Source organism: Ruegeria sp. AL11 (assembly GCF_056540865.1).
In genome coordinates, this window is record NZ_JBQFXO010000003.1 from 1 (window position 1) to 115,343 (window position 115,343).

Here is a 115,343-nt window from a genome sequence, read left to right on the forward strand (position 1 = left end):
TCAAAGACAAATGATCCCGCAAAAAACCAGACAATAACGTCCGACCCTCAACTTCACCGCTCACAGACATGCCATTCACAGTCAGCGATATATTTGGCATAAGACCTCCCCTTCTTTAGCTCATTCGCTTGGGGCGAGTTAAACACGGGAGGTCTGACTTGAGAACAGAAATTTGTCGCTTTTTGACACCAGAGGGACGCAAAAGGCCGATGCCATAAACTCATCGGCGCCACCTGTGGGCCTCTGAACTATTTCTTCCGTTGCGCGCGAGGTTGCGGCCGGGTCGGGATTTCCTTGAGCAGACCGCCCACACCCATCGCAGCAATATCAGCACCAGTGGTCTCAACCCCGCAGGCGACCCGCGACAAAACCCAATCGGCGCCATTCAACGCCGGAGAGCGCGCGCATCCTGGCAGGCCGATCACAGGGCGTGTGTTCAGCGCCCCCAGAAACAGCAAATTGCCCGGATCGACTGGCATGCCGAACCGGTCAACATCCCCACCCGCGGCGCGCACGGCGGACGGGGCCACGTCGTTCACATCCGACGTGGCCGAGGCCGTCAGGATCATCAGCACATCGCCTTCGGCACGATCAATGGCCGATGCAAGTTGATCGGTTTTATGCGGGACGATCTGCACATCGCACAGGTCCATGCCCAGAGCTTCGACACGCCCGCGCATGGCCGCGATTCCCTTCTCATTTGGCGGCCCTCCGGCGATGTCCGTTACGATCAATCCCGCGCTGCGATAGACCGGCGCGACAAGGCGCACCGAGGCCTGCGCCAAACCCGCCGCGCGTTCAACATCGGCTTTGGGAACGGCGTAGGAGATCACCTTGATCGTGGCAACCATACCGCCCGCTGTCATCTGCTGATGCTGCGGTACCGTTGCGACGGTGATCATCGGATTGACGCGGTTGAACTGCTCGAGCGCCGCCACATCCAGCACCACCACGCCGGGCCCCTCGGCCAGAAGGTTCACGCGACCGGTGAACGCCTCGGTCAGACGCAAATTGGCGCCGGAGGGGTCAGGGACCAGAGCGCGGGCCAACATCTCGGCGGCCTCGTCCTCATGACAATCGCCCGGCTCCAGACGGGCGACGATGACCTCGTCAAACTCCGCGCTAGACAATTGCGAGACATGCTCGGCAGTTAGCATGAGCCCTTTGCGCAGCTTTTGGTCCGAGACTTTGACGGAATGCGCAAGAATAGATCCGGCGGCTTCGGTCACGGGCACAGGGCCGAATTTCATGCCTTACCTCGCAGAACGGCGGTCATCTGAGCCAGAATGGCCACGGCAATTTCGGAGGGGCCTGCCGCGCCGATATCAAGGCCAATCGGCCCATGAATGCGCGCGATCTGAGCTTGGGTGAACCCCGCCTCAGTCATCCGCTCAACCCTTTTGGCATGGGTGCGGGTCGACCCAAGGGCGCCAATGTAGAACACATCCGCATCCAACGCAGCCTGCAGGGCCGGATCATCCAGCTTTGGATCGTGGGTCAACAGGACAATGGCCGTTCGCTGATCCAGACCCAGCTTGGCAACTGCCTCATCCGGCCAATCGGTCAACAAGGTCTCTCCGGGGAAGCGGCTGTCTGAGGCAAATGCCTCACGCGGGTCGATGATGGCCGGGTCGTAACCCGCAATCCGCGCCATCGGCACCAAGGCCTGCGCGATGTGAACCGCACCGACGATGATCAATCGCAAAGGCGGGTTGTGAACGGCGACGAAGGTCTTGCCGTCTTCCTCGAACCCAGACCGATCCATGCGCAGCCGATCCGCATAGGCATTCCGGCGCAAGGCCCTGTGTCCGCTGTCTGTATTCACTTCATAGGCCAGCGGTTCGCGGCGCGCACGGGCGGCGACCAGCTCGGCCAGCATTGGCTCAGGCAGGACAGAGCCGACCGGCTCGACCAAAACCCGGATGGTGCCGCCGCAGGCCAGACCGACGGCAAACGCGTCTTCGTCGCTGACACCAAATTCAAGCAGGCGTGCCTCTCCCTCGTTAATTGCTTCAATGGCTTCGACGATAACGGCGCCTTCGACGCAACCGCCCGAGACCGAGCCTTCGATCCGCCCGTCCCCGCCGATCACCAGCTGTGACCCCACACGGCGCGGTGCGCTGCCCCAAGTTTCGACAACAGTGGCCAGCGCGGCACCGCGACCGCTGCGGTGCCATTCCAAAGCGCGTTCTGGGCTGCTGTCGAATCGATCCATCGAATCCTCCTGGCTTGTTGCAAACCAACATAGGCAGCCTTGGATCAATGAAAAGCGAACGTTAGTCGGAGACGGCAGTCTATTCGCGTTTATGTGGGCAGTAATAGGCCGATTTGATATTCAAACTCTCAAAGGATTGATTGCGAATACCCCACGTCCTAAGTTGAAACTGTGCCTGAATTTGGATTGGGCGCTCTCAATAAATTTCTCAACGGAGACGAAGAGTTGAAACGCATTCTTACACTGGGAACGGCGCTCGGCCTGTTGGCCTCGACCGCTGCATGGGCTGATACATTCGAACGCTACGGTGAGGTCGAAGGCTGGAAAGTCTTCATCGACAACGAAAAGAAATCCTGTCTGATTGAGGCCGTGGATGACGCGGAAAACGTTGTTCAGATGGGCCTGACCGAGGATCGCGGTGTGGGTTACGTTGGCGTTTTCACCAAGGCGGAAACAAATATCAAACGCGGTGAAAAAGAAGCCGTGGCAATCCTGCTGGGTGACAACCTTTATGTGGGTGAGGCCACGGGCATGAAGGGCAATATCACCAAGGGGTATTCCGGCGGTTATGTCCTGTCCGACGACCCACAGTTTGCGGATGATCTGGCCAAGAAACAGGTCATGATCGTCTTCCCCGAAAAGGAATTTGCGTTCACCGTTGATCTGACCGGCACTTACAAGGCCATGGAGATGGCGCGTGAGTGCAATGAAAAGCAGCTAGGTTAAGTCTTAGCCGGAAAGCGCGGACATGAGCCGCGCTTTCTCTCCGACATCGTCCTGGGTTGAGATGACCGTGGCGAGGTCTTCGAGCGATGCGATCGAATGACCCGCACGGAAGCTGTCGACATGGGGCAGCATGGCGGCCACGCCTTGTGCTTTGGGGGCGAACCCATCCCAGCGCAGCAGAGGGTTCAGCCAGATCAGACGCCGGGCCGAAAGATGCAGACGCTCGGTCTCTTTCGCCAAGGCTTCAGGCGCACCGCGGTCCAGCCCATCCGAGATCAGCAGAACCACCGCACCCTGCCCCATGACGCGTCGCGACCAGTCTCGGTTGAAGGCGTGCAAGCAGTCTCCGATCCGCGTGCCGCCTTCCCAATCCTGCGCCTCGGCCCCGGCGGCAGCTAGGGCGGCATCCACGTCGCGCTGGTGTAGGTGACGGGTGATATTGGTCAGTCGCGTGCCGAAGGTGAAGGCATGGACCTTGGCCCAGCCGGCCCCCTTAGCGTTCGAGACCGTGTGCAGAAAATGCAGGATCAGGCGGCTATATTGGCTCATCGAGCCGGAGATATCGCAGAGCACGACCAGATTGGGCCAGCGCGGCCGGGGTTTTTTTTTCGCGATATCGTGCAGCTCTCCGCCCTGACGCATGGCGGCGCGCAGGGTTCTCGCCCGGTCGATCCGGTAGCCGATATGGCTGGCCTGGCTGCGGCGGCTTTCGATCGGTTTCACCGGCAGGCTGAGGCGCGACAGGAGGCGCTTGGCCTGAGCGATCTCATCGGTACTCATCTGTTCGAAATCCAGACTGCGCAGACGTTCCTCGGACGAGGCGGTTTGCGAAGCGTCAATCTCAAGCTCGGTCTCGCCCTCCTGCTCATCGGAGGTTTCAGGCTGATCGCGTTCAACCCCGTCAAGCAAGGCCTCAGCCGCGCGTTTTTCACCTGCGTCGGCTTTGCGTTCTTCCTGCACCCCACGAATGGCGGGCAGCATCATGGACATCATGTGTTCTAGATACCTTGGGTCGCGCCAATAGAGGCGAAAGACCTGCGCGAAGACGGTGCGATGTTCGGGGCGGTTCACGAAACAGGCGTGCAGGGTCCAGTAAAAATCCTGCTTTTCGGTGAAGCCTGCGGCCTCAACGGCCCGAATGGCATCCACCACACGACCGGTGCCGATCGGCAGCCCGGCTTTTCGAAGGGCGCGGGCGAAATGTGTGATGTTCTGCGCCAGCTTCGGGTTTTCGGGAATGTCGAGCGGGATCTGTTCGGCCATCAGCGCTCATGGGGGCTCTGCCCCCATACCCCCGAGGTATTTTCAAACAGAAGAAACATCAGGCCGGTTCTAAATCGGCCTTGGCTTCGTCAAGAATGCGTTTGGCCTCGGACCCTTGCAGTTTCTGGATGTCGTCCTGGTATTTGAGAATCGCGCCGAGGGTATCTCCGATCACTTCGGGGCTGAGGTTGATGACATCCAGCGCCAGCAGGCATTTGGCCCAGTCGATGGTTTCGGCCACGCCGGGCTTCTTGAACAGGTCTTCGGTTCGCAAACGCTGCACGAAGGCCACGACCTCGCGGCTAAGCGATTGGGCCGCTTCGGGCGCGCGCGCGTTCAGGATTTCAATCTCCCGGTCGAAATCCGGGTAGTCGACCCAGTGGTAAAGGCAGCGGCGTTTAAGGGCATCATGCACCTCACGCGTACGGTTGGAGGTGACGATCACAACAGGCGGCTCAGGGGCTTTGACGGTGCCGAGTTCCGGGATAGTGACCTGAAAATCGCTGAGTGCTTCCAACAGGAAGGCCTCGAATGGCTCATCGGTTCGGTCAAGCTCGTCGATCAACAGCACCGGCGCGCCGTTTTCATCGGGCCTCATGGCTTGCAGTAAAGGGCGTTCTACGAGGTAGTCATCCGAGAACAGCTCGGTCTGCAGGGCTGAGCGGTCTGCGCCGCCCGCAGCTTCGGCGGTTCTGATAGCGACCATCTGCGCGGGAAAGTTCCATTCATAGACGGCAGAGGACGCATCAAGCCCTTCGTAGCATTGCAGGCGGATCAGGCGGCGCCCAAGTCCGGCAGCCAGCGCCTTGGCGATCTCGGTCTTACCGACGCCAGCCTCACCTTCCAGAAACAGCGGCCGGCCGAGTTTCAGCGACAGGAAGACGACCGTTGCGAGCGCGCGGCCGCAAACATAGCCCTGTGCGCTTAGCATTGTTTGAACCGCGTCTATGGAATCTGGCTGTGTCATATGCTGAATTCTCCCTTGCCACAAAAGGTCATGACCGCGCTTGTGCGTCAAGGCCATGACCCGTTTCTGAGCTACGACGTTCGAACGAGTTGACAAGGGCTTTTCCGGCGGCGGCCTCTGTGCTAGCGGGGGCGCATGACCGATAGCATCACGATCCGCCGCCCCGACGATTGGCATCTGCACCTGCGCGATGGCGCGATGTTGCAGGCCGTCCTGCCCGAAACCGCCCGCCATTTTGGCCGTGCGATCATCATGCCCAATCTGGTGCCCCCGGTGGTGACCGGCGCGCACGCCGCCGCTTATCGTGAGCGTATCATGGCTGCGCTGCCCGAAGGGATGACGTTCGAGCCGCTGATGACCCTGTATCTGACCGAAGATACGGATCCAGAAGACCTCACCGCTGCGCATGCAAGCGGGTTGGTTAAGGCGGTCAAGCTCTACCCGGCAGGTGCGACGACCAATTCGCATTCGGGCGTACGGAATTTCGACAATGTGCGTCCGGTGCTGGAGAAAATGGCCGAGATCGGTCTGCCCCTGTGCGTTCATGGCGAGGTCACCGATTCCGAGATCGACATCTTCGACCGTGAGGCTGTGTTCATCGACCGCGTTCTGGATCCGATCCGTAAGGCAACCCCCGGCCTGCGCGTTGTGATGGAGCATATTACGACCCGCGACGGGGTTCAGTATGTTGCGGCCAACGAGACCGATCTGGGCGCAACGATCACCGCGCACCATCTGATCATCAACCGCAACCACATTCTAGTCGGCGGGATCAAACCGCACTACTACTGCCTGCCCGTCGCCAAGCGTGAAGAGCATCGGTTGGAGCTGCTGAAGGCCGCGACCTCGGGCGATCCGCGCTATTTCCTGGGCACGGACAGCGCGCCGCATACGGATGACAACAAGGAAATGGCCTGTGGCTGTGCGGGCTGTTTCACAGCGACCAACACCATGTCCTTGGTGGCAGAGATGTTCGACCGCGAAGGTGCCATGGACAAGCTGGAAGGGTTCGTGTCGCTGAATGGCCCGGCCTTCTATGGCCTGCCGGTGAACGAAAGCTCGATCACGCTGACCAAGGGTAACCCGGTCGAATACCCCTCGAAGATCGAAAGCGGCGACGGCCCTGTCACCGTGTTCGACCCCGGCTTCCCGCTGCACTGGCGGGTGGTTTAACCCGCCAGTTTTGCAGCCAGATCGCGGGCGCGACCTCCGGTGCGCAGCATCGACCAGATCTCGTCCGCCTCATCCCCTCCAATCAGTTTCGACGCTTTGGCGCGGACACGGTCTTCCCGATCCGCCAGAGACATCGGAGCCATCAGATCATGGGTAACCTCGCGTCGCACGCCGTCGCGCCGTAGCAACTCCAGATGGGCCTGGGTCTCGGTGAGGGTCTCATCCGCCTCGACCGTGATGCGGTCTCGCAAAGAGCGAATTCGCGGATCGGCGCAGACCTTTTCGGTGTAACTGCTTGGCAAAGCGGTGTCGTAGCCGAGCGCCTGCATGGCGATCACCGTGCGATAGGAAAACTTCGCCCCCAACCCCGTGGCCGGAGACATCTGATTGCAGACACTCATCCAGCGTGGGTGGGTTTTGACCTTGATTTCAGCCACTTCGGGCTCGGCAATGTCCAGACGCAGAGCAGCCTCAAGCGCGGCATGCAAACCGTGGCAGCACGCGTGGAACTTGTGGCTGACCGATTCGAAAAGCCATTCCTCCCCCAACCCGTCAAGCGCCGCCGACGCATCCGCCGCGCCCTGATGGGTGGCGCCAAAGCCGTACTGGCCCTCTAGCGCACTCGGATTTGGTTCAAAGCCCCGTTTGATCAGCAACGCGGCCTCGATCCCGGCTGATGCGGCCAATCCTGCATTGTAGGGTTTGCCCATGGTGCCGAACTGAGCTTTCAGGCCGGCCGCGCGCGTGGATGCCAGGCCCAGAACTTGCTGCATCTGGTTCGCATCAAACCCAAGCACCCGACCCGCTGCCACCGCCGCCCCAAAGGCCCCCGCAGTCGCCGTTTGGTGAAACCCGGCCTGATAGTGGTCTCGACCAAGCCAGAGGCCGATACGGATCGAAACCTCCATCCCGATCAGGGCCGCCTCCAACAGATCAACGAGGATCCGGTCATCCCATTCCGAAACCGCCAAAGCCGCAGGTAGGATGGCAACCGACGGATGGCCGATATGGCCGAAATGGGTGTCGTCATAGTCCAGCGCATGGGACACCGTTCCATTGACCAGCGCCGCCGCCCGCAAAGGCGCTGCCCCGCCGCCGAACAGATGGGCCTGAGCTGCGCCGCCTTCTTCCTGCACCATGTCCCTAACGGCGACCGACACGGGCTCGGACACACCGGCACGACCCACAGCGATCCAGTCGAGAACGGACAGAGACGTAGTAGCCCGCGCCTGCGCGGTTGTGTTGACGGGGCCAGCGGCAAAACTCGCAAGCGTTGCGGTAAATCCAGACATATCGCGCAGTCTAGCGCGCGCCGGTCGTTGGTAAAGGCTTAGCTGTAAAGCTCGGCGGCTCGGGCCTCGAATGCGCGTACGATGCGCTGCATGGCCTCATTGAAGACAACACCAATGATCCCTTGCAGAATGGCGTTCTTGAACTCGAAATCCACGTGGAAGGAGACGTTGCACCCACCTTCGGGCGCGTCTTCAAACTGCCAGTCCGATTTCATGTATTTGAACGGGCCATCCAGATATTCAGTGTCGATCTTTTTTTGACCGGCAAACAAGGTCACCCGGCTTCCGAATCTTTCGCGGAACACCTTGAACGAGATCACCAGGTCCGCCTCCATCACCTCGGCTTCGCCAGCCGCATAGGTCTTACGGATACGCGCGGCGGCGCACCATGGCAGGAACTTGGGATAGCTCGCCACGTCAGCAACCAGATCATACATCTGCTGGGCCGTGTAAGGCAGGTGACGCGTTTCCGAGTGGATAGGCATGGCGATCCGGCATTAGAAGGTGACAATGGCGCGTCATGTCGTATGTTGCGCGCCAAAGATCAAGGGGGCTGCGATGACTGACCGCGCTTATGTGATAGATGAGATGATCTCGGCCAAGGCAATTGCAGCCAGAATCGAAGAGCTTTGCCGCGAGATTACCGAAGAATTCGGCAATACCGACAAGCTGGTTGTCGTTGGCCTGCTGCGTGGCTCTTTCGTGTTCATCGCTGATCTTGTGCGCGAGTTGGACCTGCCCATCGAGGTGGATTTCCTAGAGGCATCCTCTTACGGAGACGCGATGGAGAGCAGCCGGGAAGTACGCATTCTCAAGGATTTGCGCGGAGCGATTGAAGGTCGCGATGTGCTGGTTGTCGAAGATATCGTCGATACGGGTCATACGCTGAACCACGTCACCAACCTGCTGCGCAGTCGTAAGCCGAAACGGCTAAAGTCCATTGCCCTGCTGGACAAACCAAGCCGGCGCGAGGTCGATTTTCGCTCAGATTGGATCGGGTTCGAGATCCCTGACGAGTTCGTCGTGGGCTACGGAATCGACTACGCGCAGCGCAATCGCAACTTGCCGTTCATCGGCAAGGTTCGGTTTACCTGAACGCGACCTCAGCCCAGCACCTGCCGGATCGCCGCTAAAAAGACGCCCGTACCCATTGGGATCAGCGCGTCCGGGAAATCATAGTCGGGATTGTGCAACTGGGGGTGATCTCGCCCTGCTCCCAACCAAAACATCGCCGATTTTGCGCCTTTGCCGAACTGACCGAAATCTTCCGAGAACCTTTGCGGCTCATCGCTCAGCTTGCATGCAACAGATTGATCCGCACAGGCCTCGGCCAGAATAGTCACCGCTTCAGCATCATTGGTGCAGGCCTCGAAGACATCCTCATAGGTGATCTCGGCACTCAGGCTCTCGGACTTGGCGACCTGCTGAACCAACGCCTCAGAATCGGCAATGAGCTTTGCCATCCGGTCGTCTGACACGGTGCGCAATGTCACCCACAGCTCAGCCTGTCCGGGGGCGACACCAAAGGTCTGCTCTCCGAGGCTGGCATGGGTGATCGTGGTCAGCGCATAGTCGGCGTTCAGAGCGCCTGTCGTGCCAAGCCGTGTGAGTTCCGGAATCAATACGGACAAAGCGCCGGCCGGAGAAACCCCGTCCTGCGGCGCGGCGGCATGAGAGGTCTTTCCGGTCAATGCAATCCGCATACCGCGAGAGGCGCAGTTGGTTGGCCCCTGACACAGTTCAACCTCGCCCAGTTTCAGCCCCGGCAAGTTATGGAGCGAAAACACATAATCCGGTGCAAGCTTAGCGAATGCAGGATCGTCTCGGAACGCCTTGGCCCCCTTCCCGGTTTCTTCAGCGGGTTGGAAAATCAGAACCACCCGTCCGCGCGTCGGGCGCTGTTCCTGCAACGTAAACGCCACGCCGAGAACCATCGACATATGGCCGTCATGCCCGCACAGATGCCCTTTACCCGGCACGGTCGAGACATACGGCAGGTCCGAGAGCTCCTTGATCGGCAACCCATCCAGCTCACACCGAATGCCGACGGTGGGACCGGCTTTACCGCTGTCGAAGACCGCCGCAACTCCCTGCCCGCCGAGGTCGGTCAGTACGATGTCCGCTCCTGCGCGTCGCAGCTCATCCGCAATGCGCGCGGCGGTTTCACGCTCCTGCCCAGAAAGTTCGGGATGTTGATGCAAACTATGGCGCAGCGCTGTCAGCTGCGCCAATCTTTCAGGCGTCACGCTTGACCCAGCTTCGCCTGCCGAGCCGCACGCAAACGGGCGAAATCATCCCCCGCGTGGTAAGACGAACGCGTCAGCGGTGTAGCCGAGACCATCAGGAAGCCCTTGCCATAGGCCGCTTTTTCATAGGAGGCGAACTCTTCAGGCGTCACGAAACGGTCCACCGCGTGGTGCTTGGGCGTCGGTTGCAGATATTGACCAATGGTCAGGAAATCTATGTCCGCAGCGCGCATGTCATCCATGACCTGACCGACTTGCTGCTTGTCCTCACCCAGACCGACCATGATGCCGGATTTGGTGAAGATCGACGGGTCCAGTTCCTTCACTCGCTGCAACAGGCGCAGCGAATGGAAATACCGCGCGCCGGGGCGCACCTCGGGATAGAGGCCCGGTACGGTTTCGAGGTTGTGGTTGAACACATCCGGCTTGGCCTCAACCACGGTCTCAAGCACTTCGGGCTCACATTTCAGGAAATCGGGCGTCAGAATCTCGATCGTGGTCTTGGGCGAGCGGTGGCGGACGGCGCGAATGGTCTGTGCGAAATGATCTGCTCCCCCATCTTTCAAATCGTCCCGGTCAACCGAGGTGATCACGACGTGGTTCAGACCCAATTTTTGCACCGCATGCGCCACACGACCCGGCTCAAACGCGTCCAGCGAGTCCGGACGTCCCGTGGCGATGTTGCAGAAGGTACACCCGCGGGTACAAATCTCGCCCATGATCATCATGGTGGCGTGACCCTGGCTCCAGCACTCACCCACATTGGGGCATCCGGCCTCTTCGCAAACCGTCACCAGATTGTTTTCACGCATGATCTTATGCGTCTCGGCATAGCCCTTGCCGCCTGGCGCCTTGACCCTGATCCATTTCGGCTTCTTAGGCTGGGCATTGTCCGGGCGATGCGCCTTTTCGGGGTGACGTTGTTCTGGGATTTTCAGATCGCGCACGGGCAGTTTTCCTAACTTTGGGTCAACTTTGTGTACCCATAACATAAAACACTCACGCCTGTTACACCAGCGACGCATAGCCGCTATGCACATATCTCGCGAGCGTCAAATTAGTTTAACCTTAAACTATATTTTTCACACGAAAAATCAATAGATAAGTCAATCAAACCTATCTTGCAGATGCAGCATTTCATGGATTGAAGGCAGTTTAGAACTGATTTAAATCGTCGAAACGTCACAACTGAATCACAGGGACTTGAACATGAAGACCGGAGCAAAACTGCCCGATGTGACCTTTCACACGCGCGTCCGCGACGAGGCCGTCGAAGGCCCCAACCCGTTCCGCTGGGAAGACAAGACAACCGCCGACTATTTCGCTGGCAAACGGGTTATCCTGTTCTCGCTACCCGGCGCTTTCACCCCCACATGTTCGACCTACCAGCTGCCCGGATTTGAAAACGGTTATGCCGATTTCATCGCCAAGGGTATCGACGAGATCTACTGCATGTCCGTCAATGACAGCTTTGTCATGAACAAATGGGCGCAGGATCAAGGCCTGAAAAACGTCAAGGTCATCCCTGATGGTTCGGGTGAGTTCACCCGCAAGATGGGCATGCTGGTCGACAAGGACAACCTGGGCTTTGGCATGCGCTCGTGGCGCTATGCGGCCATCATCAACGACGGCGTTGTCGAAGCATGGTTCGAAGAGCCCGGCCTGATGGATAACTGTCCCGAAGACCCTTATGGCGTGTCCTCGCCCGAGACTCTATTCCAGCATCTGGAAGCTGCCGCCGAACCCGCGTTGGCGTAAATCCGGTGCTTAGGCGCTGAATACCGGCCCGCCTCTGGCGGGCCTTTTCATGTCCGCGTGGCCGAAACGATCTGCTCCCCCACGTCCCGGATCACCTGGGCCAAACGATCCACCCAGCCATCATCCGTTGTTGACGCACGCCGGACCAACCCCACCGTACGCGCCGGTTGCGGGGCGCCAAAACGCAAAAGCTTCATGCCAGGAACCGCCTCTGATTCCGATTTCGCGGCCAGTTCTGGCATCAAGGTCAGGCCAAACCCCTCGGCAACCAGCCGGGAGAGCGTGGCAAGGGAAGAAGCGCCCATGTTGATCTGCCCACTGCCCCGGTCCTGCCCGCAGACCTCCAGCGCTTGATCCGTCAAGCAATGGCCATCCTCCAACAGCATCAACTGTGCTGATTGCAAATCCAGAGGGCGCAGCATCTCGGGGCTGGTATTCACACGTTGCAGCCGCGCGGCGCTGCCTGCCAGCAGGAAGTGATCCTGGAATAACGGCGTTTCGTGGAATTCCGAGCCGCCCGCCGGCAGGGCTAGAACCGCAGCGTCGATCTCACCTTCGCGGAGCAAAGACAGCAACCGTTCGGTCCTCGCTTCGCGGATCTGCACGCGCAGCGAGACATCTTCGGCGCGTAGACCACCCAGAACGCCGGGCAGAAGGTACGGTGCAATTGTCGGGATGATCCCGATCGACAGCGACCGATGGCCGCCAGAGTGATCCCGCGCGAACTGGTCCAGCCGCACAGCTGCCCCCAGAACCTGGCGCGCATGCTCCAGAACGTCTCGCCCCAGCGGCGTCAGCAGGATATCACGCGCCTGACGCTCGAACAGTACACCGCCCAGTGTTTCTTCAAGCGATTTGATCTGAACGGACAGCGCAGGTTGCGAAACGTTGCAGACCTGCGCAGCGCGGCCGAAATTGCGTTGCTCGGCCACGGCTTGAAAGTACTGCAACTGTTTGAGTGTGAAATTCATAGCCCTTGATTATCACTAAGAGCTAAAACCACAAGGGAGACTTATACCTAGCCAATCATACGATCTTGACCCGAGAGATCCTCATAGTGTCGTTTCAAGCGCTGTAACGCGATGCGCAGAACGATCTTTCCCGAGCGGGCGGACCAGCCCATGCGTTTTTCGGCCAGTTCCAGCCCCTCAAGATAGCAACAACAGCGCAGCGCTACATCACTGAGTCCCGGCCCAAGGTCCGACAACGCGCGCGCCACACGGTCTTTCGCGTCCGAGGCCCCTCGCCCGCCGTGAGATTCACTGTCGAAATTGCCGCGCCCTCCTCCTTTCAGAAAGCGATCCCAGTTCTGCGCAACCTGCGGGCCGATCTGAGCCAACTCAAAGTCTTCACGCAGACGTTCCCCGGCACGGACAAGCGTTTCATCGAGAAAGGGTTTGCCGTCCCGGTCCCGCCGCCGCGCCAACGCGATCAACGGGCTTTCCGTAGCACTGTAGCGCACGCGTCGGGAGCGTTCCGGTGCGTCTCCATTTAACTTCGGCTGGAACGCCGCCTGTGCCTCGGCCATGCCGAATTCGTTGCGCGACCGGGCCTTGTTTTCCGCCTCGGCCACCAACCTGTTGAGCGCCGCGCGCCCTGATGTCGAGATCCGGTACCGCGAAATACGGCCCGGATTGTCGCAGGAAATCCAGTCCTGCAAGGCAAGCGCCTGTGCGATCTTGCAATCAACAACGGCCGTCCTTGCGGTCCCGGCCTCACCGGTGTCACGCACGACCACGGCCTTCTCCATATCCTCGGCCACCGCCAGAACCGCTCCTGTCTCACACAGGCGTCGCAACACACGCAGCGCTTCGCCCTCGAATGAGCCATCCTCTTGCTCGTCCTGTCCGCTTACGTTAAAGCGGCGCGTCCGATCCGAGACCGAGAAATGTGTCTCGGCCAACGATTGCAAGGCGGCATCGACCAAGGGATCATCGCGGCGCATTTCGACCCGTCGGATTTGTCTGAGAATGGTAGAGGCATGGCACCCGGCCGATCTTGCGATATCCCGGATCGACTGACCGGTTTCCGTGTGCGCAAGGTAACGCTGTGCCCCCTTGGGAACCCATGCCGGAATAGAGAATGCCACGTTGTTTTCCATATTCATTTGCCCTCGTCGACAAAACAGACTGCCACTTTTGCCCCTCGAAATTGAAGTTAACCAAATCTAACTAGAGGTGGTTTCGTTACTCGTTCGTTAACCCCGAAGCGCAGCAACCAGATTTGATTCAAAATGATAAACAGTCGTGAAACCAACGTTCGCGGCGACCTTGTAGGGCGCAACACCCGCTTAGGTTGTGTGACAAACAGGGCGTCAATTCCCCGAACAAGAGGCACCCGAAATGCAAGACCTGTTGACCATGATCACGACACTCCGCCGCCCCCGCTTATTGGCACGCGCCGCAAAATTCGGGGCGCAGGATTACAACCGTGACCGGCATCTTCAGCGCATCCTGGGCTATGGTCGACTGCCGGGGAACGGGGCCGCTCTGATGCGGCTTATGGATATGGAGAGAGAGCAAAATACGCTGCGAAAAGAGGAAGATGCCGCCTATTCTCTGGTCAGGCACCTTGATCTTCTGATTGCGCTTTTGGGTGAGGCGCAGCTGTATCAAGCCAGCCGCGCCGCACAGTTCGAGTGATCAGGTAAATGCGTCCGGCATCGAGGCTTTCTTGTCTGCGATATAAGCCTCGAGCGCCTCTTTGGTTGCCGGGTCCATCTGCGGCTGCTGGTAGTTGGCCAGCAGATGCTCGACCCGAGCCGAGGCCAGCTGACGCGTATCGCGCGAACCTTCGTCCTGCCAGGTCTCGAACGGTTTGTAGTCCAGCACCTCGGTTTTCCAGAAGGCTTCCTTGAAGTTGGCCTGCGTGTGCTCGCAGCCAAGATAGTGACCGCCCGGTCCCACTTCACGGATCGCACCCATCGCCTGCGCGTTCTCATCATAGGCGACACCTTTGGCAAGACCGTGCAGAACACCCAGTTGATCGGCATCCATCACGAACTTTTCAAAGTCGGCGACCAGACCGCCTTCGAGCCAGCCGCACGAGTGCAGCATGAAGTTCACGCCCGACATCAGCCCCATGTTCAGCGAGTTCGCGGTCTCATATGCCGCCTGCGCGTCCGGCAGTTTCGAACCACAGAACGACCCCGCAGAGCGGTAAGGCAGGTTCAGGCGACGTGCCAGCTGACCCGCACCATATGTGATATGAGCGGCCTCGGGTGTACCAAAGGTCGGCGCGCCCGAGTTCATGTCAATCGAAGTTACGAACGCGCCAAAGATCACGGGTGCACCTGGACGGATGATCTGGCTATAGGCGATACCCGCCAGAACCTCGGCCAGGACCTGAGTCAGCGTTCCTGCAACCGACACCGGCGCCATCGCACCACCGACAATGAAGGGCGAGACGATGCAAGCCTGATTGTTCTTCGCGTAAACCTCTAGCGACCCCATCATCACATCGTCAAAGGTCATCGGTGAGTTGATGTTGGTCAGCGAGGTCATCACGGTGTTGTTCTGAACGAAGTCCTTGCCGAACAGAATCTCGCACATCTCGACCGAATCCTGCGCGCGGCTGGGGTCGGTCACGGATCCCATGAAGGGTTTGTCCGAAAGGCTCATGTGCGCCATCAGCATATCGAGGTGGCGTTTGTTCACCGGAATATCGGTCGGTTCGCAAACGGTACCGCCCGAGTGGTGCAGCCACTTGGACATATAGGCCAGTTTCACGAACTTGTTGAAGTCATCCATGGTCGCATAACGACGACCACCCTGCGCATCACGCACGAAAGGAGGGCCGTATACAGGCGCTAAAACCATGTTGCGGCCGCCGATCACAACAGATTTCTCGGGGTTGCGGGCGTGCTGAGTGAACTGGCTTGGGGCCGTTTTGATCAGCTGCCGCGCCAGACCACGCGGGATGCGCACGCGTTCGCCATCAACATCTGCACCTGCATTGCGCCAACGCTCCAGCGCGGCGGGATTGTCGACAAAGTTGACTCCAACCTCTTCCAGAATCGTTTCCGCGTTGTACTCGATGATCTCCAACGCTTCTTCGTTGAGGACCTCAAAGTTCGGAATGTTCCGCTCAATGTACTTTGCGGTGTCGATCCGAACCGCAGTGCGTTCTGCCCTGCGGGCGGCTCCGCCACCACCGCGACCTCGACGACGTGCTGATGCTTCAGCCATTTTTCCTCACCATACTTTGGATGTGTTGATTGGGGTTCTATCTAGCCCGCCAACACTCGCTACTATTGGAAGATAACGGCTATTGGCACATAAAAGCGACATTACGCCGCGACGGGACCCTTTAAAAAAACGGTTTCAGGTCTCGTTCGCGTCTTCCCACTCGACACTCAGAATCCCCGGCTCAAGAATTAGGGGCGCTGCAATTTTGTGTTGCACATTTTCTGGATGATCTTCGGTGGAAACGAGAATTTCCAGTGTTTGCAAACCTTTGTCGTCCGCATCTCCCTTTTGAAACCCGACAATGCGCACCCCGTTTTGCGCCAAAGCCTGTAGTGCCGCCGTGCGAACCTCCGCCTGAGCATCCGCCGCGCATTGCACGAGGATGCGGAACTCCTGCGTCAAGGGAACCCCGGCACGTGTCGTTTTTTTCAACCATTTCACCAAAGGCCGCAGCCCCAGATTCACAAAAATGACGAAACCCGTCATCATGATCGCAAAGATCCAGGCCCCACTGCCGGCCATCATCCCCACTGCCGCTGAACACCACAACGTCGCCGCCGTGTTCAAGCCGTGAATGGTGAACCCGTGCCGAAAGATGATGCCTGCCCCAAGAAACCCAATCCCCGATACGACCTGCGCGGCCACACGAGTCGGACTTACCTCATCCGGATAAAGCGCCGAGAACACCACAAAAGCTGCGGCGCTCAGAGCTACCAGCGCATTGGTGCGCAAACCTGCCATACGTTGGCGTACTTGACGCTCGGACCCGATCAGCGCCCCACAGAACATGGCCAAAGCCAGATTCAAAGCGGCAAGTTCAACAGCTATGGGCAAATGTATCTCTCCTATTCGGCGTGTCTGCATGACGCAGACGGAAAGATCGTCATATTTTTGTTACAAAACTTTTACAATAGCCGAAGTGCAGCTTCCCTGAATTGCGGGTATCTGCCCTTCAGCAAAGACCTTTCTCTTGCGAATTCGTCACGCTTGGCCTATGGCCCGCACATGAGTGATACATCCCACGACCGCCTTCTGATCATCGACTTCGGCAGCCAGGTAACACAGCTGATTGCACGCCGCCTGCGCGAGCTGAATGTCTATTGCGAAATCCATCCCTACCAGAACGTCACCATGGAATTTGTGCGCGAAATGGCGCCCAAAGCGGTGATTTTTTCGGGCGGGCCGGACAGTGTCACACGCGCGGGTTCTCCGCGCGCACCGCAAGAGATTTTCGACTATGGCGTTCCGATCCTGGGCATCTGCTATGGCCAGCAGGTGATGATGCACCAACTAGGCGGCAAGGTCGAAAGCGGCCATGGCACCGCCGAGTTTGGCCGCGCCTTTGTCACTCCGAAAGGTCAGCTGGACATTCTGAAAGACTGGTTCGCGGATGGTGATGAACAGGTCTGGATGAGCCACGGTGACCATGTCAGCGAAATCGCTCCGGGGTTTGAGGTTTACGGCACCTCCCCCAACGCGCCGTTTGCCATCACGGCAGACAGCAAGCGCCATTTCTACGCTGTGCAGTTCCACCCCGAGGTGCATCACACGCCCAAGGGCGCGAAACTATACGAAAATTTTGTGAAGCTCGCCGGGTTCAGCGGCGACTGGACCATGGGTGCCTATCGCGAGCAGATGATCGAGAAGATCCGCGAGCAGGTTGGTGACAAGAAAGTCATCTGCGGCCTGTCCGGTGGCGTCGACAGCTCGGTGGCCGCGATCCTGATCCACGAGGCGATTGGAGATCAGCTCACCTGCGTCTTTGTTGACCATGGTCTGCTGCGCAAGAACGAGGCGCAAGAAGTCGTCGGCATGTTCCGCGACAACTACAATATTCAGCTGATCCACGCGGATGAAAGCGATCTGTTCCTGGGCGAGCTGGACGGTCAAAGCGACCCCGAGACCAAGCGCAAGATCATCGGAAAGCTGTTTATCGACGTGTTCCAAAAACACGCCGATACCATCGACGGCGCCGAGTTCCTGGCCCAGGGCACGCTCTACCCTGACGTCATCGAGTCCGTCTCTTTCAGCGGAGGCCCTTCGGTCACGATCAAATCGCACCACAATGTTGGTGGCCTCCCCGAGAAGATGGGCCTGAAGCTGGTCGAACCCCTGCGTGAGCTGTTCAAGGATGAGGTCCGCGCGCTGGGTCGCGAACTGGGCCTGCCTGACAGCTTCATCGGCCGCCACCCCTTCCCCGGACCGGGCCTCGCCATTCGCTGCCCAGGTGAGATTACCCGCGAGAAGCTCGAAATCCTGCGGGAAGCGGATGCCGTTTACATCGACCAGATTCGCAAACACGGGCTCTATGATGAAATCTGGCAGGCCTTTGTAGCGATTCTCCCCGTCCGAACCGTCGGTGTCATGGGCGATGGCCGCACATATGACTACGCCTGCGCGCTTCGTGCCGTTACGTCAGTTGATGGCATGACCGCCGACTATTACCCCTTTAGCCACGAGTTCCTGGGCGAAACCGCCACGCGGATCATCAATGAGGTCAAGGGTATCAACCGATGCACCTATGACATCACCTCCAAACCTCCGGGAACGATTGAGTGGGAATGAGACAAAGGCAACATAAGCGTGACCTGCCTAAGTTGCGCGCACCCGGCCCATTGCTGAATTTTAACGATTTTGTCATGCCCCAAAATGAGATTACTTACATCGGTCGCAATGATGGTCTGGGTAACCGGTTGGAAGAGGTTATTGTCCTTTGCGCCTACGCCAAACGCACGGAAACCAAAATCAGGTATCTGTTCAACAATCTGAACGCGCGAGATGACCGGCGCTATCCCCTTCTGTTTTCTGTTGCCAGTCCGTTTTTGACTTTGCACACGGCGACCCGGTCCAACGTTTTCCTGGCCAAGGCGAAAGACAAAACCGGGTGCCAGAAATGTTTCGGGGTCAAAGACCTTTCCGCATTTGGTCAGGAAGCAGACTCTGAATCGCTCCGCCAAAGTGCCCAGGGAATAGCGCCGCTGTTTGACCTGCCGGCAAGAACCGATGAACATTTGTCAGCGATCCATATTCGCGGGACCGATCGGATCGATCCCAAGGGTGGGCCGCATTTTCTGAAGTCCCGTGAACAGCTTGAGATCAACCTCGAAAAAGCCATCGCATACAGAAAGACGATGCAAGGCGGGGAAACGCGCGTTTTTTCGGAGGAACCTGCGCTGGTCAAACGCGTAAGCGAGAGTCTGTCGCAAACAGCTCCTGTTCTACAAGTAGACCGGCACTCTGCTGTTCCAGATGATTTTCTGGATCTGTTTTCCCTGGCGCAGAGTGATGAAATCATCATGGCCGGAGCCCCGAGTTCCTTTTGCCTCGTCGCCGCGATGATCGGGAACGCGCCACTCTCCTATGTTTACCTCCCACCGGACCTTATGGATCGCTTTCCGGCAAGCTATCATGCAATAGGCACGGACCGCGTCACGAAGCAGCTTGAACACTGATAGCATGGCAGATCCGTCAGAAATGATCGCGCACGTAGGTTTCGAAGTTCTGATCGTTTCCTGGATTTAGTGAGATCTTTGGGCCATGAGTTTATAACGGGATCCAGCCAACAGGATTGCCCGTTTAGAACGGCCAATCAGACAAACGTGAGTTAGATATACGAAGAATTGCGAACCCACCCCACCTAAGCCCCGGGCAATGCCCTAGACGAAAAGGTATACCGGTCGCCGAAATGACGCAGACCCAACGGCCGACGATAAAGGTGGCGCTTTGGATGGTCGGCGCGATCGCGTCTTACTCATCTATTTCGGTAGCCGGGCCAAAGCTGACCATGTATCGTACATTAACCTTTCGATATCGTGATCTACCGCATTTTTGGCGCAGTCATCGTGGGTCTAGTACAGATAGCGACACAAAAGTGGCGTCAGTCGAAGAACGGCCAGTGAACCCTGCACGCAACACGCAACAGTTTCCATTTCTTCGGTCAAAATCCCTGGTTCTACGCGGAAAGGTTGGCCCTCTGGCGCAGGTCTTCGTGCTTGAATTCACTCAGCCGAAATGCTCTGAGCTCTATTGTAGTTCAGCGACAAAAGTTCTCTCTTCCCCCTTTAGGGATACTAAACAAGGAAATACATAGCTATGAGAATTTCTGACCTGATAAGCCGCAAGCGAAAAAAGAAAATCGATTCCAAGTATTTTGGCCTCAATAGCCTCGATCAAAAAATCGAACCCTACGTTGATTTTGACAACGGGTTCTATGTCGAACTTGGCGCCAACGACGGAGTGAACCAATCCAATACACTCTACTTCGAGAAGGAACGGAACTGGCGTGGGGTGCTGATCGAGCCATCTCCACACAATTTCTTGAAATGCCTTAAGAGTCGCGGCGAAAACAACCAAGTTCATTGTAACGCCTGCGTAGAGTTCGGGTTCCCTGACAAGTTTGTCGAAATGGCCTATGCGAATTTGATGACTGTTCCCGTAGGAATGGAATTGGACCTGCCTGATCCAAACGCGCACCTCCTAGCGGCGCAACAACATATGAGAGAAACGGAACGCACCTTTACCTTTGGCGCCGCGGCCAAACCTCTCAACGATATTTTGGTTGATTCGAATGCTCCTTCTCGTATCAATTTTCTTTCACTCGATGTTGAAGGAGCGGAACTCAGTGTATTGAAAGGTCTGGATCACAACCAGTTTCGGTTTGACTACATGCTGATCGAGTGCAGGGACTATGACCGCATGGCCAGCTACCTTGAATCCGTAGGATATAAATTTGAAGCCTTACTTTCACAGCACGACTATCTCTTTAAAAGATGAACGGAAAAACACTTAAGTCTGCGTAGAGACAAATGTTCTGCTGCAACAGAGATTAAATATCGCGAGATTGTCCATCGTAAAATGAAACAACGCGCAGGCTCTTCACTTTCTGCCGCTCTGTGGATGACCGGCGCTATTGCCTCGTTCTCCTCAATGGCCGTCGCCGGTCGAGAGCTGAGCCTGCATCACGATACTTTCGAGATCATGATGTATCGCAGTTTTGTCGGCGTGCTCATCGTAGCGCTAGTACTGACAGTGACCCGCAAATGGCATCAGGTCACAACCGAGCGTCTTAGTTTGCACGCGATCCGCAACACGTTCCATTTCACCGGGCAAAACCTCTGGTTCTATGCGGTCGGAGTGGCTCCTCTGGCGCAGGTTTTTGCGCTTGAGTTCACCCAGCCGATCTGGGTAATCCTGCTTTCTCCGCTGCTGTTAAAAGAGCGCCTGACCGCTATCCGCATGACATCGGCACTGATTGCGTTTGCCGGTGTTTTGATGGTGACAAGACCCGGAACCTCTAGCCTGTCGCCGGGTATCCTCATGGCAGCCGGAAGTGCGATTTTCTTCGCGTTTACAACGATCACGACGAAACAGCTCACCCGACACGCCAGTATCGGATGTATCGTGTTCTGGCTGACTGTGATGCAGGCTGTTCTTGGTACGATTGCCGCAGGGATAGATCAGCAAATCGCTTTGCCAACGCTGCAGACGGCACCCTTTTTGTTGTTGGTTGGTCTGGCCGGACTTCTGGCGCATTTCTGCATCACAAACGCGCTAGCGATCGCTCCCGCGACCGTGGTGGTGCCGTTCGACTTTGCCCGTCTGCCGACGATCGCGGTTGTCGGAATGCTTCTATACCACGAACCACTGGATCACTGGACTCTGCTAGGGGCAGCCGTGATCTTTTCAGGCATCTTTCTTAATGTTTGGTCCGAAAATCGTAACAGTTTAGCAACAGTTCGCGCAGACACTCATAAGAAGTAACGCACGGTCACTAGTTGACGATAAAACTGTCACCAAGACAGTATCGGGCATCTTTAATGAGCGGGTCAGCATCTTTTCACTCACGAGGATGCGATACAGGCCTTCGAGGGACAGTAAGGGAGGAATACATGAAAAAAGCGCTACTATCAGCGTGCGCGCTTTGCGTGGGGGCAACGGCTGGCCACGCTGGCGGCCTGGACCGAAGCGGTCAGGGCATCAATCTGATTTTCGAAGAAGGGTCGGTTGTGCAGTTCCGCCTCGGGTATACAGATCCGAGCGTCAGCGGTACGCTACTTGACGCGAACCCCGCTAGCCCCACAAACGGGCAGGTTGTTAACTCTGGAAACGTCTCCAACGACTTCTTCACGCCACATCTTGGCTACAAGACGTCTTTGACTGAAAAGATCGACTTTGCGATCATGTATGACCAGCCCTATGGCGCTGACATCGCATATGCTTCCAACTACCCACTTTCGATCAATCCGGCATCGCCCACAACCACCGGCTCTTTGCGCGCAACGGCTGATACCGATGCAATCACCGCCTTGTTCCGCTACAAGTTCGACAACGGATTCAGTGCTCTTGGCGGCGTTCGCGCTCAACGCGTGAAAGCTAGCGTAGATGTGCCGGCCGCGTTAGGGTATTCAGTTGAAACGGATGCCGATACGGCCTTTGGATACGTGCTCGGCGTTGCGTGGGAAAAACCAGAAATTGCCGCTCGCGTCTCGCTGACGTACAACTCGAAGATTTCGCACGATCTGTCGCAAACAGAGAGCGGCACTCTATTTGGATCGGTCGATACCAGCAGCGAAATCGAAACGCCGCAGTCGGTGAACTTGGACTTCCAAACCGGCGTAGCTCCCAAAACGCTGCTATTCGGCTCGATCAGATGGGTTGATTGGCCGCAATTGGAGTACGATCCGCCAAACTATCCGCCGACCACTGCACTGGTTAGCTATGGCAATGCCACCTACACTTACACTCTGGGATTGGGATACCAGTTCTCTGAAGAGTTTTCGGGCGCTGTGACTTTGGGCTATGAAACCGACGAAGGAGAACCGGTGACCAACCTGGGTCCCACAGACGGTTTCTGGAGCATCGGTCTTGGCGGCACCTACTCTCTGGAAAAAGCCAAAATCTCGGCGGGCGTTCGCTACACCGATATTGGAGACGCAACAGCTGACGGTGGGTTTGGTCAAACAGCTGACTTCTCGGGCAACAGCGCTTGGAGTGTCGGCTTCCAGATCACCTACGCTCTGGACTAATCACCCCCACACAAAAAACCAATCAGACCTCGCCATTTTCGGTGGGGTCTTTTTGTTTCCGCATCTTTCGGGTCGCCGCATGAACTCAAAGCTGCCACAACCTTTTCATGGAACACCAAAAACACCTATCCCCCCGCGCATGGGCTGAGCTTTCGCTGCTGGGTGCCATATGGGGCGCCTCATTCGTTTCAATTCGGATTGCGCTGGATACGATACCGGTGATGACCTCGGTGCTGCATCGGACTTTCTGGGCTATGCTGGCCTTGTGGTTGGTGGTTTGGCTTAGGGGTCTAAGCGTCCCGTCCTCACCACGCCTGTGGTTTGGTTTTCTGGTCATGGGACTGCTCAATAACGTGATTCCGTTTTCGCTTATGGCGTGGGGACAGTTGTACATTGACACCGGCCTCACGGCGATTTTGAACGCGGCGACGGCTATCTTTGGCGTTCTCGTTGCTGCGCTCTTCTTTTCCGACGAGAGGTTGACACCACCGCGCCTTCTCGGCGCTGGACTCGGCTTTTTTGGCGTCTCAATCGCAATCGGTATCGGCAACCTCACCAGCTTCAGCCTGCAAAACACAGCTCAACTTGCCATCCTCGCGGGCACTATCTCCTACGCGTTTGCCGGCGCTTGGGCGCGCAAACACCTAAGCTCCCTGCCCCCTATTGTTGCGGCTGCAGGGATGCTAACCGGCTCGACTCTCTTCATGATCCCGATTGCCCTTATGACTGACGGCATCCCAAGTCTCAGCCTGCCTGCGGTCACATGGGCGGCAATCGCGTATTATTCCCTGATTGCGACGGCGGGTGCTTATCTTCTCTACTACCGGGTCCTTGCGATGGCGGGCAGTGGCAATCTGTTGCTCGTGACCCTCATCATCCCGCCTGTCGCGATCGTTTTGGGGGCCTTGCTGCGCGACGAGGCACTGGATCCGCGCGCCTATATTGGCTTTGCCGTGCTGGCTGCGGGACTATTGATCCTCAACCGAGCCGTCCCTCGCGATTGACGCCGCCGCCTGCCCGATTTAGCAAAGGCAAAAACAAGGGACAGCGCAAGATGATCTACAGCTCGGCAAGAGATTGGCGTGGGGCTGCACGCAAGAAGGTGCTGTTTTTCGGCATGTCGGGGCTGGGCAAGACCTATGTATCCAACATCCTGCGGGACAGCGGTGGCTGGTTTCACTACTCGGTCGACTACCGGATCGGCACCCGCTACATGGGCGAATACATCGCCGATAACGCCAAAGCTGAGGCGATGAAAGTCCCGTTTCTGAGGGATCTTCTGCTGTCGGATTCGATATATATCGGCTCGAATATCTCATTCGAGAACCTGACCCCTGTTGCATCCTATCTTGGCAAACCCGGCAATCCGGCACTTGGCGGGTTGGAAATGTCTGAATACCGGCGCCGACAGGAGCAATTCCGACTGGCCGAAATTCACGCCCTTCTGGACACCGAATATTTCGTGGACCGGGCAGAGCGTCTCTATGGCTATCCGCATTTCATCTGCGACACGGGCGGATCGATTTGTGAGTGGGTCGACCCGGATGATCCAGCGGATCAACTGATGTCCGAGCTATCAAAACAGGCGCTGATGATCTGGCTGAAAGGTGACGACGACCACACGGCCGAGCTGGTCCGACGCTTTGACAAGGCCCCTAAGCCGATGTCCTATCAGGCTGAATTCCTGTCCCGAGTCTGGACCGAATATCTGGATCAACACGGCTGCGGTGAGGGTGACGTAGACCCCGATGCGTTCATCCGGTGGACCTACGCTCAGGCGCTTGCCCATCGTCAGCCTAGATACGAGGCGATGGCGAGAAACTGGGGCGTTGCGATAGCGGCCGAAGACATCGGAAAAGTGCGCGATGCGGCTGATTTCGATGAGTTGATCGAACGCACCCTTGAGACCAGGCGCGATCGCGCCTAACTACCTCCTCCTAACCTGCTCAAAAGTCTGACCCGATGCCGATTAAAATCCCATCCGAACTGCCCGCCTTTGACGTCCTGACTAAGGAAGGCGTCATGGTCATGGCCGCGGATCAGGCAATGCGGCAAGATATTCGCCCCCTGCGGATCGGGCTGCTAAATCTGATGCCCAAAAAGATCCAGACCGAGAACCAGTTCGCGCGTCTGATCGGGGCCACTCCACTGCAGATTGACCTGTCTCTGATCCGCATGACCGAGCATCGGACCAAGAACACCGCCGCTGCGCACATGGCCGAGTTCTATCAGCCGTTCAAGGACGTGCAGGACCAGAAGTTCGACGGCCTGATCATCACCGGTGCACCGATCGAACATCTGGAATTCGATGATGTCACCTATTGGGAAGAACTCCGCGAGGTATTTGAGTGGACCCAGACCAACGTCCATTCCACATTCGGGGTCTGCTGGGGCGGTATGGCGATGATCAACCATTTCCACGGCGTGAAAAAACACATGCTGGACGCCAAGGCCTTTGGCTGTTTCCGGCATCGGAACCTCCTCCCGTCCTCTCCGTTTTTGCGGGGATTCTCGGATGATTGCGTTATTCCTGTCAGCCGCTGGACCGAGATGAAACAGGCCGAGATCGACGCCGCGAACGGTCTCGTCACGTTGCTTGGCAGCGATGAAGCAGGTCCTTGCCTTGTCGAGGACCCGGCGCATCGTGCGCTCTATATCTTCAACCATTTCGAATATGACAGCGATACGTTGAAGCAGGAATATGATCGGGACATCGCCAATGGCACACCGATCAACGTGCCGATGAACTACTATCCGGATGATGATCCGACGCAGGCGCCGCAGAACCGGTGGCGCAGCCATGCGCATCTGCTCTATGGTAACTGGATCAATGAAATATATCAGTCCACACCATTCGATATGAGTGAAATTGGCCGTTAAATTCTGGATACTTCTGACGCTGGGCCTGATCGGCTTTGCAGCGTTTACCTTGTGGCGAGCCGCCCAGAACGAGGCACGCGCCGCGCAGGCGTTTCCTCCCGAAGGCCAGATACTCGACGTGGATGGAATTGCCGTGCACGCGGTTGTCATGGGGGATGGCCCTGACGTGGTCTTGATTCATGGCTCCAGCGGCAATACCCGTGACATGACCTTCGCCTTGGCCCCTATTCTGGCCAAAAACTACCGCGTGATCGTGTTTGACCGCCCCGGCCTAGGCTATTCGGACAGTTTCAATCCCGAGGGCGAAACCATCCAGGAGCAGGCGGATATCCTGCAACGCGCCGCTGCCCAACTTGGCGCTGAGAAACCCATCGTCGCCGGACAAAGCCTCGGAGGATCGGTAGCGTTGGCCTGGGCGGTCACCCGTCCCAGCAATCTCTCAGGCCTCGTGCTGATCGCCCCGGCCGCCATCCCGTGGGAGACGCCGCTGGACAATTTCAACCGGTTGGCGGCAACTGAACTAGGCAGCGCGCTTGCCCTGCCCCTGATCACCTCCTACGTGCCTGAGTCTTATGTCGAAACGGCCCTCGACAAAGTGTTTGCCCCGCAAACTGCACCCGAAGGATATGCCGAGCATTTCGGCCCCGCCCTGACGATGCGCCGCGCCTCGATGCATGCCAACGCAAAACAACGGGTCCGGCTGTTGGAAGAGGTTGAGCGCCTGCAGCCCCGATACGGTGAAATCTCTGTGCCCACCGAGATTATTCACGGCACCGCAGACACGACGGTTAAGCTGGATTGGCACTCGACCCGCTTGATCGAACAAATCCCCGGTGCAGAGCTGATCGAGCTGCCGGGCATCGGCCATATGCCCCAGGTCGTTGCAGCCGATGAAGTCGCCGCCGCCATCGACCGCGCCGCACAACGGGCAGGTTTGCGTTAGGCCAGCACCTAATCCATAGTAAGATATGGATTTTATCGCGAGGTAGCTCATGGCCCGGTCAGAAAAAGGCGCAATCGAGAAATATTACCGCAAGAAAGCGCCCGGCGACGTGCGCAAAATGATCGAAAAGGCTAACAAAGGCGACATCCTGAATCCAAGCTATCCTTACGCCGAAAAAATGAAGACCAAAGACTACGAGCAGCAGATCGAGGCGCTGCAAATCGAACTGGTCAAAATGCAATCCTGGGTCAAAGAAACCGGCCAACGCGTAGCGATCATCTTTGAAGGCAGAGATGCGGCGGGAAAAGGCGGCACCATCAAGCGGTTCCGCGAGAACCTGAACCCACGCGGGGCGCGAAATGTCGCGCTCAGTAAGCCCTCGGATTCCGAGCGCAGCCAATGGTATTTCCAACGCTATATCCAGCACCTGCCCTCGGCCGGTGAGATAGTGTTTTTCGACCGCAGCTGGTACAACCGAGGTGTCGTGGAGAACGTCTTTGGGTTCTGTAACCAGGAGGAGCGCGAACGGTTCTTCCGTCAGGTCTTGCCGCTCGAAACCGGGTTCGTGAACGACGGGATCAGCCTGTTCAAGTTCTGGCTGAACGTCGGCCGGGCTGAACAGCTGAACCGCTTTCTGGCGCGTGAAACGGACCCTCTCAAACAGTGGAAACTCAGCCCGATTGATATCGCCGGTTTGGAAAAATGGGATGAATATACTCAGTCGATCTCTGAAACTCTGACCCGATCACATTCGGAAAACTGCCCATGGACGATCGTGCGTTCAGACGACAAGAAACGCGCGCGCATCGCAGCGATCCGGACGGTGCTGCTGGCTTTGGATTATGATGAGAAGGATGAAAATGCCATCGGCGAGAATGACCCGAAAATCTGTGGTGGGCCGGATGTCTGGGAGTCCTGACGTAAAAAAAGGACTGGGCAATAATTGATCGCTTGGGCGTTGGACCCTGGGCTAAAATTGGACTATCTCTTGGCACCCGAACACGTGAAAAACCAATAACCTGAGGCCGGAATGACGAAGCGCGGGTATCACCATGGAAACCTGAAGCAGGCCCTGATCGAGGCCGCGCTGTCGTTGATCGAAGAGAAAGGCCCCACTGGTTTCACCCTGTCCGAGGCCGCCAAGACCGCAGGGGTTACTCCTGCTGCCGTCTACCGGCACTATCACGGGCGTGAGGACCTGATTGCCGAAGCCGCCCGGCAAGGGTTCGAGATGTTCGCCGACCTGATGCAATATGCCTATGACGAGGGCCAGCCATCCGCTCTGGCCGCGTTTGAGGCCACCGGGCGCGCCTATCTGGCCTTTGCCCGCAAGCATCCCGGCCACTACATCGCCATGTTCGAAAGTGGGATTTCCCCGAACCGCACGCCCGAACTGTCTTTGGCGTCAAACCAGGCGAAGACGGTTCTAGAGAAGGCAGCTGCGGACCTCTCTCAACATATCCCACCGGAAAAGCGGCCTCCCGCGTCCATGTTCTCGGCCCATATCTGGGCGATGAGTCACGGTGTGGTCGAACTCTATGCGCGCAACGCAACCGGATCGACCTCGCCCTTTTCGCCCGAGGACCTTCTGGAAAGCGGGATTGGGATTTACCTGCGTGGGCTGGGTCTGGTGCCGCAGGACGACTGATCCTCAGAACAATCGGCTTCCCTGATTGGCGCTGAGGCCTGACGAGACGTTGATCAGATCCATCTCCCCCATCCCCTTGATCTCGACCCGCCCCAGATCCGAGACCTGAAACTCGTCGATCAACGCGTATTTCATCTCCTCTGGCGCGACGATATTCATCGGGTTTGCAAAGACCTGCAGGCGCGCGGCGATGTTCACGGCTGGGCCAAACACGTCATAGACATATTTCTGAATGCCCACGACCGACCCGACAGCAGGCCCCATACCTAGACCGATCCGGGCCTTCCATTTATGCGGATGGCTTTCGTTTCGACGTTCCAAATACCGCAAGAAGCGCACCGCGCAATGGGCGACAGCCGTGGCATGGTCGGGCGTCGCATCCGGCATGCCAGAGACGGCCAGATAGGCGTCCCCAATCGTTTTGATCCGCTCGCAACCGTATTGCTCGACAATCCGGTCGAAGGCCGTGAAGATATCATTCAACTCGCTCAACGTGACCGTCGGATCGGTTTTGGCGGCAAAATCCGTGAACCCGACAAAATCCAACATCACCACCGAGACTTGATCGAACAGCTGAGGGGTCACGACGCCAAAGGTCTTGAACTCTTCATACACCGCGCGCGGCATCACGTTCAGCAAGAGACGTTCAACCCGCTCCTTCTCGCGCTCTAGTTCACGCGTATTACGCTCGACCATGGTCGAGTAGCTGTCGATCATGCTCTCGAGCTCGCGAATGCGCGTGATGTTCTGGCATTCCACGATCAACACCTGTTCCGACAACCCACTGGCCAGTGAGACAGTGACCGCAAAGATCAGCGTCCGGCGCTTGGGTTTGATCTGAAGCTCGACCGAATACCGGAGGCCGGATTGCTTGACGTCCTCCAGCTCTTTGATGTCGAGATCCGGCAGGATATCCAACAAAGATTGCTTTTTCTCGGGCTTGCCAAACCATTCGGCGAAAGGACTGTTGTGAAAGACAAATTTCAGATCCGAGGCCCGTACAACTGCAACCCCAACGCCGATGGCACGTAGGAGCTGTTCATTGATGGCAAGGATGCTCATGCCGCGTCACGGCTGACGATGATCGAGCGTTTGCCTTCAATCGCGCCAAGGGCCGTTTTGATATCGCGCTCGGACATGCCATGCATCTCGAGCGCTTCGCCGAATAGCTCCGCCATGACATCAAAATGGTCATGAGAAATGCCAAGGTGGCGATGCACAGCCTCGATCCTATCGTCGCTGAACGCAGCAGGACCACCGACCAGGGAAGAGACGAACTTGGTCTGATGGTCAATCAGGCGCGGCATGTCGATATCTTCGAAGAAATGCCCGATTTCGTCGGACTCTAGCGCTATTTCGTAAAAACTCATCACCACACGGCTGATGGTTTTGAAGCCGCCGTATTTCTCGTAAAGCGTTTGTGACACCCCAACACCCAGTCAATAACTAGAAATAACGCCACAACCTTATATCAAATTGGTATTTTTGTTAATGCTTTTGAAAACTTGAGTTCTTCAGCCTCGGTTTGCCACTAGGTTGCTCGAAACAGGCGTCAGACCCGAAGGTCTGTATCAGTTGGAGTGAACCCAACAAACCCACCCTGGTCGAGCAATTTTTTTTGCCCTCCAAAGCGCCAACCAAGCTTGCGTTTTGCCGCGAATAGCTCGCGCCGAGCCCGGAACCAGAACGGGCCTTTGTCCAAGCCGGTATTGGTGGATTGATCACCTTCCCGCTCGCTCGTCTTGACCTGTTCGAGATCTTGCTGCTGCTTCGACCAGATCATCTGCACACCCACAGCCGGGAACACCTGATACATCCGCCAATCTGGCCGAGGGATCGATACGAAATCATCGAGATGGTCCGAGTACTGCTGAGACCAGGCCAGCAGTTTGCGACACCCCTCCTGCGATAAGATATAGGCGGCAGCACTTGGGGCCATTTCCAGCAGAGGACGAACTGTGGCGCCGCCTATCTCCGTCTCGGCCCCAAAGCGCAGGCTGCGCGGCGAGTAGTCCATCTTTGCGAAATCGAACCTGTCCGCGTTCTCGATAAGGCTGTCGATCACCTGCCCAAGTCGGGATGACATCTCGACATCATCCTCGAAAATCGCAGCCGCCTTTAGGTCTTGATCAACCACTTGCTGCCAGACGGCGCGATGGCTTTCAAAACAGGCGATCTCGCTTTGCTTCAAACCCCAGCGAGAGCCAACGCCCGGCACATACCCATTCCCCTCCAGAGCATCCGCCTGACGTGCATCAACCGCGCTGAAACGGACCGGGTCGGTCACGCCAGCCTTCGCGAACTGCGCCTCCATAAACGCGCGGCGTTCGGGAACCCGGTCAAGGTTTATGTAGAATACAGCTGTCTCCAGCTGCTTGTCCGCTTGCGTCACGCGTTTTCCTTTCGCTGCCTTCTATGCGCCATGCGACCGGTCATAGGCCGAGACACTGGGCTGAACATGCGACTGCCGCGCGACTTCACCCGGATCAAAAACCTCGATCAGCAACGGATAGCATGCAGCGGTGTCCGAGGAATGCTCGGAGGAGCAGTCCCCACCCGGACAGGCTGAGAGGCCGACGATCAGGTCGATCTCGGCGTGGAATTCAAGGTAATCACCCGGACGCACCGGGCTGGCCTTCATAAAATACTGGCCGGTATCGCGCGTGAAACCGGTGCACATGAAGACATTCAGAACATCGTGCACATAGGCCTCCGCCTCGTGCAGAGGCAGATCGCAATGCTGCGCCAAAGCCCGGGTCAGGTTCGAATGACAGCAATAGTGGTAGTCATCCCCGGACAGCAACCGCCCGGTATACGGGTCGCAGCGGGTGCCGATCACGTCATGAACGGAGCCCCCAAAGGCGTCAAAGCCGTACCAGTCCAACGTATCGGCGGTGATCGTCGCCATTGGCCGCATATTTGGGAAACTCGACCACATGCGGTCTCCGGTCGAAAGATGCGTTCCGTGCAGGGCGCGGGTTTTACCGGAGTAGAAACGTTCCGTTAGATCGTGCTTGTTCCACAAGTTCAGATCGCCAACCTGCGCGCCTTCGACGGATGTGATACGGAAAAAAGCACCGGCTGGAACGTCGATACAGGCAGCGTCTCGCGGTGCGGCGATGACCTCGGCAGTTTTCTCGGATGTGTCCCGCAAGCGGGTCAGCCCATCTAGATCAGGGCTGGGCAGAGTTTCAGGCGGATAGCAGATGACAGGGCGGATGGCCTTGCGGTCCTCGGCGTCAGTTGGGGCCGGGAAATTTGGGGTTGAGAGTTTCACTTAGCACCTCCGCCAATTTGGGCTGTCTTGCACCTAACATCGCCAGACATAACGCAAATACAGGACAGCGGCCAATGCTCAAATCGGTCCATTCTACCGTAACTAGCCCGCCATGCGCGCACGCCGCCGCGCCATGGATTTGCGAAACGCCCAATCGCTGAACAGTGTCAGAGGCAACAGGACCCTCTCGCCCAACCCGTCAATGACGACAAGTTTGCCATCGCGCTCCTGCGCGCGCACAATGTTTCCGATCCCCATATCACCGACGATGATGCGTCCGCGCTCCAGATCATCCAGCAACTCCAGCAAGTCGGCCCGCAGCTTCTGAAGTACATCGGGATCTCCATTCGCAGCCATCATCTCTGCATGCAGGGACGGGGCGAGATCCCCATCCGGGCCGGTCATCTTTTCCACAACGATTGCAGGCCCCCGCGAAGTTGGTGCATAGCCCATGAATTTCGCCAGACGCTCAATCTCGGGGCAGCCGCGATGCAGCGCGGCAAGGTATTCGTTCGCTTCGCGGTTCCACTGTCGCAAATTGCCATAACGCCATTCCGCATAACGCGGGATAAGGTGGTTTCGCTTCGGCTCATCCACGCGGACTTTCAACAGGGCGCCATCCATTTCGGGATGCTGGAAAATCTCATAATTCTGGCTTGTACGCAGAGGCACCCGCCCGGTCAGGTCAATCATGTTCGTCCGTCTGTCCTGTGCAGAAAATTCGCGTCGACCGGCACTATATGGCTGTCACGGAACTGATACAATGCAGCCATATATCGGCTCACAGAACGCTCAAATCTAGGTGCGGCATAAACTGATCAGGGGGATTGTGGCGGAGAGACAGGGATTCGAACCCTGGAGACGGTTTCCCGCCTACACACTTTCCAGGCGTGCGCCTTCGACCACTCGGCCACCTCTCCGTGAGCGCGATATGTGACGCAATGCAAAAGGATTTGCAAGGCCCCAATTCCGTGAATTCACACCCGTTTGCACATTAGTTTGCAGACCATTCCCTACGCGAGCAATGGTCAGACTTCGTCCCCTCCGTCGCCGTCCAGATCTCCCTCGGTCATGGCTGCGGGTTCGGTGCTGGGTGCTTGTTGCTCCGGGGCTGGCGAGGTTGGGTCTTGTGATTCAGTGCGCAGGGCTTCGGGGTTACGAAGCCAAACGTCGCGTTGTGCGAATGGAATCTCGATCCCTTCTTCCACGAACCGGCGATTGATTTCGTGGTTCATGTCGGATTTGACCGACAGAACCCAATTCACGTCCCGCAGAATACCGCGGATTTCAAAGTCCAGCGAATCCGCGCCGAACCCCTGAAACACCACGCTGGGGGCTGGATTCGCCAAGACCATAGGATGAGAATTCGCGATCTCGCCCAGAATGGTCTCGACCTTGCGCGTGTCGGTCCCATAGGCCACGCCCACAGGCACGATCACCCGGCCAATCGTGTTGCCACGCGTATAGTTGGTGACCACGCCGCTGATCAGATCCGAGTTCGGAACAATGACATCCGTCCGGTCAAACGTCTCAATCCGCGTGGACCGGACCGAGATATCGCGGACATAGCCCATCATCCCGTTCACATCGATCCAATCCCCTTTCGAGATCGGCCGCTCAACCAGCAGGATGATCCCGGAAACGAAGTTCGAAACGATGGTCTGAAGACCAAAACCAATACCAACAGACAGTGCACCGGCTACAATCGCCAGCGATGAGAGATCAAAGCCAGCCACCGTGATTGCAACCAGCGAAGCGAGGAAAATTCCGACGTAGCCAGTGCCCGATACGATCGCATTTTGCCCGCCTGGATCAATACTTGTCTTGGGCAGCAGCGAATTGCGCAAGCCTCCCTGTAGCAGTCGTGTCAGGCCATATCCGATGGCAAACACGGCAACAAAAGTCAGGAAATTGGACGGAGAGATCGTAACCCCGCCCAAGCTGAACCCTTGCAGGATCTGCGACCAGATCTCGCTGAGATCCGCCTCGCGCGCGCCCCAGAAAAGGGCCAGAATAGGGATCGAAACCAAGGCCAGGAAGAAACCCACCAGGACCGCGAACAGAGAATCGCGGGCATGGTCCCCCTGTCCCGTAAACCAGCCGTAAAGCGAGCTGATAAAGCGCTGCACGATCACAAGAATGGCGATCAGGATGAGCGTATTGACTGCAGGAAACACAATCGCTTCGGCCGCGTTGGTGTAGCCCAACAAGGCCAGAACAGGCGCGCTGACACCAAGCAAAAGCACGATGCGCCGGACAACCTCGACAACCTGCGAAAATCCACTGGCACGTGGGATCTCGCCGCCCTCGGTCGCTGGATCTGATTGTCTGATCTGACGAATGCGCAGCAGAAGAAGTGAGGTGACGACAATGACCGGAAAGATCACAACAGCGCGGGTGGACTCCGCTATGTTCTCAATCCTCTCGAACAGGCCAACCATGTCGTGCAGGATCAGCATCACTGCCAGAATATCGACATAGATACGTATTTCGGTGATCTGCCCCGCCGAGAATCTTCGGAAATTCTGTGCCGCGGCCATCAGGTAGACCTGCCGTCCGACCCAGTCGAAAACAAGCACGATTGCCGCCCAATAAGGCACCTGCTGCAGCAAAAGCGTACCGCGCAGCCCAAGTACTCCGGTCAGGTCAATCGCAGCTGTCAGAGCCACCACGCCAATCCAGGGAAGGATGATGCGTAGAAGGGAAATCACAAAGGTCCACGCGCCGGTTCCGCGCCCACCGAAACGACGCAGATAGTCGCCTCCGCGTTCAGACCAACGGCGTCCGTAAACCAGTAAGATGACGGCTAGTGCCACCAAGGCCAGTATCGCGGGAGCCTGATTCTGAACGCGTTCTTTAGTTACGTCGGATGTCAGACTGGCCGTCGTCTCGTTGAACAGCCCGAACAGAGCCTCGCGGATATCGGACCACGCGGCGGGCCATGTCGACAGGTTCAGCGGCGATGGACCACGTTCCAGAAACTGCTTTCTCTGACGTTCTCGCAGAATACGGTCAATTTCGCTGATCAGACCGTTGGCGCGGCTAAAGGCTTCCTCGGAGATAATCCGCGGCACCCGCAAGGCGTTGAGCTGTTCGTCCAAATGCTCGCGAAGTTGCGCGATATCCTCCGGCTCCGTGACCCCTTCCTCAGGCTTGGGACCCAGCGCATTTACTTGGCTTTCCAGTGTCTGGATGCGGTCGGCATTGGCATTGCGGGCCGTATTGAACGTATTGCGATAGCCGTCGATCTCGGTACGCAACTGCTCCATCGCGGCGTCCGACGCCCTGTCGGCTTCAACAACGCTTTCGGCACGGTCCGCAGTGCTAAGCCAGCCTTTGTAGAACTCGCTTTGCCGGTCGGTCAGCTGGGCCGAGGCCGCCCCCGCCAATCCGACAAAGATCAGCGCAGCGAGTGTCAGAAACAGGCGGACCTGTCGCAGCATCAGACGTCCTCGAATACGCCCGGTATCTTGCGCGGGGCGTCTGTCATCCAATCCGGTACCGGCAGTTCTTTTTCGCGCAGGAACTCGGGATTGAACAGTTTGGACTGATAGCGTGTGCCATAGTCACACAGGATGGTCACAATCGTATGCCCCGGCCCAAGGTCCTTGGCCAAACGCACCGCACCAGCCATGTTGATCGCGGTCGAACCACCCATGACCAGACCTTCTTCACGAAGCAGGTCAAAGATGTACGGCAGGGCTTCGTTGTCGGTCGCCTGATAGGTGTAGTCCGGCTTGAACCCTTCGAGGTTCTTGGTGATCCGCACCTGTCCGATACCCTCAGCGATCGAGCCGCCCTCCATCGCGATTTCGCCAGTTGTGTAATAGGAATACAGCCCCGCGCCCATCGGGTCGACCAGGCCTATCTTCACGCCTTTTGGCTGCAGCGCATCGGCCACGCCCGCCAGCGTTCCGCCAGAGCCGACCGCGCAGACAAAGCCATCGACCTTGCCGTCGGTCTGTTCCCAGATCTCGGGGCCGGTGGTTTCCACATGGGCCTGACGGTTGGCAACATTGTCGAACTGGTTTGCCCAGATCGCGCCATTGGGTTCAGTTTGCGCCAGTTCATCGGCCAGACGGCGGGAGTAGTGAACGAAGTTGTTGGGGTTGCGATACGGTGCCGCCGGAACCTGAACCAATTGCGCGCCTGCAAGACGCAGCATGTCTTTCTTCTCTTCTGACTGGGTTTCCGGGATAACGATCACCGTCTTGAACCCCATCGATGCACCGACCAGAGCCAGCCCGATGCCTGTATTGCCTGCGGTGCCTTCCACTATTGTGCCACCGGGCTTCAACTCACCCCGCGCAACTGCGTCGCGGATGATGTAGAGCGCAGCGCGGTCCTTGACCGACTGACCGGGGTTCATGAATTCAGCCTTGCCGAGGATCTCGCACCCGGTTTCTTCACTGATGCGCTTCAACCGGATCAGCGGCGTTTTTCCGACTGCGTCGGCAAGATCTCGTGCAATGCGCATGGCACCCTCATTTCATTACGTAACACTGCAGATTTACAGCCGCCGTGCGCCAACCACAAGCGCGATAGTCAACCACGCAGGCGGTCCCTATGGCGCGCCAGCCAATGGGCCAGAGTCAGCAGCGGTAAGTCTTTGAATTCACCGCGATCCACCATGGCGATAAACGTCTCAAACGGTAGAACACGAGAGCGTATATCCTCACCTTCGGTGGCCAGCCCCGCGATTATTGCAGGATCTGTCAAATCGCCAAGCCCGACATAGAGATAGACGTACTCGGTCGACGACCCGCTGGAGGAATAACCTCCGCCTGCGCTGTGCAGAGCATCGAAAGCGATGCCAGCCTCCTCCATCCCTTCACGATTTGCGGCCTGCTCTGGCGTTTCGCCAGGGTCGATCATGCCTGCAACCGGCTCCCACATCCAAGGTTCGGGATCATCGATCAGATAGACTGGGGCGCGGAACTGCTCGACAAGCAACACGGCATCTCGCAAAGGATCATAGGGGAGAACGATTACCGCGCTGCCTTGCAACAGCGCGCTTCGGTTCAGCGTCGGCCCCATGGTTCCATCGTATTGACGGTGTTGCAGGTCAATCTCTTCCATCGCGAAGTAGTTGACATGGGCGCGGTGATGGCGATGCACGACCACATCCTTGGACACATCGCGCGCATCCCCGGTTCGCCGCCGCCGTGCGAAGAGTTTTGCCCAGGCCCGCGTCTTAATCGCCGGCATGCTGCGCGCCATATCCGAAGGCGCAACCCGCTCGAAATAGCTCATTTCCTCCTCGGCGGCGAGCGCGGTGACGTCACCGAGGCGTTCAACCCACGCGTCCAGAGACCACGGCCCATCCGGCATCCAGCCCGCAGGTTCGGGAAAAATCACCTGAGCCTGCGCTTGGGTTTCATCTTCAAGCGTCACTGTCAAAGGCCTCAGATCATAGTCGAACCCGCCCTCGTAATAAGCCAGTCGATCCAGATCCGCTTGCGTGAGGCCTTGCACGAACAATCCCAAGGCCTGCTCACCGCTTGAGGGTTGAATCATTGGGAAGTCCTGCCCCTGAACCGCAGAAACGATGTGGTCTAGCAAGGTGGCAGGCGTCAGCGACAGCTCTGAAGAAGAGCGCCCCAGAACGGCCTCCAACAGCGGCACATGCCGCAGGGTTCCATAGAAGAACAAATCGGACACGAGAGGCTAGACTTTCGTTAAGTGTTTAAATTCAGCGCCAGCGGCGGCTTGCTATTTCTGTCAGCAAACCGGTGGCAACGGCCCCAACACCCAAGGTGATCAGGATTTCCGGCGCGAGCAACTGTTCACCGAATTCGACGCCGATCTTGAAGATGGCAATCAGCGCCTCGAAAGGGCCGTCATAGCGGTGGCGCATGGCCAGTCGGAACATTTCATAGGTGCCCTGAACGAAAAGGCCCCAAAACACCAGTGAGGCCACGCCGGTCAGGCCGTTGTTGATTCCGGCCGTCCAGCCCCGGCCAGCGCGCTTGCCCATGATTTTCCAACCGCAAATCCAACCCAAGGCGATATTGACCACGGTAAAATACCCGTAGTCCTTCCCCTCTTCTCCGTTTGCGATAACCATGCTGGACACGATGAACGCCAACACCACAAGACAAGCGGCGGCGACAAGGCGACTGGCGGTGGGCATGTATGAATTCCGTTCGTTAACTAGGCTTTGCTATGGTGATCTGTGTCACATCGCAATTGCCCGTGTCAAAGGCTGCGCCGCAGGCCGTCAAATAATAATTCCACATGCGGCGGAAACGCTCATCAAATCCCATCTCCGAGATTTGATCCCACTTGTCGTTGAACGTATCGAACCAACGCCGCAAGGTCAGGTCATAGCTCTTGCCGAACTCCTTCGAACGCACGACATCCAGCCCCGCCTGATCAATCTGCTGTCGCAAGATCGTAGGCGATGGCAGCATTCCCCCCGGAAAGATGTATTTCTGAATGAAATCAACGCCGTTCTTGTAGTAGTCCCAGCGATGATCGCCCACGGTGATGATCTGCAACGTGGCTTGCGCCCCGGGCTTCAACCGGTCCCGCACGGTATCAAAATAGACCGGCCAGTATTTCTGGCCCACGGCTTCAAACATCTCAATCGAGGCGATGCCGTCGTATTGCCCTTGTTCGTCGCGATAGTCTTTAAGCTTCAAATCAACAAGATCCGATATACCTGCCTTCTCAATGCGTTGTTGCGCGAACTTCAACTGCTCTTGACTGATGGTCAGACCCGTTACGCGCAGGCCCCGCTCTTTCGCGGCATATTCGGCGAAGCCGCCCCAGCCACAGCCGATCTCAAGTACGTGATCGCCGGGTTTGACGCCCATCTCATCAACCATGCTGGCGTATTTGGCGGTCTGCGCCTTCTCGAGGCTTTCCTGCCCTGTCTCGAAAATGGCGCTGGAATAAGTCATCGTATCGTCAAGCCAGAGCGCATAAAAATCGTTCCCCAGATCGTAGTGATACGAGATGTTCTTCTTGGCCTGTCTACGATTGTTCCGATGCAGCCAAAACCGCAGGCGCTCATAGGCCTGCACGAGAAACTTGCCGGTGAACCCATCGTAGGCCGTCTCACTGCCCATATGGACCAAATCCATGAAGGCGCGCAAATCCGGCGTGCTCCAATGGCCTTCCAGATAAGCGTCGGAAAAGCCAAGCTCACCTTCCCGGATCAAGCGGGCAAACACGTCGGGATCGTGAATTTCGACCTCGGCAACCGGACCCGGCTTTGCGCCCTCAACACGGAATGTTCGGCCGTCGGACAAAGTTATGTCTAAGCGCCCAGCTTCCATTTTGCTCAGCATCTTGAACACCTGCGCGAAATACCTGGGCAGACCTTTTTGGCCTTCGGTCGCTGTCAAGATCATCCGCTCTCCCCTCTGCGGTGGTTGATGCAGGCTAGGACGCAATTGTGTTTGTGGCAAGTTTTCAGTTCCTTACTGGTTTTTTCGGCGTTCATACGCGGCCAGCGCGCGGGCGCGCCCTGTTGGCAGATCGACCACCGGTGGCGGGTAATCTGCCTTGAGTTCGAGAGCCCAGGAACGGGGCGTGGCTTCAAAGTAGGACAAGGCCGTCTCGGACGGGTTTGGCCTGCCTTCGGCGATCCATTGTTTTAGGTACGCACCCTTGGGGTCGAACTTTTCCTGCTGTGTAACGGGATTGAAAATGCGGAAGAACGGAGACGCATCCGGTCCGGACCCCGCGACCCATTGCCAGCCCATCGCATTGCAAGCCGGGTCCCAGTCGATCAGGCAATCCTCGAACCACTCCATCCCGATTTTCCAATGGGTCATCAGATGCTTGGTCAGGTAACTTGCCACGATCATCCGGGCACGGTTGTGCATCCGCCCGGTCACATACATCTGCCGCAGACCCGCATCCACAACCGGAATGCCGGTTCTGGCTTGCAGCCAAGCCTTCACCTCGGGCGCATCTCGGGCCTCGTTCCATGGAAAAGCGTCCCATTCTGGCTTCCAGTTGCCCGACACCAGCTGAGGCGTGTGGTACATCAGATGATAGGCGAACTCGCGCCAGACAAGCTGTCGCAGAAATGAACCAGTGCCTTGGGTCCCTTCGAAAGCCGCGCGTTGCACGCGATGCCAAGCGGTACGCGGGCCGATCTCACCCAATGAGAGGTATTCGGACAGGTTCGAAGTCCCATCAAGATCCAGCCTGTCACGGTCGGCGCCGTAATTCGCGATCCGGTTCAGGAACCCCTCCAGATGATCAAGCGCCGCTTGTTCGCCCGGTTGCACATAGGGTTTGACGATCTTCGCCCCTCGGTTCATCGCTGCGCCAAGGTGCCAGGTCGCCAGATCGTCCGAGGCGGGCCAGTACGCGGGGGCGATTAGCCGGGTCGGCGCGGCCTCGGGCGGAGGGACCTCACGCCCCTGCACTGCGCGCCACATCGGGGTGAATACGCGAAACGGTTGACCGGCTTTGGTTGCAACCGTCCAGGGTTCGAACAGAAGATGACCGGCAAAGGATTTGGCCTCGATCCCCTGCTCTTTCAGCGCCGATTTGACCTTTGTGTCCCGCGCAATCGAGGCCGGATCGTAAGCGCGCGACCAATACACGTCCGTCGCGCCGGTTTCCGCTATCAGCCGCTGCAACTGTGCCAACGCATCGCCCTGTCGCAGGATCAGACAGCTGCCTATGGCGTCCAGCGAGCGTCCAAAGACCTCAAGCCCCAGCCCAAGCCGCCATTTCGGGGCCGCGCCAAGGGTTTGCACCAGATCATCGCACAGGAATACCGGCACCACAGGGCGACCTGTCGCAGCCGCAGTAGCAAGCGCCGGATGATCGCTTAGCCGAAGGTCACGTCTGAACCACAAAATGATCGGAGGTTGCCCGTCTTCCATATTCGCCCCGCCGTTTTCTTTCCACTACGGAGCATATCGAAAACTGGATCACAAAACCCGGTCAAGTGCATTCAATAACTGATCAATTTCCTGTTGGGACGTGTAGTGCGTAAAGCTAACCCGCAGCACGCCTTGATCCGGATCGACCCCCATCGCCTGCAAGGCGCGCACGGCATAGAAATCACCGCCGCCGGCCATGACGCCATGCTCTGCCAGCTCAGCCGCCACGGCAACGGCGGGTCGCCCCAAAGCCAAGGCAACGGTGGGCGCGCGCCGCGTTGCCTCAGAGGGGCCGAGCAGTCGTACTGTGTTTCGGTTTTTGACGGCATCCAACACCGGTTGCAGCAGCGCCACCTCGTGATTGCGCATCAGGTCATGGGCGAAAGCGCCTTGCGCGGCGGCACCATCAGTTGGGCCGCCATGGTGGGTACTCAGCAGCGAGATGTAATCCGCCATCCCCGCGCTGGCAGCGATTTGCGCATGGTCCGGCCCTGCCGGGGTGAACCGTTTGTACAGAGTATCGCCATTGAAATAATGCGCCTGATTGGGCAGCAACTCACCCAAAGCGCGCCGGATGACCATGCAGCCCTGATGTGGGCCGTAGGTTTTATAAGCCGAAAACAGATAGATATCCGGCCCCAGATCACCCACATTCGGAAAACCGTGCGGCGCGTAAGACACGCCATCGACGCACACGAACGCACCCGCCGCGTGGGCAATGGCGGTGATCTCGGTCACCGGGTTGATCTCACCCACCACGTTCGAGCAATGCGGGAAGCAGACCAGCCGAACTTTTTCATCCAGTAGGTTTTCCAGATCCTGCGGGTTCAGAGATCCCGTTTCGGGATCAATCTTCCACTCGCGCACTTCGATCCCGGCCTCGACAAGGCGTCTCCAAGGGCCGGAATTGGCCTCATGATCCTGATTGGTGACAATGATCGCTTCGCCGGGGCTCATCCATTGCCGGAAAGCCTGCGCAAGAACATAGGTGTTCTGGGTGGTCGAGGGACCAAAACTCAGTTCGTCAGTTTCAACCCCCAGAATCGCGGCCATCCGGGCGCGGGCTTCGTCCATCTCGGCACCCGCGAGGCGGCTGGCCTCATAGGGCGCGTAAGGCTGAACTTTGCGTTGAGTGTAGAACCGCGTCAGCCGGTCGATCACTTGCTGGCAGGTGAAGGAGCCACCTGCATTCTCGAAAAAGGCCTGCCCCTGAAGACTGGGTTCGGCAAAGGCCGGGAACTGAGCCCGAACGAAATCAATATCCAACGCTGTCATGGCCAAGCCTTTCGATGAGTAGAGGGAACGGGAATTGCTGAGAGCGCGCCTCAGCCTTCAACCTTGGTATAGGTCCCCTCACCGGCTAGAATGCCCCGGAAGCCACCCGGCTCATCCAGACCGAACACGATCAGCGGCAGGTTGTTGTCACGCGCCAGCGCAATGGCCGAAGCATCCATGACCCGCAGCCGTTTGGCCAGTACGTCGTCATAGGACACCGTGTCATACCTCTTTGCATCGGCATGTTCTTTCGGGTCCTTGTCATACACCCCGTCCACGCCGTTTTTGCCCATGAAAATCGCCTGACAGGCCATCTCATTCGCACGCAGAGTCGCGGCCGTATCGGTGGTGAAATACGGGTTGCCCGTACCCGCGGCAAAGATACAAACCCGTTTCTTTTCAAGGTGGCGAACGGCGCGGCGGCGGATATACGGCTCGCAGACCTCATCCATACGGATGGCCGAGATCACGCGGGTAAATACCCCGATCTCTTCCAGCGCCGACTGCATCCCGAGCGCGTTCATCACGGTCGCCAGCATCCCCATATAGTCGGCCGTGGTCCGCTCCATCCCCTGGGCCGAGCCGCTGAGGCCGCGGAAGATATTGCCGCCCCCAATCACCATGCAAATCTCGACGCCCAGATCATGGACCGATTTCACCTCCTGCGCGATGCGCTGGACGGTAGGCGGGTGCAGGCCGAATCCCTGATCACCCATCAACGCCTCGCCGGAAATCTTCAGCATCACGCGATCGTATTTGGGTTTTTGGGTGTTGGGGGACGAGGTCAGGCTCATATTGCGCTCCGGGCTGGCACGGGTTTATTTTCCGGCGCAAAATGAAGCAAAACGACCGCAGGTTCAATGCGGATACTGAGGGACCATGACCAATCACCCCACCGCATCGATTTGGGACCGGCTCCCCGAGATACCGGATGACAAGCCGGTTCTGATCGCTGGCCCGACAGCCTCGGGCAAGTCCGAGTTGGCGCTGCGCATTGCCGAAAGGTTCGGAGGGGTGATCGTCAACGCCGATGCAAGTCAGGTTTACGACTGCTGGCAGGTGATCTCGGCGCGCCCCTCGCCGGACGAGGAAGCCCGCGCGCCGCATCGCCTCTATGGTCACGTCGCGTTTGATCAGGAGTATTCCACTGGCCACTGGCTGCGTGAAGTCACACCACTGCTGACGGGCAGCCAGCGCCCGATCATTGTCGGCGGCACCGGGCTGTATTTCACCGCTTTGACGGAAGGAATGGCCGAGATACCTCCGACGCCCCTGCATGTACGTCAGGATGCCGATCAGATGGACTTGGCCCGGCTGATGTCGGGCGTGGATGCTGAAACCCTGACCCGGCTGGACACAAACAACCGCGCCCGCGTTCAGCGCGCGTGGGAGGTTCAGCAGGCAACCGGACGCAGCCTTGCATCCTGGCAAGACGACACTCCGCCGCCTGTGCTGGCCCTGCGGGACACGGTGCCCATCGTCTTTGACGTCGACAAAATATGGCTACTGGACCGTATAACCCGGCGGTTCGATCACATGTTAGAGAGCGGCGCTTTGGACGAGGTTGCGGCCATGCGCGACCGCTATGATCCGTCGCTACCCGCCTGCAAGGCCATCGGGGTGCCGGAACTCATGGCCTATCTGGAAGGCACAATGACATTGGAGCAAGCGCGCGAACGGGCCACGATCTCAACCCGTCAGTTTGCCAAACGCCAGCGCACGTGGTTCAGGGCGCGCATGAAGGCGTGGAATCACCTCGATTTATCAAACTGATACGAAACCCGGTTGATTCCCCGCATCCAATCTGGCCGCCCGCCGGAATGAACCTATATTTCCGGTACTTACGGCGCTTGGCTTTCAAGAATTGGCGGTATGTCCTGCGTCGGGAATGGGTAAGAAACACTGGGCAAGTGACGTGCAACAACCGCCCAGACATGTCGTTTTTTTGCTCTTCATGCCGCATTCGAACATTGACGTCCTTCGGAATCTGTTGCCGAATACCGACATGGGGAATTCCAACGTTCAAAAAACCGAACCCTTCGACCTTCGCCTTGGCCTGAAAAACGCCGGCTAGGTTCGTTCATTCCATGCAAAAAAACAAATATGTCACAGGGAGAGACATTCATGACTAACCATACAACAAAGGGAACGTCGGTGCACTGGGCCGCAGAGATGCACGCCCAGGAATACCGCGACGGCAATCTGAGCCGCCGTGAGTTTATGGCCCGCGTCACCGCACTGGGCGTTGCCGCTCCGGTCGCCTACGGCATGATCGGTCTGCAATCACCAGCAGCGGCAGCTGAGCCGCAGCAAGGCGGCACTATCCGTTATCAGATGGAAGTCCGCGCCCTCAAAGACCCACGCACCTATGACTGGACGCAGATTGCGACCTTCACGGCGGGCTGGTTGGAGTATCTTGTCGAGTACAACAACGACGGTACGTTCAAGCCCATGTTGCTGGAAAGCTGGGAAGCCAATGACGACGCCACTGAATACACGCTGAACGTCCGCAAGGGCGTCAAGTGGAATAACGGTGACGACTTCACCGCCGAAGACGTGGCTCGCAACATCGAAGGCTGGTGCGATGCGTCGCTGGAAGGCAACTCGATGGCCTCGCGCATGGCGTCGCTGGTCGATGAGAGCACCCAGAAAGCCGCTGATGGCGCAATTACCGTGGTCGATTCGCACACCGTGAAACTGAAGTGCAACGCGCCGGACATCACCATCATCCCCGGCATGGCGGACTATCCGGGTGCCATCGTCCACAGCAGCTTTGACGCAAATGACATGCTGTCGAACCCGGTTGGCACAGGCTTCATGATCCCCGAAAGCCACGAGGTTGGCGTAAAGGGCGTTCTGGTCCGCAACGAGGGCTTCGACTGGTGGGGCTATGAAGCGGGCAAAGGCGGTTATATCGACCGTATCGAATTCATCGATTATGGCACCGACCCTGCCGCCTTCCTGGCCGCTTATGAGGCCGAAGAGATCGACATGAACTGGGAGTCGGTCGGTGAGTTCGTCGACATCTTCGACGGCATCGGTCTTGTTCGCTCGGAAATCCCGTCGGGCTTTACCATCGTCATCCGCCCGAACCAGCTGGCTGAAGATGCGGACGGCAACAAAATCTACGGCGACAAGCGAGTCCGTCAGGCCCTCGCAATGGCCGTGGACAACGAGGTTTGTCTTGAACTCGGCATGTCCGGTTACGGCATCCCTGCCGAGAACTGCCATGTGGGCCCGATGCACCCCGAGTTTGACTCGGCTGTGACCCGCATACCTTACGATCCGGCCGGCGCGAAAGCGCTGATGGACGAAGCAGGTATGGGTGATTTCGAGCACGAAGTGCAGTCCATCGACGATGACTGGCGCCGGAATACCACTGCGGCGGTTGTCGCTCAGCTGAACGACGCGGGCATCAAGGCCAAGCACACGGTTCTACCGGGCTCGACCTTCTGGAATGACTGGACCAAGTACCCGTATTCCTCGACCAACTGGAACCACCGCCCGCTGGGCACTCAGGTTCTGGCGCTGGCTTACAAGTCGGGCGTTGCGTGGAACGAATCCGGCTTTGCCAACGAAGAGTTCGATAATCTGCTGGCCGAGGCGAACTCGCTCGCTGATGTCGACATGCGCCGCGAGGTAATGGCGAAGCTGCAGGCGATCATGATCGACGAAGGTGTTGTCATTCAGCCTTACTGGCGGACTGCAATGCGCCACCATCGCGACAACATGGTCGGCGTCGAAAAGCACATCGCGGACCTGCCGCAGCTTTACAAGTTCGGCCTGACCTCCTGACCCAAAACACAAGGGCCGCGCCACACTGACGCGGCCCTTCGTCCTCAATACGGCGACCATAAGAATAGCAACGCGTGAGGCGGAATGCCGTCCACGCCAGCCGACCAACAGGGGCTAACATGGGACTTTTCATTTTAAGGCGTGTGGGGATTATGCTGCTGACAGCATTGTGCCTGACATTCCTGGTTTTTTTCCTCACCAATCTCTACCCGAACCTGGAAAAGCTAGCGAAAACGCAGGGCAATTTCCGGATGTCGGATGAGCAGGTCGAGAGCTTTTTAGAAAAAGGCGGATACCTTCAGTCGACGCCCATAAAATACGGTGAATGGCTGGGCGTTCTGCCCTCATACCGGCACACGAATGAGGACGGCACAGTTCAGGGCCGATGCATTCTACCGGGCAAAACCGCCGAAGAGTCTCCTAATTTCTGCGGAATCCTTCAGGGCTACTGGGGGTATTCGACAGTCTTCAAAGAAGAAGTCGGAACCGTCGTCGGCACCCGGCTCGCTTTGACCGGCCGGCTGATGTTCTGGGTGATGCTGCTGATGGTCCCCTCGGCCCTGATCCTTGGCATTCTGGCTGGGATGAAAGAAGGGTCGGCTACGGACCGGACCCTGTCTACCTTTGCTATTACAACCACCGCGACGCCGGAATACGTCTCGGGCGTGATCTTCATCGCGATCTTCACGTCATCCGCTGTGGGCCTAAAGTGGTTCAAGGGCACGGCGACGCAGGCGATGGAGAACCCGACGTTTGAGAACTTCTTCTTACCCGTGCTGACCATTGCGCTTTATGGGATGGGCTATATCGCCCGCATGACCCGCGCCTCGATGACCGAGGTGATGACGGCGCAATATATCCGCACTGCGCGCCTAAAAGGTGTCTCGTTCCCGAATATCGTCATGAAACACGCGCTCCGGAACGCTCTGATCGCGCCGTTCACCGTCATCATGTTGCAGTTCCCATGGCTGCTGAATGGCGTGGTGATCGTCGAGACCCTGTTCAACTACAAGGGCTTTGGCTGGGCGCTGGTGCAGGCGGCGGGGAACAATGACATCCAGCTGTTGTTGGCGATCTCGGTCGTATCGGTCTTTGTTGTGCTGGTGACGCAGCTGATCTCGGATATCGGCTATGTCTACCTCAACCCGCGCATTCGCATTTCTTAAGGGAGGGTCAGATCATGGAACCACTTACCTGGACCGGCTCTATCGCCTTCCTCAACCCGCTACTCGCGCTGGCACTGGGGGTCATGGCCCTGTCCATAGTCGTCTGGATGCTGGCCAGCATTGTGCTGCCCGAGGATCAGATGACGGTGAACCCTGACGGTACACTGACGTCAAGCTCGGGCCTGCGAAACATGATACAGGCCGCGCTGCGCTATAGCTTTATGGCCAGCGTAGTGATCGCGGTCGCCTATGTCGTGCTGGGCATCCTGATGGGCACTAGCGCCGGGATAATTGGTGCGATCTCGCAGCAATTCCTGCCCGTCTGGCTTTCACTAATCATACTGTATGCGATGTCAATCGCGTTCAAACGCAAGTTGGGCCTTTACGGCAAGCTGTTCGACAGCCCTATTGGCATGATCGGCTTTGGCCTTGTGATGTTCTGGGTATTCACCGGCATCTTTGGCGCGCTTGATCTGATTGTGACCCATGACCCGCTGGCACAAATCTCGGGCATGAAAAACAAAGTGCCCGGCACGCCGTTGCCCAATCTGGAGGACGGCGAATACGCCTGGTACCTTCTGGGCGGAGATAACCTGGCCCGCGACGTATTCAGCCGCATGGTCAAGGGCGCGTGGATCGTGGTGCAGATCGCCCCACTGGCTACGATGTTTGCCTTTATGGTCGGGATTACACTGGGCTTGCCTGCCGGGTACTATGGTGGTCGTCTGGATACGCTTTTGTCGTTCCTGGCAAACCTGATCCTCGCCTTCCCCGTGATCCTGCTGTTCTACCTGTTGGTGACGCCCGAGATCGTAGCGACCGGTGTGCCGAACTATATGGCAGCCATCCTGTTTGTCTTCCCTATCATCTTCCTCGGTGTCCTGCTGAATTCGCGCTACTACACGCGTCCGAATTTCCGAACACCTCTGCTGATCGGCGTTCTGGGCGTGGCGCTGTGGTTCTATCTGTCGCTGATTTCGACCGGAGGCTACATCATCAGCACAGACAGCTACCGCGTCTGGGGTTTGCCGACCTATCTGGATTTGTTCGACATTCCGGGCGGTATTCTGGTCGTGTTCGTTTCGGTGGTCTTCGTGAACTCTCCCACGGTGTTCCGCATCGTGCGCGGGTTGGCGCTGGATATCAAAACCCGCGACTACGTCGCTGCGGCCCAGACGCGTGGTGAGGGTCCGTGGTATATCATGCTTTGGGAGATCCTGCCCAACGCGCGTGGTCCGCTGATCGTCGATTTCTGTCTGCGGATTGGCTATACCACCATCCTTCTGGGGACTTTGGGTTTCTTCGGGCTGGGCTTGCCGCCCGAAAGCCCGGACTGGGGCTCGACGATCAACGAAGGGCGCAAGCTGCTCTCGATCTATCTGCACCCTGCCCTTCCGCCCGCTTTGGCCCTGTTGTCACTGGTTCTGGGTTTGAACCTGCTGGCAGACGGTCTGCGCGAAGAAAGTCTGAAGGACTGATGTGATCAAGGCCGGGGGCTCTGCCCCCGGACCCCCGAGGTATTTTTAGCCAGATGAAGGGGATCCCCCGGACTCTCGCGAGGAGTAACAAGATGAACAAACTGGCGGACTATGACGGGCCTATTCTGGAGATCGACAAGCTTTCGATTTCGTTTTTCACCCGACTGAGGGAAATTCCCGCCGTTATGGATTTCTCGGTCAGTGTGCAGCCAGGTGAGGCTGTAGGATTGGTTGGTGAATCCGGCTGCGGTAAGTCTACGGTGGCGCTGGGTGTCATGCAGGATCTGGGCAAGAACGGGCGCATCGTTGGCGGCTCGATCAAGTTCAAGGGGCGCGATCTCGGTGAGATGACTACCGAGGAATTGCGCGACATTCGCGGCAATGAGATCGCAATGATCTACCAGGAGCCGATGGCCTCGCTGAACCCGGCAATGAAGATCGGCAAACAGTTGATGGAAGTGCCGATGATCCATGAAGGCGTTGGTCAGGAAGAGGCTTATGCGCGCGCGCTGGAGGTCGTCACGGATGTGCGCCTGCCCGACCCCGAGCGGATGCTGAACTCTTTCCCGCACCAGTTGTCCGGCGGTCAGCAGCAGCGGATCGTCATTGCGATGGCGTTGATGTCGAAGCCCGCCCTGTTGATTTTGGACGAACCCACAACAGCGCTGGACGTGACCGTTGAGGCCGCCGTGGTCGAACTGGTCAAGGATCTGGGCAAGAAATACGGCACCTCGATGCTGTTCATCTCACACAATCTGGGGCTGGTTCTGGAAACCTGCGACCGACTGTGCGTGATGTATTCGGGCGAAGCGGTCGAGCGCGGATCGATCCACGATGTGTTCGACGAGATGCAGCACCCCTATACGCAGGCGCTGTTCCGGTCGATCCCCCTGCCCGGGGCCGACAAGAACGCGCGTCCGCTGGTGGCCATTCCGGGGAACTTCCCTCTGCCGCATGAACGTCCACCGGGCTGTAATTTCGGCCCGCGTTGCGACTATTTCGAAGAGGGTCGCTGTGACGCTCAGAGCATCCTCATGGAAGCGGTGCCCGGCAATGATCGCCACCATACGCGCTGCCTGAAGTTCCAAGAGATCGACTGGAACGCGCCGATCACCGTTGGAGAGCAAAAGGAAAAGGGCGAGATCGGTCGGACCGTTCTGAAGATGGACAACCTCAAGAAATACTATGAGGTGGCGGCCAACGCTCTGTTTGGAGGCGGTACGACCAAAGTGGTCAAAGCCAACGAGACGCTGAGTTTCGAAGCCCATGAGTCTGAGACACTGGCCATCGTGGGCGAATCCGGTTGCGGTAAATCCACTTTCGCCAAGGTTCTTATGGGGCTCGAAACGGCGACCGACGGGCAAATCCTGCTGGACAACCGCAATATCGAGGCCGTGCCGATCGAAGAACGCGACGCCAAGACCGTGGGTGAAGTGCAGATGGTGTTCCAGAACCCGTTTGACACTCTGAACCCCTCCATGACTGTCGGGCGACAGATCATCCGCGCGCTTGAGATTTTCGGGGTCGGCAATTCCGAGGCTGAGCGCAAGAAGCGCATGCTGGAACTGTTGGATCTGGTGAAACTGCCCCGCGCCTTCGCGGACCGGATGCCGCGACAGCTTTCGGGTGGTCAGAAACAGCGTGTCGGTATCGCGCGCGCCTTTGCGGGTGATGCACGGATCGTGGTGGCGGATGAGCCGGTCTCGGCCTTGGATGTGTCGGTGCAGGCGGCCGTGACCGATCTGCTGATGGAGATCCAGCGCGAACACAAGACCACCTTGCTGTTCATCAGCCATGATCTGTCGATCGTGCGCTATCTCAGCGACCGTGTGATGGTGATGTATCTCGGCCACGTGGTCGAACTGGGAACGACCGATCAGGTCTTCTCGCCCCCGTATCACCCCTACACCGAAGCGCTGCTGAGCGCGGTTCCGATTGCAGATACCTCGATCGAGAAACAGCATATCGTGCTGGAGGGCGATATTCCGTCGGCTATGAACCCACCGCCGGGTTGCCCGTTCCAGACGCGTTGCCGTTGGAAATCCGAGGTGCCGGACGGGCGTTGTGAATCAGATGTCCCGCCTGTGAAGACTTTGGCCGACGGGCATCAGGTCAAATGCCATTTGGCCGAGGATGTCCTGGCCCGAATGGAACCTGTGATCAAAATCGCCGCTGAATAGGCGCTTGTACGAACTTGAAAGGCCGGTCACAGACCGGCCTTTTTCGTTGAATACTACTGTCAAATTTAACTGTTGTGCGCCTTAACCGCCCCAGATCACCTTCACGTAATTCTGGGTTTCCGCGTAAGGCGGAATTCCGCCGTGTTTTTCAACGGCCTTGGGACCTGCATTGTAAGCCGCCAGCGCCAAAGGCCACGACTTGAACTTGCGGTATTGCCACGACAGATATCGCGCGCCGCCTTCCAAGTTCTGCTTGGGGTCATGGGGGTTTACACCCAAAAGCTGGGCCGTCTGCGGCATCAGCTGCGCCAGACCAAGGGCCCCTTTGTGAGACTTCGCTGCGGGGTTCCAGCCACTTTCCTGCTGCACCAGACGCAAAAACAACTCTTCCGGGATGTTGTGTTGGCGGGCGGCTTGGCGGGCAAGCTTCAGGTATTCTCCACGGTACTTCCCAGTATAGCGCTTGTCGAAACGCCCTTGCGCCACTTTCGGCTTAAGCCGCTCAGACCCGCGATACTGCGTCGCCGCGCGTGAGTCCAACACCTTGGATTGTTTGAGGAAAATGTCTTTTCTATTCTTGGTAGACAGTGTCTGGGCCTGCACCGGGGCCGTGGTCAGCAGCAGACATACACCGACAAAACCTAAAACCAAAGACCGCATAAATGCCTATCCTGCCCGATCCGAAAACAAGCGGAGTATATGGTCCCGCCGCCTGAATTAAAAGCGTGCAGAACGGGGCAAGCAGATTCTTGTCCGACACTGTGTCATCAACGTGTTTTCACCCTGATGCAGGCCGTATAGGGTCTCTGGCATATTCAGCGCCAGATTCGGCGCATGCAGATCAATACAGAACGGGGAACTACATGGCGGGTTCAGTTAACAAGGTCATTCTGATCGGCAATCTTGGTGCCGACCCTGAGGTGCGGTCGTTCCAGAATGGCGGGAAAGTGTGCAACCTGCGCGTTGCAACATCCGAGACATGGAAAGATCGCAACACCGGTGAACGCCGGGACCGCACGCAATGGCATCAGGTCGCCATCTTTTCTGAACCGCTGGTTCGGGTGGCAGAACAATACCTGCGCAAAGGCAGCAAGGTTTACATCGAAGGCCAGCTTGAAACCCGCAAGTGGCAGGATCAGTCGGGCCAGGATCGATACACGACCGAAGTTGCCCTGCGTCCCTATCGCAGCGAACTGACGATGCTGGACAGCCGCGGCGAAGGCAGTGGCGGCGGCTATGGTGGCGGTCAGTCGGGCGGCTATAGCGGTGGTCAGGCCGGTGGCGGCTATGGCGATCCTTATGGCGCACCGTCCGGCTCACCTGCCCCGGCATCGGGCGGAATCGACGACGACGAGATTCCGTTCTAAACGAAACGGAGACACAACATGGCATGGTCCTTCGCTCTCGGCCGACTTCTCGGGTCCGAACTGAGGGTCCATGTCACCTTTTTCCTGTTGCTGGCCTGGGTTGGATTCGCGGCCTATTCCAGCGGAGGTTGGCCCGCAGCTATGGAGAACCTGATCTTCGTGCTGGCCCTATTCGCTTGTGTCGTGGCGCATGAGTTCGGTCACGCCCTGATGGCGCGCCGCTTTGGTATCAAAACTCCTGACATCACCCTGTTGCCCATCGGCGGTCTGGCCCGGTTAGAGCGTATGCCGGAAAAACCGATGCAAGAAGTGTGGGTGGCTCTTGCTGGTCCGGCCGTCAATGTCGCGATCTGGTTGGTTCTGGTGGGGTTTGGCGCCGGGATGCCCTTTGAGGCGATCAGCCAGATCGATTCCGCAAATATCGGGATGCTAGACCGTCTCGCTTATATCAATCTTCTGCTGGCCGCGTTCAACATGATCCCCGCCTTCCCGATGGATGGAGGTCGCGTTTTCCGGGCCCTCCTCTGCCTTCGTCTGGACCGCGTCACAGCCACGCGCATCGCGGCGCTGAGCGGTCAGGTGCTTGCCGTTGGGCTCGGATTTTACGGGCTCAGCTCAGGTAATCCGATCCTCGTCGTGATTGCGGTTTTTGTGTTCTTCGCGGCCAATGCGGAAAGTCAGGATGTGGCGCTTCGCTCGGCCACGCGGCATGTTTTGGCGCGCGACGCAATGATTACAGAATTCCACGCGCTATCGCCTCAGGACACATTGAATACAGCCGCACAGGCCGTGATCCATACAACGCAACATGAGTTTCCGGTTCTGGACGACAAAGGCCACCTGCAGGGCTTCGTAACCCGAGATCACTTGTTCAAGGCGCTGGCGGGCGATCACCCACGCTCTGACCCCGCCGTTTCGATCATGGAGCGTAACATCCCGCAGGTCGGCTTGACCGCCGGATTGGCAAAGGTTCTGGACGGGTTGCACAAAGGCGCGCCGGCGGTCGCCGTGATCAATCGCACCGGGCTTATGATCGGCTATATCACCCGTGAAAACATCGGTGAGTTGATGGTTATCCGAGGGCGCTGATCGCCTTCGTCAGACGGATGCCAACGCGTCTTCCAGCACCGACAGAACGGCCTCACGCGGGACATCCGAGGTGACAAAGGCCTGACCGATCCCTCGCGCCAAAATGAAACGCAACTGACCGTCGATCACCTTTTTGTCCTGCGCCATCAGGTCCACCAAGGCCTCGGCTCCGGGAAGATCACCTGGAATATCAGCCAGATCGGTTTTCATCCCCATAGCCTTCAGATGCACCCGCACTCGGCTTGGGTCTTCCTGCGAACACAGGCCCAGTCGTGCCGACAATTCAAAGGCCAGCGCGCAGCCGATGGCAACGCCTTCGCCATGCAGCAGCCGGTCGGAATACCCCGTCGCGGCCTCCAACGCGTGGCAGAACGTGTGCCCGAGGTTCAAAAGCGCGCGATCGCCCTGCTCGGTCTCGTCGCGTGCGACAATGTCAGCTTTCATCTGAACCGAGCGTGTCACGGCACGCACCCGCGCGGCCATATCGCCTGAGGAGACCTTGGTCCCATTACCTTCAAGCCATTCGAAGAAATCGGCGTCGCCCAGCAGCCCGTATTTGACCACCTCTCCGTAGCCCGACAGGAAATCGCGCTGGGTCATGGTGCCCAGAACCGAGGTATCGGCCAGCACCAAGGAGGGTTGATGAAACGCTCCGATCAGGTTTTTGCCCTGCGGCGCGTTGATCCCGGTTTTGCCACCAACCGAGCTGTCGACCTGCGCCAGCAACGAGGTCGGGATCTGAACAAAACGCACGCCACGGCGCAGCACAGCGGCAGCGAAACCTGCGAGGTCCCCGATCACTCCTCCACCAAGGGCAATGACGATGTCCCGCCGCTCGACCTTTTCGGCCAGAAGCCATTCAACCGCGCGCTCAAAATGCGGCCAGCTTTTGGTCGCCTCACCCGCGGGCAAGGCGAGTGAGGACATCTCGATCCCCGCGGTCGCAAGCCCGTCGCGCAAGGCCTCAAGATGCAAAGCCGCGACGTTCTCGTCAGTCAGAACCGCCACTTTCGGACGGTGCAGCATAGGCGCGATCCGAGCGCCAGCTTGCGCCAGCAGGTCCGGGCCAATCTCGACGTCATACGAGCGTTCGCCCAATTCCACATGTACGGTTTGATGCATCTAATTTCGTTCCAAAACATCGGGTCGCGCCAACAGGGCGTCGACCACGCGGTCCACCATATTGTCGATCGAGGTCTCACCATCCGAGGCCACCGTCAGATCGGCCTCGGCATAGACCGGCACGCGCGCCTCGTACAGCGCCTTCAACGTCGCATAAGGGTCATCAGTCCTCAGCAACGGGCGCGTATCCTTGTGCCGCACCCGGTTCCACAACACATCCAGATCCGCCCGCAACCAGACCGAGGCACCCCGTTCGGTGATCATGTCGCGGTTGCCCTCCGACAAAAACGCACCGCCACCCGTCGATAGAATACCTTTCTGCTCATCCAGCAAGCGACCGATAACCTGTGTTTCCTTGGCGCGAAAAAACGGCTCTCCGTCCCGCTGGAAAATCTCAGGGATGGTCATGTTGGCGGCTGATTCGATCTCGGCGTCGCTATCGAGGAAAGGAACACCCAGCCGCGCGGCCAATGCGCGCCCCACAGCGGTCTTTCCGGCCCCCATCATGCCCACAAGAACAACGGTTTTGTGTAGATCAAACCCGCCATGTGTCGTTGCAACGTGAGTGTTATGCTTAATTTCGCTCATTTAACCGTGAATGACGTGATCTTAAGAAAAATGCCAGTTATAACTTGGTCAAAACCAAAAATTGAGGCAGCGTGGCGCCATGGGCCGTCTGATCAAGTTCCTGATATATATTGTTTGCCTGGCCTTCATCGGGCTGGTGGCCTACGCTTATGTGGGTCCATATTTCGGTGCCGATTTCTCGGCCCCGCAAAGCGAAATCCGTGAACCGGTCACGTTGGATGTCGATTAAGCATGTGTTGGTCGCGCTGTCTCTGGCCGGAGCAGCGCAGGCGCAGCAGCCGCTGACTGCGATTGATTGGCTGAACGACCCGCCCGAGAACCTGCCGGGCACGGTGCTGCTGGAGCCTCCGGTCGCGCAGAACGGAGGCCAGCCCGCGGTTGAAGTCACGCCACTTGACGCGCTGTCGCAGCCGATCGGTCTGGTGTCGTCGAGTGTCACCGGGCTACCCATCGACCTCTGGCATGGCAGCGACCCCGAGCGGATTTCAGAACTGATCGCCCGTATTCCGGTCAAGCATAACCCCGCGATGCAGCGGTTGCTATTCACGCTTCTGCTGTCCGAGGCCCGCGCGCCGGGCGGCGCGTCTGGGGAAGAGACGCTGTTGCTGGCGCGCCTGGATCGGCTGATGCAGCTCGGCGCGGCGGACCCGGCGCAGTCACTGGTGCAACTGGCCGGTCCCACGGACACGCAGGCCAGGTTCGAACGCTGGTTTGATGCAACGCTTCTGACTGGAGACGAAGATCGCAGCTGTACAGCGCTGATTGCCCAGCCAAACCTGTCCAAAGACTATGCGGCCCAGATCTTCTGCAAGGCCCGCCGGGGGGATTGGCCCTCTGCCGCTTTGACGCTTGAGGCCGCCCACGCGCTAGAGCTGTTGCCGCCCGAGGAACTGGACCTGCTCGACCGTTTTCTCAACCCCGACATTTTTGAGGACGCGCCTTACCTGCCGCAGCCCGAGGGCCCAGATCCACTGAGCTTCAGGTTGTTTGAGGCCATTGGGGAGCGTTTGCCCTCGGCCCCTCTGCCGCGGGCCTTCGCCAATGCCGACCTGCGCGATGTGGCAGGCTGGAAGGCGCAGATCGAAGCCGCCGAGCGCCTGACCCGTATTGGCGCGCTAACTCCGAACCAGTTGCTTGGTCTTTATACCGAGCGTTCTCCGGCAGCATCAGGTGCCGTTTGGGATCGGGTGGCCGCTGTGCAGCAGTTCGAAACCGCCCTTGAAACCGGCAATGTCGAGGCGATCAGCAAGACCCTTCCCCTCGTCTGGAAACAGATGCGTAGCGTAGGGCTTGAAGTGCCCTTTGCCGATCTCTTCGCCGAACGCCTCTATGGGGTCGAATTGCAGGGGGCCGAAGTGGAAGCTCTGCGCTGGCGTATCCTGATGCTCTCGGATTTCTACGAACGCGCCGCAATGCAAGCGCCGGACACAGCGGTTGAGACGCAGTTCCTGGCGGCCTTGGCGCAGGGTGATCCGGGCCGCGCTGTTTCGCCGTCACCCTTGGCAGATGCGGTCGCGCAAGGGTTCGCCTGGGCCGCGCCGGTACCGTCGGATATCAAGGCCCTTTTAGACAATGGCCAACTCGGTGAGGCGATTTTGGAGGCGATGCAGCTGTTTGCCCACGGTGCCCGCGGCAATCTGGTGGATATGACCGCAGCCATCGCGACCTTCCGTCGTGTCGGGCTAGAGGAAACCGCCCGTCGCGCCGCGCTGAACCTATTGATCCTGAACGAGCGCGGATGATGAGCGGCCCGGCATCAGAAGAGCTGTGGATTTCAACCTTCCTGCAGGCGCAGGCCGCCGAATTGGGCGCGGCCACCAATACTCTGTTGGCCTATGGGCGCGACCTGAAGGATTTCGCCGCGTGGCTGGAGAATCGCAAAACCAGTTTCGAGCAAGCCGATCGGGATCGGATCGAGGCCTATCTGATTGACTGCGATGCGCAGGGACTCTCCCGCGCGACCCGCGCCCGGCGGTTGTCGGCGATCAAACAACTCTACCGGTTCGCGTTCGAAGAAGGCTGGCGCGAGGCCAACCCGGCCATTCAGATCAAAGGCCCGAGCCGCAAGAAGCAGCTGCCCAAAACGCTGGACGTCCCCGAGGTCGACCGTCTGCTCGAGGCCGCTCGCCAGACCGGACGCAGCCCGGCCGACCGTATCCGCAACACCTGCCTGATGGAGCTTCTTTACGCGACCGGTATGCGGGTGACGGAGCTGGTCTCCCTGCCCGTCTCGTCAGCCCGCGGCGATCCCCGCATGTTGCTGGTTCTGGGCAAGGGCGGCAAGGAACGCATGGTCCCCTTGTCCCCACCGGCCCGCGATGCGCTGGCCGTTTGGCTTGAAGAACGAGACAAGGCCGAGGATGCAAGTGTTGAAAAAGGCGGCACCCGCTCAAAATTCCTGTTCCCGTCGCGCGGCAAATCCGGGCACCTGACCCGGCACAGGTTCTTTTTGCTGGTCAAAGAGCTGGCGGTTCAGGGCGGTGTCTCGCCCGAAAAGGTCACGCCGCATACGTTGCGCCATGCCTTCGCCACCCATCTGCTGGCAAACGGGGCCGACCTGCGCTCAATCCAGACCTTACTGGGTCACGCAGACATCGCGACGACCGAGATCTACACCCATGTGCTGGATGAACGACTGTCTGAACTGGTGCTGGAACATCACCCGCTGGCGAAAGACAAGGGTAGCAAGGGCTAACCCCTTGATTGCAAGGGTGCGCATCCCCATAACGGGTGCAGAAACACGAACAACCAAGGACCGATGGAACCCACATCCTCTCTGATCGACGGCGCATTCTGGTTTACCACTGGCGCTATCCTGCTTTTGCTTGTCCTTTCGGGCTTTTTCTCAGGCTCAGAAACAGCGCTGACCGCATCGTCCCGAGGGAAGCTGAGGGCACAGGCTGACAAAGGCTCTCGCGGGGCGCAAAAGGCGCTCGATATCACCGATGACAATGAGAGGCTGATCGGCTCGGTCCTGCTAGGCAACAACTTGGTGAACATCCTCGCGGCCTCGTTGGCGACGGCCCTGTTCACCCGACTGTTCGGTGAAAGCGGCGTGGCGCTGGCCACGCTGGTCATGACCCTACTGGTTCTGATCTTTGCCGAGGTCCTTCCCAAGACCTACGCCATCACCAATTCGGAAAAAGCCGCCTCTGCCGTGGCCCCGATCATCAGCGTTGTCGTCACCGTGTTCTCGCCCATTGTGGCCGCGGTGCGCCTGTTGGTCCGCGGTGTGCTGCGTATTTTCGGAGTCCAGATCGACCCAGACAGCAACATCCTCGCCGTGCGGGAAGAAATCGCCGGTGCTTTGCAGCTGGGCCATTCGGAAGGCGTGGTCGAGAAAGAAGACCGCGATCGCATTCTGGGCGCGCTGGATCTGGGCGACCGGGCGGTTGAGGAGATCATGCTCCACCGTTCCAACATCGAGATGATCGACGCCGATGCAGAGCCGGATGCCATTCTGGAACAATGCCTGCAAAGCCGCCACACCCGCCTGCCTGTCTTCCGTGACGAACCCGAGAACATCATCGGCGTGGTTCATGCCAAAGACCTGTTCCGCGCGATGTATGCGCAGGTCGGCGGATCCGAGAGCAATTCGGACCGTTTGGCCGGGTTCGACATCACCAAAGTGGCAAACGATCCCTATTTCGTACCGGAAACCACCACTCTGGACGACCAGATGCGAGAGTTCCTGCGCATTCGCAGCCACTTTGCCCTAGTCGTCGACGAATACGGATCGCTGCGCGGCCTGATCACGCTTGAGGATATTCTCGAAGAAATCGTTGGTGAAATCGCCGACGAGTTCGATATCGAAGAAGAGGTTCCCGTGACCCGCACCGAGGATGGCCAGTTTCTGGTCGAAGGCGCCATGACCATCCGCGACGTCAACCGCGCCCTCGACTGGTCCCTGCCAGATGAAGAGGCGAACACCGTCGCTGGCCTTGTGATACATGAGGCGCAGATGATCCCCGTGGTCGGTCAGGTATTTTCCTTCCATGGGTTCCGGTTCGAGGTCACCGCGCGCGAGGGCAACCGGGTGACAGAGCTGAAGATCAGACCTCTCTAAGCGCGGGATGATGTGCGCGACATTATTTGTCGTTTTTACACTTGCACCCCCGGAGCCTCCGGTCAGACTTCCAGAAAATCTGGGAGTCTTTCATGAAACTGCAAACCCGCGTGGCGGTCATTGGGGGCGGCGTTGTTGGCTGCTCGGTTCTGTATCACCTGACCAAACTGGGGTGGTCCGACGTCATGCTGTTGGAACGGTCCGAGTTGACCTCGGGCTCGACCTGGCACGCGGCGGGCGGGTTTCACACGCTGAACGGCGACACCAACATGGCGGCGCTTCAGGGCTATACGATCCGCCTGTATAAGGAACTGGAAGAGATCACCGGCATGTCCTGCGGCTTGCACCATGTTGGCGGGGTGACGCTGGCTGACAATCAGGATCGGTTCGACATGCTGTTGGCCGAACGCGCCAAGCACCGGTTCATGGGGCTGGAAACCGAAATCGTCGGCCCGGATGAGATCACGAAGATCGCACCGATCACCAATACCGACGGAATCATCGGTGCGCTTTACGACCCGCTGGATGGGCATCTGGACCCATCGGGCACGACCCATGCCTATGCTAAGGCCGCTCGGATGGGCGGAGCCACCATCGAGACCCATTGCATGGTGCGCGAAACCAACCAGCGGGCGGATGGCACCTGGGATGTGGTAACCGACAAGGGCACGATCCACGCCGAACATATCGTCAATGCAGGCGGCCTCTGGGCGCGTGAGGTCGGCGCGATGGCGGGCATCTATTTCCCGCTACATCCGATGGAGCATCAATATCTGGTCACTGACTCGATCCCTCAGATCGAGGCCATCATCGACGCGGGCGGCGAGCATCCGCATGTGATGGACCCCGCCGGCGAAAGCTATTTGCGGCAGGAAGCACGCGGGTTGTGCATCGGGTTCTACGAACAACCCTGCAAGCCTTGGGCCGTGGACGGAACGCCGTGGGAGTTCGGGCATGAACTGCTGCCCGACGACTACGACAAGATCACCGACAGTATCGAGTTCGCCTATAACCGCTTCCCTGTTCTGGCCGAGGCCGGGGTGAAATCGGTGATCCACGGCCCGTTCACCTTTGCGCCCGATGGCAATCCTCTGGTCGGTCCGGTGCCCGGGATGCGCAACTATTGGTCTGCTTGCGGTGTCATGGCCGGGTTCAGCCAGGGCGGTGGCGTTGGTCTAACGCTTGCGCAGTGGATGATCGAAGGCGAGCCGGAGCGCGACGTCTTCGCCATGGATGTCGCCCGCTTCGGCGACTGGATCAGCCCCGGCTATACCCGCCCGAAGGTCATTGAGAACTATCAGAAACGGTTCAGCGTCGCCTACCCGAACGAGGAACTGCCCGCCGCGCGCCCCAATCGCACCACGCCGATGTATGACATCTTCAGCGATCTGGGCGCGGTTTGGGGCCAGCAATACGGGCTGGAGGTTGCCAACTATTTCGCGCAAGGCGACGAGCCGGGTTATGAAACCCCCTCATTCCGACGCTCGGACGCGTTCGACGCCACGGGGCGCGAAGTTCGCGCTGTTCGCGAAGGTGTAGGGATCAACGAGGTCCACAATTTCGGCAAGTATTGCATCTCAGGCCCGAATGCCCGCGCTTGGCTGGATCGGATCATGGCGGGGCGCATCCCTCAGCCGGGTCGCGTCTCCCTGACCCCAATGCTGTCACCGAAGGGCAAGCTGATCGGCGATTTCACTGTGTCTTGCCTGAGTCAAACTGAATTCCGCCTGACTGCCTCATACGGTAGCCAAGCCTATCACATGCGTTGGTTTCAGCAGAACGCCGCCGAGGGCGTCTCAATCAGTAATATCAGCGACCAGCTGAATGGCTTCCAAATCGCTGGCCCTAGTGCAACTGAGGTTCTGGCCGCCTGCACGCGCGAGGATGTCTCGACCCTCCGGTTCCTCGACGTGCGTCAAATGACGATCGCTATGACCGATTGCCTCGTGCAGCGGGTCAGCTACACCGGCGATCTGGGCTATGAGATCTATTGCGATCCAATGGCGCAACGACAGCTCTGGTGGACCTTGTGGGAGGCCGGGCAACCCCATGGGATAGTGCCTTTCGGAATGCGCGCCATAATGTCCTTGCGTCTGGACAAGTTCTTTGGCTCGTGGATGCGAGAGTTCTCTCCTGACTACACAGCGGCAGAAACGGGACTGGACCGGTTCATCTCTTTCGCCAAGAACACAGATTTCATTGGCCGCGCAACGGCCGAGGCAGAAAAGCACGGTGGCACAGAACGCAAACTGGTCGCCTTCGAGGTCGAGGCCGAAGATGCGGATGTGAACGCGTACGAGCCGATATGGCTGGACGGAGAGGTCGTCGGTTTTTGCACCTCAGGCGGCTATTCCCACTATGCCCAAACCTCGGTCGCGATGGGGTTCCTTCCGACGGACCGCATCACGGACGGGCTGGAGGTTCAGATCGAAATCCTCGGCCAGATGCGCGCTGCACGGGTGATCTCCACCCCGCTGTTTGATCCTGATGGCGACCGAATGAGGGGCTGACAACACTGCAACCGGACGGCATGTTGCCCCTATGACAGACATACCCACCATACTGCTTGCGGCAGGACAATCGCGACGCATGCGCGGTGCAGATAAACTGCTACAGGCGGTCGACGACATGCCCCTTTTGCGGCGATCTGCCATGACAGCCTTGGAGGTCGGACCGGTGATCGTTGCGCTTCCTCCCCGCCCTCATGCTCGCTACGGCGCGCTGGACGGTTTGGATGTGCAGAAGGTCCCAATTGCGGATGCGGCAGAAGGCATGAACGCCAGCCTACGCGGTGCGCTGGCCCAGGTGGATGACGCTGCGCCGGCTGTCATGGTTCTTCTGGCGGATTTACCTGAGTTAACCTCGAACGACCTAAGAGCTGTGAAGAACGCGAGACGCGCCAATCCCGATAATCTGATTTGGCGCGGGGCCACGTCGGCTGGCAAGCCCGGTCATCCAGTGCTTTTTGATCGCCAGCTTTTTCCAGAACTTCGGAAGCTGACTGGAGATCAAGGTGCCCAATCCGTCATTCGCGCGCACAAGGACAAGGCTCACCTCACACGTCTTCCCGGCGACAATGCTCTGTTAGACCTCGACACACCCGAGGCATGGGCGGACTGGCTCAGAAAACGAGGGTCGTAAATGAACACGACCCGGTCGTTAAAGACCGGGTCGTGTGCCCAAAACAGGACTACCACTTTCAGCAATCAATAAAGCTAAACCAAATCACCTATACAGGTGGTTAGGCGTACAGCAGCTAAAACCTAAACAAGACCCCCTCGTTAACATGCCACCAGCGCTTTAAGACTGAGCAAGCCACGGGCACCCCCTAGTGCCTTTGGCTCCCCCTCACTTGGGCATGTTTATATTTGCTGATCCGATCCTTCGAAACAACGTAAAATTAGAAGAAACGGTTAACTAGGGACGTCTCAGTTTGGTTTTTGGGCAACATCCCGTCGCGTCAAGATCAACCTTAAGGGGATTTCCGTTGGCAGAAGCATTGAAAACGGTCCGATTAAACGTGGTCTTATTCAATAATAACCATGTAATTGCAAGAATATAGTTTACATCGCCAGAATATTTTTCGGCTACCTTCTACTTTAGGTAGAGTGACTAAAAACGCCGCCAAACGATCCGCCGTTTGTTCATGCTCAATATTCAATTCAACCAAATTCAAAGTTTGACAGCCAATTCAGCAACAATCCTCCGATTCGCAGTGCGTCAGCAGGCCTGAATCCGCGAATCCCAACAGCGCTCCGCCGACACGGAACAATTGCTTTGTGGCAAAATTAAGTTTTCTTAATTCATCAGTCAGGAAAGACACAGATTGAAGGTTCATTTGCTGTTTCAACGCGCGCCTCAATTCGCGCGACGTGAACAGGAGACAAAAAATGAGCATCCGTAAATCCTCAGTACTTTTTCCGCGCAAATCCAGCTGGGTTGGCGCCAGTGCCTTAGGCGCAGCCCTTCTGGCCACAACGGCCCTGCCCTCGATGGCTGATGAAGCGCTGGCCGATCTGGTCGAGACGGTCTCGCCTTCGGTTGTGACCATTATTGCCGAACAGGACGCGGTCGCGACGCCTGCTCGGGGTCAGGACTTTGATCTGGAAAACCACCCCTTTGGTGAGTTCTTCAAAAGGTTCGGCGCGCCCGAAGGCTTCGACATGCCACAGCGCGGTCCGTCCCAGGGTCTGGGCTCCGGTTTTGTACTGGATGCCGAGGGTTACATCGTCACCAACCATCACGTGGTCGACAATGCATCAACCATCACCGTCCGTCTGAGCGACGATCGCACGTATGACGCTGAGGTCGTCGGCACCGACCCGTTAACCGATATCGCCGTCCTGAAGATCGAGCCTGAGGCTGAGCTGCAAGCGGTGACTCTGGGTGACAGCGACGTGATCCGTGTCGGTGAAGACGTCGTGGCCATCGGCAATCCCTTCGGTCTGAGTTCCACCGTCACCACCGGCATCGTGTCCGCCAAAGGGCGCAATATTTCGCAAGGACCATACGCCGAATTCATCCAAACCGATGCCGCCATCAACAAAGGCAATTCGGGTGGCCCACTTTTCAACATGGAGGGCGAGGTTATCGGCGTGAATTCAGCCATTTACTCGCCAAGCGGCGGTTCGGTCGGGTTGGGTTTCGCCGTCACCTCCAACATCGTGGATCACATCACGGCTGATCTGCGCGATGACGGGGAAATCAGCCGCGGTTGGCTGGGTGTTTCGATCCAGAATGTCAGCCCCGAGTTGGCGGCCGCACTGGGCATCGACGCTTCAACCGGCGCACTGGTGTCCGATGTCGTGACCGACAGCCCGGCGGATGGTGTGTTGCAGCAAGGCGATGTGATCCTGAGCTTCAACAATGAGCCCGTGGACAACAGCAGCGACCTGCCGATCCTTGTGGGCACCACCAAAGTGGGCACTGACAGCGTTCTGACCGTCCTTCGGGATGGCACCGAGCAGCAGATGGAGCTGACCATCGGCCAACACCAGACTGCATCTGCTCAGAACGACGCGCCCGTCGAGGCCGAGGTCTCGGGTACATCGCTCGGTGTCACCGTTGCCCCTCTGACCGAGGCCGCACGTGCCGAAATGGGTGTTGGCGAAGGGATCGATGGGGTTGTCGTGACCGATCTGAAGCCCGACAGCCCTGCCGCGAAGGCCGGACTGCAGCGCGGCGATGTGATCGTCAAGCTGGGCAGTCAGGAGACCGCATCGCCGGATGCCCTCAAGGCGGCTTTGGACAGCGAGAAGACCGACCCTGCCCTCGTGCTGATCAACCGCGGTGGCAACCAGATCTTCGTGGCGGTTGAAATCGTCTGACCTCAGGCCCGCGCGCGCCACATGATGGGGAGATCTGGTGCGCGCCTCCTGGCGGATTGGTTTGTCCGCAATTCGCCGGGCGTGCCGGGTGCGCAAGGACGCACCCGGCTCGTGTTTTCCTAAGGCCGTGTGCTTTGGCCAAAAATTGTGTTTAAATTCGAATAGAAAGGAGCCTCCATCATGAGCAGACGCCTGCTGATCGTCGAAGATGACGCAGATACACGGGACTTCATCGCGAAGGGTTTCAGCGAAGAAGGCTATGTGGTCGAGGTTGCCGCAGATGGCCGCGAAGGTCTGTATCACGCCACTGACGGAGGTTTTGACGCCATTGTTCTGGATCGGATGCTGCCCGGATTGGATGGCTTGTCCCTGATCAAATCCATGCGCGCTGCCGGGCTGAAAACGCCTGTCCTTATGCTGACTGCCATGAGCGCCGTTGATGAACGCGTCAAAGGTCTACGCTCCGGTGCGGATGATTATCTGGTCAAGCCGTTCTCGTTCCAGGAGCTTCATGCACGGATCGAGGCGCTGTTGCGCCGCCCGCAGGACGCCGAAGAAACACCAACCCTGACCTGCAAGGACCTTGAGATGGATTTGCTGACCCGCAAGGTCACACGCGACGGGCACGAGATCTCGTTGACCCCGCGAGAGTTCCAAATCCTTGAATTCTTCCTGCGTCGTAAGAACCGAGTTGTGTCGCGCACCATGCTGCTTGAGGGCGTTTGGGACTATCACTTCGACCCGAACACAAACGTCGTGGACGTCCACATCTCGAAACTGCGGCGTCAACTGGACGAAGGCGGAGATGTACCGCTGATTGAAACCGTCCGGGGCGCGGGTTACATGATGTCTGATGGATAACCTTCGGCTTTCGGTAAATAATTCCAGAACAAGACTTGTCGTCGCCAGCATGGTTCTCAGCACCATTCTGACGGCGACGGTTCTGGCTTTGGTCTATGTGACAGCCAATCGCAGCATCGAATCCGAGACACGCTCGGTCGTCTCGGCGGAACTGACCGGACTTGCAGATGAATATGAGAGGCGCGGTCTCATTGGCCTTATCACCGCCATCGAACGCCGCCTGCCCAGTGCCTCGGAACGCGACGCGCTTTATCTTTTGACCGACCGGTTCGGCAACAAACTGGCGGGCAATCTCAAGCAATGGCCCGAGGACATCACCGCGGGCAGTGGCTGGGTCGATCTCGAGGTCCGCCGCGCCGACAATGACGAGCTGGTGCCCGTTTCTGCCGCCTCGATCCGCCTGCCCGGTGGCGAGCGCCTTATCGTCGGGCGTGATGCCGTTGCCCGTCAGCAGTTCGACCGGGTTCTGCTGCGGTCAGTCGCACTGGCACTTGGGATTGCCCTGCTCCTCAGCCTGTTGACCGGATGGCTGTTCACCAGGCTGGTGTTTTCGCGCCTGTCCGACATCGCCAGCACGGCGGAGAATATCGTCTCGGGCGATCTGTCTCGCCGGATGCCTATACGCGGCACCGGTGATGAGTTCGATCAGGTCGCCGGCACCTTGAATACCATGCTCGACCGGATTGAAGAGCTGATCAGCAACCTGCGCACAACCTCAAATTCGATCGCACATGATCTGCGATCCCCTCTTTCCCGGTTGAAACAACGGGTTGAGGCGCTGTCTGACCCGGACAAAAGCGATCTGGACCGCGAGATCGACATCGCTCGGGCCACCACCGAGGTTGATCATGTCTTGCGTGTGCTAGGGCAACTGACCGAAATCTCACGCGCCGAAGCCGGGCTGGGGCGCGAACAGTTTGAGGATGTCGATCTGCACCAACTGGTCGCGGATGTTGTGGACCTTTATGAGCCGGTTGCGGCAGACCAGAATGTCCGACTTGAAGTTACAGGAAGGGCCAGCCCCATCCAAGGTCACCGCCCCCTTCTGTCGCAAGCCTTGTCCAACCTTCTGGACAACGCGTTGCGCTATGCGCCAGAGGACTCGACCATCACCGTATCCCTTGCAGAGGACACCACCTGCACCCGAGTCAGCGTGCGCGATGAAGGACCCGGCGTTCCGGAACAGGACCTGCCTCGCTTGCAACAGCCTTTCGTTACGCTCGACCCCGCGCGGACAGAGCGCAATGCCGGATTGGGCCTTGCCTTGGTGGCCGCAATCTCACGGATGCATGGGGGTGCGTTCGAGGCACGCAACTGCGATCCCGGCCTCGAAACGACGCTGAAACTGGCGCGCTAACTCGGGCGTCCGTTGATCGCCATGTTCTTGTTTTTATAACGCTTATCCTCGGTCACATCCGCACCGAACCACGCAGGCGGCGTGTAGCCTTTCGCATCTTGCTCTGAGGTGAATTCGACCTCAACCAGACACAGCGGCGCCAGATCGCCTTCGAACACATCCAATTCAAACACATGCCCATCCGGCAGCGTGCCTGTGTATCGCACCTTCTCCACCCGCCGGCCTTCGGTCTCGGGCCAGAAGGTTTCGAACTGTTCGGCTGAAATCTCGGCCTCTCGCTCGACACGGACCAGGCCGCCCGCGCCCTTGAGGGTTAGGAAATAACTGCCATTCTTTTGCCGCAACCGCATCTCCACTGTGTCCTCAGTGGCCGTAAGATACCCCTGCCGCACCACGGCCTTTTTGGTTCCACCCAAATCGGGCAGTTCAGCGACCACGAATTTGCGTTCGATTTCGATGCTCATTTCGATGCAACCACCCCGTTTTCCAATTCATCATAGAGCGCCTGATAGGCTTCACTGGCCGCACTGCGTGCAGCATAGGTGCTGACCGGAGCGCGGTGCTGGCCCATTTTCTCGATATCCGCGGTGAAGGGAATCGAGGTCTGCAGAAACCTTTTGCGGTATAGCCCCCGCATCTTCTCCATCGTGTCCTGATGCAAAATCTTGCGCATCTGCACCATTGAGAAGAATGCCCTCAGCTTCTTTTTCCGCAACTTGTGCTCGTCGAAAAAGCCGACCAGTTGATCGAAGGTGCGTTCCGAAAGTGTCGTCGGGATCACCGGTACGACAATCTCATCAGCAGCGCGGAAGATGTTCTCGGATAGGGTCGAGAAGTTCGGCGGGCAATCCAGAATAATCACGTCATAATCGCTGCCTGCCGCGACCAGAGCCTTCTTCAAACGCGAGCGCTTGTTGCGCATCCGGGATAGGAACACGTCGAAGTCACGGAATGTCAGGTTAGCGGGCAACACATCCAGGCCTTCGAAGTCACTGGCCCGAATAGCCTTGGTAAACCGTTCAACATCCTCAAAAAAACGCGCGTCTATCAGCTTTTTCGAAGGCTTGACCCGGAAATAAAACCCCGAGGCCCCCTGCGGATCCAGATCGCACAAAAGCACCTGCTGACCCGCCTGCGCGTAGGCATAGGCAAGGTTAACCGAGGTCGCGGTCTTCCCGACCCCGCCCTTGTTACTGTAGCAGGCAATGATCTTCATTCCTCACTCCTTTGTGTGATGAAACAGGCTACGGAACAGATGCCGGATCTTCGGGCTGTCGAAATGCTGAAAGTTTGAGATCACACGCGCGCGCTCGGCCTTTTGGCGCTGATCCAGCACGGCGATCAACCCTCCTGCCGCCAAACCAAGCTGCGCGTCCACGCGGCCTTGGGCGGTGCTCTGGTCAGCAACAAACGCCAGTAGCGCCTCTTGCTGGACCGAGTAATCGTTGAACAGACCCAGGTTATCCTGCAACTTTTTCAGAGGCTTGAGGATCGTTTTGAAATCCTTCGCGTCGAACAGAGGCCCGAAGAACTCCATCAGATAGCGCAGTTTCTTGCAGTCGATCCGCAGGTCGTGGACGGTTTGGTCTGGCGTCTCGTCACTAATACTGCGGGCGAGTTTGCAAGTCTTGCGATAACGTTTCCAGATTAGCGCACAGGCATAGCTATAGGCTCCGCGATCAGCGCTCGGCCCGGGTATCAGGTTTTCAGGGCTTGCAAATTTCTGCGCCAGATCGGTCATCGTAGTTTCGTAGGCGGCACTGCGCAAATGGCGGGACAGACGGGAAAGTTTCCGCGCGCGCTCTTGTTCAAACCGGTCGAACATGGCCTGCACACCGGCATGAAGATTTTCCGGTACGAGACTGAGATACATACCTTTTTCCAGAAGGTAGACATCTAAATCCCGCAATCGCCCGGTTGGGGCCATCAGGTCTGAGAAAACCCGTTTCAACTCTGCCGTCTGCTGGTCTGAAAACACCCCTTTGAACAAGCTCACGACTGAGCGGATGCGCCGCAAAGACACCCGGTAGTCATGCAGAAATTCGGTATCAATATCCGCCACTATGCCAGCTTCATTCTGACGCGCGACGCTCAGATAGGTCCGGATCAAGTCCGTCGCGACCTCCAATGAGGGCTCTTGCGTACCAAGCGCAATCTCCGGTTTGGCACGGTAACGCGTCATGTCTGGGAACAAAGCGTCGAACAAGTCGTCGACGCCGCCCGAAGTCATCCCCTCAAGACTCTCACAAGCCGCAGCAAAAGCGCGATCATAGCCGCGCAGTTGTTGCAGCCAGACAAGCGCTACCTGCCCGCGATCCGTGCGCAAGGTCAGGATATGCCCCCGAACCTGCGTCTTTTGCAGATCGTCGAGAATCGTGAGCGCGCCTTCCTCAACCTCGCCGGTGCCAATTGGCGTCAGTGCGCGTAAAGTAGGAAAGCAGCTCAGCGCCGCTTTCACCGGACCTTCAGGCAGGTTCTGAACGAATTGCCCCTTGCCCTTGGCCTGCTGCTCGGAGGCCTGCCCCTGCATGGAAACAAGCCGCAAGCTCCCTCTGCTCTCGAACAGTACCCGGCCCGAACTGCGCAGCGATTGATCGTGGCAATCGAGCATAAGGACCGGCGCGACGGTGCCCATCTGGATATCGACCGTGTGATTGGGCAAAGCGCGCTCGAACGCGGCCTGATCAAGCCCGCCGGGGAGGATGAAGAACCCGTTTGTTCCCTTCGACACGTCTTCCCCCTGCCCGATCCTTCCACATAAAGTCATGAGACCGTGAATCGCGCTCTGCATCAAGAACAAGATCAACCAAACTCGGCATTTGTGCGGGTGACAGGTCAAAACCGTCCGGCTAAAACCTAGGCATGTCTGACCCGGTCTCCTCCATCCGTAACCTCGGCCCCGCCTTCGAACAGGCCTGCACCCGTGCAGGCATCCACTCGGCGCAGGAGCTGCGAGAACTGGGCGCCGACGCTGCCTATGCCAAGCTACTGGCGGCAGGCACAAAGCCGCATTTCATCGGCTACTATGTGCTGGTGATGGGGCTGCAGGGCCGTCCTTGGAACGACTGCAAGGGCGAGGAGAAAAAGGCGTTAAGACAACGGTTTGACACGATCAAATCCGGCACCAAGGCGGCCCCGGAAAGCCAAATGGTCTCGGATCTGGATGCCATCGGGGTGCGGGTTGCTGCCCACGATCTGAAGCAGATCTGAAACGAAAAAGGCCGCTCCAATCAGGAGCGGCCCAAACTGTTCATCAAAGTGGTGGCTTAGCCGACCAGTTCGATGCCCGAGAAGAAGTAGGCGATCTCAACCGCTGCTGTCTCAGGTGCGTCCGAACCGTGGACCGAGTTTTCGCCAACCGACTCAGCGAACTCGGCGCGGATGGTGCCGGCAGCTGCGTCTGCGGGGTTGGTTGCGCCCATGACTTCACGGTTCTTTGCAATGGCGCCTTCGCCTTCCAGAACCTGAACAACGACCGGAGCCGAAGACATGAATTCGCACAGTTCGTCATAGAACGGACGCTCGGCGTGGACTTCGTAGAACTTGCCAGCTTGCTCTTTGGTCATGTGGATGCGCTTTTGCGCAACGATGCGCAGGCCGGCCTCTTCGAACTTGGCGTTGATTTTGCCAGTCAGGTTGCGGCGGGTTGCATCGGGTTTGATGATCGAGAATGTGCGTTCCAGTGCCATGTCGGCCTCTCCTTACAATGTGGCGCTAGATGTGCGCCGAAATCCATCGCGCGCCGCGTAACATGGTCTGTGGCTCATGAAAAGTCTTATGATGCGTTGCCCCGCGCTTTGCGGTTCAGATTGTGTCAGGCAAAGGCTCTAGACGGTCGACACGGCGGACGTAGAGCACTGCTAGCAGGCCGATGAAACTGCTGCCGCTCATCATGCCCAGAACCAGATACGGGCCGTTTTCGGCGTTGACGAATGCTCCGGTCATTGAGGTCAGCACAGCCCCCAGTGCCACGATCATCGCTCCCGAAAGCCCCGCGGCGCTACCCGCCAGTTTCGGGCGCACCGACATGACGCCAGCCGACGCGTTGGCGTTAGTCAACCCGTTGCCAAACCCTACGCAGATGGCCGAACCGAAGAATACCCAGACCGAGCCCATCTGGTCCAGAAACAAAAGCAACCCGATCATTGGGCCGGTCGAGGCCACGATCCGCCCGATCAGGATCATCGTGGTCAGCCGAGTCCGTGAAGCAATGCGTCCGGTGATGAAATTGCCCACCATGAAGCCGCCGGTGATGATGCCAATGCCTAGACCCAGCGTCGCAGGGCTCAGATCGAACCACGCTGCGGCCACCAGCGGCGCGCCAGTGATAAAGCTGTAGAACCCCCCAATCGAAAACGCCGCGCACAGGGCATAACCCCAGAACCTTCGAGCTCGGAACAAGTGCGGGTATTCTCTCAGCTGTGCAGCAAAAGTTGAGGAGCGATTGGTATTGGTCTCACCCATATCGAACCAAAGCAAGGTCAACAGTCCCGCCCCCAACAGCGAATACAAAACGAAGCCTGCCCGCCACCCGAAAAGCATATCAAGCGCCCCTCCCAGCATCGGCCCCAGCATCGGTGCGAGGGCCATCGCCATAGCGACATAGCCAAGTTTGCTGGCGGCCTCATTCGGTGGGTATTGATCCCGGATCGACGCGCTGGACAAGACTGAGCCCGCCACCACAGCGGCTTGCAACAGGCGGAAGCCGAGGAATAGCCAGATCGACTCGGCGAGGGCGCAACCGATTGAAGCGCAAACAAAGATCGTCATGCAGATCAACAGCACAGGTCTGCGTCCGTAGCGATCCGACAATGGCCCCATGATCAACTGAAGTATGGCCGAAACCGCCAGATACCCCGCGACTGACAGGTTCACGAGGCCATAGTCGACCGCGAAATCCTCACTCATATGCGCCAGCGAAGGTAGGAACATATTCAGCGAAAGAACCGACAACGCCGTAGCAAAGATCAGCGTGATCAAAGTTGGAGGCGTCTGGGCGGCGCGCATGGTCAAAACCGTTTCAATTTGGCAAACGAGACAGCGCTAACACATCGTCGGTCGGTTGAACATGGTTAGCCGCTGGCGGCGGCATCACGGCTCTGCTAAGAGCGCGTCATGCTACGGATCGAAGACATCACTTATGCCGTTGAGGGCCGTCCCCTTTTTGATGGGGCCAGCGCAACCATTCCAGATGGCCACAAAGTTGGCCTTGTGGGCCGCAATGGCACCGGCAAGACCACTCTCTTCCGCCTTATTCGGGGGGAGTTGGCACTGGAATCGGGCAATATCTCGATCCCGAAACGCGCCCGGATTGGCGGTGTGGCGCAGGAGGTGCCCTCGTCCGACGTGTCGCTGATCAATACCGTTATGGCCGCCGATACCGAACGCGGCGCCCTGATGGCCGAGGCTGAGACCGCGCAGGACCCCGCCCGCATTGCCGAGATCCAAACCCGTCTGGCCGATATCGACGCCTGGTCGGCCGAGGCGCGCGCGGCCTCGATCCTCAAAGGTCTAGGCTTTGATGACGACGACCAACTGCGCCCCTGCTCGGATTTCTCGGGCGGTTGGCGGATGCGCGTGGCGCTGGCGGCGGTGCTGTTCTCGCAGCCCGATCTGCTGCTGCTGGATGAACCAACCAACTACCTCGACCTTGAAGGCGCGTTGTGGTTGGAGAGCTTTCTCGCCAAATACCCTCATACAGTGATTATCGTCAGCCACGACCGGGGCCTTCTGAACCGCGCCGTCGGGTCGATCCTGCATCTGGAAGACCGCAAGCTGACCTACTATGCGGTGCCCTACGACAAATTCGCCGAACGCCGCGCCGAACGTGTGGCGCAGGCGGAATCAGAAAACGCCAAGGCCAAGGCCCGCATCGCCCATCTACAAAGCTTTGTGGACCGGTTTCGCGCTAAGGCCACCAAAGCCGTTCAGGCCCAATCCCGCCTGAAGATGATTGAACGCATCCAGTTGGTCTCAACCCCGCAAGAGGCCGCTTTGCGCGCGTTTTCCTTCCCCGAGCCCGAGGAACTGTCGCCGCCCATCATTCAGATCGAAGGTGGTGTAACCGGCTATGGCGAGGTCGAGGTTCTGCGTCGCCTGAACCTGCGCATTGATCAAGACGACCGGATCGCGCTGCTGGGTAAGAACGGTCAGGGAAAATCGACTCTGTCCAAGCTCTTGTCAGACCGTCTGCCCCTGATGGCCGGCAGAATGGCCCGCAGTAACAAGCTGCGGATCGGTTACTTCGCGCAGCATCAGGTGGATGAACTGTATGTGGATGAAACGCCTCTGGACCACCTGCGCCGACTGCGCCCGGATGAGGCGCCGGGCAAGTGGCGGTCGCGTCTGGCCGGGTTTGGCCTGAACGCCGATCAGGCCGAGACAAAGGTTGGGCGCTTGTCTGGTGGGCAAAAAGCCCGCCTGTCGCTGCTGCTCGCCACCATCGACGCGCCGCATATGCTGATCCTCGACGAGCCGACCAACCACCTTGACATCGAAAGCCGAGAGGCATTGGTCGAGGCGCTCACTGCCTATTCCGGTGCGGTTGTTCTCGTCAGCCACGACATGCACCTGCTGTCGCTGGTGGCGGATCGGTTGTGGCTGGTCTCGGACGGGACGGTCAAGCCGTTCGACGACGACCTCGAGGCCTATCGCGCGATGCTGCTGGCGCGGGACAAGACAGTGAAAGAGAAGCCCAAAACCGAAAAGCCCAAGCGCCCCTCGCGCGAGGTGATGCTGGCCCTGCGCGCCGATCTGCGCAAATGCGAGGACCGGATCGAAAAGTTGACGGATATGCACGAGAAACTCTCGGCCAAGCTGGCGGATCCGGCGCTGTATGAGGATGACAGGATCAACGATCTTGAGACCTGGAACCGCAAATTCGCCGAGGTCTCGGAAGCCATGCAAAAAGCCGAGGCCCTATGGGTGGCCGCAGCGGAACGCCTTGAACAAGCCGAGAATGCCGCATGATGGATCTGGCCTTTTTCATTACCGCCTTCACCACCTTGTTCGTGGTGATCGACCCGTTCGGCACCACGCCGATCTTCGTAGCACTGACGCAGGACATGGATGCCAGGACCCGGCGCAAAACAGCCATTCGCAGCTGCCTGACCGCCGTCTTCATCCTGATCGCCTTTGCCGCCTTTGGCGAGGCGCTGCTGGGCTTTGTCGGGATCTCGATGGCCGCCTTCCGCGTTGCGGGCGGGGCGTTGCTGTTCCTCACCGCGCTGGACATGCTGTTCGACCGCCGCACCAAACGCCGCGAAGACCGGGCCGAGGAAGAGGAACATCCCGACCCGTCTGTCTTCCCTCTGGCCATTCCGCTGATCGCGGGGCCGGGTTCGATCGCGACGATCATCCTGCTGGCCGGTCAGCATCCCGGCGTGCTGGGTATTGTCGAGGCCTGCATCGTTATGCTTGCGGTGATGTCTGTTGTCCTGATCTTTTTCCTGGCTGGCGGGTTGATCGGCCGCATTCTGGGCAAGACCGGGCTGAACGTCCTGACCCGGCTGCTGGGTATGTTGCTGGCGGCTTTGTCGGTTCAGTTCATTCTGGATGGCCTCAAGGCCTTTGGATTTGCGTCCTGACCCCCCATATACTGCTGTGTAGCGAGTAAGGATTTCGGCATGGACACCGATAATATAATGCGTTTGGTCTACCTCAGCGTGCTGGGCACAGCCGTTGTGTTCTGGTTCCTGGCGCAGAACCGCCAATCGCTGAACAAAACCCTGCAGCAGGTCATGGCCTGGGTGTTTATCTTCGTGGGTGTCGTGGCCGTGGTTGGCCTGTGGGAGGATATCCGCACAACGGTCGGCCCTGCTCCGCAGATGACGGTGACGGGTGAGTCGATCGAGGTGCCCCGATCAGCCGACGGGCATTACTATCTGCCGGTTCAGGTGAACGGAGAACCGATCACTTTTCTGGTCGATACCGGTGCCAGCCAAATTGTTCTCAGCGACAAAGACGCCAGACGCGCGGGGATCGACCCGAACCAGCTGAACTACTTTGGCCGTGCCCTGACCGCCAATGGAGAGGTTCGGACCGCTCCGGTACGGCTGGACACGCTGACGGTGGGGCCAATCACCGACCAGAATGTCTCGGCCTGGATCAACGAAGGTGAGTTGCACAAGTCGCTTCTGGGCATGGACTACCTGCATCGGTTTTCGAACATCCAGTTCATCGATGGACGTATGATCCTGTCGCGCTAGGCATGTGTAGTGCTTGAGAACAAAATGAGAACATGATATGAGTTGCTCATGTCTGTTCAACTTCTTAGTCAAAAGCCCGCGCGCGCCGCGCCGGGGGTTACGCTACAGGATGGGATCACCCTGCAACTGGGGCGCGTGCATGAAGGCTGCGGCCCCGCGCGGCGCAGCTTTGCCATGTGGCTGGCCGGTCAGATGCAGGGGCCGGTCCTATGGATTTCCCCTGCGTGGGAGCCCGGTCAGTTGAGCCCAGACGGGATGATGCCCTTTGCCGATCCCGCCCGGTTCATCTTTGTCCGTCCCACCCGCGCCGAAGACCTGTTGTGGTGCATGGAGGAAGCGCTGCGCAGCGGGGCCATCCCGCTGATCGTTGGTGATCTGCCCGGCGCGCCGGGGCTGACGCCCGTACGCCGGATGCATCTGGCCGCCGAACAGGGCGGCACCATGGGGCGGGCCCCGCTGGGCCTGCTGCTAACGCCCGGAGACGGAGGTGCGCAAGGGATCGAGACCCGCTGGCACATGGCCGCCGCGCATCAGGGCGAGGCGCGCCGCTGGATCCTGACCCGCCGCCGCGCCCGCGCTCTGCCTCCGGTCAGTTGGACGGCCACGCAGATCAAACCGCGCGCCGGATTACAGCTTGAAAAGATCGCCGCCGTGGACTGAGCGCAGCAGATCACGCATTTTTTTGTTGGCCCAAGGGGTCGCGCGCCCTAGCGTCCGGTCATGAGAGATTTGACCCGACGTACCGTTCTTGCGGGGCTGGCGACCCTACCCTTCGCCCAAACGCTGCATGCAGCGCTCAGCCCCTATGCCCTGTCGGAAAGCGATACGAAGGTTGGTTTCAGCTTCGATCTGTCCGGCGTCGCGCAAAGCGGTACCATGCCGATCCGGACAGCGGATGTTCAGGTGGATACAACCCGCCTGCAGAACAGCCGGGTTCAGGTGGCATTGGACGTGAGCAAAGCCAAAACCCGCCTGCCCTTTGCGCGCGCGCCCATGCTCAGTCCCAGTGTACTGGACGCCGAAAGCCATCCGACCATCACCTTCGTCTCAACCGAGATCGAGCTTGGGCAGGATGGACGCATCTCGGACGGGGCCCGTATCACCGGGGACCTGACAGTTCGGGGTGTGACGCGTCCGATCACTTTGGAAGCCAGCCTCTACCGGCCACAGGGAACAGCGGAGGGTGATCTGGATCGCCTGTCGATCAGCCTGAAGGGGGCGCTGAACCGACACGACTTTGGCGCCTCGGGCTATCCCGATCTGGTGAATGACACTGTCACTTTGGACATTCGAGCCGAGATCAGCCGTCTCTGACCAAAGGCGAAAGTTCAAAAACGACTCCTTGACGTCGAATAGCTGCGCGCATTGTCTGAAAGCCTCGCCAAGCTGGATCCATCATGCGCACGATCATTTCCTTTGCCGCCCTGTTCCTTTCGGTCATTCTGCTGCAACTGTCGACAGGCGGCGTTGGGCCGCTTGATGCCATTTCCGGCATCACCCTGAATTTCACGACCGAGCAAATCGGTCTGCTCGGTTCGGCGCATTTCATCGGTTTCTTTGTCGGCTGCTGGTGGGCTCCGCGTCTGATGGGCAGCGTCGGGCATTCCCGCGCCTTTGCTGTCTGCACCGCGCTGGGCGCGATGGGCCTGATTGGCCATACCCTGACCGAAAACCCCTATGTCTGGGCGTTCCTGAGGATCGCGTCCGGCACCTGTGTCGCCGGGTGTTACACGGTGATCGAGGCATGGCTGAACGCAAAAGTCACCAATGAGACCCGGGGGCGTGCCATGGGCACCTATCGCATCGCCGATATGGGTGCATCGCTGTGTGCGCAGTTGATCATCGCAGTGCTGCCGCCTGCCTCTTACGTTTCGTACAATCTTCTGGCGATCCTGTGCTGTGCCTCCCTGCTGCCGCTGACCCTGACACGCGCCAGCCAGCCCGCAACACCCGACGCGCCGCGCCTGCGCCCAAAACTGGCCTGGCGCAGTTCGCCTCTGGCGGTTGCTGGGGTGATCGTTGCAGCGCTCAGTTCCGCCTCGTTCCGCATGGTCGGCCCCGTCTACGGGCAAGAGGTCGGCCTGGGCATTGATCAGATCGCCTTCTTCCTCGCCTCATTTGTTCTGGGTGGCGCAATGGCGCAGTATCCGATGGGGTGGCTTGCGGACAAATACGACCGCCGATGGGTGCTGATCTGGCTGTCTGCCGCTGCGGTGCTGAGTTGTGGGATAACCATGATGGCCAGCAACACAGGGACGCTCGGGGTTATGCTGGCGGCATGGGTGTTCGGCTTCACCACCTTCCCGATCTTTTCGGTCTCCTCAGCCCATGCCAACGACTTTGCCACCACTGAACAACGGGTCGAGCTGTCTGCAGCCCTGATGTTCTGGTACGCGCTGGGCGCGATTGCCTCGCCCTACATCTCATCCACACTGATCGAGAAATTCGGCCCGGGCGCGCTGTTTGCCTTTGTCGCCATTGGTCATTTGGGTCTGATCGCCTTCGGTCTGGCCCGGATGCGTTCTCGCCCCACCCCAGAGGAGCGGACGAACTATGTCTATGCCCCCAGAACATCCTTCACGATTGGGCGTTTGTTGAAACGCTCGCGCGAGGAATAGACGCCGCGCCAAGCTCCCCTTGGCGCTATGGTTCTACAGATTGGAAATCTGACCAGCCGGGCATCCCGACCAGCACGAACCGGTCGTGCTGCCTGTCGCGCAGAACCAGGACGTCTGTTCCCTGCTCAAGCGTATCGCTGTCCTGCAGGGGTTCGGCCTGCACGTAATGTGTCTTGCCAAAACGATCCATGACGCGCACCTCAGCCGGTCGTCCGCGCGATGCAGTCCCTTGGGTAACAACACCTCTGCGGCGGGCCAGCACCCGTTCAGGCGTCCCGTCGGCCTGGGGTTTCGGCAACAGGCGCATAACGGTCGGGCCAAATTTGCGTGCAACCCAAAGACCAATAGCACCCGCTGGGATAGCGGCCAATCCGCCGGGCAAGTCAGAGCCCAACAGACCCCTCAAAATCAGTTGAAATCCAATTCCCGACACACCGAAACCGGCCAAAAGAACGACCAGCCAGATCATGACCGGCAAAACACCAATCCCCAACCACATTATCACCCCGGCTGTTGACGCCTCTGGTGCTTCGGCCTCAATCTCGGCCAGTTCCAACGCATCCAGATCAACGCCTTCGTCTATTTCAAGGTCGAAATCCGTTATATCCAGATCAAGTTCACCCGGTTCGGACTGGCCGTCACCGGCCAGAAGACTACTACCCAAAAGCGCGGCGATGACCTCGGCCGCCAACAGGCCAAACAGCAGCGCAAGCGCCATCGTAAAAGGCGTGAATGCGCTTTGGAGGAGAAAATCGAACATAAACAAACACCATGAAATCGCAGTTCTTTTGCATGAAACAGGCACAGAACGTCGTGCAATAAAATCAAAAGGCCGGAAATCCATTGGCCACCTGAACGGTAGAGCCCGCCCGTGCCGGAATACAATCGACAATTTAGTCGCGGGGCTTTTTTTCCATCGCAACCATGGTTTTCGTGTCTTCCACGCCAAACCCGCTCTTTTGCTAGCGGGTCACATAAGGTAGACGGGCGCGCAGACAGTTACGTGGACACGCAAAATGGCTCGGATTCTCATCACCTCGGCGATCCCCTACATCAACGGGATCAAGCACCTCGGCAACCTGATCGGCTCGCAATTGCCTGCCGACCTGTACGCACGTTACCAGCGTGGCCGGGGGAATGAGGTAATGTTCCTCTGCGCCACCGACGAACACGGCACCCCGGCCGAGCTGGCCGCGGCCAAGGCGGGCAAGCCCGTCGCGGAGTACTGCGCCGATATGTATGCGGTGCAGGCCGATATCGCCAAACGATTTGGACTGAGCTTCGATCACTTTGGTCGTTCGTCCAGCGAACAGAACCGACATCTGACGCAGCACTTTGCCGGTAAGCTGGATGAGGCCGGTCTGATCCGAGAGGTTAGTGAAAAGCAGGTCTACTCGAACGCCGATGGCCGGTTCCTGCCTGACCGCTATATTGAGGGCACCTGCCCCAATTGCGGCTATGACCGCGCGCGTGGCGACCAGTGCGAGAACTGCACCAAGCAATTGGACCCGACAGACCTGATCGAGCCTCGCAGCGCGATCAGCGGCTCGACCGATCTGGAAGTTCGCGAGACCAAGCACTTGTATCTGCGCCAATCGGCGATGAAGGATCAGCTGGATGCGTGGATCGACAGCAAGACCGACTGGCCGATCCTGACCACATCCATTGCAAAGAAATGGCTGCATGACGGCGACGGCCTGCAGGATCGTGGCATCACCCGCGATCTGGACTGGGGTGTTCCGGTCAAGAAAGGCGATCAGGACTGGCCGGGGATGGAGGGCAAAGTCTTCTATGTCTGGTTCGACGCGCCGATCGAATACATCGCCTGCGCCAAGGAATGGGCCGACGCCAATGGCAAGACGGATGCGGATTGGGAACGCTGGTGGCGCACCGACAAAGGCGCGGACGACGTGCGTTACGTGCAGTTCATGGGCAAGGACAATGTCCCCTTCCACACGCTGTCCTTCCCGGCCACCATTCTGGGTTCAGGCGAGCCGTGGAAGATGGTCGACCACCTGAAGTCCTTCAACTACCTGAACTATGACGGCGGTCAGTTCTCGACCTCTCAGGGCCGAGGCGTGTTCATGGATCAGGCGCTGGCCATTCTGCCTGCCGACTACTGGCGCTGGTGGCTGCTGAGCCATGCGCCGGAAAGCAGCGACAGTGAGTTCACGTGGGAGAACTTCCAGCAATCGGTGAACAAAGACCTCGCCGACGTGCTGGGCAACTTCGTCAGCCGGATCACCAAGTTCTGCCGCTCGAAATTCGGCGAAGCTGTACCCGAAGGCGGGACTTTCGGCGCGCGCGAACATGAGCTTATCGCCGACATCACCCGCCGCGTTCGCGCCTATGAAGTCCATATGGAGACCATGGAAGTCCGCAAATCCGCGCAAGAGCTGCGGGCGATCTGGGTGGCCGGCAACGAATATCTGCAATCCGCAGCCCCGTGGTCGACCTTCAAGGAAGACCCCGAGCAAGCGGCGGCACAGGTGCGCCTTGGCCTCAACCTGATCCGCCTCTATGCGGTTCTGAGCGCGCCGTTCATCCCCGACGCCTCGGCCAAAATGCTGAGTGCGATGAACACGCTGGATACAAGCTGGCCCGAAGATGTCGAGGCCGCGCTGAACGCCCTGCCCGCAGGTCATGCGTTCTCGGTTCCTGATGTCCTGTTCGCCAAGATCGCCGACGAGGACCGTGAAGAGTGGCAGGAGAAATTTGCGGGTACGCGCGACTGACACAAGCTGCATGAAGTTCTGAAACGGGGGCCTCGACGGCCCCCTTTCTTTTGAGCCCTTCAAACAGCACGCACCCCGTAAACCGGTCTGGTTGCACGGGATTTTCGCTACCTGCCAACCACTCCGCCCCTTCAATCACCTTGAGATATGTTTGCAAAACGGCCATCCTGCCTTCAAGTTCTGCCGACTCGTCGCTTTTTAAGGCTGCGTATAGGCTCAGTTTTTTGAAATGTATGAGGCTTTTGACATGTCCGTCGCTCTGAAGCAGCCCCGCAACCGGTCTCGTGGTGCTGTCACCGCACTGTGCCGCCCTCTGATCATTCTGTCATGCATCGGTTTTGGCTATCCGGCACTTGCGCAAGACGAAAGTGAAGCGCCCGCCGCGAAAGTGTCAATCGCCGCAGCCTACACCGAAGAGATCACCGACGAGGCAAGCTTTATCGGCCGTGCAGAAGCCATCAATAAGGTCGACATCGTCGCGCGCGTCAGCGGATTTCTTGATAGCAAGGAGGTCGAAGATGGCGCCCTGGTGACCGAGGGCGATCTGCTGTTCAAGATCGAACCGGACCTCTATGAGGCGACGCTTGAGGCGCGGAAAGCAGATCTTGACCGCGCCGAAGCCAATTTGGAGCTGGCCAAGGTCGATCTCGCGCGGAAAGAGGAACTCTTTAGACGCGACGCAACCCCAGAGTCAGAACGTGACATCGCGCGTGCCAACGAACTGGTCGCCGAGGCCGAGGTCAAAGCCGCAAACGCCGCTATTCAGCAAGCTGAGCTGGACCTCAGCTATACCGAGATCCACGCGCCCTTTACCGGTCGCCTCGGTCGGGTCACCACGAGTGTAGGCGATGTTGTTGGCCCCACGAACCCACCGCTGGTTAACTTGGTCAGCGAAGCGCCAATCTACGTGAATTTCTCCTTGAACGAGAAACAGTTTACCTCGGTTCTTCAACAGGTTGGTGAAAGTGCTGCCTCTCTGGCGGAAAGCAACAAAAGCCCCAATGTGCATGTCATTCTGCCGAACGGAACCGAGCTGGATGAAACCGGTGAAATCGTCTTTGTCGACAACCGTATCGACCCGCTGACCGGCGCCATTACGGTGCGGGCCGAGTTTGACAACGCAGATCGCCTGATCATCGACGGCGCGTTCGTGAATGTACAGATCGAGGCACTGGAGCCGACCCTTCAGGTCCTGATCCCTCAGGCAGCATTGCAGCGTGACCAGCGCGGCGAGTTCGTACTGGTTGTCAATGACCAGCAGATGGTCGAACAGCGCTATATCACGACCGGCGACTCCGTGGGTACGGCCATAATCGTCTCGGAAGGTCTGCGCGAAGGTGAAAGCGTGATTGTCGAGGGCCTGCAACGCGTGCGCCCCGGCGTGGCGGTGGACGCGGTTGTCGCGTCCGAGCAGCCGGGAGAATAAGGCATGTTCTCAGCCCTGTTCATCAGCCGGCCCAAGCTGGCGCTTGTCATTTCTCTCGTCCTGACGATCATGGGCAGTATCGGTTATATGGTTCTGCCGGTCGCCCAGTTCCCGGACATTACACCTCCGGTGGTCAGCGTCTCGACCACCTATACCGGCGCCAATGCCGAGACCGTAGAAAACACCGTCGCCGCGCCAATCGAGGCGCAGGTCAATGGTGTGGACGACATGATCTATATGACGTCGACCTCTTCCGACAACGGCTCCTATTCGTTGAACGTTACCTTTGAGGTCGGCACTGACCCCGATATCGCCTCGGTCAACGTGCAGAACCGCGTTGCCCAGGCCATGTCATCACTTCCGTCCGAGGTAACCTCATCCGGCGTGGTGACGCAGAAGGCATCGACCAACATGCTGTTGCTGGTCACTCTGACCTCGCCCAATGGCACTTATGACAGCGTGTTTCTGTCCAACTATGCCTCGATCAACCTGAAAGACGCTCTGGCGCGGGTTCAAGGTGTGGGTAAAGCGGATGTTCTGACCAATCTGGAATACGCCATGCGGATCTGGATGGATCCCGACCAGATGGCTGCTCTGTCGATCACGCCCGGCGATGTGATCAATGCCATTCGCGAACAGAATATCGAAGTCTCCGCAGGCTCCATCGGTGCCCCTCCGGTGCCCGAGGGACAGACCTTTCAATACACGATCAAAACCAAAGGGCGCCTGACATCGGCAGAAGAATTTGGTGACATCGTAATTCGAACGGGTGACGCCGGTTCCATTGTGCGCGTACGTGACATTGGACGCGTTGAATTGGGTGCCGAATACTATGCGGCGTCAGGCTATTTCGATGCGGTGCCTGCGACCGTGATCGGCATTTACCAGGCTCCCGGCGCTAACGCGCTTGCTGTATCCGAGCGTGTGCAGGCCGAGCTTGACCGCCTGTCCCGGTCCTTCCCCACAGACGTGGAATACAGTGTTCCCTTCAACACCACCGACTTCGTTGAAGCTTCGCTGAACGATGTGGTCTCGACCCTGATCCTGACGTTCATTCTGGTGATCTCGGTCGTGTTCGTTTTCCTAGGCAGTTGGCGAGCGACGATCATTCCAGCGGTGGCGATCCCGGTCTCGTTGATCGGGACATTCGCCTTCCTACTGGCCTTCGGAATGTCACTGAACACGATTTCGCTTTTCGCCTTGGTTCTGGCCATCGGGATCGTGGTGGATGACGCCATCGTGGTTGTAGAAAACGTCGAGCGGATCATTGCGGATGAGGGGCTGCCCCCAGCCGAAGCGACCCGAAAAGCGATGGGCCAGATCACTGGCCCTGTTATCGCGACGACGCTAGTTCTGCTGGCCGTTTTCGTACCGGTAACCTTTATGCCCGGCATCTCTGGCAGGCTCTATTCGCAGTTTGCCGTGACCATTTCGACAGCGGTTGTGATCTCGTCCATCAACGCTCTGACCCTGTCGCCTGCCCTGTGTGGCTTGGTTCTGCGCGCACGCTCTGGCCCGCCCAAAGGGTTGCTGGCACTATTCGAAGGTCTGATCGGGACCGTCCGAAACGGCTATGTCGCCATCGTGCGCAAATTGCTGATCCTGCCGATTGTCGCGCTGGGTGTGATTGTCGCCTTGGGGATGGGAACCGGGACGATCATGTCCAATACCTCAAGCGGGTTTATCCCACTTGAGGACAATGGCTATCTGTTCGTGGATATCCAACTGCCCGATGCGGCAACTTTGGAACGGACCGAGACGATCTCGGCCCGCGTGGACGACCAAATTCGCGAAATCCCGGGCGTTGCCAGCACCGTTCTGATCAACGGCTTCTCGCTGTTGAACGGCACCACGACCAACGGCGCGGCGATTTTCGTCAACCTCGAAAACTGGGCCGACCGGCAGGAAGAAGACCTGAGTGCCGACGCCATCCTCGCCAAGGTTCTTGCGATTGCGAACGGGGAATCCGCGGCTTCGATCGTGGCCTTCAACCCGCCGCCCATTCAGGGCCTCGGCATGTCGGCCGGTGTCGAGATGGAGGTGCAGCAGACCGGTGGTGGCACACCTCAGGATCTGGCTTCGGCTGTTGGCTCATTCGTTTACGCGGCGAACCAGCGGCCCGAGATCGGCCAGTCCTATACTACCTTCCGCGCAAACGTTCCGCAGCTTTTTGTTGATCTGGATCGGGAAAAGGCCAAGACCCTTCAGGTCTCGGTCGCCGAGATTTTCCAGACGATGCAGGCGCAGTTGGGGTCTTACTACGTGAACGACTTCAACCTGTTCGGTCGTGTCTACCGCGTGATGATTCAGGCTGATGGTACCTATCGCGATAATGTCGAGGATATCTCGAACCTTTATGTCCGCTCGCAACAGGGTGAGATGGTGCCTCTGGGTACATTGATTGATGTGGAAAACGTGTTGGGGCCGGTCTTGCTGAAGCGGCACAACCTGTTCCGTTCGGCAACGGTGACAGCTGTGCCTGCCCCGGGCCTGTCCACGGGTGACGCGATCAACGTCATGACCGAGGAATCCGCAACCGCCCTACCCCCCGGATATGCGTTCGAATGGACCGGCACGGCACAACAGCAGCTGGCCTCGGGCGGTCTTGTCATCGTGATCCTTGGGCTGGCGATTCTGTTTGGCTACCTGTTCCTGGTGGGCCAATATGAAAGCTGGACCTTGCCGGTGTCGATCCTGCTGTCGGTGATTGTCGCCCTGTTCGGTGCGGTCGCGGCCGTAGCGATCGTGGGCAGTGACATCAACCTCTATACGCAGATCGGGATGATCATGCTGGTGGGGCTTGCCTCAAAGAACGGCATTCTGATCGTCGAGTTCGCGATGGAGCAACGCGCCAAAGGCCTGTCAATCAAGGACTCCGCAGCCGAGGCCGCCTATCAGCGTTTCCGAGCTGTGATGATGACGGCGCTGTCCTTCCTATTGGGGGTTGTCCCGCTATTGGCCGCCAATGGCGCGGGGGCGGCAAGCCAGAAGGCCATCGGTGTCGCCGTGTTCGGCGGCATGCTGGCCGCCACATTGGTCGGCGTGATCCTTGTGCCTGTCCTCTACGCCCTGATGCAGGGGCTGCGGGAATTGATCAAGGGCAGCAAGAATGATCCCGGCCCGTCCGAGGAAACCGCCTAAGATAAAGCCCCGCCAAATCGGCGGGGCTTTTTGTTTTCAAGCTGCGTCGTCCGTTTTCAACCGCTCTGACATCCACTGGTCAATGCGCGCGATCTGGTCAGCACTCAAACGCAGCCCCAGCTTGTTGCGACGCCAGACCACGTCCTCGGCGCTGAGGGCGTATTCTTTGTCCATCAGCCATTCGAGTTCTCGCGCGGTGAGGGTTGCACCGAAGTCTTCACCCAAATCAGCAGAGTCTTTTGCTTCCCTCAACACGGCACGCGCCTCTGTCCCGTATGCGCGGATCAGACGAGCCGCCCATTTTTCAGTGAGGAACGGATAGTCCTGGATCAACGTCTGCTTGAGGTCCTGCACGCCATCGACGGGAAAGTCTCCACCAGGCAAAGACACGCCCGCTGTCCAGGGTCCGGGAAGGTTCGGAAAGTGTTCGGCGACTTTCTCAAGCGCGCTTTCCGCCAGACGACGGTAGGTCGTGATCTTGCCTCCGAACACGTTCAAAACAGGCGCCCCACCTTGCGCATCGACCTTCAAGGTATAGTCCCGCGTCGCCGCCGTCGCGCTGCTGGCCCCATCATCATAGAGCGGGCGCACACCGGAATAAGTCCAGACGATATCGTCCTGCGTCACCGGTTTCTTGAAATACTTGGTTGCGAACTCGCACAAGTAGGTCTGTTCGACCTCGGTGCAGACCGGAGGCTCAGAGGGATCCGAATGGTCCTGATCCGTCGTACCGATCAGGGTAAAATCCTGCTCATATGGGATTGCGAAAATGATGCGGCCATCTTCGCCTTGGAAGAAGTAACACTTGTCGTGATCGTAGAGCTTCTTTGTCACGATATGACTGCCGCGCACCAGACGAACACCCTCGCGAGAGTTCACCCGGATCTTGGTCTGGATGATGTCCCCTACCCACGGGCCGCCTGCATTGATAAGCATTCTCGCACGGATCAGTTGGCTTTCCCCGGTCGCCCGGTCGCGGATGGTGACATGCCACAACTCGTCAACACGCTCGGCCGAGACAACTTCGGTCCGCACCATGATCCGCGCACCACGGGATTCGGCATCACGTGCGTTGAGAACCACCAGCCGCGCATCTTCGATCCAGCAGTCCGAGTATTCATAGGCAGTCTCGAACTTGCCCTGCAAAGGACCACCTTCCGGAGCGCTGCGCAGATCCAGCGACTTCGTTCCCGGCAAAATTTTACGCCCCCCAAGGTTGTCGTACATGAACAGACCCAGACGGATCAGCCACGCCGGGCGACGCCCGCGCATCCAGGGCATGACGGTGCTGAGCAGCTTCGATGTAGGCGTCTCGGAGTCAAAGCGCATGTCCTTGTGATAGGGCAGCACAAAGCGCATCGGCCAACTGATATGAGGCATGGCGCGCAACAGTGTCTCACGCTCGATCAGCGCCTCGCGCACCAAGCGGATCTCAAAATACTCCAGATAGCGCAGACCACCATGAAACAGTTTGGTCGAGGCTGATGACGTTGCCGATGCGAGATCATTCATCTCGGCCAAGGTGACAGACAGACCCCTCCCCGCCGCATCGCGCGCGATGCCACATCCGTTGATCCCACCGCCGATGATGAACAGGTCGCTGATCTGATCGTCTGTCGCTTGCATGGCTTGTGATTCCCTATCCAATCTGGTTGCGCGTATTAATCAGCACTGCATTCGTACAATCAATGTTTATGTTCGTTTATTTTCGCTTTGCAACACAACCATGAAAATTCTGCATGGCGGCTTGCTAATTTTGACCAAAAGAAGAAAAACGAAAGCAACTTACCTGAATGGGATCCCACATGTCGCTCTCTTTCCGCCAATCCGACATTCTTGAGATCGCCAGCACCGAGGGCCGCGTTACCGTCGATGGTCTGGCCGAGCGGTTTGGCGTGACGGTTCAGACAATCCGCCGGGACCTGTCCGAGTTGGCCGATGCCGGCAAGCTGGACCGCGTCCATGGCGGGGCTGTCCTACGCTCCGGCGTCTCCAACATCGGGTATGAGGATCGCCGTACCCTGAATGCAGACGCCAAGACCCGAATGGCAAAGGCCTGCGCCAATGATATTCCGGACGGCGCGTCGGTCTTCATGAATATCGGCACCTCGACCGAGGCCGTGGCGCGACAGATGCTAAACCACAAGGACCTGATGGTGGTAACGAACAACACGAACGTCGCCAATATTCTCGTCGAAAACCCCAATTGTGAGATTGTGTTGGCCGGTGGTGTCCTGCGCCGATCTGACGGAGGGTTGGTGGGCAATCTTACCGTCTCGACCATCCGTCAGTTCAAGTTCGACTATGCGGTGATCGGATGCTCCGCACTGGACCCCGATGGTGATCTGCTGGATTTCGACTTTCAGGAAGTCCATGTCAGCCAAACGATCATCGCGCAGGCCCGACGAACTCTGCTGGTGGCCGACCACTCAAAATTCCAGCGACTTGCCCCCGCCCGCATCACCTCGTTGGCCGAGATTGATGGCTTCTACACCGATATGCCGCTTACGCCCGACCTCTCGGCAAAATGTGCAGAATGGGGCACTGGTCTGATCGTCTGTCCTTACTGATCCGCCCTGGCTCGGGTTCGGAAACGCTAGGTCCCAACACAAAGTCATTGACGAGACAGGGGCCTACGTCTGAGGATGAGACAACCTTCCCTACAGGAGGCATCGAGCATGGGACTTTTGGGGCAGCCGCTAGGCTACTACGACTATCTGACATTCGTGGCATTGATCCTGCTTCTGGCAGCGGTGATGGCGCTGTTTCTTTTCCTTATGGGGCTGCCCGGACGGATCGCTATCAAGCGCAATCATCCACATGCCGAAGCCGTCAAGATCATGGGATGGATGGGTTTTTTAGCCGTTGTCCCGTGGGTTCATGCTTTTATGTGGGCGTTCCACGATGGTGTTACGGTCGACATGCGCCGCGGTCCGGACGAGGAGAAAGACGCCATCCGCAAGGATATCGAACGCCTCGGTGGTACGGTTAAAGAAGAATACCAGGCTGCGCCCGACGAGACGCAGAAAAGCTAAGGCCAAAGGAAACACTCAGACATGTTCGTCGCCCTCGGCATTACGCTGTTCTACATCATTTTCGTCTGGTTCATCTTCTTCAAGATGGAGTGGCTCAAGTTCAACATTGCCTGGGGGATTGTGTCCTTCTGGGTAGGGGCGCATTTGCTGCTGATCTTCCTCGTCGCGCTGCGCTTCTTTCAGCCCTTCTCGGTTGACAGCCATGTGGTGCGATCGACAATTCAGATCGTGCCAAAACTGACCCAGCCGACGATTCTGACCGAAGTCTTAGTCGAGCCGAACACTCAGATCACCAAGGGCGACCCGCTCTATCGTTTTGACGATACTGTGTTTTCTCTGGCCGTCGACAATGCCAAGGCGCAACTGGTCGCCGCCGAGCAGAACGCCAAGATTCTAGAACAGGACGTTGTGGCCTCAACCGAAGCTGTGGAACGCGCCAACGCGCAGCTTGCCTATGCGCTCACCCAGCAGGCCCGGTATGAGAACCTCGTCCCCGCAGGCGGGGCGCGTCAGGATGAGCTGGATCGCTGGAACGAACAGGTGGCCGAGGATACAGCCTCGGTCAAACAGGCGGAAGCCAATCTTGAGAAAGCAAAGCTGGCGCAGGCGTCACAGATTGACGGCGTGAATACCGGCATCCTGCAAGCACAGGCGCAGCTGTCCGAGGCCCAGTATTTTCTGGACAACACCACGATCTACGCCCCCGAGAATGGCATGATCGTCTCACAACAGGCCCGTCCGGGTTTGGTAGTGGGTGACATTCGTTTGGGAGCGATAGCCAGTTTCGTCACCGAAGACAGCCCCTATCTTTTGGCAACCTTCCGCCAGCAGAACCTGAAATTTGTTGAAGTAGGCCAAGAGGTTGAAGTCGCCTTGGACCTCTATCCCGGTGAAATCCTAACCGGCAAGGTCGAAGCGATCTGGTGGGCCACCCGTCAGGGTCAGTACCTGCCCTCAGGCCGCCTGCCCGGCTTTGAGCTGCCCAAGCTGCCGGGACGAATTGCGGTACAGATCACCGTTGATCTGCCCGAAGAGCATATCCTGCCGGCAGGTGGCCACGCGGCGGTGGCGATCTACACCGGTCAGGGCAAAAGCTTCGAGTTTCTGCGGCGCATCAACATCCGCCTGTATTCCTTCGCCAATTTCATTCGACCGCTAGACATTTGAGGACGCGCATCATGACACGGGCCACCCCCTTTCGACACTTGATGGGAACAGCCCTGTGCGCCGCGTTTCTGGTAGCCTGCGCGCCAGTTGGTCCTGATTTCGTACGCCCGAACTCTCCGGTCGTGAAACAGTGGATCGAGGTGAACAGCCCCAGCACCGGGCAAAGCGGCCTGACTTCGCGCAGCGCGCCGGTGGTGAAATGGTGGGAGACATTCAATGACCCCACCCTCAACAAACTGATCGCCGAGGCCTATGCCCAGAACCTGTCTTTGCAGGTCGCTGGCGCGCGGGTCCTGCAGGCACGGGCGCAGTTGGGTATCGCCTTTGGCGAGTTGTATCCGCAATCGCAGGTCCTAGGGGCCTCAACCGAGCGGCGACAGATCAGCGACAATCTCGGACCCATCGCCGATATCAACCGGATCATTCCGCTAGATACCGAATTCTCGACCTCTCAGGCCGGGTTTGATGCGCAGTGGGAATTGGACGTCTGGGGCGCGCAACGGCGTGGTGTTCAGGCGGCGCGATCGAATTTGGCGTTGCAGGTGGCGAATTATGATGACGCGCTGGTGACGCTAACGGGCGATGTCGCAGCGCTCTATGTCAATATCCGCGCCTTGCAGGAGTCGCTGGGCGTTGCGCGGGAGAACATCAAGCTACAGCAGGAATCGGCAGACCTGACCCAGTTACGGTTCAACAACGGTATCACGACCGAGTTGGACGTTCAGGAATCCACTGCTCTGCTGAACAACACCAAGGCCCTGGTGCCCGAGCTTGAGAGCGATCTTCAGCAAACCAAGAACGCTCTGGCCGTTTTGCTGGGCACCACCCCATCGCGTATGTCTAGCCTTCTGGGCAATTCCGGTCGCATCCCCTCGGCCCGGTCCAACGTAGCGGTTGGCGTCCCGGCTGAGCTGCTTCGCCGTCGTCCGGACGTGAGAGCCGCTGAACTGGCCGCAGCCACGCAATCGGCCGAGGTCGGCATTGCCATGGCGGACCTCTATCCTCAGTTTATTCTGTCCGGCTCGGTTGGGTTGCAGGCCTCGGGCGGGCGGAACCTGTTCAGCTCGAACAGCACAACGGGCCTTGCCAGCGCGGGCGTCGTTTGGAACGTGCTGAATTATGGTCGCATCAAGAACAACGTCCGGGCGCAGGATGCCGCCTATCAGGCGCTGATCGCCAATTATCAGAACACCGTTCTGACTGCTTATTCCGAGGTCGAAAGCGCGATGGTCGCCTATGCACAGGCGCGCAAGCAGGTTGGGTTCTATCAGCAAAGCGTCGATGCCTCGCGCAAGGCAGCAGAGATCGCCGTCAATCAATACACCGACGGGATCGCCGACTACTCCCGCATTTTGAACACCCAGACAGCCCTGCTGCGGTCTCAGGCCAATCTGATCGAGGCGCGGCAACAGGTCTCCAGCAATCTCGTCGCCGTCTACAAAGGTCTCGGAGGCGGTTGGCAGATTCGCGAGAACAGAGAGTTCCTGCCCGATACCGTTCTGGCCGAGATGGCCTATCGTACCGATTGGGGCGACCTGCTGCAGGAAACACCGACCCGTGCAAGCTTGAATTAGACGCTATTTGGTCAGGCCCCGCAGGCCGCCCGAGATCAGGATATTCACCTCATACAGGATACGCGGCGCGGCAAGCCCTCCGGGACTGGCGAGGTAGTTCGGGCTCCATTCCGGATCGAACTTCTGTTTGAACGCGCGCAGTCCTTCGAAGTGATAGAATTGTTCACCATGTTCGTAGACGAACCCGCCTATCCGGTTCCAAAGGGAGGCAAGCTGACGGTTCTCGATCCCTGAAAACGGCGCCGCGCCAAGTGAGAACCAATGGAACCCCTGTTCGGCCCCCCAGGACATCATCTCGGCAAACAAGGCATCCATGACAAAGCTGGGGCTGTCCGGCTCGTACCGCATCAGGTCCAGAGAAAGCTCGGATTTTTGGCCACCTTGAAACAGATTGGCAAAGGCCATGATCTGACCGGTTTCTCCGTTCCGCAAAACGGCATGGTCGAAGTGGGACAGGTAGTCATCGTCAAAACCACCCAAGGCGAAGCCTTTCTCGGCCCCTGCTTTTTGCTCCAGCCAGTGATCGGAAATCGCCCTTAGTTCCGGCAGGACGAGCGCAAGGTCCTCCTTTGGAATGATCTCGAACACATAGCCTTCCCGCTCGGCCCGGTTCTTGGCCTGACGGAAGCGTTTGCGGGATTTGCCGTCCAGCGAGAAGTCTTTCAACGGCACGCGCGCGACCTCTCCGATCTTCAGGATCGACAGGCCGAGGTCCAGAAACGTCGGCAGGTACTTGGTCGAAACGCTGTAGAAGGCGCAGAGCTTGCCTTCTCGATCCGCCATTTCGCGCAGTTGCCAGACCAGTTGCTTGCCAGCCTTTTCATCGCCCACAGGCTCACCTTTCGAGATGATGGCATTGCCCGTATCGGCATAGGCGATGAACGCAGACTCGTCTGGCGCAATCAGGAATTGCTTGTCGCCGGTCAGAGAAATCTGAGCTTCGGTATCTTCGCTCTCCATCACCAGTTTTTCGACGCATTCTGGGATTTCCGTCCGCACAGGCGCCGGAATCTCGCGACCGAACAAGGAGGTGACGGCCACAATTCCAAGGATCACCGCCACCACGAGGCTGGAGCGCAAGAAGCGGGAGGCGTCGCCATTCCACGCGAACTCCCACCACAGCGCATTTTGGTATTGCACGTGGGAATAGGCAAAGAGGCCGATCCAGAAGATCACGGCCAGTAGCGCCATAACACTGACCAGCCAGGGGATGTTCAACCGGAAGATCGACGCGCCGCTAACACGGTAGAACGCACCACGGAACAGCGCCAATACGGCGATCGTGGCCAACATGCCCAACGCTTCATGCGTGTCCAACCCTTTGGCCAGTGACGCGGCGAAGCCCGCGACCATCAACAGCATTGCGACCACCCACGCGCGGTAGAGCTTGCGGAACAGCCCACGCGACACAAGCAGCAGCAGAACACCCACGGCGCTGCCTGCAAGATGCGAGGCCTCGACGAAGGACAATGGCAAAACCTCGCGCAAAGCACCCAGGCTTTTGCTGTCCGTCGGCAACGCGCCCGAGACCAGCAGGATGATCCCAGCAACCGCAGTCACCCCCGCCGCAACCATCGGCACAATGGGACGAATGGCGCGGTACACCCATGTCCCCGCCCCGATGATCCTGTGGCGCTGCGTCAGCGCCGAGGCGACTGCGATTGAGAGGCTGGCGATGGCGAAAGGCAGGAAAGTATATACGACGCGGTAAAGCAGCAGCGCCGCAATAACATCCGACCGACCCGAGGCACCCAGCCCTGCGATCAGCGTCGCTTCAAACACCCCGATACCGCCCGGTGCATGACTGACAATCCCAACGGCAATCGCGGCGATGAAGATGGTGAAGAAATACGGATACCCAACCCCAAGGTCGTCCGGCATCAGCACGTAAAGGACCATGGAGGCGCCGGCTAGATCGCCAATCGCCGCCAGCGTCAGGCATGAGGCCAGCTTGCCGCCCGGCAGTTGGAAGCCAATCCCCAGAACCTCTAACCGACGCCCACCGGTGGAGAGCCAGACAAAAACGGTGATCAACGCGCCAAGCAGCCCCAACCCGATGACGGTTTCAACCGTCGCGCTGATAGGCAGCGCGTTCGAGATACCGTCAGGATGAAAGGTCAAAAGCAAGCCGAGGACCAAAACCAGCCCCGTCCAGAATGCCACCCAGGACGTGGCGATGACCCCGGCAACGCGGCTTAGATCAAGGCCCAGAGACGCGTATATCCGGTATCGGATGGCCGTTCCGGTGATGTAGGAAAAGCCCAAACAGTTGGACACCGCATAGCCACTGGCTCCGGCCATTCCTGCAACCGGCAGAGGGACCTCTCCGTCTGCCACGCTTTGCACGGCGAAGACATCGTATAGAGACAGCGAAAAGAAACTGACCGCCGTCCAACACAGAGCATAAAACATCACGCGCCAAGATGTATCCGAGATGTCCGATTGCACATCCGCCCATTTCACATGCGAGGACAGCTCATGCAGAACCGTCAATGCAATCAGAGTCACAAAGATCGGGATGGCGATGCGGACCCATGGCTTCTCAAGGAATGCGGTGATCTTTTCGGCCAATTGCACGGCCCGTGGTTCGTGCTGCTGAGTGGTCATCTTCGATAAATCCCGCCTGTATCCCCGCCGACTGTGGCACAATTTCCTTGGCCGACAAAGCGTAACGGCCCGTTTCACGCAGCGTTTTCAGAACCTTCCCTTGCGCGTGGACAGCAGAAGGTTTGTCTCGGACCGAGTGATCCCTTCCATGCGGCGGATCTGGAACAAGACCTCGTCGAGTTCGGCCAGCGTGTCCGTACCGATTTCAGCGATCAGGTCCCAGCTTCCATTTGTCGAATGCACGGCGCGCACCTGCCGTAGAGCTCCGATACGGGCCATTGTGCGTTCGGTCCCGCGCCCCTCGATCTCAAGCATCATCAGGCCCCGGACCGGGCTTTGCGCCACATCGCGCCTGGTCTGAACGGTAAAGCCCACGATCTCGCCCGATTGCTTGAGGCGTTGCAGCCGACTACGAACGGTCGTGCGCGTGACGCCAAGCGTCTCGGCCAGTTCAGACAGCGACGCCCTCGCATCCCGGTGCAACGCGCTGAGCAGCCTGTTGTCCAAATCGTCCATGAATAGCTTCCTTTTCGGATATTCACCTTTCTTATTGAGCAATTTGCTCTCTTCACGCAAGACAGACTGTCACGTTACATGAAGCATATGGATACAAAGAACATAGTTTTGGTTGGCGCCCCCATGGACGCTGGTAAGCGTCGACAGGGTTGCCGAATGGGCCCTGATGCCTACCGTGTGGCCGGGCTGGATCGCGCGCTTGCGGATCTTGGTCATACGGTGACCGACTACGGAGACGTCGCCCCGGATGCGGTCGAGACGCCGGACCACCAGCATCTTTTCGCCCTGCCCGAGTGCATCGGCTGGACGCAGGCTCTGGCCCGGGTCGCGACTGAGGTTTCGCCCCAAGGTGTGCCAATTTTCATGGGCGGCGATCATGCCTTGTCGATGGGAACCGTGGCCGGAATGGCGGATCATGCACAGCGCATCGACCGGCCTCTGTTCGTCCTTTGGCTGGACGCCCATAGCGATTTTCACACACCCGGCAGCACAGACAGCGGCAACCTGCATGGAACACCTGTCGCCTACTTCACCGGCCAGCCCGGCTTCGAAGACTTTCCACCTTTGCCTGCCGTGGTTCCAACCAACCGCGTCGGTATGATTGGATTGCGTTCGGTCGACCCCGCTGAACGCGCCGCGCTTGAGAAGAACCACGCGATGCTGGCCGATATGCGCAGCATTGACGAGCATGGGATCAAAGCGCCCCTCATGGCCTTTCTGGACCGCGTAAGGGCTGAGAACGGCATCCTTCATGTCTCACTAGATGTCGACTTCCTCGACCCCGCAATCGCGCCCGCCGTCGGGACAACCGTGCCCGGGGGCGCCACCGAACGCGAAGCCCATCTGGTCATGGAGCTTCTGCATGAAAGCGGGCTGGTCTGCTCCCTCGATCTGGTCGAGTTGAACCCCTTTCTAGATGAACGCGGACGCACCGCAAAACTCATGGTCGATCTGGCTGCATCCCTGATGGGACGCCGTATCTTTGACCGCCCCACTCGGAGTTTCTGATGACTGTACCTTCTGACAAAGCCCTGGTGCCCTTTGTTTCCGTCGACAACATGATGCGGCTGGTTCACCATGTCGGCGTCGAAAAGATGATCATAAGGATCGCTGAGCAGATCGAGGCCGATTTCAAACGCTGGGAAAGCTTCGACAAGACCCCTCGGATTCCGGCCCATTCCCCGCATGGTGTAATCGAACTCATGCCTACTTCAGATGGTGAGGCCTACGGGTTCAAATACGTCAATGGCCATCCGAAGAACACCTCTGAAGGTCTGCAAACAGTAACGGCCTTTGGACTGCTCGCGGATGTCTACACGGGCTACCCGACCCTTCTGACCGAGATGACTATCCTAACCGCCTTACGGACGGCGGCGACATCAGCTCTGGTCGGTCGGTATCTGGCCCCCAAGGGTGCCACCACCATGGCGATGATCGGCAATGGCGCGCAGTCTGAATTCCAATGCCTGGCCTTCAAAGCCATGTGCGGCATCGACACCGTGCAGCTCTATGATACCAACCCGAACGCCACCGCCAAATGCGCTGCCAACCTGCAAGGCAAAGGCCTGAACGTAGTGCCCTGCAAAACCGCCGAAGAAGCGATTGAGGGCGCGCAGATCATCACCACCTGTACGGCCGACAAGAAATACGCCACGATTTTGACCGACAACATGGTCGGCCCCGGCGTCCATATCAACGCGATTGGCGGCGACTGCCCCGGCAAAACCGAATTGCATCGAGATATCCTTATGCGCTCTGAGATATTCGTGGAATACCCCGAGCAAACCCGGATCGAAGGCGAAATTCAGGCATTGGAGGATGACCATCCCGTCACCGAATTGTGGCAGGTCATGACCGGTCAGGCGCGCGGTCGGACAGACGATAAACAGATCACTCTGTTCGACAGTGTCGGCTTCGCCATTGAGGACTTCTCGGCTCTGCGCGTCATCAAGAGTGCAGTCGCGGAGACTGACTTCTTTGAGCCACTGGACATGCTGGCCGACCCCGACGATCCCCGCGATCTGTTCGGGATGCTCATGCGCGCGGGCTAATTTTCTCTCGATCCTGCGCCGGGTCAGTGTCGAAAAGGGGGCTCTGCCCCCCGCCGCCCGTGCCGGGCGACTCCCCCGGGATACTTCTAGCCAGATGAAGAAACGGATCGTTAACCTAAACTCGGTATTCGTCTTATGCGGTACAGGCGGGGACGCCGATGACCGCGCCAGGTGAAGCTCTCCGACGTTGATGTTGGAGAGCGAATCCCTGCTTCATCTGGCTAAAAATATCCCGGAGCGCGAGGCAGAGCCTCGCAAACTCCTAGCCTGCCAAAGACGGCAAGTAGAGAACGATGCCCGGAAATGCCACAAGAAGCGCAATGGTGGCCGCGTCTGCCAGGAAGAACGGGGTGACCCCCTTGAAGACGTCCTGAACACTCAGGTCCGGCCGGACCCCTGCAACTACAAAGCAGTTCAGACCAATGGGTGGCGTGATCAGACAGAATTCAGCCATTTTCACCACCAATATCCCAAACCAGATCGCGCACATTGGGCCGGACATGCCAAAAGCGCTGTCTGCGGCGCTGACGGTTTCACCTCCGTTCAGGGCCATGACGGCGGGGTAGACTACGGGTAAGGTCAGCAGCAACATCCCGATGGCGTCCATGAACATGCCCAACACGGCATAAGCCAGAAGGATGCAGATCAGGATCAGCATCGGCGACATTTCAAGCGAGGTGATCCAATCCGAGAATGCACCCGGAAGGTCTGCAAAGCCCAGGAAACGCACGTAGATCAAAACGCCCCAGATGATCGAGAAGATCATAGCCGTCAGCTTGGCTGTCTCTAGCAGAGCGGATTTGAACTCGGGCCAGCGCATGCCATGAACCAGGGCGAAGCAGAAGACGATGAACGCGCCTATGGCTCCGCCTTCGGTTGGGGTACCCCACGCCTGTTCTCCGAATGGGTTGTAGACGAAACAGATTATGATCAGAATGACGGCGACAATCGGGATCGCCCCGGGAAGTGCTTGGAACCGCTGTTTCCAAGTGAAACCGGTGACAGGAGGGCCAACGGATTTGAACACAACCGCGATACCGACAATGAGCAAGCCATAGATCACGGCAGAAAACGCTCCGGGAATGAAGCCCGCCAGCAGCAGCTTGCCAACGTCCTGTTCAACGATGATGGCATAGATCACAAGGATTGCTGACGGCGGGATCAGCGAGGCCAGCGTCCCCCCAGCAGCGACGACGCCTGCGGCGAAGCGCTTGTTGTAGCCAACGCTCAGCATTTCGGGAATCGCGATACGGGCAAACACAGCCGAGGTGGCGACCGAGGCACCAGAAACGGCGGCAAACCCTGCCGTGGCGAATATGGTGGAGACCGCGAGGCCTCCGGGAACCCAGGCGATCCAGCGTTTGGCTGCTTCGAAAAGCGCGCGCGTCAGGCCTGCGTAATAGGCAAGGTAGCCGATCAGAATGAAGGTCGGGATCAGGCTAAGCGTATGGGCGGCGACCTTTGAATGGGGCACCTGCCCTGCTGTTTTGACGGCGACGGTGAGAGCCTTGCCAAACCGATCGGGGTCATACCCGAACTTGGCCCAGAAAATCCAAACCAAGCCAAAGAGCCCGGCCAGACCTGCTGCAAAGGCCACTCGCATGCCCGTGACAACAAGGACCAGCAGCCCAGCCGTTACCCAAAGGCCGATGTCAATCGTGTCCATCTGCTAGTCCTGCCCTTCGAACTGCTCTGCCTCTGCGGCAGCCTGCGCTGCGGCGTCTTGGATCAAGGGCACCGCCACGGGTGCCTCAAGCCCAAGAACAAAAGCGCGGCCATAGCCCCAGATCTGCAAAACCAGCCGGAGTGACAAGACCGAGAACGCCACCGGGGCCAGCAGTTTCGCGGGCCAAAGCGGAATGCCTATGTCAATTGAGCTGTCGCGGCTCCACAACGGCGCGCCGAAATCAAAGGATCGGTCAAAATGGGACCAACTGCCCCAGACCAATGCCAGCATCAGGACAAGGATCAGGATGACCGAGATTAGCTCGAACAACCACAGCGCCCGTCCGTGCAGACGCGAGATCACAATGTCCATCCGGATATGGCCGCCATCGCGCTGCACGTAAGAGATGCCGAGAAAGGCGATCAGTGGCATCGCCTGTTCGATCCAGTCCACATAGCCGGGCAGCGGCGCGTTCATTGCGTTGCGACCACTAACCGAGACGACGGCCAGGACCATCAGTCCAAAGACGGCTATTCCGCTGATCAAGGCGAGAGCCCGCTCTAACTTCAGCAAGTACTGATCAATCTGGCTGAGGCGGCTGCCATCCTCCAGCACCGTGGCCTGTCCCGCCATTCCGGTGATCCCCTTTGTCAAGAAAGGCCGGGCGCTACGACGCGCCCGGCGAATGCGATCAGTTGCCGCCGCGCTGTTGCGTCAGCGTGGTCTGAACCAGATCGTAGAGGTCCTGCGCTGGCAGGCCCTGCGCGCTCATATCCGCAATCCACTGCTCGCGGATCGGATCGGCGGCCTTGGCGCGGAACTCTTCAATGACCGCGTCGTCGATCATAACCTTCTGCACACCCTTTTCTTCCAGGACGCTATCCCATTGCTCCAGAAGTCCAGCATAGTTAGCCAGATAATGCTCAATGGCCTCATCAATTGAGCTGTCGAGAGCTTCGCGGTGCTCAGGCGACAGCGCTTCATAGGCGTCGATATTGGCAACCACCGGGCAATTCACGGTGCCGGGGTTGAGGTTTGCCGTCCACCAATCCGCTTCATTGATCGTGCCAAAGGACAGGTGCGCGTGCTGCGCGAAGGCGACCGTATCGACCACACCAGATTCCATGGCGTTAAACGCCTCAGTCGCTGGGACAGAGGTTGGGACACCGCCCACGGCCTCAAACGCTTTGCCCAGACCACCTGTCGCGCGAACACGCATGCCTTCGAAAGCGGCCAGGTTATCGCGCGGATCGCCGGTGCCGACCAAATTGTACTGCGGCATGGGCGAGGTCATCAGAATGCGCGCATTCCATTGCGCCATTTCTTCAGCCACCGCTGGGTGATCATAGACCGCATGGCTGACGGCAACCTCTTCTTCCAGATTGTTCACGCCTAGAAACGGCAGCTCCAGCACGGTAATCGCGCGGTTCTTGTCGCGGTGATAACCGGCACAGAACTGCGCAATCTCGAATGCGCCGATCTCGATGCCATCCAGGTTCTCGCGCGGCTTCGACAGGCCGCCATAGCTGACATTGATCGTGAACTCTCCACCGGTTTTTTCCGAGACCAGCTCGGCCAGTTTTTCGACATGTTCAGTAAAGGCGCGGCGCTTGCCCCAGACCGAGGCGTTCCATTCGGTGGCTGCGGCCTCGGACACGAAGGCAACGCCAAGGGCGGCGACGGCGGCACCGCTCAGCATCTTTTTCATAATATCTTCTCCCTTTGATGCGCCCCCTCCCGAGGCGCTTGGAAAGATGCTAGCGCCAACATGTATATGTGCCAACCCCTGCTTCCTGATAGGTGATTTTCAAGCACATCTTTTGACTCTTGTTGTTCGACGACATAGCTGCGGATCACCACGGAAACGCCCCTCTTGGGCCGATCAAAAAAATTACATCTTTACTGTTGTTTTTTAACGTTATTTTTCAGTACGTCGAAATTTTTTGACTAATTTACTTCGTTCGGAAAAATTTCTTTACAAACAAATCCAAGGAATACGGCAATTTATTTCATTATTTTCTGAACCCGGCCATACTTCGATTGGGGAGGAACGGGATCGACAATGCTCAAATAACGGGCAAGAGACGTCCCATAGTTATCCAGCCTAGAGGGAGGAGCCTCAACATGACCACCGCTGCCCAGGCAGATGCCAAGACCTATCCGCCAACCGCAGAGACCGTTGAGCGGGCGCATGTCGATGCCGCGAAATATGAAGAGATGTATGCCGCATCGGTTAGCGACCCGGACGCGTTCTGGGGCGAACACGGCAAGCGGATCGACTGGATCAAGCCCTTTACGCAGGTCAAGGATGTCAACTACGATTTCGGCTCGGTCAAGATCAACTGGTATGCCGATGGTACTCTGAACGTCTCGGCCAACTGCCTGGATCGCCATCTGGAAACCCGCGGCGATCAGACCGCAATCATCTGGGAACCTGATGATCCAAATGACGCGGCCCAGCACATCACCTATGCCGAGTTGCACCGCCGCACCTGCCGCATGGCCAATATTCTGGAATCGATGGGCGTTCGTAAAGGTGATCGCGTCATCATCTACCTTCCGATGATCCCCGAAGCCGCCTATGCCATGCTGGCCTGCGCGCGCATCGGTGCAATTCACTCGATCGTTTTTGCAGGCTTCTCGCCTGACGCTCTGGCGGCCCGTGTTAACGGTTGCGACGCCAAAGTCGTCATCACAGCAGATGAAGCCCCTCGAGGCGGCCGTAAAACACCGCTGAAATCGAACGCAGACGCGGCGCTGCTGCACTGCAAGGACAGCGTGAAATGCCTGGTCGTCAAACGCACGGGTGGTCAGACCACTTGGATTGATGGACGTGACTACGACTACAACGAAATGGCGCTTGAGGCCGATGACTATTGCGCCCCAGCCGAGATGAGCGCGGAAGACCCGCTGTTCATTCTTTACACGTCGGGTTCGACCGGCCAGCCCAAGGGTGTGGTTCACACTACCGGCGGCTATCTGGTCTATGCCGCAATGACCCATGAGATCACCTTCGACTATCATGAAGGCGATGTGTACTGGTGTACGGCAGACGTGGGTTGGGTCACTGGCCACAGCTATATCGTTTATGGTCCGCTGGCCAATGGTGCCACAACCCTGATGTTCGAAGGCGTGCCGACCTACCCGGATGCAGGCCGCTTCTGGGAAGTTTGCGCCAAGCACAAGGTCAACCAGTTCTACACGGCCCCAACCGCGATCCGAGCCCTGATGGGACAGGGAAGTGGGTGGGTCGAAAAACACGACCTCAGCGACCTCAAAGTTCTGGGCACCGTGGGTGAGCCAATTAACCCGGAAGCTTGGAACTGGTACAATGAGGTTGTCGGCAAGGGAAAATGCCCGATCGTCGATACGTGGTGGCAGACTGAAACCGGCGGTCACCTGATGACCCCCCTGCCCGGCGCACATGCGATGAAGCCCGGCTCGGCGATGAAACCGTTCTTTGGCATCGAGCCAGTGGTTTTGGACCCGCAATCTGGCGTCGAGATCGAAGGCAACGGTGTCGAAGGTGTACTGTGCATCAAGGACAGCTGGCCCGGCCAGATGCGCACCGTATGGGGCGATCATGAACGGTTCGAAAAGACCTATTTCTCGGACTACAAAGGCTACTACTTCACCGGTGACGGCTGCCGTCGCGACGAAGGTGGTGACTACTGGATCACTGGCCGCGTCGATGACGTGATCAACGTCTCGGGCCACCGTATGGGTACTGCTGAAGTCGAAAGCGCGCTTGTGGCGCATGCCGCAGTGGCCGAGGCTGCCGTAGTGGGCTATCCCCATGAAATCAAAGGGCAAGGCATCTATTGCTATGTCACTCTTATGAATGACCGAGAGCCTTCGGATGAGCTGCTCAAAGAGCTGCGCACCTGGGTTCGGACCGAGATCGGCCCGATCGCCTCGCCTGACGTCATTCAGTGGTCCCCAGGCCTGCCCAAAACACGCTCGGGCAAAATCATGCGCCGCATCCTGCGCAAGATCGCCGAGAACGACTTTGGCTCGCTGGGCGATACGTCCACTCTGGCCGATCCGTCAGTTGTCGACGACCTGATTGCAAACCGAGCGAATAAGTGAGGGCATGATGGACGCTGCGACCATGACAACTCCTGCTGTTCTCATCCTTCTCGGCCCTCCGGGCGCCGGGAAAGGCACTCAGGCGCGCATGCTGGAAGACAAGTTCGGGCTGGTGCAACTCAGCACCGGTGACCTTCTGCGTGCGGCTGTTGCCGCAGGTACGGATGCCGGAAAGGCCGCGAAAGCGGTGATGGAGGCCGGTGAACTGGTCAGCGACCAGATCGTCATCGACATCCTGCGTGACCGTATGGCTGAACCCGACTGTGCCAAGGGGGTCATTCTCGATGGCTTCCCCCGCACCACCGTTCAGGCCGAGGCGCTGGATGGTCTTCTGGCGGAAAAGGACCAGAAGATCAGCGCCGCGATCAGCCTTGAGGTTGAGGATGCGGAAATGGTGATCCGGATCTCGGGCCGCTACACCTGCGCCGGTTGCGGTGAAGGCTACCATGACACGTTCAAGAAACCGTCGGTCGACGGCACTTGCGACAATTGCGGTGGGACCGAGTTCAAGCGCCGGGCAGATGACAACGCGGAAACCGTTGCCTCACGCCTCAGCGCCTATCACGCACAGACAGCCCCACTGATCACCTATTACGACGGTCAGAGCGTTCTGAAGCGGACGAACGCCATGGGCAAGATTGAAGACATCGCGCGCGACCTGGAGGACATCGTCGCCAGCGCGGTGAACTAAGGGAGGGAGACAGGCCGTAAGACCTTGATCCTTAAACAGAATACTTCGATGCACCGCCTTGGCGGAACAGAGGAGTTTTGTCAGATGCCACGGGGTATCTGTCACATTCGAGAAGCGGTCCGGCGCGCTGGAGGAACGAAGCAAAGGACCGCCCAACGAGGAAGCGAAGGAGGAACCCGCAATGGCGGATCAATCTACCAACTCCGCGCAGACTGCCGAAGCCGATAAGGGCTATTGGCAGGCCAACCTGCGCCTCATCTACATCAGCCTCGCGATCTGGGCGCTGGTGTCGTTTGGATTCGGCATCCTGCTGCGTCCGCTGCTGTCCGGCATTTCTGTTGGCGGTACCGATCTGGGCTTTTGGTTCGCTCAGCAGGGATCAATCTTGGTCTTTCTGGTGCTGATCTTCAACTACGCCTGGCGCATGAACAAGCTAGACGCCGAACACGGCGTAGACGAAGAGTAAGGGAGAGCGGGGACAATGGATCAGTTTACCATCAACCTGCTGTTTGTTGGCGCATCCTTCGCGCTATACATCGGCATCGCGATCTGGGCCCGTGCGGGTTCCACATCTGAATTCTACGCTGCTGGTCGCGGCGTTCACCCGGTCACCAACGGTATGGCGACAGCGGCGGACTGGATGTCTGCGGCCTCGTTCATCTCGATGGCGGGCCTCATCGCCTTTACCGGCTATGACAACTCGACCTTCCTGATGGGTTGGACCGGTGGCTACGTGCTGCTGGCTCTGCTGCTTGCGCCCTACCTGCGTAAGTTCGGCAAATACACCGTCTCGGAATTCATCGGCGACCGTTTCTACAGCCAGACTGCACGCGTTGTCGCCGTGATCTGTCTGATCGTTGCATCGGTGACCTACGTGATCGGTCAGATGACCGGCGTTGGCGTGGCCTTTGGCCGCTTCCTTGAGGTTTCGAACACTTCCGGTCTGCTGATCGGTGCCTGTGTCGTGTTTGCATACGCGGTGTTTGGCGGGATGAAGGGTGTGACCTACACCCAGGTTGCTCAGTACTGCGTGCTGATCACAGCCTACACCATCCCGGCGATCTTCATCTCGCTGCAGCTGACCGGCACTCCGATCCCTGCACTGGGTCTGTTTGGCGACACCGCAAGTGGTGAGCCGCTGCTGACCAAGCTGGACGCGATCGTGACCGAACTGGGCTTTGCCGAGTATACGGCGCACCACTCGAACACGCTGAACATGGTGCTGTTCACACTGTCGCTGATGATCGGTACCGCCGGTCTGCCGCACGTGATCATGCGCTTCTTCACCGTGCCGAAAGTGTCTGACGCCCGCTGGTCCGCTGGCTGGACGCTGGTCTTCATTGCTCTGCTGTACCTGACCGCCCCTGCGGTTGGCGCAATGGCGCGTCTGAACATCACCGACATGATGTGGCCCAACGGTGGCATCGAAGGCGGCGCAGTTTCGGTCGAAGCAATCGATACCGATCCGCGTTATGACTGGATGCAGACGTGGCAGAAAACCGGTCTGCTGGACTGGGAAGACAAGAACGGCGACGGCAAGATCCAGTACTATAACGACAAGTCCGAAGCGATGACTGCGATCGCGGAAGAAAAAGGCTGGGTCGGAAACGAGCTGACCAAGTTCAACCGTGACATCCTGGTTCTGGCCAACCCCGAAATCGCCAACCTGCCGGGTTGGGTGATCGGTCTGGTCGCTGCCGGTGGTCTTGCGGCTGCTCTGTCGACCGCTGCGGGCCTGTTGCTGGCGATCTCGTCGGCGGTGTCCCACGACCTTGTCAAAGGTGCGATCAATCCGCAGATCTCGGAAAAAGGTGAACTGCTGGCCGCGCGTATCGCAATGGCCGTAGCCATCCTGGTTGCAACCTATCTGGGTCTGAACCCACCGGGCTTTGCGGCACAGACCGTGGCCTTGGCCTTTGGTCTGGCGGCTGCCTCGATCTTCCCGGCGCTGATGATGGGGATCTTCTCGACCCGCATCAACAACACCGGCGCGGTTGCTGGTATGCTGGCTGGTCTGGTTGTCACTCTGGTCTATATCTTCCTGCACAAGGGCTGGTTGTTCATTCCTGGCACCAACTCGTTCACCGATGCTGATCCGCTTCTGGGTCCGATCAAGTCGACCTCGTTCGGCGCCATCGGTGCAATGATCAACTTCGCAGTTGCGTATGTTGTTGCCGGCATGACCAAAGAGACTCCGCAGGAGATCAAAGATCTGGTCGAAAGCGTACGCATTCCCCGTGGTGCGGGTGCAGCTCAGAACAAATGAGCCTGATGCGGCCTGAGGTTCTTGCCAATGGCCGCGTCTTTCGATCCACTACTCCCGTCCGGCACACCACCGGGCGGGATTTTTGTTCCACGGAGTTTTTAGATGCCCCTGTCCCATGACCAGATCACCCGGTTTCTGGAATCCGTACATCCCTATGACGCCCTGCCCGCCGACGTGCTGGATGAGGTCGCAAAACAGATCGAGGTCTGGGAGGTAGATGAGGATTACCCTGTTTACGATCTCGGCCACAAACTACCCGGCGTATTCGTGATCTATGAAGGACAGGTTGAAATCACGGATGAGAACGACGAGGTCGTTTCGCATCTGGGCTTGCGCAATTCCTTTGGTGAACGCGGGCTGCTGAAAGACGGGAAAGCCGCGACCAAGGCGCGCGCCCATACTCCATCTGTGCTGATCGTACTGCCGCCTGAATTGGTGCGAGAGTTGATCGACAACCACGATGTGGTCTCGAAATTCTTCGATCGCTCGCGCGGAGGCCGCAGCGGTCCGCAGAGTTTGGCGACCAGTGCCATTGATGTCCTGATGGCACACAATCCGGCCACCTGCCCGCCTGCGACCCCGGTTCGCGACGCCGCGCGCCTGATGCGCGACAAAGGGATTTCATCGCTATGCGTAACAGAGGCCGACGATCTGGTAGGCATCGCCACCTTGCGTGACATCTCAGGCAAGTTTGTTGCCGATGCGATGCCCACGGATACTCCAATCTCACAGATTATGACGCCGAACCCAACCACCCTTTCACCTTCGGATATCGGGTCCGACGTGCTGCACGTCATGATGGAGCGCGGGATCGGCCACATCCCGATTTGCGAGGGCGGACGTCTGGTCGGGGTCGTTACGCAGACAGACCTGACCCATTATCAGGCCGTGAACTCGGCCGAACTTGTTCGCCGAATTGCCCATGCCGACACTGCCGAGGAAATGGCCAAGGTCACGGCAGAAATCCCCCAGCTGCTGGTGCAGCTGGTTGCGGGTGGCAACCGGCATGAAATCGTAACACGGCTGATCACGGATATCGCCGACACTGCCACGCGTCGGCTGCTGAGTCTTGCTGAAGCCAAACTGGGGCAGCCGCCGGTGCCATACCTGTGGCTGGCCTGCGGATCGCAAGGACGACAGGAGCAGACAGGTGTGTCCGATCAGGACAACTGCCTGATACTGGACGATGCGGTGACCGAAGATGACATGGCCTATTTCACGCAACTGGCCAAACATGTCTCGGACGGGCTGGATACCTGCGGCTATTTCTACTGCCCCGGTGACATGATGGCGACCAATCCGCGCTGGTGTCAGCCGCTGCATGTCTGGCGCGACTATTTCAAGGGGTGGATCGCAAAACCGAACCCCGAAGCGCAGATGCTGGCCTCGGTCATGTTTGACCTACGCCCTATCGGCGGCTCGTTCGAGCTGTTCGCCGATCTTCAAGCCGACACGCTGAACGCAGCCAATGCGAATTCGATTTTCGTCGCGCATATGATCTCGAATTCGCTGAAACACACCCCGCCTTTGGGGCTGTTGCGTGGGTTTGCCACCATCCGCTCGGGCGAGCATCGCAATACGCTGGATCTGAAACATAATGGCGTGGTTCCGGTTGTTGATCTGGCGCGGATTTACAGCCTGCAGGGCAAACTGCCCGAGGCCAATACACGCGCCCGCCTAAAAACCGCCGAGGCCGCAGGTGTCCTCAGCCCATCAGGTGCACGCGATTTGCTGGATGCCTATGATCTGATTGCGGAAACCCGGCTGGAACATCAGGTCGCACTGGTCAAATCCGGGGAAAAACCCGACAATTACCTGCCACCTACAAACCTGTCGGACTTTGAGCGCAGCCACCTGAGGGACGCGTTTGTGGTTGTGAAAACCATGCAATCCGCAGTTGGTCATGGCAAGGGAATGCTGGGTTAAAAACGTGAGATCAGGATCGCCCTCGGCGACCGTATTTGAATTGAAAAGACTGGGCGAGGAACGCCCGAAGGGTGGAGAAGACCAATGTTTCTGGAATTGATCGGTACGATATTTGCGGGCTTTGCCTTTGCCGGGATCGTGCTGGTGCTGAACAAGCTGACCGGCGGGCGGTTGCCCCGGTGGGCAACGCCGGTTGCTGCGGGGCTGGGCATGATCGGGATGACGATCGCCAGCGAATACTCGTGGTACGACCGCACCCGCGAGACGCTGCCGAACAGTGTCAGCATCATCCAAGAGGTCGAAAGCCGCGCGATTTACCGCCCCTGGACCTATGCCGTGCCTTTCGTGGACAGGTTCGCGGCCATCGACACAGACTCGGTGCGCAAGAACGAACAAGTTCCGGATGAACGGCTGGTCGAGCTCTATTTCTTTGGCCGCTGGGCGCCGGTCTCGAAGGTCCCTGTGGTCGTAAACTGCGCCGAAAACCTGCGGGCTAATCTGGCCGACGGGGCCGAGTTTGGCGATGACGGCCGCGTTCTGAATGCCGACTGGATCAAGGCCGGAACCGGCGATCCCATCATTGAGGCCACCTGCGGAGTCTGATCATGCTGACCAAGTTGAGCCTGCGTCTGAGAATCTTTCTGTTCTTCTGCCTGTTAGCGGCGGGTGGGCTGGCGGTCAGCGCTCTGGCGCTTTGGTTCAGCTATGCCCGCGAGGGCAACCCCGCCCTGTTCGACCCGTTCCTTTTTGCCGGGATCGTAATTGCCTTTGGGCTGTTGGCTCTGATCGCCGGTGTCTGGTTGCTGTTTGACGACAATGTCGCAAAACCGATTGAGCGTCTGTCTGCCGAATTGCGCGCGCGCGCTCATGCCGGGGTTAGCAGCAATATGGATGTGCAGACGGCAAAATACCTGGGCGACCTTGCCCCGGCCGCCGCTGGGCTGGCGGATCAGCTGTCGCACAAGACGCTCAGCGTGGCCGAAGCTGTCGCATCCGAGACTGCTCAGCTGGCTGCCGAAAAGAACCGGCTCACCGCCCTGTTGACCGAAATCCCGGTCGCCATGTTGCTGGCCAGCCCGAACCACAAGATCGTCCTCTATGATGCGCAAGCGGCCGAGGTTCTAGCCCAGATCGCACATCCCCGTCTGAATGCCGCGCTTGAGGATTATCTACAGCCTGACGCGCTGTATGCCGCCTATTCGAAACTGGTCAAAACCGGTCAGGACGTCACCTGTACGTTGACCAGTATCGACGGAGCTCAGAGCTATTCCGCGCGCGTTAAACCTTTGGGAGATGCGCCCGGATACATGCTGATTTTCGACGACAGCGCTGCGCAGATCGCCCCGGACGCGGCGCGCCCTCTGGTCTATGATTTCGACCTGTTGAACGTGCCCGCCTCGGGTAGTTTCGAGGCCCAAACGATTGAAGATCTTTGCTTTGTGGTCTTTGACACCGAAACCACCGGCCTGTTGCCGCACAAGGACGAGATCGTTCAGATCGGCGCCGTCCGGGTCGTTAAAGGTCGCATCGTCGATGGCGAGCGGATCGACATGCTGGTCAATCCCGGCATCCCGATCCCAGCGGCCTCTACCAAGGTTCACAAGGTTAGCGACCAGATGGTGCAAGGCGCGCCTGAGATTGGTGAAGCTGGCCGCATCTTTCATCAATTCGCACGGGACGCCGTGATTGTTGCCCATAATGCGCCATTCGACATGGCATTCCTACGCCGTCACGCCAGTCGGATGGGTGTTGAATGGGACCACCCAATTCTGGACACTGTGCTTCTGTCTGCTGTCCTGTTTGGCGCCAGCGAGACGCATACACTGGATGCGCTATGTGACCGTTTGGACGTAGAAATTCCCGAAGCGCTCCGCCACACGGCGCTGGGGGATGCGGTGGCCACGGCTGAGGCGCTAGTGCGGATGCTACCCATGCTGAAAGCGCGGGATATCACCACTTTCGGCGCAATCATCACCGAAACCCGCAAACATGGTCGCTTGTTGGAGGACCTGAACTGACCTAGTTTTTCAACGTGATGAACCAAAGTTACCATGGACAATACGGAACGGTCATGGCACCTGACGATCGGGCAGAGAACAGATGTGCAATGACCGAGAAGACTTTTATCCCGACCCCTGATCAAAACACCGCGTTTCGTGAAGCGCTGGGGTGTTTCGGGACAGGTGTTACGGTCGTCACTACACAGACGGCACTTGGGCCGCGCGCGATCACCGTGAACTCCTTCACCTCGGTTTCACTGGACCCTCCGCTGGTGTTGTGGTGTTTGGCCAAGGAATCCAACCGGTTCGGCGCGTTTTCGGACTGCCTGCACTACTCCATCCATGTCATGGCACAAGAGCAGCAGGACCAAAGTCTGCGGTTCGCGCGGGACGGAGAAGATTTCTCTCACGCAGACTGGAGCGCGGATGATATGGGCCGGCCGCAACTGGCCGATTGCCTCGCGCGGTTTGACTGTCATCTGCATGCCTGCCACGAAGCGGGCGACCACCTGATCATGGTTGGCCATGTGGATCAGGTCATGTACCGCACGGGTCAGGGCCTGATCTTCAAACGCGGTCAGTTCGGCGGATTCGTCGACCTTATCTGACGATCCTCAGTCGTCAAGCGAGCCATGAACCGCCAGCGCCTCAAGCTGCGTTTCTTGCGGGGTGATCACGCGGAACGCTTCGTGCACGCCGCTTTCGGTCAATTCACGCGCAACGGTCAATAGCGTATTGGCAGGGTGTTCGTCGCATAGCTCGGACATATGATCTATCTCCGCTTGCGCCACGCCCATCGCGGCCTCGACCGATGGTGCACCGTAGAATTTCACGAAATGCTCAGCCAGATATTCAACGATCTGCTCCTTTTCAGCCGGTTCGATCTGGGTGACGGCCACAAAGGTCACACGCCCGAAGGTCTCTAACCCCAGCCAGCCATTGGCAAAGGCCTGACGGGCCTTGCCTTCCAAGTCTCCCTGCCCCCAGTTCGAAAACTCAAACCCGCCCGAGATACACCATTCCCCCGTGCGCGCGGGCGAGTGGAACACGTTCATGTCGCTTTCGTCGAAATGTATCGCGCGGGCCAGTTTCATCAGGTCGCCTCCAATAGGTTTGTGAGCGGTCGCAGGTGGGTCTCATCCTTGTCGCGGATCAACATGCCGAACCGCTCATCCGTGCCAAGGAACACGCCCTGCCCCGCGATCGGTTCTCCGACGCCGCGCAGAAGACCCAACCATTCGCCGTGTAGCGGCGCGTTGCCGTCCTCGGACCAGCGGTTGAGCCATGTCAGCATATGGCGCGACCAGCTTTCCACCAGTTGGGTTGCCGAAACCTCGGCGCAGCCCTCATCATAAAGCGCGGTGACGTCCGGCGTATGGCCGGGCGCGTCGCTGGTTTGCAGGAGTACCAACTCCCACCCGACGACCAGCCAGTCGGGTAACTGATCGGGATCGCTGGTCGACGCGGCAACATGGAACTGCCCGCATTTCGCACCGTTCACGCAGATCAGGCCATCCCAACCCAGATGCACCGCCACTTCTGGCGGTGCCAAGGCGCCTAGTGCGTTCTGAAACCCGACAGCACAGAGCGGCAGCATCGCCATGGCGTCCTGCAAGGCGACCTCGGGTGCAAATACGATGGCCGCACGCAGGCGATCGGCCTGAATATTGTACACGACCGAACCGGAATCGCAGCCCAGCGCCGCCATGGCCTGGGCCTTTTCGAACGGGTCTTCCCCACCCTTGGCGGGGTGACCTGTTAGCAAGGGGGGAAAGACCGGCTCGCTCATGCGTTGCCTTTGGCGATCAGGTCGCGCGCGATCTTGCGGAACGCGTCGGCCTGTGGGCTGTCGGGCTTGCTGACCACGATGGGCGCACCCCCGTCCGCGGCCATCCGGATATCCAGATGCAGCGGGATTTCACCCAAGAGCGGCACACCTAGAGCCTCGGCCTCGGAGGCGACACCGCCATGGCCAAAGATATGTTCCTCGTGCCCGCAGTTGGAACAGATATGGGTCGACATGTTTTCGATCATACCGAAGATCGGCGTCTTGAGCTGGTTGAACATGTCGATCCCCTTGCGGGCGTCGATCAGCGCCACGTCCTGCGGGGTTGAGACTACGATGGCCCCATCCACCTGGAACTTCTGGCTAAGCGTCAGTTGCACGTCACCAGTGCCCGGCGGCAAGTCAACGATCAGCACGTCCAGAGCACCCCACTGCACTTGGTTCATCATCTGCTGCAGCGCACCCATCAACATGGGGCCACGCCAAACAACCGCCTGCCCTTCGTTGGTCATCAGGCCCATCGACATGATGGTCACGCCATGATTGCGCAGCGGCAGGATGGTCTTGCCATCCGGGCTCGCTGGGCGTCCCGAGACACCCAGCATCCGAGGCTGCGAGGGCCCGTAAACATCCGCGTCCAGCAGCCCGACACGCCGCCCCTCGGCTGCCAAAGCACAAGCGAGGTTCGCGGATACGGTCGATTTGCCAACCCCACCCTTGCCCGAAGCAACGGCGATAATCCGATCCACACCGGGAACCGCCTGCGGACCGGTCTGAGAGGGCTTTGGTTTCGGCTTCAAATCCGGCGGAGCCTTGTCGGAATGCGCGGTCAACATGGCCGACACTTTCGAAACCCCTTCGACCATCTGCGCAGCCTGCTCAGCGGCGGCGCGCACCGACTCCATCCGCTCGGCCTGTTTGGGGTCGATCTCAAGTACGAAGCGCACGGTATCGCCTTCGACATTCAGGGCGCGCACGACGCCCGCGCTGACGATATCCTGACCGGAAACCGGGTCTGTGATCTTTTTCAGGTTCGCAAGAACCGCGTCACGGACACTCATGCCATCATCCCCATAACCTGCCCCATCGCATGGTTGCTTTTCATTGCATGTGTCTCCGTTTCTTTTCGTTCATTTGACGCATTTGCCTTTTGGCGATTAGGCTTGGGCATGCGCTTTTTCCTTTTGTGCCTCAGCCTGACGCTCTCCGCCACCCCTTCCGGGGCGCAAGACGCGATTGGCTTAGCCAGCCCGACCGAAGTTTCGAACTCGGGCCTTTTGCAACATATTCTTCCGCGCTTTTCACTCAAGACCGGGATACGGGTAATCAGCGATGCTGAGGGCGTTATGTCGTTGAATACCGGTGCCGAGGGCGATCCGGTCTTTGCGCGTGGCGACATCGTCTATCACCTGCGCATTCAGGGCGACCCGAAACAGGAGCGCTTTCGTGACTGGCTCCTGTCGGATATCGGCAAGCGCACGATCGAAAGCTATGCCCCGGATCAAGGCCCGCCCTTTAGTGCCAGTTTCGAAGTTGCCAGCGCCGAGGCCTCCGAAGTCATCGACGGCAACACCGCATTGGGTGAGGAGCTTTCGATGACCCATTGCGGTCGCTGCCATGTGATCGGCCCGCAGAACCGCATGAATGGGCTTGGTTCTACCCCCTCTTTCGCCGTGTTGCGCACATTGCCCGATTGGGACGAGAGGTTTCAGGCCTTCTTCGCGCTGAACCCCCACCCGGCCTTCACGCAGATCGAAGGTCTGACGCCCCCTTTCGATCCCTCGCGTCCGTCGCCTATACACCCCGTTGAGATGACGCTGGACGATCTGGACGCCATCCTGGCCTTTGTCTCGGTCATCAGCGCAGCGGATCTCGGCGCGCCGCTGCAGCATCAATGATCCTTCCGTTTTGAGAAATAGTCATCCGTCGTCACAACCTTGGGCCGCGGCTTGGACTGGAACGGATTGTCCTGCATGTTGAACTGCGCCCCCACCCGGCAATTGTCGCACATCTGGATCATCCGCGCCTGCTCGGACGAGGCAAACATAGGGTGTATCCCCGACAGCTTCTCCATGACCCGCTCCACCGTTGATTTCACACCGAACGGGGCACCGCATTCGACACATTCAAAGGGCTCTTCCTCGTTCAACACCTGCTGAGACAACGCGGCATCGCTCAGGTCCAGTTGGGGAACCAGCGCAATGGCATCCTCGGGGCAGATGTTGCGGCACAGACCGCATTGCAAACAGGCGTCCTGCTGGAAGTTAAGCTGAGGTTTATCCGGGTTGTCGATCAGGGCCCCCGATGGGCAGAGCGATACACAACTGAGGCACAGCGTACACGCATCCGTATCCACCGCGACGGCCCCATAGGGTGCGCCTTGGGGCAAAGCTAGAGGCTCCTCGGCCTTAGGGTTCAGAGCCTGCGCTGCCAACCGGGCGACTTGTCGACGGTTCCCCAACGGCAGAACCGGATCGGTCAGTGCCGCCGGTACCTCTTGCGCATAAAGCAGATCGCTCATCGCATCCGGGTCGGCCTCATCAATCAAACCAAGACCCGCGTCCGGAGCGATCGCCTGTGCAAGCTCCAGCTCGCGGTCCAGCGCGTCCCGCTCGGTCGTGGGGGCCAGCAGGATGTCGACCCTCGCAAAGCCGTGGGCCAAAGCGGCCAGCATCTCGGCGTGGCCGAAACCGGAAATCACACTCAACTCCATCGGAATGACATCGGCGGGAAGTCCACGTCCGAACCGCGCGGCAAGTCGGACCATCTCGGCCCCATGGGCGTCATGCACTAGCAGACGCGGCGCGGAGCCTCCAGCCCGGCGATAGGTCCGGGCCAGGACATGCATGCGCGACAGCACCGCCGACACAGGCGGGTCTTCATAGGTGATCGCGGTCGAGGGGCACAGCGCCGCGCAAGCCCCACAGCCAGCACAGATCATGGGATCTATGGCAACATGCTCTCCGGCGGGCGTGATGGCCCCGGTCGGGCAGATATCGAGGCAATTGGTACAGGCCACCTGCTCGGCCCGCGAATGGGCACACAGAGTTTCCTCAAGACGCACATAGAGAGGTTTTTCGAACGTCCCAACCAGCTGCGCTGCATCAAACGCCAGCTTGGAGACAGCCAACGGGTCGCGCGGGTCCGCCCGCAGATAACCCTCTCGCTTGGCCGGAGCTTGAACCAGTGGCGTGTCTCCGGTCACATCAATCAGGATGTCACAGGCCGACTGCGCCCCGTCGCGCGGATCGGTCCAGCCAAACGCCCCACGACCACCCGGGGCAATTTGCTGCAACCCGTCGATCCGCAGGACAAACCCACCCAAAGCGCCCGAAACCGAACGCACCTGCCCCCGTACCACGTCAAAGCTGCGGCTGATGGGCGAGGTCTCATCTCCCGTCACAACAGTCACCGCCAGCGTGGTTGCCAAACGCTCGGCCAGATCAAAGGCGACCTCGGCCGGACCAACGATGCAACAGGTCCCCTCGCTGATGACATCAACACTGGGCGAGATGGGCATCGGCACCAACGCCTCAGCCGCCAGGGCCGCCATCTTTGGGGCCGCGTCGCCAGATTGGTCAGACCAGCCCGCGCGGTCCCTCAGATCGACAAAGGCGGGTGCATCAACCTCAAGGTCCTCGGCCAGATCGCGAAACACCTCCTGCTCCTGCCCGCAGGCAATAAGCAGTTGGTCATCCCCCGTCATAAAGTCAGCAACGACACTCAGCTCTCGCGTGCAAAGGGCGGTGTGTGTTTTACTGCACTCCAGCTCGGTGGCCGCGCCGATACGGTCGGCATCCACCTGCTGCGAGCCTTCGCAGTTACATAGAATAAGTTTGGTGGCCATGTCCCTCCCCCGGACAGCTTCCTGACTTGTTACCTTAGATGGTATCGCTCGGCTGGCAATCCAGTCTTTGTCAAACACCAAGGATCGCAAACTAAATTCTTTGGGAGCGCCTGTTTTTCCTGACACAAACGCTCGGAATTTCACTTGTTAAACTTTAGTCGTACAAGAGGGTTTTCACGCGATTGAGACTTGGCAGAGCCGCCCTATGTGTACCATAGTAGACTTAGGGTAAGGCAGGGGAGAGCCTTACGGGGAGGAGCCAGTGGCCAAGGCCGCAAGCCGTATTAAAATGCCTGTTGGCGTCATCGTGCGCAAGACACCCGGGGTAACTCGCTGGGCTAAATGGAACTGGCGTGCAGTTGCCGTGCTGCCCGGTGCAGGCCCTGCTGATTGGGTGGAGCTTCGGCGCGAAGGCGACGCGGTGGAGTATCACGCCGCCACCTTGCCCCTAACCCTCTGGGCCGATGAGACCGAAGCTTATATGGTCAACCTGTCTGATGGGCAGCCTTCCGTTTATCTGGTTCTGCGCAACGATCTGGACGGCAACCGCCCGATGGATGCGGCGCTGATCACCGCCTCTCCGTTCGAAGGGCAGGATTATGCTGATACAGGCGAAGAGATTGTTGAGAAAATCCCGATGACCGAAGGCCTGATCGCCTGGGTTCGGGATTTCACCTTGGAACACCACCGGGATGAAGTTTTCATCAAGCGCCGTCGTGACAAGAAACGGACGGACCTTGTGGAGGACGGCAAAGGGGATGCGCGTATTCGGCAGACCTCGGACGTCTACCGCGCACCAAGGAAGGTGCTGCAATGACCCAACCACGCGATTTCTGGTCCCGTCGAAAGGCAGCCGTTCAGGCCGAAACCGAGGCCGAAGCGATCGCGGTGGAACAACAAACCATTGCCGCGCAACAGGCCGAGTTGGAAGAAAAGAGCGACGCCGAAGTTCTGGCCGAGTTCAATCTGCCCGACCCCGATCAGTTACAAGCTGGCGATGATGTGTCGGGCTTTATGGCTAAGGCAGTCCCCGACCGTTTGCGCCGCCGTGCCCTGCGTCGGCTATGGCGACTGAATCCTGTATTGGCCAATGTGGACGGGCTGGTTGACTATGGTGAAGACTACACCGATGCCGCCTGTGTAATCGAAAACCTCCAAACCGCCTATCAGGTCGGCAAAGGGATGTTGGCGCATATCGAGGCTTTGGCAGCCGAAGAGGATGAGCCTGAAATCGACGCCCCCGAGCCTGTCGAGGAAGAAGAACCCGCCGCGCTCGCCGAACCTGAACCAGCTCCGGAACCGATGGTTCTGGCCGAAGTGGAAGAGCCCGAGGACGAGCCCAATACCCCGGCCCCGCGCCGTATGAGATTTGATTTCGAAGGATAACGGATGACCGCAAGCAACGCGCAACACATGGATATCTCGGCCGAGGATCGGCTGCGCGCTGATTTCTACAACTTTCTGGGCCTGCTGCTGGCTGGCGCGCCGGATCAATTGCTATTGGATCAGATGGCGGGGCTAAGCGGCGATGACACCGATCTGGGTCAGGCTATTCAAGCCATGGCGCGGGTGGCCAAAGTGACCAAACCCGCCGCCGCAGAACGTGAGTTCAACGCGCTGTTTATCGGATTGGGTCGTGGTGAGCTGCTGCCCTATGCCAGCTTTTACCTGACCGGGTTCCTAAACGAAAAACCTCTGGCTCAGTTGCGCAACGATATGGCCGTGCGTGGCATAACCCGCGCCAAGAACGTGTTCGAGCCCGAGGATAACATCGCATCACTGATGGAGATTATGGCTGGTATGATCGTGGGCCGGTTTGGAACCGCTGCCCCGCTCGACGATCAAAAAGCGTTCTGGAACAAACATATCGGC

The 115,343-nt window shown here is 58.5% G+C and carries 104 protein-coding genes and 1 tRNA gene (1 of these 105 running past the window's edge); 60 read left to right on the forward strand and 45 right to left on the reverse strand.

Annotation, left to right across the window (positions count from 1 at the left end; genetic code table 11):
- Positions 1-248: 248 nt before the first annotated feature.
- Together ACR0IP_RS05695 and ACR0IP_RS05700 are read right to left on the reverse strand one after the other, a co-directional pair.
- Positions 249-1,250 carry a molybdopterin-binding protein gene (locus ACR0IP_RS05695; RefSeq protein ID WP_480524332.1) on the reverse strand — a complete coding sequence of 334 codons (1,002 nt, stop codon included), beginning with the start codon at positions 1,248-1,250 and terminating at the stop codon, positions 249-251.
- Entirely contained in the window at positions 1,247-2,215 is a 969-nt protein-coding gene (locus tag ACR0IP_RS05700) for an XdhC family protein (protein ID WP_480524334.1), read from the reverse strand. Before ACR0IP_RS05700 ends, ACR0IP_RS05695 begins: the two co-directional genes overlap by 4 nt.
- Positions 2,216-2,440: 225 nt before the next feature.
- Here ACR0IP_RS05700 and ACR0IP_RS05705 point away from each other — a divergent pair, with 225 nt between their 5' ends.
- Positions 2,441-2,941, forward strand: coding sequence for a hypothetical protein (locus tag ACR0IP_RS05705; RefSeq protein WP_170376825.1), 501 nt, complete (start codon positions 2,441-2,443; stop codon positions 2,939-2,941).
- A 3-nt stretch (positions 2,942-2,944) separates the two neighbouring features.
- On the opposite strand, the gene ACR0IP_RS05710 is transcribed toward ACR0IP_RS05705, so the two are convergent.
- Positions 2,945-4,204 carry a vWA domain-containing protein gene (locus ACR0IP_RS05710; RefSeq protein ID WP_480524336.1) on the reverse strand — a complete coding sequence of 420 codons (1,260 nt, stop codon included), beginning with the start codon at positions 4,202-4,204 and terminating at the stop codon, positions 2,945-2,947.
- A 58-nt stretch (positions 4,205-4,262) separates the two neighbouring features.
- A complete protein-coding gene (locus ACR0IP_RS05715) occupies positions 4,263-5,171 on the reverse strand; it encodes an AAA family ATPase (protein ID WP_170483861.1) in 909 nt (302 codons plus the stop codon).
- Between the two features lie 135 nt (positions 5,172-5,306).
- Here ACR0IP_RS05715 and pyrC point away from each other — a divergent pair, with 135 nt between their 5' ends.
- On the forward strand, positions 5,307-6,344 hold the full coding sequence (pyrC, locus tag ACR0IP_RS05720) for a dihydroorotase (protein ID WP_170376819.1): 1,038 nt from the start codon (positions 5,307-5,309) through the stop codon (positions 6,342-6,344).
- Here pyrC and ACR0IP_RS05725 read toward each other — a convergent pair.
- Positions 6,341-7,636, reverse strand: a complete 1,296-nt coding sequence (locus tag ACR0IP_RS05725) for an MmgE/PrpD family protein (RefSeq protein WP_480524339.1) — start codon at positions 7,634-7,636, stop codon at positions 6,341-6,343. The genes pyrC and ACR0IP_RS05725 overlap by 4 nt on opposite strands.
- 38 nt (positions 7,637-7,674) lie before the next feature.
- Complete coding sequence (locus ACR0IP_RS05730; RefSeq protein WP_170376815.1) at positions 7,675-8,121, reverse strand: type II toxin-antitoxin system RatA family toxin; 447 nt, start codon at positions 8,119-8,121, stop codon at positions 7,675-7,677.
- Between the two features lie 73 nt (positions 8,122-8,194).
- Here ACR0IP_RS05730 and hpt point away from each other — a divergent pair, with 73 nt between their 5' ends.
- On the forward strand, positions 8,195-8,731 hold the full coding sequence (gene hpt / locus ACR0IP_RS05735) for a hypoxanthine phosphoribosyltransferase (RefSeq protein ID WP_170376813.1): 537 nt from the start codon (positions 8,195-8,197) through the stop codon (positions 8,729-8,731).
- Between the two features lie 8 nt (positions 8,732-8,739).
- On the opposite strand, the gene ACR0IP_RS05740 is transcribed toward hpt, so the two are convergent.
- Both ACR0IP_RS05740 and lipA read right to left on the reverse strand, forming a co-directional pair.
- Positions 8,740-9,882, reverse strand: coding sequence for an amidohydrolase (locus ACR0IP_RS05740; protein WP_480524341.1), 1,143 nt, complete (start codon positions 9,880-9,882; stop codon positions 8,740-8,742).
- The gene (lipA, locus tag ACR0IP_RS05745; protein ID WP_170551141.1) at positions 9,879-10,829 is read right to left on the reverse strand and encodes a lipoyl synthase; all 951 of its coding nucleotides are present in this window, start codon (positions 10,827-10,829) and stop codon (positions 9,879-9,881) included. Before lipA ends, ACR0IP_RS05740 begins: the two co-directional genes overlap by 4 nt.
- Positions 10,830-11,091: 262 nt before the next feature.
- Between lipA and ACR0IP_RS05750 the strand changes: the two genes are divergently transcribed.
- Positions 11,092-11,640: a redoxin family protein gene (locus tag ACR0IP_RS05750; protein ID WP_480524344.1), complete on the forward strand. Its 549-nt coding sequence runs from the start codon at positions 11,092-11,094 to the stop codon at positions 11,638-11,640.
- A 47-nt stretch (positions 11,641-11,687) separates the two neighbouring features.
- Here the strand turns inward: ACR0IP_RS05750 and ACR0IP_RS05755 are convergent, their stop codons facing one another.
- Positions 11,688-12,611: a LysR substrate-binding domain-containing protein gene (locus ACR0IP_RS05755; protein WP_480524346.1), complete on the reverse strand. Its 924-nt coding sequence runs from the start codon at positions 12,609-12,611 to the stop codon at positions 11,688-11,690.
- Between the two features lie 47 nt (positions 12,612-12,658).
- Positions 12,659-13,741, reverse strand: coding sequence for a DUF6456 domain-containing protein (locus ACR0IP_RS05760; protein WP_480524745.1), 1,083 nt, complete (start codon positions 13,739-13,741; stop codon positions 12,659-12,661).
- Positions 13,742-13,982: 241 nt separating this feature from the next.
- Here ACR0IP_RS05760 and ACR0IP_RS05765 point away from each other — a divergent pair, with 241 nt between their 5' ends.
- Positions 13,983-14,282, forward strand: coding sequence for a DUF6477 family protein (locus tag ACR0IP_RS05765; RefSeq protein ID WP_170638847.1), 300 nt, complete (start codon positions 13,983-13,985; stop codon positions 14,280-14,282).
- Here the strand turns inward: ACR0IP_RS05765 and ACR0IP_RS05770 are convergent, their stop codons facing one another.
- Together ACR0IP_RS05770 and ACR0IP_RS05775 are read right to left on the reverse strand one after the other, a co-directional pair.
- Positions 14,283-15,827: a trimethylamine methyltransferase family protein gene (locus tag ACR0IP_RS05770; protein WP_170690092.1), complete on the reverse strand. Its 1,545-nt coding sequence runs from the start codon at positions 15,825-15,827 to the stop codon at positions 14,283-14,285.
- A 135-nt stretch (positions 15,828-15,962) separates the two neighbouring features.
- On the reverse strand, positions 15,963-16,661 hold the full coding sequence (locus tag ACR0IP_RS05775) for an MgtC/SapB family protein (RefSeq protein ID WP_170690143.1): 699 nt from the start codon (positions 16,659-16,661) through the stop codon (positions 15,963-15,965).
- Positions 16,662-16,832: 171 nt separating this feature from the next.
- On the opposite strand from ACR0IP_RS05775, the gene guaA reads away from it, so the two are divergent.
- From guaA to ACR0IP_RS05830, 11 genes are all read left to right on the forward strand, one after another.
- On the forward strand, positions 16,833-18,392 hold the full coding sequence (gene guaA, locus ACR0IP_RS05780) for a glutamine-hydrolyzing GMP synthase (protein WP_480524349.1): 1,560 nt from the start codon (positions 16,833-16,835) through the stop codon (positions 18,390-18,392).
- Positions 18,383-19,279 carry a hypothetical protein gene (locus ACR0IP_RS05785; protein ID WP_480524351.1) on the forward strand — a complete coding sequence of 299 codons (897 nt, stop codon included), beginning with the start codon at positions 18,383-18,385 and terminating at the stop codon, positions 19,277-19,279. Before guaA ends, ACR0IP_RS05785 begins: the two co-directional genes overlap by 10 nt.
- Before the next feature lie 640 nt (positions 19,280-19,919).
- Positions 19,920-20,600, forward strand: coding sequence for an FkbM family methyltransferase (locus ACR0IP_RS05790; RefSeq protein ID WP_170376795.1), 681 nt, complete (start codon positions 19,920-19,922; stop codon positions 20,598-20,600).
- Between the two features lie 81 nt (positions 20,601-20,681).
- On the forward strand, positions 20,682-21,587 hold the full coding sequence (locus tag ACR0IP_RS05795; RefSeq protein WP_480524353.1) for a DMT family transporter: 906 nt from the start codon (positions 20,682-20,684) through the stop codon (positions 21,585-21,587).
- A gap of 128 nt (positions 21,588-21,715) precedes the next feature.
- Entirely contained in the window at positions 21,716-22,852 is a 1,137-nt protein-coding gene (locus ACR0IP_RS05800) for an OmpP1/FadL family transporter (RefSeq protein ID WP_480524355.1), read from the forward strand.
- A gap of 107 nt (positions 22,853-22,959) precedes the next feature.
- On the forward strand, positions 22,960-23,856 hold the full coding sequence (locus ACR0IP_RS05805) for a DMT family transporter (RefSeq protein WP_480524357.1): 897 nt from the start codon (positions 22,960-22,962) through the stop codon (positions 23,854-23,856).
- Positions 23,857-23,906: 50 nt separating this feature from the next.
- Complete coding sequence (locus ACR0IP_RS05810; RefSeq protein WP_170660327.1) at positions 23,907-24,779, forward strand: ATPase; 873 nt, start codon at positions 23,907-23,909, stop codon at positions 24,777-24,779.
- Positions 24,780-24,814: 35 nt separating this feature from the next.
- Positions 24,815-25,732 (forward strand): homoserine O-acetyltransferase MetA, encoded by a 918-nt coding sequence (gene metA / locus ACR0IP_RS05815; RefSeq protein ID WP_170660328.1) that lies wholly within the window; start codon positions 24,815-24,817, stop codon positions 25,730-25,732.
- On the forward strand, positions 25,722-26,675 hold the full coding sequence (locus tag ACR0IP_RS05820) for an alpha/beta fold hydrolase (protein ID WP_480524359.1): 954 nt from the start codon (positions 25,722-25,724) through the stop codon (positions 26,673-26,675). Before metA ends, ACR0IP_RS05820 begins: the two co-directional genes overlap by 11 nt.
- 49 nt (positions 26,676-26,724) lie before the next feature.
- Positions 26,725-27,594 carry a polyphosphate kinase 2 gene (ppk2, locus tag ACR0IP_RS05825; RefSeq protein ID WP_170690078.1) on the forward strand — a complete coding sequence of 290 codons (870 nt, stop codon included), beginning with the start codon at positions 26,725-26,727 and terminating at the stop codon, positions 27,592-27,594.
- Positions 27,595-27,705: 111 nt separating this feature from the next.
- Positions 27,706-28,323, forward strand: a complete 618-nt coding sequence (locus ACR0IP_RS05830; RefSeq protein WP_480524361.1) for a TetR/AcrR family transcriptional regulator — start codon at positions 27,706-27,708, stop codon at positions 28,321-28,323.
- A 3-nt stretch (positions 28,324-28,326) separates the two neighbouring features.
- On the opposite strand, the gene ACR0IP_RS05835 is transcribed toward ACR0IP_RS05830, so the two are convergent.
- The 14 genes from ACR0IP_RS05835 to pyrH form a co-directional block, all read right to left on the reverse strand.
- The gene (locus tag ACR0IP_RS05835) at positions 28,327-29,385 is read right to left on the reverse strand and encodes an adenylate/guanylate cyclase domain-containing protein (RefSeq protein ID WP_170376780.1); all 1,059 of its coding nucleotides are present in this window, start codon (positions 29,383-29,385) and stop codon (positions 28,327-28,329) included.
- Entirely contained in the window at positions 29,382-29,750 is a 369-nt protein-coding gene (locus ACR0IP_RS05840; RefSeq protein ID WP_170376778.1) for a group I truncated hemoglobin, read from the reverse strand. Before ACR0IP_RS05840 ends, ACR0IP_RS05835 begins: the two co-directional genes overlap by 4 nt.
- 125 nt (positions 29,751-29,875) lie before the next feature.
- Positions 29,876-30,715 carry a glycosyltransferase family 25 protein gene (locus ACR0IP_RS05845; RefSeq protein ID WP_480524364.1) on the reverse strand — a complete coding sequence of 280 codons (840 nt, stop codon included), beginning with the start codon at positions 30,713-30,715 and terminating at the stop codon, positions 29,876-29,878.
- Positions 30,716-30,736: 21 nt separating this feature from the next.
- Positions 30,737-31,600: an urea carboxylase-associated family protein gene (locus ACR0IP_RS05850; RefSeq protein WP_480524366.1), complete on the reverse strand. Its 864-nt coding sequence runs from the start codon at positions 31,598-31,600 to the stop codon at positions 30,737-30,739.
- 102 nt (positions 31,601-31,702) lie between these two features.
- On the reverse strand, positions 31,703-32,293 hold the full coding sequence (locus ACR0IP_RS05855; RefSeq protein ID WP_170551174.1) for a YrbL family protein: 591 nt from the start codon (positions 32,291-32,293) through the stop codon (positions 31,703-31,705).
- Positions 32,294-32,430: 137 nt separating this feature from the next.
- Positions 32,431-32,520: transfer RNA gene (locus ACR0IP_RS05860), tRNA-Ser, on the reverse strand.
- A 108-nt stretch (positions 32,521-32,628) separates the two neighbouring features.
- Positions 32,629-35,043: a DUF3772 domain-containing protein gene (locus ACR0IP_RS05865; RefSeq protein ID WP_480524368.1), complete on the reverse strand. Its 2,415-nt coding sequence runs from the start codon at positions 35,041-35,043 to the stop codon at positions 32,629-32,631.
- Positions 35,043-36,077 carry a cysteine synthase A gene (locus tag ACR0IP_RS05870; protein WP_170677785.1) on the reverse strand — a complete coding sequence of 345 codons (1,035 nt, stop codon included), beginning with the start codon at positions 36,075-36,077 and terminating at the stop codon, positions 35,043-35,045. Before ACR0IP_RS05870 ends, ACR0IP_RS05865 begins: the two co-directional genes overlap by 1 nt.
- Before the next feature lie 68 nt (positions 36,078-36,145).
- Positions 36,146-37,261, reverse strand: a complete 1,116-nt coding sequence (locus ACR0IP_RS05875) for an NUDIX domain-containing protein (RefSeq protein ID WP_480524370.1) — start codon at positions 37,259-37,261, stop codon at positions 36,146-36,148.
- A gap of 31 nt (positions 37,262-37,292) precedes the next feature.
- Complete coding sequence (locus ACR0IP_RS05880) at positions 37,293-37,733, reverse strand: TrgA family protein (RefSeq protein ID WP_170469704.1); 441 nt, start codon at positions 37,731-37,733, stop codon at positions 37,293-37,295.
- Positions 37,734-37,749: 16 nt separating this feature from the next.
- Positions 37,750-38,958 carry a class I SAM-dependent methyltransferase gene (locus ACR0IP_RS05885; RefSeq protein WP_480524372.1) on the reverse strand — a complete coding sequence of 403 codons (1,209 nt, stop codon included), beginning with the start codon at positions 38,956-38,958 and terminating at the stop codon, positions 37,750-37,752.
- A gap of 69 nt (positions 38,959-39,027) precedes the next feature.
- Positions 39,028-40,452, reverse strand: coding sequence for a cryptochrome/photolyase family protein (locus ACR0IP_RS05890; RefSeq protein ID WP_480524374.1), 1,425 nt, complete (start codon positions 40,450-40,452; stop codon positions 39,028-39,030).
- A 48-nt stretch (positions 40,453-40,500) separates the two neighbouring features.
- Positions 40,501-41,727, reverse strand: a complete 1,227-nt coding sequence (locus ACR0IP_RS05895) for an aminotransferase class V-fold PLP-dependent enzyme (RefSeq protein ID WP_480524376.1) — start codon at positions 41,725-41,727, stop codon at positions 40,501-40,503.
- Between the two features lie 50 nt (positions 41,728-41,777).
- Positions 41,778-42,521: a UMP kinase gene (pyrH, locus tag ACR0IP_RS05900; RefSeq protein WP_170469717.1), complete on the reverse strand. Its 744-nt coding sequence runs from the start codon at positions 42,519-42,521 to the stop codon at positions 41,778-41,780.
- 85 nt (positions 42,522-42,606) lie between these two features.
- Here pyrH and miaA point away from each other — a divergent pair, with 85 nt between their 5' ends.
- The 5 genes from miaA (at position 42,607) to ACR0IP_RS05925 (ending at position 50,346) form a co-directional block, all read left to right on the forward strand.
- Positions 42,607-43,500: a tRNA (adenosine(37)-N6)-dimethylallyltransferase MiaA gene (gene miaA / locus ACR0IP_RS05905; protein WP_480524378.1), complete on the forward strand. Its 894-nt coding sequence runs from the start codon at positions 42,607-42,609 to the stop codon at positions 43,498-43,500.
- 351 nt (positions 43,501-43,851) lie between these two features.
- Positions 43,852-45,522: an ABC transporter substrate-binding protein gene (locus tag ACR0IP_RS05910; protein ID WP_170376752.1), complete on the forward strand. Its 1,671-nt coding sequence runs from the start codon at positions 43,852-43,854 to the stop codon at positions 45,520-45,522.
- 119 nt (positions 45,523-45,641) lie between these two features.
- Positions 45,642-46,688: an ABC transporter permease gene (locus ACR0IP_RS05915; RefSeq protein WP_170376750.1), complete on the forward strand. Its 1,047-nt coding sequence runs from the start codon at positions 45,642-45,644 to the stop codon at positions 46,686-46,688.
- Positions 46,689-46,702: 14 nt separating this feature from the next.
- Positions 46,703-48,166, forward strand: a complete 1,464-nt coding sequence (locus ACR0IP_RS05920; RefSeq protein WP_480524380.1) for an ABC transporter permease — start codon at positions 46,703-46,705, stop codon at positions 48,164-48,166.
- Positions 48,167-48,258: 92 nt separating this feature from the next.
- Positions 48,259-50,346: a dipeptide ABC transporter ATP-binding protein gene (locus ACR0IP_RS05925; protein ID WP_480524382.1), complete on the forward strand. Its 2,088-nt coding sequence runs from the start codon at positions 48,259-48,261 to the stop codon at positions 50,344-50,346.
- An 81-nt stretch (positions 50,347-50,427) separates the two neighbouring features.
- Here ACR0IP_RS05925 and ACR0IP_RS05930 read toward each other — a convergent pair whose 3' ends face one another.
- Complete coding sequence (locus tag ACR0IP_RS05930) at positions 50,428-51,006, reverse strand: lytic transglycosylase domain-containing protein (protein ID WP_170660343.1); 579 nt, start codon at positions 51,004-51,006, stop codon at positions 50,428-50,430.
- Positions 51,007-51,209: 203 nt separating this feature from the next.
- Between ACR0IP_RS05930 and ssb the strand changes: the two genes are divergently transcribed.
- On the forward strand, positions 51,210-51,713 hold the full coding sequence (gene ssb, locus ACR0IP_RS05935; protein ID WP_170551198.1) for a single-stranded DNA-binding protein: 504 nt from the start codon (positions 51,210-51,212) through the stop codon (positions 51,711-51,713).
- 18 nt (positions 51,714-51,731) lie between these two features.
- Complete coding sequence (locus tag ACR0IP_RS05940; protein ID WP_480524384.1) at positions 51,732-52,802, forward strand: site-2 protease family protein; 1,071 nt, start codon at positions 51,732-51,734, stop codon at positions 52,800-52,802.
- Between the two features lie 9 nt (positions 52,803-52,811).
- Here the strand turns inward: ACR0IP_RS05940 and aroB are convergent, their stop codons facing one another.
- Together aroB and ACR0IP_RS05950 are read right to left on the reverse strand one after the other, a co-directional pair.
- On the reverse strand, positions 52,812-53,924 hold the full coding sequence (gene aroB / locus ACR0IP_RS05945; protein WP_480524386.1) for a 3-dehydroquinate synthase: 1,113 nt from the start codon (positions 53,922-53,924) through the stop codon (positions 52,812-52,814).
- On the reverse strand, positions 53,925-54,512 hold the full coding sequence (locus tag ACR0IP_RS05950; protein ID WP_170665268.1) for a shikimate kinase: 588 nt from the start codon (positions 54,510-54,512) through the stop codon (positions 53,925-53,927).
- Between the two features lie 79 nt (positions 54,513-54,591).
- Here ACR0IP_RS05950 and ACR0IP_RS05955 point away from each other — a divergent pair, with 79 nt between their 5' ends.
- From ACR0IP_RS05955 to ACR0IP_RS05995, 9 genes are all read left to right on the forward strand, one after another.
- Positions 54,592-54,741: a hypothetical protein gene (locus tag ACR0IP_RS05955; protein ID WP_170376734.1), complete on the forward strand. Its 150-nt coding sequence runs from the start codon at positions 54,592-54,594 to the stop codon at positions 54,739-54,741.
- Positions 54,731-56,254, forward strand: a complete 1,524-nt coding sequence (locus ACR0IP_RS05960) for a hypothetical protein (RefSeq protein WP_480524388.1) — start codon at positions 54,731-54,733, stop codon at positions 56,252-56,254. The genes ACR0IP_RS05955 and ACR0IP_RS05960 overlap by 11 nt, the downstream gene beginning before the upstream one ends.
- Complete coding sequence (locus ACR0IP_RS05965) at positions 56,254-57,207, forward strand: tyrosine recombinase (protein WP_480524390.1); 954 nt, start codon at positions 56,254-56,256, stop codon at positions 57,205-57,207. Before ACR0IP_RS05960 ends, ACR0IP_RS05965 begins: the two co-directional genes overlap by 1 nt.
- Before the next feature lie 63 nt (positions 57,208-57,270).
- Positions 57,271-58,578 (forward strand): HlyC/CorC family transporter, encoded by a 1,308-nt coding sequence (locus ACR0IP_RS05970; RefSeq protein ID WP_170376728.1) that lies wholly within the window; start codon positions 57,271-57,273, stop codon positions 58,576-58,578.
- 92 nt (positions 58,579-58,670) lie between these two features.
- A complete protein-coding gene (locus tag ACR0IP_RS05975) occupies positions 58,671-61,088 on the forward strand; it encodes a GcvT family protein (protein WP_480524392.1) in 2,418 nt (805 codons plus the stop codon).
- A 31-nt stretch (positions 61,089-61,119) separates the two neighbouring features.
- The gene (locus tag ACR0IP_RS05980; protein ID WP_480524394.1) at positions 61,120-61,719 is read left to right on the forward strand and encodes a nucleotidyltransferase family protein; all 600 of its coding nucleotides are present in this window, start codon (positions 61,120-61,122) and stop codon (positions 61,717-61,719) included.
- 749 nt (positions 61,720-62,468) lie between these two features.
- On the forward strand, positions 62,469-63,905 hold the full coding sequence (locus tag ACR0IP_RS05985) for a DegQ family serine endoprotease (RefSeq protein WP_480524396.1): 1,437 nt from the start codon (positions 62,469-62,471) through the stop codon (positions 63,903-63,905).
- A gap of 180 nt (positions 63,906-64,085) precedes the next feature.
- Positions 64,086-64,766 (forward strand): response regulator transcription factor, encoded by a 681-nt coding sequence (locus ACR0IP_RS05990; protein ID WP_170376721.1) that lies wholly within the window; start codon positions 64,086-64,088, stop codon positions 64,764-64,766.
- Complete coding sequence (locus tag ACR0IP_RS05995) at positions 64,759-66,123, forward strand: sensor histidine kinase (RefSeq protein WP_480524398.1); 1,365 nt, start codon at positions 64,759-64,761, stop codon at positions 66,121-66,123. Before ACR0IP_RS05990 ends, ACR0IP_RS05995 begins: the two co-directional genes overlap by 8 nt.
- Here the strand turns inward: ACR0IP_RS05995 and ACR0IP_RS06000 are convergent.
- Genes ACR0IP_RS06000 through ACR0IP_RS06010 form a run of 3 tightly spaced genes read right to left on the reverse strand, consistent with a single transcriptional unit; the run spans position 66,120 to position 68,854 of the window.
- Positions 66,120-66,587 carry a CYTH domain-containing protein gene (locus ACR0IP_RS06000; RefSeq protein WP_480524400.1) on the reverse strand — a complete coding sequence of 156 codons (468 nt, stop codon included), beginning with the start codon at positions 66,585-66,587 and terminating at the stop codon, positions 66,120-66,122. The two genes, ACR0IP_RS05995 and ACR0IP_RS06000, sit on opposite strands and share 4 nt — an antisense overlap.
- A complete protein-coding gene (locus ACR0IP_RS06005; protein WP_480524402.1) occupies positions 66,584-67,339 on the reverse strand; it encodes a ParA family protein in 756 nt (251 codons plus the stop codon). Before ACR0IP_RS06005 ends, ACR0IP_RS06000 begins: the two co-directional genes overlap by 4 nt.
- 3 nt (positions 67,340-67,342) lie before the next feature.
- Positions 67,343-68,854: a CHAD domain-containing protein gene (locus ACR0IP_RS06010; protein ID WP_480524404.1), complete on the reverse strand. Its 1,512-nt coding sequence runs from the start codon at positions 68,852-68,854 to the stop codon at positions 67,343-67,345.
- 131 nt (positions 68,855-68,985) lie between these two features.
- Between ACR0IP_RS06010 and ACR0IP_RS06015 the strand changes: the two genes are divergently transcribed.
- Complete coding sequence (locus ACR0IP_RS06015) at positions 68,986-69,333, forward strand: TfoX/Sxy family protein (protein WP_170677747.1); 348 nt, start codon at positions 68,986-68,988, stop codon at positions 69,331-69,333.
- Between the two features lie 56 nt (positions 69,334-69,389).
- Here ACR0IP_RS06015 and ndk read toward each other — a convergent pair whose 3' ends face one another.
- Together ndk and ACR0IP_RS06025 are read right to left on the reverse strand one after the other, a co-directional pair.
- The gene (ndk, locus tag ACR0IP_RS06020; RefSeq protein WP_155143779.1) at positions 69,390-69,812 is read right to left on the reverse strand and encodes a nucleoside-diphosphate kinase; all 423 of its coding nucleotides are present in this window, start codon (positions 69,810-69,812) and stop codon (positions 69,390-69,392) included.
- A gap of 115 nt (positions 69,813-69,927) precedes the next feature.
- Positions 69,928-71,130, reverse strand: a complete 1,203-nt coding sequence (locus ACR0IP_RS06025) for a multidrug effflux MFS transporter (protein WP_480524406.1) — start codon at positions 71,128-71,130, stop codon at positions 69,928-69,930.
- Between the two features lie 108 nt (positions 71,131-71,238).
- On the opposite strand from ACR0IP_RS06025, the gene ACR0IP_RS06030 reads away from it, so the two are divergent.
- From ACR0IP_RS06030 to ACR0IP_RS06055, 6 genes are all read left to right on the forward strand, one after another.
- Positions 71,239-73,092, forward strand: coding sequence for an ABC-F family ATP-binding cassette domain-containing protein (locus ACR0IP_RS06030; protein ID WP_480524408.1), 1,854 nt, complete (start codon positions 71,239-71,241; stop codon positions 73,090-73,092).
- Positions 73,089-73,709 (forward strand): MarC family protein, encoded by a 621-nt coding sequence (locus ACR0IP_RS06035; protein WP_170677742.1) that lies wholly within the window; start codon positions 73,089-73,091, stop codon positions 73,707-73,709. Before ACR0IP_RS06030 ends, ACR0IP_RS06035 begins: the two co-directional genes overlap by 4 nt.
- Positions 73,710-73,748: 39 nt before the next feature.
- A complete protein-coding gene (locus ACR0IP_RS06040; protein WP_480524410.1) occupies positions 73,749-74,330 on the forward strand; it encodes a retropepsin-like aspartic protease family protein in 582 nt (193 codons plus the stop codon).
- Between the two features lie 48 nt (positions 74,331-74,378).
- Positions 74,379-74,990, forward strand: coding sequence for an ImuA family protein (locus ACR0IP_RS06045; RefSeq protein ID WP_480524412.1), 612 nt, complete (start codon positions 74,379-74,381; stop codon positions 74,988-74,990).
- A 60-nt stretch (positions 74,991-75,050) separates the two neighbouring features.
- Entirely contained in the window at positions 75,051-75,644 is a 594-nt protein-coding gene (locus tag ACR0IP_RS06050; protein WP_480524414.1) for a YceI family protein, read from the forward strand.
- 83 nt (positions 75,645-75,727) lie between these two features.
- Positions 75,728-76,948 carry an MFS transporter gene (locus ACR0IP_RS06055; RefSeq protein WP_480524416.1) on the forward strand — a complete coding sequence of 407 codons (1,221 nt, stop codon included), beginning with the start codon at positions 75,728-75,730 and terminating at the stop codon, positions 76,946-76,948.
- A 25-nt stretch (positions 76,949-76,973) separates the two neighbouring features.
- Here ACR0IP_RS06055 and ACR0IP_RS06060 read toward each other — a convergent pair whose 3' ends face one another.
- Positions 76,974-77,708, reverse strand: coding sequence for an OB-fold-containig protein (locus ACR0IP_RS06060; protein WP_480524418.1), 735 nt, complete (start codon positions 77,706-77,708; stop codon positions 76,974-76,976).
- A gap of 256 nt (positions 77,709-77,964) precedes the next feature.
- Between ACR0IP_RS06060 and metG the strand changes: the two genes are divergently transcribed.
- The 3 genes from metG to ACR0IP_RS06075 all read left to right on the forward strand — a co-directional run bounded on the left by metG (position 77,965) and on the right by ACR0IP_RS06075 (position 84,250).
- Complete coding sequence (metG, locus tag ACR0IP_RS06065; RefSeq protein ID WP_480524420.1) at positions 77,965-79,683, forward strand: methionine--tRNA ligase; 1,719 nt, start codon at positions 77,965-77,967, stop codon at positions 79,681-79,683.
- 247 nt (positions 79,684-79,930) lie between these two features.
- On the forward strand, positions 79,931-81,109 hold the full coding sequence (locus tag ACR0IP_RS06070) for an efflux RND transporter periplasmic adaptor subunit (protein ID WP_480524422.1): 1,179 nt from the start codon (positions 79,931-79,933) through the stop codon (positions 81,107-81,109).
- Positions 81,110-81,112: 3 nt separating this feature from the next.
- The gene (locus ACR0IP_RS06075) at positions 81,113-84,250 is read left to right on the forward strand and encodes an efflux RND transporter permease subunit (protein WP_480524424.1); all 3,138 of its coding nucleotides are present in this window, start codon (positions 81,113-81,115) and stop codon (positions 84,248-84,250) included.
- 36 nt (positions 84,251-84,286) lie between these two features.
- On the opposite strand, the gene glpD is transcribed toward ACR0IP_RS06075, so the two are convergent.
- A complete protein-coding gene (gene glpD, locus ACR0IP_RS06080; RefSeq protein WP_480524426.1) occupies positions 84,287-85,876 on the reverse strand; it encodes a glycerol-3-phosphate dehydrogenase in 1,590 nt (529 codons plus the stop codon).
- Between the two features lie 179 nt (positions 85,877-86,055).
- Between glpD and ACR0IP_RS06085 the strand changes: the two genes are divergently transcribed.
- The 4 genes from ACR0IP_RS06085 (at position 86,056) to ACR0IP_RS06100 (ending at position 90,026) form a co-directional block, all read left to right on the forward strand.
- Complete coding sequence (locus ACR0IP_RS06085) at positions 86,056-86,820, forward strand: DeoR/GlpR family DNA-binding transcription regulator (protein ID WP_480524427.1); 765 nt, start codon at positions 86,056-86,058, stop codon at positions 86,818-86,820.
- Between the two features lie 108 nt (positions 86,821-86,928).
- Positions 86,929-87,285 (forward strand): DUF3302 domain-containing protein, encoded by a 357-nt coding sequence (locus tag ACR0IP_RS06090; RefSeq protein WP_170376673.1) that lies wholly within the window; start codon positions 86,929-86,931, stop codon positions 87,283-87,285.
- Between the two features lie 21 nt (positions 87,286-87,306).
- Complete coding sequence (locus ACR0IP_RS06095; RefSeq protein ID WP_170469809.1) at positions 87,307-88,452, forward strand: HlyD family secretion protein; 1,146 nt, start codon at positions 87,307-87,309, stop codon at positions 88,450-88,452.
- Between the two features lie 11 nt (positions 88,453-88,463).
- Entirely contained in the window at positions 88,464-90,026 is a 1,563-nt protein-coding gene (locus ACR0IP_RS06100) for an efflux transporter outer membrane subunit (RefSeq protein ID WP_480524430.1), read from the forward strand.
- A 3-nt stretch (positions 90,027-90,029) separates the two neighbouring features.
- On the opposite strand, the gene mprF is transcribed toward ACR0IP_RS06100, so the two are convergent.
- Together mprF and ACR0IP_RS06110 are read right to left on the reverse strand one after the other, a co-directional pair.
- Complete coding sequence (gene mprF / locus ACR0IP_RS06105; protein ID WP_480524432.1) at positions 90,030-92,633, reverse strand: bifunctional lysylphosphatidylglycerol flippase/synthetase MprF; 2,604 nt, start codon at positions 92,631-92,633, stop codon at positions 90,030-90,032.
- Positions 92,634-92,720: 87 nt separating this feature from the next.
- On the reverse strand, positions 92,721-93,149 hold the full coding sequence (locus ACR0IP_RS06110) for an Lrp/AsnC family transcriptional regulator (RefSeq protein WP_170376662.1): 429 nt from the start codon (positions 93,147-93,149) through the stop codon (positions 92,721-92,723).
- Between the two features lie 87 nt (positions 93,150-93,236).
- Between ACR0IP_RS06110 and rocF the strand changes: the two genes are divergently transcribed.
- On the forward strand, positions 93,237-94,157 hold the full coding sequence (gene rocF / locus ACR0IP_RS06115; protein WP_480524434.1) for an arginase: 921 nt from the start codon (positions 93,237-93,239) through the stop codon (positions 94,155-94,157).
- The gene (locus tag ACR0IP_RS06120; RefSeq protein WP_480524436.1) at positions 94,157-95,200 is read left to right on the forward strand and encodes an ornithine cyclodeaminase; all 1,044 of its coding nucleotides are present in this window, start codon (positions 94,157-94,159) and stop codon (positions 95,198-95,200) included. Before rocF ends, ACR0IP_RS06120 begins: the two co-directional genes overlap by 1 nt.
- Positions 95,201-95,462: 262 nt before the next feature.
- Here ACR0IP_RS06120 and ACR0IP_RS06125 read toward each other — a convergent pair whose 3' ends face one another.
- Genes ACR0IP_RS06125 through dctP form a run of 3 tightly spaced genes read right to left on the reverse strand, consistent with a single transcriptional unit; the run spans position 95,463 to position 98,574 of the window.
- Positions 95,463-96,866: a TRAP transporter large permease gene (locus tag ACR0IP_RS06125; RefSeq protein WP_170376654.1), complete on the reverse strand. Its 1,404-nt coding sequence runs from the start codon at positions 96,864-96,866 to the stop codon at positions 95,463-95,465.
- A 3-nt stretch (positions 96,867-96,869) separates the two neighbouring features.
- Positions 96,870-97,499 (reverse strand): TRAP transporter small permease subunit, encoded by a 630-nt coding sequence (locus tag ACR0IP_RS06130; protein ID WP_480524438.1) that lies wholly within the window; start codon positions 97,497-97,499, stop codon positions 96,870-96,872.
- A 58-nt stretch (positions 97,500-97,557) separates the two neighbouring features.
- Entirely contained in the window at positions 97,558-98,574 is a 1,017-nt protein-coding gene (gene dctP, locus ACR0IP_RS06135; protein ID WP_170689997.1) for a TRAP transporter substrate-binding protein DctP, read from the reverse strand.
- Between the two features lie 416 nt (positions 98,575-98,990).
- On the opposite strand from dctP, the gene acs reads away from it, so the two are divergent.
- From acs to ACR0IP_RS06175, 8 genes are all read left to right on the forward strand, one after another.
- Complete coding sequence (acs, locus tag ACR0IP_RS06140; protein WP_480524439.1) at positions 98,991-100,955, forward strand: acetate--CoA ligase; 1,965 nt, start codon at positions 98,991-98,993, stop codon at positions 100,953-100,955.
- A gap of 7 nt (positions 100,956-100,962) precedes the next feature.
- Positions 100,963-101,646, forward strand: coding sequence for an adenylate kinase (locus ACR0IP_RS06145; protein ID WP_170376643.1), 684 nt, complete (start codon positions 100,963-100,965; stop codon positions 101,644-101,646).
- Between the two features lie 181 nt (positions 101,647-101,827).
- Positions 101,828-102,112 (forward strand): DUF4212 domain-containing protein, encoded by a 285-nt coding sequence (locus ACR0IP_RS06150; protein WP_170376639.1) that lies wholly within the window; start codon positions 101,828-101,830, stop codon positions 102,110-102,112.
- 15 nt (positions 102,113-102,127) lie between these two features.
- Positions 102,128-103,912: a sodium:solute symporter family protein gene (locus ACR0IP_RS06155; protein ID WP_170376637.1), complete on the forward strand. Its 1,785-nt coding sequence runs from the start codon at positions 102,128-102,130 to the stop codon at positions 103,910-103,912.
- A 102-nt stretch (positions 103,913-104,014) separates the two neighbouring features.
- The gene (locus tag ACR0IP_RS06160) at positions 104,015-105,838 is read left to right on the forward strand and encodes a DUF294 nucleotidyltransferase-like domain-containing protein (RefSeq protein WP_480524442.1); all 1,824 of its coding nucleotides are present in this window, start codon (positions 104,015-104,017) and stop codon (positions 105,836-105,838) included.
- Between the two features lie 84 nt (positions 105,839-105,922).
- A complete protein-coding gene (locus ACR0IP_RS06165) occupies positions 105,923-106,441 on the forward strand; it encodes a hypothetical protein (protein WP_480524444.1) in 519 nt (172 codons plus the stop codon).
- 2 nt (positions 106,442-106,443) lie between these two features.
- Positions 106,444-107,856: a 3'-5' exonuclease gene (locus ACR0IP_RS06170; protein WP_480524445.1), complete on the forward strand. Its 1,413-nt coding sequence runs from the start codon at positions 106,444-106,446 to the stop codon at positions 107,854-107,856.
- Between the two features lie 89 nt (positions 107,857-107,945).
- Positions 107,946-108,446, forward strand: coding sequence for a flavin reductase family protein (locus ACR0IP_RS06175; protein WP_480524447.1), 501 nt, complete (start codon positions 107,946-107,948; stop codon positions 108,444-108,446).
- Positions 108,447-108,452: 6 nt separating this feature from the next.
- Here ACR0IP_RS06175 and ACR0IP_RS06180 read toward each other — a convergent pair whose 3' ends face one another.
- The 3 genes from ACR0IP_RS06180 to ACR0IP_RS06190 are packed head-to-tail and all read right to left on the reverse strand — an operon-like array spanning position 108,453 to position 110,685.
- Positions 108,453-108,932, reverse strand: a complete 480-nt coding sequence (locus tag ACR0IP_RS06180; RefSeq protein WP_170376609.1) for a DUF6505 family protein — start codon at positions 108,930-108,932, stop codon at positions 108,453-108,455.
- Entirely contained in the window at positions 108,932-109,627 is a 696-nt protein-coding gene (locus ACR0IP_RS06185; RefSeq protein ID WP_480524449.1) for a biotin/lipoate--protein ligase family protein, read from the reverse strand. The genes ACR0IP_RS06180 and ACR0IP_RS06185 overlap by 1 nt, the downstream gene beginning before the upstream one ends.
- Positions 109,624-110,685, reverse strand: coding sequence for an Mrp/NBP35 family ATP-binding protein (locus tag ACR0IP_RS06190; RefSeq protein WP_480524451.1), 1,062 nt, complete (start codon positions 110,683-110,685; stop codon positions 109,624-109,626). The genes ACR0IP_RS06185 and ACR0IP_RS06190 overlap by 4 nt, the downstream gene beginning before the upstream one ends.
- Positions 110,686-110,793: 108 nt before the next feature.
- Between ACR0IP_RS06190 and ACR0IP_RS06195 the strand changes: the two genes are divergently transcribed.
- On the forward strand, positions 110,794-111,522 hold the full coding sequence (locus ACR0IP_RS06195; protein WP_480524453.1) for a c-type cytochrome: 729 nt from the start codon (positions 110,794-110,796) through the stop codon (positions 111,520-111,522).
- Here the strand turns inward: ACR0IP_RS06195 and ACR0IP_RS06200 are convergent.
- Entirely contained in the window at positions 111,516-113,471 is a 1,956-nt protein-coding gene (locus ACR0IP_RS06200) for a 4Fe-4S binding protein (protein ID WP_480524455.1), read from the reverse strand. The two genes, ACR0IP_RS06195 and ACR0IP_RS06200, sit on opposite strands and share 7 nt — an antisense overlap.
- Before the next feature lie 262 nt (positions 113,472-113,733).
- Between ACR0IP_RS06200 and ACR0IP_RS06205 the strand changes: the two genes are divergently transcribed.
- The 3 genes in view from ACR0IP_RS06205 to ACR0IP_RS06215 are tightly spaced (at most 3 nt apart) and all read left to right on the forward strand, a layout consistent with a single transcriptional unit that may run on beyond the window.
- Complete coding sequence (locus ACR0IP_RS06205; protein ID WP_480524457.1) at positions 113,734-114,288, forward strand: DUF3305 domain-containing protein; 555 nt, start codon at positions 113,734-113,736, stop codon at positions 114,286-114,288.
- Positions 114,285-114,857, forward strand: a complete 573-nt coding sequence (locus ACR0IP_RS06210) for a DUF3306 domain-containing protein (protein WP_480524458.1) — start codon at positions 114,285-114,287, stop codon at positions 114,855-114,857. Before ACR0IP_RS06205 ends, ACR0IP_RS06210 begins: the two co-directional genes overlap by 4 nt.
- A gap of 3 nt (positions 114,858-114,860) precedes the next feature.
- A protein-coding gene (locus ACR0IP_RS06215) for a TorD/DmsD family molecular chaperone (RefSeq protein ID WP_480524460.1) crosses the window boundary here: on the forward strand, positions 114,861-115,343 show its 5' portion. 129 nt of this gene lie beyond the right edge of the window; the window shows 483 of its 612 coding nt (coding positions 1-483); its start codon is at positions 114,861-114,863; the stop codon falls past the right edge of the window.

Excerpts from the sequence above, each read along its gene's own strand:
- ACR0IP_RS05695 (WP_480524332.1), bottom strand. The coding sequence starts at position 1,250 with ATGAAATTCGGCCCTGTGCCCGTGACCGAAGCCGCCGGATCTATTCTT.
- ACR0IP_RS05700 (WP_480524334.1), bottom strand. The coding sequence starts at position 2,215 with ATGGATCGATTCGACAGCAGCCCAGAACGCGCTTTGGAATGGCACCGC.
- ACR0IP_RS05710 (WP_480524336.1), bottom strand. The coding sequence starts at position 4,204 with ATGGCCGAACAGATCCCGCTCGACATTCCCGAAAACCCGAAGCTGGCG.
- ACR0IP_RS05715 (WP_170483861.1), bottom strand. The coding sequence starts at position 5,171 with ATGACACAGCCAGATTCCATAGACGCGGTTCAAACAATGCTAAGCGCA.
- pyrC (WP_170376819.1), top strand. The coding sequence starts at position 5,307 with ATGACCGATAGCATCACGATCCGCCGCCCCGACGATTGGCATCTGCAC.
- ACR0IP_RS05725 (WP_480524339.1), bottom strand. The coding sequence starts at position 7,636 with ATGTCTGGATTTACCGCAACGCTTGCGAGTTTTGCCGCTGGCCCCGTC.
- ACR0IP_RS05730 (WP_170376815.1), bottom strand. The coding sequence starts at position 8,121 with ATGCCTATCCACTCGGAAACGCGTCACCTGCCTTACACGGCCCAGCAG.
- hpt (WP_170376813.1), top strand. The coding sequence starts at position 8,195 with ATGACTGACCGCGCTTATGTGATAGATGAGATGATCTCGGCCAAGGCA.
- ACR0IP_RS05750 (WP_480524344.1), top strand. The coding sequence starts at position 11,092 with ATGAAGACCGGAGCAAAACTGCCCGATGTGACCTTTCACACGCGCGTC.
- ACR0IP_RS05755 (WP_480524346.1), bottom strand. The coding sequence starts at position 12,611 with ATGAATTTCACACTCAAACAGTTGCAGTACTTTCAAGCCGTGGCCGAG.
- ACR0IP_RS05760 (WP_480524745.1), bottom strand. The coding sequence starts at position 13,741 with ATGGAAAACAACGTGGCATTCTCTATTCCGGCATGGGTTCCCAAGGGG.
- ACR0IP_RS05765 (WP_170638847.1), top strand. The coding sequence starts at position 13,983 with ATGCAAGACCTGTTGACCATGATCACGACACTCCGCCGCCCCCGCTTA.
- ACR0IP_RS05770 (WP_170690092.1), bottom strand. The coding sequence starts at position 15,827 with ATGGCTGAAGCATCAGCACGTCGTCGAGGTCGCGGTGGTGGCGGAGCC.
- guaA (WP_480524349.1), top strand. The coding sequence starts at position 16,833 with ATGAGTGATACATCCCACGACCGCCTTCTGATCATCGACTTCGGCAGC.
- ACR0IP_RS05790 (WP_170376795.1), top strand. The coding sequence starts at position 19,920 with ATGAGAATTTCTGACCTGATAAGCCGCAAGCGAAAAAAGAAAATCGAT.
- ACR0IP_RS05795 (WP_480524353.1), top strand. The coding sequence starts at position 20,682 with ATGAAACAACGCGCAGGCTCTTCACTTTCTGCCGCTCTGTGGATGACC.
- ACR0IP_RS05800 (WP_480524355.1), top strand. The coding sequence starts at position 21,716 with ATGAAAAAAGCGCTACTATCAGCGTGCGCGCTTTGCGTGGGGGCAACG.
- ACR0IP_RS05805 (WP_480524357.1), top strand. The coding sequence starts at position 22,960 with ATGGAACACCAAAAACACCTATCCCCCCGCGCATGGGCTGAGCTTTCG.
- ACR0IP_RS05810 (WP_170660327.1), top strand. The coding sequence starts at position 23,907 with ATGATCTACAGCTCGGCAAGAGATTGGCGTGGGGCTGCACGCAAGAAG.
- metA (WP_170660328.1), top strand. The coding sequence starts at position 24,815 with ATGCCGATTAAAATCCCATCCGAACTGCCCGCCTTTGACGTCCTGACT.
- ppk2 (WP_170690078.1), top strand. The coding sequence starts at position 26,725 with ATGGCCCGGTCAGAAAAAGGCGCAATCGAGAAATATTACCGCAAGAAA.
- ACR0IP_RS05830 (WP_480524361.1), top strand. The coding sequence starts at position 27,706 with ATGACGAAGCGCGGGTATCACCATGGAAACCTGAAGCAGGCCCTGATC.
- ACR0IP_RS05835 (WP_170376780.1), bottom strand. The coding sequence starts at position 29,385 with ATGAGCATCCTTGCCATCAATGAACAGCTCCTACGTGCCATCGGCGTT.
- ACR0IP_RS05855 (WP_170551174.1), bottom strand. The coding sequence starts at position 32,293 with ATGATTGACCTGACCGGGCGGGTGCCTCTGCGTACAAGCCAGAATTAT.
- ACR0IP_RS05865 (WP_480524368.1), bottom strand. The coding sequence starts at position 35,043 with ATGCTGCGACAGGTCCGCCTGTTTCTGACACTCGCTGCGCTGATCTTT.
- ACR0IP_RS05870 (WP_170677785.1), bottom strand. The coding sequence starts at position 36,077 with ATGCGCATTGCACGAGATCTTGCCGACGCAGTCGGAAAAACGCCGCTG.
- ACR0IP_RS05880 (WP_170469704.1), bottom strand. The coding sequence starts at position 37,733 with ATGCCCACCGCCAGTCGCCTTGTCGCCGCCGCTTGTCTTGTGGTGTTG.
- ACR0IP_RS05885 (WP_480524372.1), bottom strand. The coding sequence starts at position 38,958 with ATGATCTTGACAGCGACCGAAGGCCAAAAAGGTCTGCCCAGGTATTTC.
- ACR0IP_RS05890 (WP_480524374.1), bottom strand. The coding sequence starts at position 40,452 with ATGGAAGACGGGCAACCTCCGATCATTTTGTGGTTCAGACGTGACCTT.
- ACR0IP_RS05895 (WP_480524376.1), bottom strand. The coding sequence starts at position 41,727 with ATGACAGCGTTGGATATTGATTTCGTTCGGGCTCAGTTCCCGGCCTTT.
- pyrH (WP_170469717.1), bottom strand. The coding sequence starts at position 42,521 with ATGAGCCTGACCTCGTCCCCCAACACCCAAAAACCCAAATACGATCGC.
- miaA (WP_480524378.1), top strand. The coding sequence starts at position 42,607 with ATGACCAATCACCCCACCGCATCGATTTGGGACCGGCTCCCCGAGATA.
- ACR0IP_RS05910 (WP_170376752.1), top strand. The coding sequence starts at position 43,852 with ATGACTAACCATACAACAAAGGGAACGTCGGTGCACTGGGCCGCAGAG.
- ACR0IP_RS05915 (WP_170376750.1), top strand. The coding sequence starts at position 45,642 with ATGGGACTTTTCATTTTAAGGCGTGTGGGGATTATGCTGCTGACAGCA.
- ACR0IP_RS05920 (WP_480524380.1), top strand. The coding sequence starts at position 46,703 with ATGGAACCACTTACCTGGACCGGCTCTATCGCCTTCCTCAACCCGCTA.
- ACR0IP_RS05925 (WP_480524382.1), top strand. The coding sequence starts at position 48,259 with ATGAACAAACTGGCGGACTATGACGGGCCTATTCTGGAGATCGACAAG.
- ACR0IP_RS05930 (WP_170660343.1), bottom strand. The coding sequence starts at position 51,006 with ATGCGGTCTTTGGTTTTAGGTTTTGTCGGTGTATGTCTGCTGCTGACC.
- ssb (WP_170551198.1), top strand. The coding sequence starts at position 51,210 with ATGGCGGGTTCAGTTAACAAGGTCATTCTGATCGGCAATCTTGGTGCC.
- ACR0IP_RS05940 (WP_480524384.1), top strand. The coding sequence starts at position 51,732 with ATGGCATGGTCCTTCGCTCTCGGCCGACTTCTCGGGTCCGAACTGAGG.
- aroB (WP_480524386.1), bottom strand. The coding sequence starts at position 53,924 with ATGCATCAAACCGTACATGTGGAATTGGGCGAACGCTCGTATGACGTC.
- ACR0IP_RS05950 (WP_170665268.1), bottom strand. The coding sequence starts at position 54,512 with ATGAGCGAAATTAAGCATAACACTCACGTTGCAACGACACATGGCGGG.
- ACR0IP_RS05955 (WP_170376734.1), top strand. The coding sequence starts at position 54,592 with ATGGGCCGTCTGATCAAGTTCCTGATATATATTGTTTGCCTGGCCTTC.
- ACR0IP_RS05960 (WP_480524388.1), top strand. The coding sequence starts at position 54,731 with ATGTCGATTAAGCATGTGTTGGTCGCGCTGTCTCTGGCCGGAGCAGCG.
- ACR0IP_RS05965 (WP_480524390.1), top strand. The coding sequence starts at position 56,254 with ATGAGCGGCCCGGCATCAGAAGAGCTGTGGATTTCAACCTTCCTGCAG.
- ACR0IP_RS05970 (WP_170376728.1), top strand. The coding sequence starts at position 57,271 with ATGGAACCCACATCCTCTCTGATCGACGGCGCATTCTGGTTTACCACT.
- ACR0IP_RS05975 (WP_480524392.1), top strand. The coding sequence starts at position 58,671 with ATGAAACTGCAAACCCGCGTGGCGGTCATTGGGGGCGGCGTTGTTGGC.
- ACR0IP_RS05980 (WP_480524394.1), top strand. The coding sequence starts at position 61,120 with ATGACAGACATACCCACCATACTGCTTGCGGCAGGACAATCGCGACGC.
- ACR0IP_RS05985 (WP_480524396.1), top strand. The coding sequence starts at position 62,469 with ATGAGCATCCGTAAATCCTCAGTACTTTTTCCGCGCAAATCCAGCTGG.
- ACR0IP_RS05990 (WP_170376721.1), top strand. The coding sequence starts at position 64,086 with ATGAGCAGACGCCTGCTGATCGTCGAAGATGACGCAGATACACGGGAC.
- ACR0IP_RS05995 (WP_480524398.1), top strand. The coding sequence starts at position 64,759 with ATGGATAACCTTCGGCTTTCGGTAAATAATTCCAGAACAAGACTTGTC.
- ACR0IP_RS06000 (WP_480524400.1), bottom strand. The coding sequence starts at position 66,587 with ATGAGCATCGAAATCGAACGCAAATTCGTGGTCGCTGAACTGCCCGAT.
- ACR0IP_RS06005 (WP_480524402.1), bottom strand. The coding sequence starts at position 67,339 with ATGAAGATCATTGCCTGCTACAGTAACAAGGGCGGGGTCGGGAAGACC.
- ACR0IP_RS06015 (WP_170677747.1), top strand. The coding sequence starts at position 68,986 with ATGTCTGACCCGGTCTCCTCCATCCGTAACCTCGGCCCCGCCTTCGAA.
- ndk (WP_155143779.1), bottom strand. The coding sequence starts at position 69,812 with ATGGCACTGGAACGCACATTCTCGATCATCAAACCCGATGCAACCCGC.
- ACR0IP_RS06025 (WP_480524406.1), bottom strand. The coding sequence starts at position 71,130 with ATGCGCGCCGCCCAGACGCCTCCAACTTTGATCACGCTGATCTTTGCT.
- ACR0IP_RS06030 (WP_480524408.1), top strand. The coding sequence starts at position 71,239 with ATGCTACGGATCGAAGACATCACTTATGCCGTTGAGGGCCGTCCCCTT.
- ACR0IP_RS06035 (WP_170677742.1), top strand. The coding sequence starts at position 73,089 with ATGATGGATCTGGCCTTTTTCATTACCGCCTTCACCACCTTGTTCGTG.
- ACR0IP_RS06040 (WP_480524410.1), top strand. The coding sequence starts at position 73,749 with ATGGACACCGATAATATAATGCGTTTGGTCTACCTCAGCGTGCTGGGC.
- ACR0IP_RS06045 (WP_480524412.1), top strand. The coding sequence starts at position 74,379 with ATGTCTGTTCAACTTCTTAGTCAAAAGCCCGCGCGCGCCGCGCCGGGG.
- ACR0IP_RS06050 (WP_480524414.1), top strand. The coding sequence starts at position 75,051 with ATGAGAGATTTGACCCGACGTACCGTTCTTGCGGGGCTGGCGACCCTA.
- ACR0IP_RS06055 (WP_480524416.1), top strand. The coding sequence starts at position 75,728 with ATGCGCACGATCATTTCCTTTGCCGCCCTGTTCCTTTCGGTCATTCTG.
- ACR0IP_RS06060 (WP_480524418.1), bottom strand. The coding sequence starts at position 77,708 with ATGTTCGATTTTCTCCTCCAAAGCGCATTCACGCCTTTTACGATGGCG.
- metG (WP_480524420.1), top strand. The coding sequence starts at position 77,965 with ATGGCTCGGATTCTCATCACCTCGGCGATCCCCTACATCAACGGGATC.
- ACR0IP_RS06070 (WP_480524422.1), top strand. The coding sequence starts at position 79,931 with ATGTCCGTCGCTCTGAAGCAGCCCCGCAACCGGTCTCGTGGTGCTGTC.
- ACR0IP_RS06075 (WP_480524424.1), top strand. The coding sequence starts at position 81,113 with ATGTTCTCAGCCCTGTTCATCAGCCGGCCCAAGCTGGCGCTTGTCATT.
- glpD (WP_480524426.1), bottom strand. The coding sequence starts at position 85,876 with ATGCAAGCGACAGACGATCAGATCAGCGACCTGTTCATCATCGGCGGT.
- ACR0IP_RS06085 (WP_480524427.1), top strand. The coding sequence starts at position 86,056 with ATGTCGCTCTCTTTCCGCCAATCCGACATTCTTGAGATCGCCAGCACC.
- ACR0IP_RS06090 (WP_170376673.1), top strand. The coding sequence starts at position 86,929 with ATGGGACTTTTGGGGCAGCCGCTAGGCTACTACGACTATCTGACATTC.
- ACR0IP_RS06095 (WP_170469809.1), top strand. The coding sequence starts at position 87,307 with ATGTTCGTCGCCCTCGGCATTACGCTGTTCTACATCATTTTCGTCTGG.
- ACR0IP_RS06100 (WP_480524430.1), top strand. The coding sequence starts at position 88,464 with ATGACACGGGCCACCCCCTTTCGACACTTGATGGGAACAGCCCTGTGC.
- mprF (WP_480524432.1), bottom strand. The coding sequence starts at position 92,633 with ATGACCACTCAGCAGCACGAACCACGGGCCGTGCAATTGGCCGAAAAG.
- ACR0IP_RS06110 (WP_170376662.1), bottom strand. The coding sequence starts at position 93,149 with ATGGACGATTTGGACAACAGGCTGCTCAGCGCGTTGCACCGGGATGCG.
- rocF (WP_480524434.1), top strand. The coding sequence starts at position 93,237 with ATGGATACAAAGAACATAGTTTTGGTTGGCGCCCCCATGGACGCTGGT.
- ACR0IP_RS06120 (WP_480524436.1), top strand. The coding sequence starts at position 94,157 with ATGACTGTACCTTCTGACAAAGCCCTGGTGCCCTTTGTTTCCGTCGAC.
- ACR0IP_RS06125 (WP_170376654.1), bottom strand. The coding sequence starts at position 96,866 with ATGGACACGATTGACATCGGCCTTTGGGTAACGGCTGGGCTGCTGGTC.
- ACR0IP_RS06130 (WP_480524438.1), bottom strand. The coding sequence starts at position 97,499 with ATGGCGGGACAGGCCACGGTGCTGGAGGATGGCAGCCGCCTCAGCCAG.
- dctP (WP_170689997.1), bottom strand. The coding sequence starts at position 98,574 with ATGAAAAAGATGCTGAGCGGTGCCGCCGTCGCCGCCCTTGGCGTTGCC.
- acs (WP_480524439.1), top strand. The coding sequence starts at position 98,991 with ATGACCACCGCTGCCCAGGCAGATGCCAAGACCTATCCGCCAACCGCA.
- ACR0IP_RS06145 (WP_170376643.1), top strand. The coding sequence starts at position 100,963 with ATGGACGCTGCGACCATGACAACTCCTGCTGTTCTCATCCTTCTCGGC.
- ACR0IP_RS06150 (WP_170376639.1), top strand. The coding sequence starts at position 101,828 with ATGGCGGATCAATCTACCAACTCCGCGCAGACTGCCGAAGCCGATAAG.
- ACR0IP_RS06155 (WP_170376637.1), top strand. The coding sequence starts at position 102,128 with ATGGATCAGTTTACCATCAACCTGCTGTTTGTTGGCGCATCCTTCGCG.
- ACR0IP_RS06160 (WP_480524442.1), top strand. The coding sequence starts at position 104,015 with ATGCCCCTGTCCCATGACCAGATCACCCGGTTTCTGGAATCCGTACAT.
- ACR0IP_RS06165 (WP_480524444.1), top strand. The coding sequence starts at position 105,923 with ATGTTTCTGGAATTGATCGGTACGATATTTGCGGGCTTTGCCTTTGCC.
- ACR0IP_RS06170 (WP_480524445.1), top strand. The coding sequence starts at position 106,444 with ATGCTGACCAAGTTGAGCCTGCGTCTGAGAATCTTTCTGTTCTTCTGC.
- ACR0IP_RS06175 (WP_480524447.1), top strand. The coding sequence starts at position 107,946 with ATGACCGAGAAGACTTTTATCCCGACCCCTGATCAAAACACCGCGTTT.
- ACR0IP_RS06180 (WP_170376609.1), bottom strand. The coding sequence starts at position 108,932 with ATGAAACTGGCCCGCGCGATACATTTCGACGAAAGCGACATGAACGTG.
- ACR0IP_RS06185 (WP_480524449.1), bottom strand. The coding sequence starts at position 109,627 with ATGAGCGAGCCGGTCTTTCCCCCCTTGCTAACAGGTCACCCCGCCAAG.
- ACR0IP_RS06190 (WP_480524451.1), bottom strand. The coding sequence starts at position 110,685 with ATGAGTGTCCGTGACGCGGTTCTTGCGAACCTGAAAAAGATCACAGAC.
- ACR0IP_RS06195 (WP_480524453.1), top strand. The coding sequence starts at position 110,794 with ATGCGCTTTTTCCTTTTGTGCCTCAGCCTGACGCTCTCCGCCACCCCT.
- ACR0IP_RS06200 (WP_480524455.1), bottom strand. The coding sequence starts at position 113,471 with ATGGCCACCAAACTTATTCTATGTAACTGCGAAGGCTCGCAGCAGGTG.
- ACR0IP_RS06210 (WP_480524458.1), top strand. The coding sequence starts at position 114,285 with ATGACCCAACCACGCGATTTCTGGTCCCGTCGAAAGGCAGCCGTTCAG.